The following is a 115343-nucleotide window of genomic DNA, read 5'->3' on the forward strand; positions in this document are numbered from 1 at the left end:
AGCATCATCGAAACGGCAAAAGCGAATGGTCTTATTCCTTATGATTATCTAGTAAAGCTCTTCGAAGAACTGCCCAAAAGACAGGCTAACGACAGCCTTGATAATCTTCTGCCATGGAATGCCCAACGCCTCTAGGTGGGGGTGGCCGGACGCTCACCCTTCCCTAAACTCTGAAAGCAACATAAACAATGAGCCTAACCATGTAACATATTGGTTATGGGTGATTCCAAGTTGTGCACATAGATATTCCTGTTGAGGTCTATTCCCTACTAGTAATTTATCAAAGTTACTTTTCAATGACTCTTGAGCAGGCTTGAAATTTCGCAGAGCAGAAAATGTGTTAAGAACTTTATCTACTGAATATGGGTTTCTAACAAAATTAAGAAACTTGGCAACAAACAAATTAAGAATCTCTTCTTTAATATCAGAATCACTTTTAGCCACTTTCGATAAAAGGCTTTCTGTATCAGTTCTAATTCGGCCTTCATATTTAGTAAAAACACTCTCAAAATTCAGACGAAGCCTTTTACCAACAACATCGAAGCTAAATAAATCATAAATAGATAGAGAACTATCAATCCTATTTCCTCGATCAGAAGACAACTCATAGCTAAATTTTTCTCTATCGATAATCTCAAAAGAATATATTCTTTGATTTTCTTGATTCGCTTCAGGGTTAATGGAATTAAGCCTAAGTTCTGCCTGAGAAATAAAGTGTTGATTTTTTGTTTCGCTTAAATAAACCACACCGCCTCCAATGACTTATAACGTTATAAACAGTTGTAGCATTTTTTCGTCGGATAAATTTGATTGTTAACTGTATCTACGCCACTCTCAGTTTGAATCCAGGCATCAATGTAATAAAACAATATATTAATTGCATCAGTAAAACTGATGCTATCTCTGTCCAAGACCATTCAGGATACCGAATATCTTCTTATCCAATATTAAATGTCACCGTTCTTTCATTGTCATTAAGACTCTGCACAGAATTAGACAAATGATAACCAGAAAATGGACATAGCCACATAAATCTTTATATACACCTTTTAGCCATGAAATTCGTAATTCAGAACGTCGACTAAATACCCATCATTCATTTTTCCCATTTTTGTCCTTCAAATTTCTAATTTGTTTACCACCTATTACATCAGTAGCAAAATTGTTAGGCTTTTCTACTAGCCAATTCGCAGAGAACCGAAAAAACGTATCAATTTGAATTCTAACTAATGACCTAGCCGCGCCATATTTTTCGCTTCAATTAATGTAATGAAGCCTTACGTGTTACCGCTAGTTCTTTTAATCGTAGTGATTGCAAGGAAATCTACAGGAAACATGTTGCCATTATCTGCTGAGAAAGCAGCTTTCCCAAGACCCATAATTTGAGATTCAGTACTTCGGAGCTTGATAATAGCTTCTTCGAGGCTATTGGATGTTACTCGTTCCATGAATTTCCTTATACAGCTAACGCTCAAATCAGCTGCTAGCTTTAGCTAGTCCGCTGGATTTGCTTGTTAGCTGCTCTTCTCGACCAACTGAGTAATCGTGTACGTGTATGTCCTTGCGAGCTTTTTTGATAGAAGTTGCAAAATGAATTACATATTCGCGATCATTCTTTAACTGCAATTTTCTATCATTTGTATCGTTGTTAAATACTTTTACAATATAGTTTATGACTTGATTCATGCCACACTCCTAGTTTTGTTTGTGTGAAACTCATACTGCCACTTTTTAATTGAGTTTAGTGTAAGCTCTAAATCTATTCTTCGGCAAATATCCGAAAAAATTTCTGATATTGCTTCTGATTGCTGCTCATCCAAAGGATCACATAGCCTACGACCATAAGTTACAATTGAAACGATATAATTATCTCTGTAATCACTGTTAATAGTGAAAGCGGGATAGCAAAAAACACTACCTTCTCCGGTACGACTATCCCTTTCGGACAAGTAGTATTTCCCCTTTTTGTGGGCCTGTCTTTTACATGCGTGAAATACAGGCTCTCCAATCGAAAGACATTCAGCAGCAGCTGACTTCCCTTCGATCAACTTGATCGCTTTTGTATGCTTCCAACTATGATTAGTCTCATATTCGTAATACCAAGTGTCACTTTGACGGTCATTGTGCATTATTGTTATGCAAATTTGATTTCGTTTAAGGGAAAAATTATTTAGTAAAAGCGACTCAATTTCACCTAAAATTAAATTTATCTGCTCTTTAGGTTGAGTAATCTGTTTGAAAGTATTCCCGTTTGGCTTTAACTTCCCAGACTCGTCTTTAAATCTATCTAACTTTTTTTGTACCACCCTTGTGGTAAGTAACGCAAAACCTTCAAGAAACTTTTTGTAAGCATCCCCAGATTGCTCTTCATACCAATCGGCAATGCCTCGGATTAGTAAAGCTAGCAATGAAAAAACAATTAATACGGAAAATGCTATTTCATGCTTACCTGTGTGGTTTTTTATTATACCCCATTGTTCTCCCCAGACATCTAAAGTGATGAAGTATGCGCCTGTCAGACCTGGCAAGAATACTTGTAGAAACCTATTTCTTATTGTTCTGACTACTGTATTTTCATAAAGAACCTTTCTGAAAAGCTTTCTTTGAAAATACCTAGATTGTTCAAAGGCTAAACTAAGCAGCCAAATAGCAGACACTCCTGCTACGATAATAATCTGGCTGTTTGGTACATTTTCCAATATTATATTTCCTTTTATATATTCAATTTGAGCATAATGCTACGATGGAGCAGATAGCGCCATATTAAGCAGCTAAATATAGTGAAGCTAAAATGGAGCGAAGCGAACAGCCCGCTGTATTTAACCCGTTTTAATGCCTTGTTATAAGTACAAGCAACTGAACCATTGCCCATCCTCCTAGCGCAACTGGCGCAACGATTTCAATAGCTAATTTTATATAGATCATTCTATACAACCAAGTAAGCTTGTTGGTTATTTTCCAATCAGCTGTAGAAAAAGCGTCAGCTTGCATATCATTTTTATCTTGTTCGTTAACCATACCAGGAATATTTAAAAAATCTGTTTCATCAAATGCATGAGAGTAGCGAGTTAACATTATTTTTTTAGCCGATACTATTTTTAAAAATGGATGTACCCATTTAGCGATTTCAACAGAAGCATTAGAAATGAAATGTAGAAAAGAATAAGCTAAAACTGCGACAAGAAACCAACCGATAATATTTTGCTGAGAAGTGCTAAAACTTACACCTAGTAGAGCAAATTTTGAAGGTAATTCTCCTGTAATCCCTATAAACAAACAAATACCGGATACAAGTAAGCTATTACGCCTTAATACCTTTGTTTCGTCAGAAAATGGACTATCGTAAATTGAAAATTTATCGCTCATTTACACCCCTTGTTTAAATAAAAAATCCAAAATATGTGTGCTTATAATTTTATTAGTGTTCATGATTTTTAAGAAACCTCACAACACCAAAATAACAAACTGAATTTTCAGTGTTTTATAAACCTATTAAAAAATGAATAAACGCGTATACGTATCGTTCGTTTGATGTTCGCGAGGTAACAAAAAGGGAGGTGTTTTTGAGAGTGAACCATCCGTTAGTTACTTTGCTTCCATTCCTTTGTTTACAAAAGGTAACGCGAGTCGATTGAGATTACCAGACTGCTTTATGATTTTTTGGTTTGTAGCTCTGGTTTACTCCGAGAGCTTCGCTTAGCAACGTTAACAGGACAGGCACGGTTAGTTTTGAAGAGAAACGCCGGTTAGACTGGTGATAGTTCAGCTGTGACGACGAAGTTGGGGCAAAGCCCTTTTTGACGCTGTGTTTCTGGCTACAAAAAGGCCTGTAGTGCAAAAAGGGGTTCGACCCTGTCGGTGCCCTAGGATTTTAAAGCTAAATGGCCTCTTAGTCCGAATGCTTCGTTTAGCATTCCTTAGGTTTACCTAAATCGCCACGGGCTGGTGTCGTTTAGAGTACAGGGTGTAAACAAGGGCTAGAACAAAGCAAATGACGGCAGGGATAAATAAGGCATCAAACAGGTAGATATTAAACAAATAAGTACCGGAGACTCCGCCGCAAAGGAAGCCCGTGATAATCAGTAAAAAGAGTATCGCTTTTCGTTTATCGAAGGGCTCACCTCTTAATGCAGAGCCGAGCATGATGCCTAAGTCGGTGAATATCCCTGTCATGTGCGTGGTGCGAACTATGGCACCGCTGTATTTGGTCGCTAGGGCATTTTGTAGGCCACAGGCGGCTGACGCCGCGTAGCAACCATAGTAAGAACCGCCAGAAAAGAGGTAAATTGCCAATAAAATAAGTCCCCCTTCAATGGTTAAAGCTAAGCCATAATGGCGTCCTAGCTTCAACCTAGAACTGTGCAGTAGAACACCTGAAAGTGAAGCGCCGAATAAGAAGGCAACCAGCACGCCGGCAAGATTGGCGCTGGTTTTAAATGGGGCATCTAGCAAGCTCGCGCCTAACAGGGTTACCGTACCTGAAAGGTGAGAAATGGCTTGATGATCAAGGCTAATCAATCCGATGGCATTAATAAATCCAGCGATAAAAGCCAGAATAAACGCACCGTACTCAATCCATTTTGGCAGCCGTGAAATCAAGAGTCCTCCGAAATATAAATATTTAAAAGTAGATTGATCCGCCCATTAACGATCAGGTCAAGCGCTACCATCCTATTCCTTTTCTAAGCAATTCGACATAGCAATGGTCAACTCATCGAGTATTAAACAACAAACGCCTCGAATCTTGGGTCATGATATAACAAAAAATCATTTCTAATTTTATAAAAAATATATTTTACTGATATCACGATAAGAATAAAAATAAGGGAATCCAATGAAAACCATACTCGAACATCTATCACAATACGCTTTTTACCACCAAGACAAACGTAATATCGCCACTCACTTTGTCGGTATTCCAATGATAGTGGTTGGGATCACCATACTGCTGTCACGGCCACACTTTTCATTCTTCGATATTGCTTTCACGCCTGCCATCATCATTGCCATAGCCAGTGCTCTGTTTTATATCAGGCTCGATCTTGTGATTGGCCTTTTTATGTCAGTACTACTTGCTCTGTCGGTAGGGATAGCCAACTACCTCGCGGCGCTAAGCACTCAAACATGGTTAATATCCGGCATTGCTCTCTTTATTATTGGCTGGCTATTTCAATTTGTTGGCCATTACTTTGAAGGCAAAAAACCTGCCTTTATCGATGACATTACGGGGCTTATTATTGGCCCTTTATTTGTCTTTGTGGAATTTCTCTTTGTTTTAGGCTTAAAACGAGAATGGGAAGAAGAAATCGCCTCTTTCTGCAACCAAAAAAACACACAAGAAATGGCCATCAGACCGCGCTAGTTATGACCTTAGCGCTCTGTAAGGTGAGTTCAAAACACAGCTTAATGAAAGGTGGCGTGACCAAGGGGAACGCACCTTACATTACGCTATCTAGCCTTGCCTTATGCAGCCGTAACGTCAGCTCGAATACGGCTGAAATACGATGGTTTGCCTGCCATCCCCTTCCATTAGCACTGTTTTCTGAGACTCTGTAATGGAGACCAAATCTTCACTCCAGATAGTCACTTCATCCCCTGCTTCGGCGGGTAATGTCGCCCTGCCTGCTGCGTCCGTTTTAACCGCAAAATGGTTATCGGCGACATAAATATAACCAATCATGTCGTCGTGAATATTGCACCCCAGCACCACTAAGCCCGGTTTATCAAACAATAAAGGCGCGGTAGCGGTTCCCTTATAAAGCTTGATCTCAAACGCCTTAGGTTTAGAGAAACTATAGACATGGTGGCGAATTTCGTCGCTGTTAGGAAAGCTGACACTTTGGCCTTTTTGAATCACTAAAACACGGGGCGTAAACTCCCCGTATTCTTGATCCATAAGCGCGATTGTTTTCGGCAATGCTTGCGGATGATTGGGCACACTAATTACCGCATTAGCCACCGGATTATTCTGTTTATCAACTACTAGTACTGCTGTGTCAGCCCATGCAACTGGAACGGTAAGAGCAACCACTGTGATCAAAAAACGTTTCATTTTGTTCTCCATTTAGTCACCCTTTTAAGTTTGATTTTTCGCAATAGATACATCATCTATGATAAAGCTATCATCCATCATGACATACCAGCCAGCATTCTCTGCATGCTATACTTTTCGAGTTCAAACACGATTGAGAAGACTATGCGCGACACTATAGAAATCATCGCTTATCAGGATACGGCAAAACCGCATCAACACAATCACACCCAAATTGTTCTGCCCTTAGAAGGCAGCTTGTATTTGGATGTCGAAAACAGCCAGCGACTTGTCACCCCAGGCCAAGCTTGTATGATTTCAACCGAGCATTCTCATGCGCACTTAGCAAAACAAGACAATCGCTGTTTGGTCATCAATCATTTAGCTTGCTGGAATAAAGACATCAGCAGCACGGATGCGTTCATTACTTTGTCACCGCAAGCTCAAGCCTATTTGCCTTTTCTCTCATCTATGGTGGAACACAATACAAATCCAGTCGCACAAGCTCATGCGTTACAACTTGTTGAGTTCTTGTTGCCCATTCCCAAAGAGGTCATTTATCAAAGCGATAAACGCATTGAGCAGGCCAAACAGCATTTTGATGAGAATTATAGAGCGCCCTACGCTGTAGAAGAGCTTGCCGAAAAAGTTCATCTAAGCCACAGTCAGTTAACGATTCTGTTTAAACGCCATCTTGGTATGACCCCCAAACAATACCTCATCAAATGCCGCCTAGAGCAAGCAAAAAAACAACTGACAACGACCACAAAAGGCCTGGAAGACATCGCCTTCTCTGTCGGCCTTCATGATGCCAGTGCGTTAAGCCGTCTATTTGCTAAACACATGAGCATGACACCAGGGCAATACCGACACCTGCAGCACTAAGTCATTTAGGTTTCATTTCTTGGGCTATTTCCCAACTGCTAATGAAGCGCCGCTGTTTGGCATAATCTCGCCCCACTAGTAATTGCTGATCTAGCTCGATCGCCCGTTTTGGCCCCGTTGCCTCGACCACATAAGGTGTAATAACTGGGGTAACATCCGGACGAATCGGAAACAATAACGCTTTTGTTTGCATCATGCCTTGCACTTCATTCGACAAAAGAAAATCAAGAAAGCGCCCAGCATCGCCCTTGTTTGAGGCATGCTTAGGGATCAACGCAACACGCATCACCATCAAGGTATAATCTTTAGGCAAGATCATCTCTAAGCGAGAATCTAAACGAGCACGCTGCGATGCGTAAGAACCTAATAAGTTGTAACCTAACAATAATTTACCGCTGGCCACATCATCAATAATTTCATGGGTGCAACAATAGGTTTGCAATTGATGGCTGCCAAAGGCCTCAATCAATCGCCCCCAAGTCGCGTCGGCCTGGCGTGCATCTTGGCTGGCGAGCAAATACCCCACACCACTTCTTCGAATATCATAAGTGCCTATTTTGCCGGTCATTTGCTCTTCATATTGACGTATCGTGCGTAATAAATCCTGCCTGTCTTGTGGTAACTTGCCTGGGTATTGGTCTTTATTTACCAACATAACCACTGGCTCTAGCGAAAAGGCAAACACTTGATCACGCCATTTTGCATCACTCGGTAATTGCGCAGTCACCGGCGAGGTATAAGTTTGTCCATAGCCATCGTTGATCAATTTGAGCTGCAGATCCATAGCGCTACTAATCACCAAACTCGCACTTGGGTTATTTTTTTCCAAAATGGTTTTTTGATATAACTCAAATGTGTTTACATCTAAATAAGACACTCGAATATCAGGGTTAAGTGCCACAAAACGCTCTAATAAAGGGGCAAAAGACGCCAAATCTAACGATGAATTAATGCGCAGTACCCGTGCGGCATGCGGCTTACCGAACCAGACAGGTGTTGCCGTAGCTAAATTTGCCCACACCCCGATGATCATACTCATTAGTACTATGCGTGTTTTCACTCAGTCACCTCCATCTGGAACTTGGCAATATCAATTTCAAATGTGGTGCCTTTCGGCTCAGTGTTTACGATGCGAATCGAAGCACCATGGTGATCTACAATATCCTTTACCATTGCTAAGCCCACACCACTGCCAGCAATGTCATAACGGCCACGATAAAAACGCTCAAACACACGCTCTTTTTCGTCATCCGCAATGCCTTTGCCATAATCCACCACCCGAATTTGATAATACGTTGCAAAAGCCACCACACTCACGATCACCTCGGTGGCCTGTTGTTCACCTTGGGCACTGTAGCGCACTGCGTTTTCGATTAGGTTTTGCATCATTTGCTGCAACGCAAAGGCATCCCCAAGCACCATCGCACTGCCCAGTTCTGTTTCCAAAGATAAGTTCACACCTTGGTGGAGTGCTGTCACCGCTTGCTCGCGACAAGAAGCTGTCACAGGGGTTAATAAGTCAATGGGCTCTCGATAGCGAGTTTGCATACGGTGAGAAACCACCGCTTGATTTAATAACAAGGTAACCGTCTGGCTCAATGCATCACATTGATTCACTATGTCTTCTAGGGCTTGATGCTGTCTTTCTGGGGACGTTTGATCACGAGCGTTTTCCGCCAAAGCGCGCAGCCCTGCTAACGGCGTTCGTAACTGATGGGCGGCGTCAGCGGTGTAATTTTCAAGCTGCTCTAGGTTATCTTGTAGACGCGACATAAAGTGGTTAATCGCCACTTTTAAATGGTAAGTTTCTTGCGGAGTATCAATATCAAGTGGGGTTAAATCCCCCGGCAAACGCTCCTCTAAAACACGCTCTATTCGGTGCAAAGGCCGTAACACCAAATGACTGCCAATCACAATTAATGCAATGGCGACCAAGGCAATCATCAACACAATATCCACCGCACGCTGCGTGACTGACGACGCCAATTCTTCTCGAGACAAACGCGTTTGACCTAAAATAATGCGCACGGTTCCGGTCGCATCAGGCTCGGTTAAATGGCGCTCCAGAAAAGCAAAACGCACCATTTCACCTGAATACTGGCGATTGAAAAATTGCACTTTATCGTAAATGGGGGTTTGTGGTGGGCTGATTTCAAGGTCCTTATAACCGGTAATAAAGCCCTGCTCCGAGCTTTCTACCTTGTAAAATACCCTGTCTTCATTGGCTTGCGCTAAGGTGGCAAATGCCGACCAAGGGATATCAATACTGACTTCGTTGTTGATCAGGCCGACATTCTCATCCATTTGCAACAATGCACTGCGCAACAATCGGTCGTAAGATAAATCCGCCAAGCGTTGACTGTACTCAAAGACAAAATTAATGGCTAGCGCAGCAATAATACTGATCACCACGCAACCAATACCAATCAAACGAAAGCGCAAAGAAGGCACCCTTTTCAGCACCTCTCGCTCTTCGTAAAGAGGTGCCTCAGTGAGGCTTTTGAGTTTGGCTGATCTCGGCCACATAACCAATTCCTCTTAGGGTACTGATCACAAGGTCACCTTGAGACAGCTTCTTACGCAAACGCCCAACATACAACTCAATGGCATTGGCACTGGGGGTTTCATCAAAATTAAACAAGTGGTCGGTAAGCTCATCTTTGCTCAGAACACGCCCCAGATGCCCCAGAAAAATCTCCAACAAACGAAACTCACGATTGGTAATCGCAGTTAACTCTCCTGCGACAAACACCTGACGGCTATCGCGATTGACGGTAATATTGCCGTGTTCAGTGACGTTTGCCGCATACCCTTGCTGACGTCGAAGCAAGGCGCGACAGCGGGCTTCTAACTCACCAAAGTCAAAGGGTTTGGTCAGATAATCATCAGCGCCTTCATCCAATAAGCGAATCCGGTCTTCTATTTGGTCACGGGCAGTTAATATCAAAACCGGGGTTACATCGTCTCGTTGACGCAGTTTTTGCAACAATTGTAGGCCTGATAAACCAGGTAAATTCAGATCCAATAAGATCAAATCAAACACTTGATATTTGAGTAAGTCATCGGCACGTTTGCCATCGCCAATCAAATCCGCCCCATGCCCTAAACTGGCTAAACGCTCACAAATAGCCTGCCCTAACACCTGGGTATCTTCTACTACCAAAATTCGCATACTACATGATCACCACAACTAATGAGTTGGTCGCAACATAAGAAAAGTACCATACACAAAAAGTTCGAGCTGCTGACACAGCCCGAACTTTTTAAACACACTTCATCCAGTATTGCAGGAGTTAAACGTCTTTAACAGCGTCTTTTGATTTACGCATTTTCGCACGAATAACTGGCCCCAAGATAAGCGGAAGAACCAAGCCAAGGACCGCAACGGACCATAGACCAATGCTTAGACCACTACTAAACAAGGCACTCCAATCACCATCAGACAGTACTAAGGTATGGCGTAGGCTTTTCTCCATTTCAGGCCCAAGCAACAGACCTAAAATAACAGGCACTAGCGGAATGCCGACTTTACGCAACACATAGCCCATCACACCGAAAGCCACCATAAAATACAAGTCAGTTGGACTATGGCTAACAGAGTAAATACCCACAGAGGCAATCAAGGTCACCACTGGCATTAGATATTTAGGCGGCACGCTCAGCAATTTAACAAAGATACCCACCATAGGGATGTTCAACAGCAATAACACAAGGTTACCTACGAACATGGCCGCAATTACCCCCCAAACGAGGTCAGGGTTATGGGTAAACAACATTGGGCCTGGTGAAATATTTAATGAGATCAACATTGCCAATAACACAGCGGTTGTACCACTGCCGGGTACACCCAAGGTCAACATAGGCACCAATGCACCCGATGCCGCGCCATTATTACCGGCTTCTGGTGCCGCCACACCACGAGGATCCCCAGTACCAAACTCCCCTTTATCAGACACTTTTTTCTCTAGTGAGTAGCTAATAAAAGACCCAAGTGACGCCCCAGCGCCCGGCAACACACCCGCCACAAAGCCTAAGATACCGCCACGAATAGAAGTCGGTAGTACATGCAGAACATCACGTGCTGTTAGCTTAAGTTTATTAATTGCCACCTGCTTAAGGCCATCTCCAGCATGACGCTCAAGAAAGAAGAACAATTCACTAATCGCAAACAGACCGACGATTGCAATGATAAAGTCCACCCCTTCAAACAGTTCAAGGGTATTAAAAGTATAACGTTGCACACCCGTAGAAATATCAATACCTACGGTCGAGATCATCAAACCAATCGACGCCGCCATCACGGTTTTAAACTGATTCTTACCTGTCACGCCGCCCAGTGTGGCAAACGCCAAGGCAAATAAAGCAAAGTATTCAGCAGGGCCAAACTTCAATGCAAACTTAGACAAGATAGGCGCTAAGATCACCAAACCAATAGTAGCAATAAAGCTACCAATAAAGGACGCAATGGCCGATATTGCCAATGCCTCTGCGGCTTTGCCTTTTAGCGCCATGGGATAACCATCCAAACAGGTCATCATGGCAGGCTCATCACCAGGGATATTCAACAAAATAGAAGAAATACGCCCACCATACATGGCACCGGCATATACAGAGGTTAACAAAATCAAAGACGAAGTCGGCGATAAACCAAGACTAAAGGCCAAGGGTATTAAAATCGCCACGCCATTTGCTGGGCCTAGGCCTGGCAAGGCACCAATTAATGTACCTAAAATGGCACCAATAATCGCAAACATGATACTTTCAGGGGTCAATGCCACTGCAAAGCCATGCATCAATAAGCTCATTGTTTCCATGACTATAGCTCCAACAGGCCAAGAGGCAGTGCAAGTTCTAGCACATTGTTAAACAAGAAGAAGATAACCAAAGACGTGATCACGCCCGTGGTTAAGCTTCTGACAAAACTTGCTCCCATACGCCAGCTTAAGAAGCAGACAACAAAAGTCGCAGCTGGAATAAAGCCAATTGGCTCAATCGCCCACGCGAAAAGCAAAATAGACAAAACAACCACCAGCAACTCAATTAGCATAGGTAATGGTGACCATTTCTCATCTTGGTCTGGCTTAACCATCATATACACGGAACTGATGGCTAAAATAACCGACAATAAAATAGGAAAAGTTTCTGGGCCGACACTTTCTTGTCCGCCAAATGGAATTGGAAATTGTGTTGCTTCCCAGCCGTAAGCGACGGCGAGAACCAGCATCAGCATGCCAAACACACGGTCATTAATGCGCATGTCTCTGCTCCGAATCAGTTAAAAACGTATAGGGGAAAATAGCGAAGTCAGTTAGGGGGAATACAATCCCCCTAGCAGTAGAGGCTTACTTCATTAGACCAATGTCTTTCGAAAGTAGCTTGATATTGAGAGTTTGCTCATTCACAAACTTAGTCAGTTCTTCGCCTGACTTGTGGAATGGCATTAGGCCGTTTTTCGTCATTACTTGCTTCCACTCTGGCGTTTTGTACAGCTCATCCACTGTATTTACCCACCAATCGTAAGACGCTTCACTGGCTTTACCTGGCACGTAAAAACCACGCCAGTTAGGCGCTACAGAGCTGATACCTTGTTCCATTGCAGTTGGAATCGCATCAAATGGCGCTGGCAGACGTTTTTCCGCAAGCACAGCTAGCACACGGACATCACCAGATTGCATAAAGCCTCTGATTTCAGAAATGTCGCCAGTAAAAGCATCAACATGACCACCTACTACTTGCACCAATGCCTCTGAGCCACCGCCAAATGCTAGGTAACGGATTTTAGGCAAATTCTTTACATGGGCTTCTTTTGCGGTCATTAACACTTTCAAATGATCCCAGCCGCCAGATGCACTACCACCGGCGAATTTCACGGCGGATGGGTCTTCTTTAAGGGCATTCATCATTTGCGTTAGCGTGGTGTATTTGGAGTCTTTGCCCACAGCGATCACGCCATAGTCGGCCCCTAATGTGCCAACCCAGCGAACTTGGTCGGTACTCATACCTGGGTATTGGCCTTGAGCAAGGCGAGTGGTGGTTGCAGTACTTGCGGCAACAATTAGGTTTTCATCGGTTGCACGCTTACTTACGGTATGAGCAAACGCGACGCCACCGCCAGCACCGCCCATATTTACCGTTTGAACATTGCCTTTGATGTACCCTTGGTCCACCAAGACTTTACCAACGCTACGACAAGTGAAATCCCAACCGCCACCTGGTGACGCGGGCGCAATACAATCCGCACTACGCGCTGGCTCAAACGCTTGAGCTTGGCTGACTGCGGTCAATGCAACAACACTTGAAAGAAGCACTGTCTTTAAAGACATTTTGTTCAACATAATTTTCTCCGGCTTGTTATTTTTGTATTAGAGATTTCTGAGCCACAAATTTCAGGACTTGCATACTCGATAGTGCAATCAAAACACTACCTGCTAAAACTGTCACCATCCTGTCATTTGAGACTTTTCCACACTAAATGTGTAAAAATTATTAATCAACGCACTTACTGTCTCACATTTCCGGCACCTCCTTTGCTCTTCCAGAAGACCTAATGAAACGACATAATAAGCATCATTTTGCTCAATATCGCTGAATTTTGACAAAGATTTTCGCGGATTTCTAACAATGTATAACAAGCAGAGAAGCGCTAGTCTATAGCCTCTGTTTAACACCATTTATAAAGGGATATTTTCTATGCCGTCTGCCTCACCACAAGCAACCATTATTGGCTCTATCGCCATTTTGCTTTGGAGTACTTTGGCGCTGTTTACGACGCAGGCCAATGCTGTTCCACCTCTTTTGCTGCTTGCGCTCACTTTTGGCGTGGCCAGTGTGTTGTTTTTTATTGTCTATCTTTTTAAAGGTGAACTAAGACGGTCATGGCGAAAAACCCCCACCAGCGCCATGGTCATGGGTGGCTTAGGGTTCTTCTTGTACCATTTCTGTTATTTCTATGCCTTTCAGCACGCCCCCCCTGTTGAAGCAGGTTTGATTGCTTACTTATGGCCATTATTAATTGTTTTGATGGTCGGTATGAGTCGTGGTAACAGCCTACTCTGGACCCATCTGGTCGGAGCAGTGATTGCATTTATCGGCACTGGAATCATGCTGCAATCGCGCTCACAAGGCTCTCAAATAGAAGGCACAGCGCTGGGCTACACTGCGGCTTTCGCTTGCGCTTTTCTCTGGTCAGGCTATTCCGTTAGCAATCGCCGTTTTGCCCATGTGCCATCCAGTTCGGTACTCTGGTACTGCGCTATCACGACCCTATTAGCAGCGGGCTCTCATCTTGCGTTAGAACCTAGCCAATGGTCTTTTTCTGCTAGCACCTGGGTTGCCATTATCGGCCTTGGATTTGGCCCAGTGGGCATTGCCTTTTTCTGTTGGGATATGGGGGTTAAGCGCGGAAATTTGTCTTTATTAGGGGTGCTGTCATATACCGCACCTGCCCTGTCTACCGCTTGGCTTGGGCTATTTACTGAAGAAGTACTGTCCCAAGGACAAATTGTAGCTTGCTTGATGATTACCGCCGGCGCTCTCTTTGCTAGCTTGATGCCGACCAAAAAGATCAACCGTACGCTCCCGACAAGCCAATGATCTAGGTGTATTTGGAAATAGGTAACTTCAATAAAAAAACGCTGTGAATAAAGCGCCTGCTCAACACTGAGGGCACTTCACTAACAGCGTTTTTTATCCGTCCAACCTTGCTAGGCAACCTGACTAATAATGCGTGGCACACTTTGTAGGTAAGATTCCATTTCTGCCATGCCATTTGGCTGATCTACTTTCACACCTAGGTCTCGCATTGTGCTGCCTAAAGCGTGCAAAGTACGGAACAAGTTATGCTCCCGACACTGCTCCCCCATTTGGCCAATACGCACGATTGGTTGGCCGAAAGAGCCAGCAATTTCCACACGGTAGACATCCGAGATATGACGACAAATATCACTAGCCGTTAAGCCTTCTGGTATGGTGATTCCCACTACAGAATTTAACCGTGATTCAGCGGGAATAAACAAATTTAATCCCATTCCTTGAACGCCAGCCTGCAATGCCTTAGAACAACGTAAATGACGAGCAAAACGCTGCTCTAATGTTTCATCACAAACTAATTTGAGCGCCTCATGCAAAGCCATAATTCCAGACACAGGTGCGGTATAATGATAGCCATCTTTGTGCCAGAAGTTCTCCGCTAACTGTGCATCAAAACACCACTGCGCCACCGGCTGAGTACGACTCTTTACTGTCGCCCAAGCATCATCTGAAAACACCAACAATGACACACCTGGAATAGAGGACAGCCCTTTTTGACCACCGGTAATCACCACATCTATCTGCCATTCGTCCATTTTCAAAGGCATAGTACTTAAGGTACACACCGCGTCGACCACCACTAAACATCCGTAGGATTTGGCGATTTTCGCTATTTCTTCCAAGGAGTGATTAAACACCGTATTGGAGGTTTCACCTTGCACTAGAGTCAGCACTTTAGGACGAACTTTCTCAATCGCTTTTCTAACCAATTCAGGGTCTGCTGCCTCTAACACAGGTACATGTAATTCATGCACATCTGCGCCAATGCGGGTTGCCATTTCTGCCATTCGATGACTGAAAAAACCATTATTTACACATAAAATGGTTTCCCCTTGCTGCATTAAGTTAGATACCGCCATTTCCATCGCCGCTGATGCCGGTCCTGCTACGCCCAATACCCATTTTGATTCAGTTTGGAATACGTATCTGGCCATCGCTTTTACTTGATGGATGACTTGTGCCATCGCGCCACCCAAATGGTTAATAACCACTGAGTTCGCTTTTGCGACACACTCAGGAATTGGAACCGGCCCCGCTCCCATCATTAATAAGGGTTCACGGGGAAGAATTTCATCTAACGATTTCACCTGGGGGCGAGAAATACCCATTGGCGATGAAGCAGTCATGATTTACAGCCTATGTAAAAAAATTACGGTGAGTGAGAAATTCCAAAAAACTAAAAACACATTTTTTACACTTTTACAGCAGAAAATATCGTGCTTTTAGTTTTTACGAAATAATATATTGAAATAGTACAATATTCTTATCTAAAAGAAGAGACAAGCAAATGAAAACAGTGTGATATTCCAGTTTGTCTGTGTTTTCCACTAGATCTAACCTGTGGCCTGTTCAGCAAGCAGTGTTTTTTACTCCAACTCATTCGGCAATCTATGCGATAATTCAGCAAATTCCCTATAACAGGAACAAGTTATGAATACTTGTGGTATCGAAATCAAAGGCAGCGAAATCATTCTCTGTTTATTATCAAAACAAGACGGTCTGTTTCAAATTGGCGATTGCCGTCAAATACGTCACACATTAAGTAACTCAAACGACAGTGAGAGCGTTCGAAAATTTCAGTTTATGCTTAAAAAGCTGTTTGAAGATTACAAGGTTTCTCAGGTCGTGATCCGCGAACGTCCCACCAAAGGCAAGTTTGCAGGTGGCGCAGTCGGTTTTAAAATCGAGGCGTGCATCCAGCTTATTGACACTGTTCAGGTCACTCTCATCACGGGCGTTAAAGTAAAAGAGACAGTGAAAAATAATCCTTTCCCAGTGCCATTTAAAGCCACTGGACTTAAGATGTTCCAAGAAGGCGCGTTTACCACTGCCTATGCAGCGCTTTGTGACGCGCCATAAACAGCATTAAGCACAACCTGAGGAAGGAGATAAACAAGCCATTGTTACTCTCCTTTTTTGTAGACTATTGTGATGCACAACACGTAACCAAATTGGCGCACCAACCTATTTTTGCACCAAAATAGGTCGGTGTTTTTTATTTCTTCTTGCCAATCAAAACAATTAGTACACCACCCAACACCGCTGTCGTCGCTAGAATCAAGTGCAAGGTCACCGCTTCATGGGCAAATATCACGCCTCCTAACGTCGCCAATATTGGTACCAACAGCTGCAACACTGCCGCAACAGAGGCACTCATATGGGCCAAAACAGCGTACCAAATGGCATACCCTATACCCGACATGATTGCCCCTGAAGCTACCGCCAACCAAAACCCAGATAGCGAGATTTCCAGCTGAAAGCCCACCAGCAGTAAAGCAAACACTAAAAAAGGCAAACTGCGCACAAAATTAGCCGTGGTAGCAAACAAGGCCTTGGTCACTTTTTTACCTTGCCACGTATAAATCCCCCACGCGACACCAGCGCCAGCCATCAACACAAACCCCATTGCCGATGGTGTGGAGAGTGTTGGTAATAGCAGGTAAACAAAGCCTGAAAACGCCACCGCTAGGCCTAGCCACTCTAGCCATTTCATCCGATGTCCATTAATAAAAGACAATAAAATCAAGGTGATTTGCACTGCACCAAACAGAATCAGAGCACCGATGCCCGTGGCTAATGAGACATAAGCATAAGAAAAGCCAAGCGCGTAAATAAACAGCGCTAGGGCCCCAGACCAACTACCAGAGTGCCATACTTGTCCTAACCGCTGGACCGCTGAAACACGCTCATCAGTTGCACGATAAAACAAACATAATAACAGCAGCATTATTGCCCCACTCACCAGCCTCACAAGGGTAAAGGAAGTGGGATCAATCAAGCGCCCGGTGCTGTCTTGTACTAAGGCTAAACGGCATAAAATAGAATTGGCCGCAAAGGCGACTAACGCTAAAAAAGTGGAAAAGATCAGTTTTAAGTTCATTGTCATACGTTTGTTCATTTAAAGCGTTAGAGTAATGATTGGAGCTCATTAAACACGCTAATGAAGGCTTTTTTTCACTGACTGGCACCAGATTTGCAAGTTCAATGAATCACCTTTCACTAGAGCATTTGAGTGGAATAGCCAGCTTAACACCAAAACACTTAGCTGGCAGGACTAATTAGGAGGTACAAGATCATTTAAAGCATGCGGGCTTTTTTCCCTCTTTGCAGGCTTTAAATAGATCCAATATACATGACGCGTCTTTTAGTATTTTCAGACCTAGATGGCACATTACTTGATCATCACACTTACAGCTTTCAGCCCGCCGCTCAGGCGTTTCAAGCGCTTAAGACGTTTACTATTCCTTGTATTTTAAACACCAGTAAAACCTATGCAGAACTGACTCAATTGCGCACAGAACTGGGCCATAAAGACCCGTTTATCGTGGAAAATGGAGCCGCGATCTATATCCCTAAACAGCTAGGTTTGCCGGTCGACGATTCGCTCGAAGATCATGGGGAATTCTGGCTTAAGTCTTTCGGCCCCAAACGGGACGCTCTGCTCCAACTGATTAGTCAATATAAAAACGAGTATCAGTTCCATGGTTTTAGTGAGATGCAATGGCAAGACATTGTCGCGTTAACCGGTCTGTCCGAAGAAAAAGCAAAACTGGCTATGCAACGAGAATTTACCGAACCCATGGTCTGGAAAGACTCCAATAACGCACTCAACACCCTGAAAAAAACTCTGGCGCCAGAAGGCATTCAACTGCAAAAAGGTGGGCGTTTTGTGCACCTCATGGGGGCTGAATGCGATAAAGCTCGTGCCATGTTATGGCTAACGGAATGCTACCAAGACCATTTTCAAGAAGCGGTTTCGACCATGGCGCTGGGAGACGGTGAAAATGACATTGGCATGCTCAGCAAAGCAGACATTCCTGTGGTGATTCGCTCTCCAGTTCATGCGCCGCCAGAGATTCCTTATCGTAGCGACGCTTGGTTAACCGATGGTTATGGTCCTACAGGCTGGGCCCAAGCCATTGATCAAGCCCTAATAAAACAAGGTATTGTCTAGCCAAGGTACTGTGTGGCCACCTAGCTTCGGAGCAAGAAACCGACGAGATTCGATACATAGCTTTAATACAACAATAACGACAGTTATGCCTCCAATGGCATAACAATATTAGGAGAAATATTATGGGTGATTTTTACCAAAACGGCATCATCACAACCCTGCACAATTTAGCACACCGCCCTCTGGAAGAGATGGAGAAAGAATTGTGTGAGTTTTCTAAAACCCGGCCTATGTCGCTTATTTTGCCTTGCCTATACTCTGAGTTAGAAACCGATGCCATGCCCAATATTATTGAGCATCTGAAGAAAGTCCCTTACCTAGAAGAAATAATCATTGGCTTAGACCGAGCGACTGAAGAGCAGTATCGACATGCCTTAGAATTTTTCAGCGTCTTGCCTCAAAAGTACAAAGTGTTATGGAATGACGGACCGCGTCTGCGCGCCATTGACAGCGTACTAAAAGGGGAACATCTCTCCCCTTCGGCGCCAGGTAAAGGGCGTAATGTTTGGTTTTGCATGGGCTATAACTTGGCGGCAGGGAAAGCGGAATCCATCGCCATGCACGATTGTGATATCGTCACTTATGATAGAGAGCTGCTGGCACGTCTAATTTACCCCGTTGCCAACCCAAGATTTAACTACGAATTCTGTAAAGGTTTCTATTCACGTACTGCAAACGGAAAAATGAATGGCCGTGTCAGTCGTCTATTGGTCACACCTCTGATTTACTCACTGAAGAAGGTGTTCGGTAATTTAGAATATCTAGATTATCTAGACAGCTACCGCTACCCATTGGCGGGGGAGTTTTCCTTCCGTCGCGACGTCATGACAGACATCCGCATCCCAAGCGATTGGGGGCTGGAAATTGGCGTATTAAGTGAAATGAAACGCAACTACTCCAATAACCGCCTATGCCAAGTGGATATTGCCGATGTATATGACCATAAACACCAAGATTTATCCGCCGACAACGACGACGGCGGCTTATCAAAAATGTCCATTGACATCACCAAAGCCATCTTTAGAAAGTTGGCCACCAATGGCATTATTTTTAACCAAGAAACCTTTCGAACCGTTAAAGCTACCTATTATCGTGTCGCTTTGGACTTTATCGAAACCTATCGTAATGATGCAGAAATCAACGGCCTAAAACTGGATGTACACTTAGAGGAACAAGCCGTTGAATTGTTTGCTGGCAACATTATGAAAGCCGGCGAGATGTATCTGGCCAACCCAATGGAAGCACCATTTATTCCAAGCTGGAACCGCGTCGTGAGCGCCTTCCCTGGGGTGATGAAGCAACTGGCCATTGCGGTTGAACAAGACATGAGTGAATTTGGCCCACAATAACCAAATCACTTGGTCTAAGCGTTTGCCTTGACGAGGCCAAAGCCTAACCAGATTAGGCTTTGGCGTTTTTTATTTCAAAAACACAACAGGTAGGTTGTCATGGAAAATATTGCCCCATCGCATTTAGAACAACGGCTGATGAGCCATTTACAAACTTTGTACCCTAACTTTGATGCCAGCGAACTTGCCCGCACCTGCCTAACGACTTTTAATCTGGACCCCAAGACAGAGTCCCCACGACCGCACCGAAATTTATGGGATCAGTCTGATATCATGCTGATTACCTATGCAGACACGCTTCGTTCAGAGAATGAAGCGCCCTTAGAAACCTTACAAAAATTCGTAAAGAATAAGCTTGCTGACAGTATCTCCGCGGTGCATTTATTGCCATTTTTTCCCTATAGTTCAGACGATGGTTTTAGTGTGATGGATTACACGACCGTGAACCCTTCTGCAGGTCGCTGGCAACATATTTCCGATATTGCAAAAGACTTCAAAGTAATGGGAGACCTGGTCATTAACCATTGCTCAAGTCGCAGCATGTGGTTTGAAAATTACAAAGCAGGCGTCGACCCAGGGGCAAAGTTCTTTTATGAAGCAGACCCAAATGCAGACCTAAGCGCGGTAGTTCGCCCGAGAACCTCCCCCTTACTACGGGAAGTACAGACCAAAAATGGTCAAAAGCACGTGTGGTGTACTTTTAGTCATGACCAGGTCGACTTAAACTTTGAAAACCCAGATGTGTTATTAGAGTTTCTCCGCATCATCCGTTTATATTTAGAAAAAGGAATTCGCTGGTTTCGCCTCGACGCTGTGGCCTTTCTATGGAAAATACCCGGCACCCCCAGTATTAACTTACCTCAAACCCATGAAATGATTCGTTTACTGCGTCTAATGATCGAGCATTATGCGCCGGACTCGGTGATCATTACTGAAACCAACATTCCCAATCAAGAAAACCTGACCTATTTTGGTAATGCTAACGAAGCCCATCTCATTTATAACTTTTCGTTACCTCCCTTATTAATCAACAGCTTAATTACGGGGGATTGTACTCATTTAAAACAATGGCTTATGTCGATGCCGCCCGCCCAACAAGGCACCACGTATCTTAATTTCATCGCATCCCATGATGGCATTGGCTTACGCCCAACCGAAGGTTTGTTAACCGAATGGGAGCTCGACACCCTAATCAACACCATGAAGCGCTTTGGTGGACGCCTCAGCTCCCGCACCACGCCGCAAGGAGAAGCCAAACCCTATGAAATTAACATCAGTTTATGGAATGCTCTAGCGGGCTCAGTCCAACAAGGCCCTGACCAATGGCAATTTGCACGCTTCATGTGTGCTGCAGGCGTGATGATGGCATTAGAGGGCGTTCCGGCGTTTTACATTCACAGTTTTTTTGGTACTGAAAACGACAACGAACGACTAGACAATACCGGACAGTTTCGCTCCATTAACCGTCATATTTGGCAAATGGATGATTTGGAGCACGCGCTCAATACCCCAACCCACCACCAAAAAGTCTTCCAAGGCATTTGCCGCTTAACACAGATTCGCCGCGCTCAAACCGCCTTCCACCCTAATGCAACACAGTATGTACTGCACATGGGCGACAGCTTATTTGCTTTTTGGCGGCAAAGTTTAGACCGTCGCCAAAGCTTGTTTGCTGTGTATAACATGACGGACCAACCTCAGAACTTTAACCTTTCTGAACTGAACTTAATTGCCACCGACGATTGGACGGACTTAGTCACCGAGCAAGTGTATGAAGATCATTTAGCCAACGTAACGCTGATGCCCTATCAGTTTGTTTGGCTAGCCAATAAAAAAGGCAAAATAAAACTCAGCCAACCAAAATAAACAAGCACCTCATGCTTTGCAGCAGGCAATAAAAAACACGGCAGCCGCCGTGTTTTTTATTGTTCGAAACTATTAATGGCTAACTGTTTTTGAAAACACATTAATAATCACGACCCCAGCCACAATTAACGACATACCTAACCAAGCCGCAAAATCCAGTTTTTCATTCGCAAACCAGTAACCAAATAATGAAATAAGCACGACTCCCAAGCCAGACCAAATGGCATAGGTCACACCGGTTGGTAGCGTCCGCATCACAATTGTCAGTAAATAGAAGGACACTCCGTAGCCGATAAACGCCAAGCAAGTAGGTGCGAGTCGCGAAAAAGAGTCAGACGCCTTTAATGCCGTAGTGGCCAGCACCTCACACACAATCGCTAAAAATAAAATAAAGTAGGTCACCATCATTTGCTCACAATTAAATAATGTCTTCAGCCAAAAAACCACCCGTTTGGTGCGCCCACAATTTGGCATAAATACCAGCTTGTTGAATCAACTCATCATGGGTACCTTGCTCTGCTATCACGCCTTTATCCAGCACAATAAGACGATCCATCGCGGCAATCGTAGACAACCTATGGGCAATAGCAATCACTGTTTTACCTTCCATCAAACGATATAAGCTCTCTTGAATCGCAGCCTCTACTTCAGAATCTAAAGCCGAGGTCGCTTCATCCAAAATAAGCAAGGGGGCGTCTTTCAACAATACCCGTGCAATGGCAATACGCTGGCGCTGACCTCCCGAAAGTTTAATCCCGCGCTCCCCCACCATAGCATCGTAGCCGGTATTTCCATAAGGGTCGGTTAAAGTTTGAATAAACTCATCGGCTTCGGCTTTTTTCGCGGCGGCAATCATCTCCTCTTCACTGGCATCAGGGCGACCATAGAGTAAATTTTCGCGCACCGTACGATGCAGTAATGAGGTGTCCTGAGTCACCATACCAATATGGGCTCGTAACGTATCCTGCTGTACCTGGCTGATGTTTTGGCCATCAATCAATATGCGCCCAGATTCTACATCGTGAAAACGCATTAGCAGGTTCACTATGGTGGATTTTCCCGCCCCAGAGCGGCCGACGACACCAATCTTTTCGCCTGCTTTAATCGCCAAACTTAGCTCATTGATCACCTTACTGTCTTGCCTGCCATAATGAAAATGCACCCGGTCAAATTCGATATTACCGTAGCGAACTTGCAAAGGTTTAGCGCCCTGCTCATCTTGTATTTGCAGAGGTTTAGACAAGGTTTTCATGCCATCTGTTACCATGCCTATATTTTCAAACAAGGTACTGACTTCCCACATAATCCATTGAGCCATGCCATTAACACGCAACGACAAACTCACCGCAATAGCAATAGCACCGACACTTATTTGCCCATAAGTCCACAATAAGATGGCCACTCCAGCCACACTAAACGCGAGCAAATAGTTACAAATCTGCACCCCAACATTTAGCCCTGTGACGAGACGCATTTGCTGATGCACCGTGCTTAAAAAGCCGTCCATTCCTTGTTTAGCATAACTGGCTTCACGCTGAGTATGGGAGAAAAGCTTAACGGTGGAGACATTGGTGTAACTGTCTACAATGCGCCCTGTCATGGTAGAGCGCGCATCGGCTTGCTTAGTGGATACGCGCTTCAGTTTTGGTACAAAATAAAATTGCAGGGCAATATACAATCCCAGCCACACCAGCATAGGCAACATCAAGCGGTAATCCGCCTGAGCAATCAACACCAGCATAGAAACAAAATACACTAGGATATAGACCAATACATCGAGCAATTTCATAACGCTTTCGCGCACCGCCAATGAAGTCTGCATCACTTTAGTGGCGACTCGGCCGGCAAAATCATCTTGAAAGAAAGTAACACTTTGCTTAAGCACATAGCGGTGGGCAAGCCAACGAATGCGCATCGGGTAATTCCCCAACAAGGTTTGATGGATAATCGCGGAGTGCACAAAAGTAATCAATGGCATCACTATCAACACCATTAATGCCATCCCCAGGAGACGAACTCCTTCTTCGGCAAAAAAAGTATCTGGGTCTTTGACCACCAGCCAATCCACCAATTGCCCCATAAAGCTAAACAGCGTTACTTCTAATATTGCAATTATTGCAGTCAGTAGCGACATCAAAATTAAGGGAATTTCAACGCCTTTAGAATAGTAGCGGCAAAACGCATACAGAGTATTCGGAGCTTGGGAGGGTTCAGTGGTAGGGTAAGCTTCTATCCAACGCTCGAAGAACCGTAACATAACATTCCTTAGTAATCAGAAAAACGCTGACATTCCCTATTCTAAATAGGCGCAATGGCAGAGTATGAAGAAAGCGCGACGCACACTTTTTATAGCTTAACAGCGAATCATACCGAAAGCGCACCGTGAAAGCGCAACAGGCTCTAAATAACTGACTGGCTTTCCTAGTGTTTGCACAATTCAAAATCCCCTGAAAGCAATAAGTGATTATAATTGTTGGTTCTCTGCTCAGCGGGAGTGTATCCGTTAAGTCAAACTCATCTGATAATATAGTGCACCCATATGAAGCTAACCTTTCCAGTTATCCTTGTTCTTGGCTTGTTATCTGGCCTCACGCCGCTTGCTATTGACGCTTATTTACCCAGTATTCCATCCATTGCGAAAGACTTAAACACAGACATTGGGCTGGTGCAGATGACCCTCAGCATGTACTTGATTGTGTTTGCTGTATTGCAACTTTTCTTTGGACCAATTTCTGACGCTATTGGCCGTCGCAAAGTGGTACTCAGTGGGCTTTCTCTGTTTTTTCTTGGCAGTATTATTTGTGCCTTGGCACAAAACTACAACATGCTTATATCTGGCCGAGCGATACAAGCCATTGGCGGCGCGGCGGTGGCTGTTAGTATTCCCGCTTTAGTCAAAGATAAAATGTCCGCCAATCAATTTGCTAAAGCCATGTCGATGGTGATGCTCACTATGTCGCTTGCCCCATTGGCTGCGCCTATCATAGGTGGCGCTATCCTGGTTTTTCTTAATTGGCATTACATTTTTGTCTTTCTGGCAATCGTTTCGTCTCTTGGCGCCATCTTATTTATGCGCACCATTCCCGAAACCCTGCATAAGGATAAACGCAAACGCTTGTCTCTCATTAATGCACTCAGCAATTACTACACCTTGCTGAAAAAACCCGCTGTGATTGGCTACATAGGGGCAGGATCGCTCCATTTTGCAGGTATGATGTGCTTTATAACAGGCTCTTCATACGTCTATATTGAGCTTTATGACATCAAAGCATCACAATTTGGCTTTGTTTTTGCCTTGAATGTCCTAGGCATGGTGACTGCGACCTTTATTAACAGCCGCTTAGTCGAAAAGGTCGGGGTAGATCGACTGACAAAATACGCCGTTTGTGTTCTGCTCGCAGCCTCTGCTGGCCTGTTTATCCTCAGCTTTTTCGACCACCCGCCACTGATTAGCATTATCGCTTGCTGTATCTTTTTCATGGGAACCATGGGGATTCTAGGGGGAGGATTTATGGCAGGCGCAATGCGCAATGCAGGCAACCATAATGGCAGTGTCGCAGCCCTTGCTGGCTCCTTCCGCTTTTCAGCAGGCGCTTTAAGCGGCGTCGCTGTTAGTTTATTTCACACAGGTACGGCCGCCCCTATGCTGCTGATTATGGCACTGTGCGGCACGTTGGCCTTTATTACGTATCAATTTGTGCATCATAAATTCGAGCCCACACACAACAAACACTAATTCTTTTTTTGTCCTTTACTGACTGAACCCTGATCACATGATTGTGATCAGCAAAATGGAGATCTCATGTTAACGAGCAACACACTACTTACTAAGCTAAAAGCCACACCACAAGACGTGCAATTTAAAGACGTGATTGACGTTATTGAAGCAGAATACGACTTTACTCCAGTGGCTTTTACCAATGGCCAACAAGCAAACGCTGCCAACGAAAACAACGGTTCATGCAAGATTTTTTCCTTCGCTGCACTGTATCAATTAACAGAAGCCGAAACTCTGGCGCTTTTTGGTGATTTTTATCGCCTTGATGTACTGGAAAACCCAACGGCCAATGACCATCAAAACATTCGCCAATTTATGATTTCTGGCTGGCAAGGCATCTCCTTTGACGCCCCAGCGCTTAGCAAAAAAGCCTAATTCAAAGCAGACCAGCAATACTTGCTGGTCTGCTTTCCCACCCTGCGCCCCCCTTCCTTAGAAACACAAAGTGCGTTAGTGTTAGCTCGACTTAACGGCGAGGTAGTTATGGATTTATTAGCATTTGATTTAGACGGCACACTATTAAACCGTCAGCAACGTCTTTCCGAATACACCTGCGATACTTTACGACGCCTAGATGCGGCCGGCATCGCCTACACAGTGGCCACCGGCAGAACTCATTTCGCCGCGAAAGCTTGCATTGCAGACCATCACTTTCCGCATTGGCAAATTTTCAAAAATGGTGTGGAATGGTGGAACCCGAACGATCAATCATACCGTCACCGTAACTTTTTAACCGCCGATTCAATCAGTGATACCTTATCTGCATTTGCCGAGCATCAAGTGACACCGTTTGTTTTTTGTTTGGCTGAAGATGGCTCCCATAAGGTGTATCACAGCCCTTTGCTGGGCAATTTGAGCGACCATATTGCCAACGAACTAGGCTCCCATGAGCAGCTGAGCCTTCACCCTATTGAAGAGCTTTCAACCAATGCGGTTATCACTAATATCAGCGCCATGGGCAAACCTGAGCTGGTTGAAAGCTTAGTCGCAGGTTGCCAACAACAGGATCATCTCACGGCTTATTCCGGCGGCGGTATTTACACCCAGGACGCCTATTGGCTCGACATTCATCACAGCGGCGCTTGCAAAGGCTCCTCATTGATGGAACTAAAAGCAGAAATGGGTGCCCAACGTGTTATCGTCTTTGGCGACGGTGATAACGATTTATCCATGTTTGAAAACGCCGATGAAGCTTTTGCCACACAAAATGCATTAGAGCATGTCAAAGCAGCAGCGACCGACGTCATTGGTCATCATGATGAAGACGGGGTTGCTCGCTATTTACGTAAGCGATATGACCTTTGATCAATGCAAAACAGGAGCCGCACAGACTTTGCAACGGGAAAATCGCCGACTGGCTTGCAATATAATAAAGCGGCCCCATTTACTTAAATATACTAAAATGATCTTTACCCGATTAGCCTAATGGCTCATGATAGGTTCAAGAAGAATAAGTTTGGAGAGACACTATGTTTGAATTTTTACTATTTGTTGCTGCTTGTGCTGTGATTGCCGTGCTAGCAAGCAATATTCAAAAGATCGCCTCTCAACCAAAGGTGAAACTGCAACCGATTAAAATTGAGCGTGAAACACCTCGTAAAAAAGCGCCGCCGCATCGCCGCCCATACTAAGACTTATTACGAGCCCCACTAAGCCACTGACCTTTTGAGATGTGGCTTTTTTGTACCTGCCCATTACTCAATGAATGCCGTATTCTTTTAACTTATTAGCGATCGCGCTATGACTAACACCTACCGCCTTAGCAAGTTTTCTAGTACTCGGGTGATCAGGGTAAAGACTTTTCAGCAATGTCGCCTCAAAGTGTTTGAGTGTTTTATCTAAAGATCCATCTAATAAAACCAAAGATGCCTTGTTTGTGTCTTCTGGCAAGCAAATGGTCTCTGGCTGCCATTCGCCTTGTTGTGACACGCTCAGGGTCTGTAAGCAAACATTCTGCAACTCTTTGTGATTGCCAGGCCAAGAATACAGCGACAACTTTAGCAAAGCCCCTTTGGAAACCTTTGGCATAGGCACACCATAACGTTCAGCATAAGCTTGCAGTGTTTGCTGCAATAAGCCAGCTAAGTCTTCACGCCGTTCCTTTAGACTAGGAACCTGTAAAAACAACCCCGACAAAGCAAAATACAAGGTACGGTTTAAGCCATATTGCGAAATAAGCTGAGACTGCGGTTGCGTGCTCAAGGAGACAATCCGGCAATTTGATTCGAAACTGGTGGAAAACTCGGGACGCCGGGTGAGCCAATTCGCCAAGGCCACCTGCACATCTGGCGACAAGTATTCCAGCTCCTCAATTACCAACCAACCATTTAAGTGATCGAGCTTTGCTACCTCTTCTAGATGCATGTCTCGGCCATGCCGTATGATCAGTTGCGCGGTTTGATCAAATTGTTGCGCCAACCAATATTGAAACAATGCCCGGACTAAGTCTCGCTTTCCTGTACCCGCCTCTCCTTGAATAAACAAAGGTTCTGGCATATTTGCAAACGCTTTTGCACGGTGAAGCATCTCTCGCATCACGCTGCTTTGGCTAACCTGAGCTTGGAAGTATTGCGCCAAATCATTTTCTGCATTAGGCGCTTGCTTAAAATTCGCAGCTTGCCTATCCAAGCGCGCTTGCGATTTAAGATGAATAACACTACCGGCTGGATTGGCGTTCCCCTCTTCATCTGGGACAAATATGGGTTTCATTTCCAACAACAAGGCTTTATTACGGATCCGTATGCGCATACTGACCCCACCGACAATATCGTCCCAAGTCACCTTGGCAAAGCTCACTCCTTTGATAAACTGCTGCAACGGGCGAGACAATAATTCAGTGATTGGCACCCCGAGGTCTTGCGCAGCCAAATCCGTCGCCATGGTAATGATGCCTTTTAAATCCACCGCGATGACACCATCCGGCAACGCCTCCAATAAGGTGTGCAGCGCATTATGCTCACGCTCAGATGGGGTAAAGGTTACGCGCTTTACGTCCTGCACACCCCCCAAACGCCGCAACTCACCAAGCAACTGCTGTAATTTCGCGAATTCAATATCTGGAAAGCCACAATAAATACAGTGGCGCACTGTATCGGCTTCGATCAAGCGAATGTCGATTTGATGGGGAACAAACAGGTCCAGCACTTCTCGCACCATACCAATTCTATCTTCACACTGTATCTCTAAGCGCATTATGCCCCCTTTCAGGCTGATGGTGATTGCTTGTGGTGATTGCTTGTGGCCCCTACATTATGGTTTCAGTGTTTGCGAAGAAGCCAATAGCAATAACTCCCGTTGGGGCGCAAACGTTTCGTACAAAGGCAACACCGCCGCCCCTAAAGTGACCGCAGTCTCATCGGCATAGGCAGGACCTATATCCGGTACCGGCAACACACTTTGTTGCGCCAAACAGGTTTGCACCGCATCAATCAACTGAGGTAATACGCTACTCGGCAAACGCCCACCAATCACTATGGCTTCTGGGTCATAAAGTGCAATCACCGCACTCAATGCTGGCTGAATCTCGAAAGCAACTTCTTGACACCATTGATCGACCAATTGCTGACACTTAGGGTGCTGCCACTGCGCAGCCACCGTCGGCCAAGGTAAATCATGCCCTGCAAAAAAGCGCTTAAGAGAAGAAATAGACAAAGCTTCTAAGATCCAGCGCCCATGTTTACCGGTAGCAGTGGGTAACAAACCAAAGCTACCAGCCTTGCCATGCGCACCAGAGTAACACTCGCCATCAGCAACAATACTGCCGCCACAAGCAATACTGACAAACAAATAAAAGAAGTGCTTTCTTGGTGTTTTTGCGCCAAACAGTAATTCGCTAGTAGCAGCGGCGATAGCATCATTTTCTTTATAACAAGGCAAACCTGTCTGCTCTGACAACCAAGACTCAAACGCGTCAGATTGCCAATAAGTCAACTCGGCTTGCAGGCCTTCTAAATCCGTTCGCTGCACGGCATCCGTCACTAAAGAATCCAACCAAGCATCCATGTAATCGGGTTTCGCCAAACCCACCCCTTGTACCTTGACCCAATCTTCTTGCAAACGCGCTTTGACGTCTGCAATGAGTGCCAGCGCAATTTCTTTAGCTGTTTGCTCTGTTGGAAAAGAAACTTGTTTTTCCAACGACAAAACACAGTGGCCACTAAAATCCAATAAAACCGCACTAATACGGTCACGATCAACATTGATCCCTAACCCATAAGCCCCCTGGTGATTAAGGCTCAATTGCACCGACGGCTGACCTCGGCGCCCTCGCACCTTGCCATCGACTTTCACTAGACCACGCTCAAGAAGCGAGCCTGTGATAACAGAAATAGTCTGGGCACTGAGACCCGTTTGCTGCGCTATATAACCCCGAGACAAGCCTGGTTTCTGGCGAACTAGCTGAAGAATAATACGTTCATTGTAAATACGACTTTGTTCTGAAGTGCTACCCGACGATTTCATACACTACTGCTCTACTACGAAGACTGTAAACTAGCGATTTGTTTTTACTAAATCTAATTGATTTAATACTAACAGACGCTAATATGCCATGGTATTCTCATGCCTTTATAAGCAAACACATAACAACAAAAAACCATTCATACTAAACACCGCAAGGAAAAAACTATGAGCCAACTTCCGAATTTCCGCTCAGCTGATTTTTTGGATCAGCATATTAAGTCAACCATGGCTTTTTACCACCCAAACTGCATTGATCAGGATGGCGGATTTTTTCAATTCTTTAAAGACAATGGCGACATTTACGACACAGACACACGCCACCTTGTGAGCAGTACACGCTTTGTATTCAATTACGCTAAAGCCTATATGAATGAAGGCAAAAGTGAATACTTAGACGCGACTCGCCATGGTTTGGCGTATTTGCGCGAACGCCATAAACGCGATAACGGTGGCTATGTTTGGCTATTAAGCAAAGACGAAAACCTAGACGAAACCAACCATTGCTACGGCTTAGCTTTTGTCTTATTAGCTTATTCCACCGCCTACAAAGCCGGTGTAGAAGAAGCAAAACCTTGGATTGCTGAAACCTTCTCCTTAATGGAAAAGCATTTCTGGGACACCTCATTCGGATTATACAAAGATGAGATTTCAGCGGATTGGCAAACCGTCTCACCTTACCGTGGACAAAATGCCAATATGCACAGCTGTGAAGCCTTGATTGCTGCATTTGACGCCACTCAAGAGCAACATTACCTAGACCGCGCTTTGCTTGTGGCAGAAAATATTTGCCAACGCCAAGCAGCCCTAGGAAATGGTCAAATTTGGGAGCATTACACAACAGATTGGCAGATCGATTGGGAATACAACAAGGAAGACCCTAAAAACCTATTCCGCCCTTGGGGTTTCCAACCAGGCCACCAAACTGAATGGTCTAAGCTACTGCTTCTGATTCAGCAACGTAAACCTCAAGACTGGTTAATTCCAAAAGCCGTGGCACTGTTTGAACACGCTTGGTCACAATCTTGGGATAATGAAAATGGCGGCCTTTGCTACGGTTATGACCCGAAAGGCAATGTCTGCGATGGCGATAAGTACTTTTGGGTACAAGCCGAGTCCTTTGCCGCTGCCGCAATGCTTGCTTTGGCCACCAAAGAAGACAGTTATTGGCAACGTTATGAGCAGCTTTGGCAATACAGCTGGAAGCATATGATTGATCATAAGTTTGGCGCTTGGTTCCGCATTCTACAGCAAGATAATAGCGCTTATGATGACTGTAAGAGCCCAGCCGGTAAAACCGACTACCACACGATGGGCGCTTGCTATGAAGTGATTGAACAACTAAGCAAAACCTCGGCAAACTAACGCTAAAATTGGGGTTCATCGTTCTATTCATTGGTAAAATACAGTATGATGCTGCCAATGCTAATCGACATGAGCCCCTTATGCAGTTAGATAAAATAGATCTCAACTTACTTCGTTATTTAGACTCCCTGCTACGAGAACAAAACGTTACTCACGCTGCCAATCAATTGGGTATCACCCAGCCTGCCATGAGTAATGGCTTACGACGATTAAGAGATCTATTCCACGATCCATTATTGGTTCGTACCAGCGACGGCATGATGCCAACTGCACTGTCAATTCAGCTGCAACCACGTGTTCAGCGCATTTTGCAATCGGTGGATGAAGTTCTTCATCTTGGACAAAATTTCGAGGCAGAATCCAGCTCCCGCGTATTTCGCATTATGGCCAGTGATTATGCCGAAGCCACACTCATCCCACCACTGATGAAAAAGCTGCAAAGTGACGCGCCCGGTGTCATTCTGGACGTCATGAACCCAAGCGATGTAAGCTTTCACGACGTAGAAAAAGGCAAAGTCGATTTGGTTATTAACCGCTTTGAAACCTTGCCTCAATCCTTTCATCAAAAATCTGTTTGGGTAGACCGCTTTTCCTGCTTGGTACCAGCCAATTCAGAGATTGCCAAAAACTTCACCCTAGAGACTTATTTAGCTTCCCCTCATGTATGGGTAAGTAAAACTGGGTTTGGCGTTGGGGTAGGAATTCAACCTGAAGAAGTACAAAAACTGGGCTGGGTAGACAGCTCATTAGCGGATCTAGGCCATAAGCGAAATATTCGTTTATTCACTCGTAATTACAACGTTGCAATGCGCGCTACAGAGCAACTTGGTCTAATCGCGACGCTACCGTCTTTAGCCACCAAATTGATGGAAGGCAACAATAACGTTGTTGTGTTACCGCCACCGTTTGAAATTCCACCGGTCGAGCTAAAAATGCTGTGGAGCCCTCTGCTGCAACATGATCCAGGGCATATTTGGTTACGCTCAACGATCGCAGGTTGCGCACGAGCTATTGCGGAAAACAACAGCCTTTAAGCTCAGCTCGTCATCCACTTAAAAAAAGACCCCCAATCGCTACGCTAGCAAGGATTGAGGGTCTTTTTTTATTTCGCGTTCTTATGTTTCTAAAGACGTCAAAGCCGCATCAATTAAAGCTCGTTAAGCTTTCTTTCTGCATCTTCTAGAGTAGAAACAGTCACATCCAGATCCGTAATGTGACCATTATTGATGCTGTAGCACCAACCATGCACATGCAACTCTTGTCCATTTTTCCAAGCATTCTGAACAATGCTGCTTTGTGATACATGAGACACTTGCTCCATCACATTCAGTTCACACATACGGTCAAAGCGCTGATGCTCGTCTGCAATGCTGTCCACTTCACTTTTATGCAAACGGTAAACATCTTTAATATGGCGCAACCAGTTATCAATGAGACCATGCTCAGCAGCGTCCATCGCCGCCTTGATGCCACCACAACCATAATGACCAACCACCATAATGTGCTTCACTTTCAACACATCCACCGCAAATTGAATCACCGACAGACAGTTAAGATCGGTGTGAACAACCACGTTGGCGATATTACGGTGAACAAACACTTCACCCGGCAGCAAATCAACAATCTGATTCGCCGGAACACGACTATCTGCACAACCAATCCATAAGTACTCAGGTTTTTGTTGCTTTGACAGTGTTTCAAAAAAGTCTGGATCTTCGCTGTTTACTTTTTCAGCCCACTCTCTATTTTTCTGAAAAAGGTGATTTAAACTATTCGGCATTATGGTCTTCCTCTGTCGCCTTTTGATACCAACGGAACTTAACATGCGCAGTGACACTAATTTCATTCAACTCTTTAACCGCTTCTTTGCCTTCATAGGAGGCTTTATGTATATGCGGTGTCATACATAAAAGCTGATGTATTTCATCCTGAGAATTTAGTTTAAAAGGATAATGCAGGCTGCTTTCAGCAACCAGTGTAAAGCCCTCTATACCATCACTGTGCGTCGCTTTATAAGCGTGAATACTTGGGTATAAGATTTCACGTAATTCAAGCAGATGCTCCTCTCCTGACTCAACAAGAAGCATATATCCCTGATCAGATAAGGTGCGATAAAACTCACTGAACACAGGAAACCCAAACAAACACAGTACCAGATCTAAACACTTATCAGGCATTGGTAGGCCCGCATTACTGCCCACAATCCAAGTCGCATTTTTTGTACGTTTACTGGCTGCTGTGACCGCCCATTTGGATATATCCAAACCAATCCCTTGGAGCAAGACATCACGCTGGGAAAATTCATTCAGCAAATGATGCAAATAATATCCCTCTCCACAACCTGCATCTAATACACGACAAGGAGACTGAGCCTTCAGAGCATCAGGCCATTGATCTATCATGTGTTTTACAATAGGAAAGTAGTGATCGAGGTTCAGAAATGATTGCCGATAGGAGACCATTTCTTTGCTATCACCAGGGTCTTTGGATCGTTTATTTTGGACAGGTAATAAATTGACATAACCAGATTTTGCTATATCAAAAGAATGCCCATTAGGACAAACCAGACTGCGCTCTTGCAAACTCAGTGACTGTTTATCTATCGGGCAGGAAAGCTGTTCGAAGGTTGGCACAATGTTTCCGCTGAAGCTAATTTTGTGTTTAGTTTATGAGGATATCTCTCCATAAACAAGCAAACCAGCGCTCAGAAAAACAAAAGCGCAAAAATAGATGCCTCTTTTTCATATTAGCTACATAATACTGGCAATTAATGCACAGCAGAGAGCATAGACGCTCCCATTAAATGGCTGTTCATATAGACAGAGAAGTCATCATGACTCATAGGCCGAGCAAAAAGATAGCCCTGCACTTCTTCACAATGGTAGCCATTAAGCACTTCTATTTGTGAATGGTTTTCGACCCCTTCTGCGATCACTTTTAAATTAAGGCTGTTGGCCATTGCGATGGTGGCTTTCACAATCGCTTCATCGTCACTATCCACCCCTAAATCATTCACAAAAGAGCGGTCTATTTTCAAGGTTTGAATTGGGAATTTCTTCAGGTAAGCCAAAGAAGAATAACCGGTACCAAAATCATCAATCGACAAAGTTAAACCTAACGCTCTAAATGCGTGCAATTTTTCTATGGTTTGCTGAGCGTCTGCCATTAACATGCTCTCCGTTAATTCAAGCTCTAAATAGCGCGGATCGACTCCAGTCTCCGCCAACACTTGAGACACCATTTCCACTAAGTCTGATTGCATAAATTGTCGGCCCGATAGATTAACCGATAAGCTGATCGCTGGATAACCTTGCTCGCGCCACTCTTTTAATTGGTAACAGGCACGTCGAATAACCCACTCACCCAAGGGCAAAATCAAACCACTTTCTTCGGCCAGAGGAATAAATTGATCAGGGCTAATCATACCCAACTCAGGGTGCATCCAACGAATCAGCGCCTCTGCCCCTACTGTCGCTTTGTCTGACAAGCGAATCTTAGGCTGATAGAAGAGCTCAAATTGCTCCTCTTCAATGGCTTTTCGCAGCCCTCCACCTAGGGTTAAATGCGCCCGAATGGTATCGGCCATTGCCTCTTCATAAATAAAATAGGAATTATGAGATATGGACTTTGCACGATACATGGCCGCATCCGCGTTCTTCAGCAAGTAATCGATGTTATCACCATGCTGCGGATAACAGGCGATGCCAATACTCGCGGTAATCATCATCTCCATTTTTGATACAGGATAAGGCTTGATCGAATGCTTGATGACCGTTTGTGCGATATCAACCAGCTCATCCATTCCTGACGCATGCTCTTGCACTATGACAAATTCATCGCCACCTAATCGGTACAAACAAGCCGATTGCGGAATGGTGCTCTTAATACGTTCCGCCACCTGCTGAATCAACTCATCCCCAACCCTATGGCTAAAGGTATCATTCACTACTTTAAAACCATCCAAATCGAGCGATAAAACACCAAATTTAAGATTGCGCTTACGGGCATTCACCAAGGCTCTTTCCAGTTGGCTATAGAGTAAGTTTCGATTAGGCAGCTGGGTTAATGGGTCGTAATTATTCAATCGATAAAGGACAGTCTCATGATCCCTTTCTTCTTGAATATCATGGGCTAAGAGGAAAACTCGATCGCTGGCAGCTTGATAGCAGACTTCTATTTGTTGCCAACGCACACCTTTGACGGTCGACAAACGGATTTCTTGGGTGTGCAACTCTCTACTAGAGAGCATGGCCATTATGCCATGGGCCGCACTCGAAACCACAAACAGGTCTTCTATTTGCTCCACAGAGCCAAAGCGCTGTGAAAAACTGCGATTCATATCAAGCAGCGCACCTTTGCCATCAAAGACAGCCATTGGCAATGAATTAAAGCAGCGCACTATATCTAAAGAAGACCACTCGCTGGTGAAAGAGTCAGCCAAAACCGGGCGCTCGTTCACTGTCAAAGATTGCACTTTCACAGACACACCGCGGTTGCTTGCACCTAAAGAAATCACTGTGCCAATGCAATTAACACGTTCCTTGCTCAAGGTAGAACACGGCCATATAAACTGCAAAGTCGCACCTAAAGGCTGACTTTGAACGAAGCTTTTTAAGCGCTGTAAGAGCGCTGCATCAATGATAAATTTGGCAAGGTCTTCACCTTCGAAAAAATGGCTAAACAGCCATTTTGCCTCTTTATTACTCCATGAGATACTCGCACGCTCAATGTCAACAACCCAAGATGATTGGCTAATTTTAGGGCTCAAGATATTAGGTGACTCTATCATTCCATTCTACTGCATTAAAAAAGACAAAATTTAAGCCATAGATTACCATGAATCCGGAACAACAAAGACACTATATTTGTAACTGACATCGATATTTTCGGCGCGCTGAGCTAAGCATAAATATAATGGCCGAGCATCCTTATCAAAAGCCTCAGACCAGGTTTTGACTGAGTCAGATGTGAAGGGGGTATAATCTTGGTAAAAGCCAGATAATGACAACCAATGGGGCTTATTTACCTTTCGAACCAATGCAAAGTCAGCGACTAATTGAGACGCTTGTGAGGCATAAATCCAGCCTCCAAATCCAGTCTTGGCAATCTGCTGTAAACGCTGTGGCGCTTCATTGAGAGATAAAAACAGACGTCCGTAAATTAATAAACAGGCGGTGATGGGCCTGCCCTTAGTAAGGCTTTTCCATTGCTCTTTGGCACTCTTGGTGTCCATTATTGTTAACTGGTGCGCTCTGGCCCGTGTTACTTTGCGATGCAGACTGTCATTTTTGTTCGGCCCAATCCAATGCTCAGGATACAAATCTGGACGCTGCAAATAGAATTTAATGGCAATTTCAAACTGCAACAAAGCCCCATCAGGGGTTTCCACCAGCATGTCCACTTCCCCTAGGGTCTTCCCTTGCTCCACTATCTGCTGATGCTCTAACAAGATAGTTAAGCTCGAAAAATGCCGTATCGCATAAGAAAATAACACCTCAAAATAACTGCCGAGAAAATGAGATTTGCAGGCATTTACCGCCTCTTCAAGCGGCTTTGGCTGCTGCGCTAACGCCTGTAACTTCTCTCTCCAGTCCGCCTGCCAATAGATCGAAAGGTCTAGGTCATTTTCAATAAAATGACCTTCCATCAGCCAAACTAAATCGTTCACATACGGCGAAGACATTTAGCAAGATGAGCTCGTCAAATGAGCATCAATCCGATCCAGTGCAGAGACGATTTTTGCCACCTCTAGCGCCGAATAGCCTTGAAATGCATCCATCGCCATGGGAGAAATATGGCAACGTGTTGGTAACGGCGCCCCAACCTCTATCAGCTGTTTAAAACGCGCCATCATGACAAACCTTAACCACTGCGCAAAGCTCATAGTATCAATACAAAAGGGCTCGACGCTTGCCAACGCCAACTCGCTAGGCTGCTCACATTCCCAAGCACCACACTCCCGCAGTGCGACTTCTAAATCCATTAATAAATCTGCCAGAAGATAATGTGTTTCGAACTGACTATTCACCTGATTTCTCCTGCAAAAAACGGTAATATGGCAACATATTTCTTTTATCATCGCTTGATTTACTAGGCGACAACATCCTTTAAATGAGTCTGTAATTTACCATGAAAAACATTGAATCGCTTGGCGATCTTTTTGATATGGTTGGCTGCGATGCCACCTTTTATGACCTTGGCCGCCACATTACAAAAATCACGCCGCAGCAAGTCATTCAATTCGATAGAAAACAACAAGCCTACCCTTTTCCTTTTCGCCAAGCTGCTTGGCTTGCCTGTTTTCTAAAAAGCAAAGACAGCCAAAAACAAGAAGCCAGCGACACTGGCGTGGTCTGGTTTTTGAAACTCCCTTTGGATGAAGCAGGCTGCCTAAATTTAGGAACTCGTGACCACTTTATTAAATCCATTGTCGATAAAATTCTTCATAAAGGCGAAGCCGCTGGGTTATCTGAAGCACTCGAAGACAACCCTTACGTGTTCAAACCAGACCAAGAACGAATGGCCAGCTTTCACGCCATTCTTGCCGCTAATTTAAACGCGCCCACCTCTGAATACTTTCAGGATGTGGTGAACTATTTATCACCCAAAGGGCAAGCAGAAGCGCAACAGGAGTGGCAAAACCTTGGCCTTCAAGGAATAGCTGAGTTGGCGGTTAGAGCCCATCAAGCGCCTTATACCGATCTGATATTAAACGCCATTGAACAAGCCCCTAAACCCTTGGTCAGTGCTCTATGTCACGCCCTTGAGCACGAGACTCTTGCGCCAGAACTTTCTGCCGCAATTATCAATAAGCTACTACAAGAAGAAGACACCTTAATGCAGGCAAGCTACCTTCGTGCCTTGTCTCGTTCTGAACTTGACGATGCTTTGCTACTGCCATTATTTGCCATGCTAGGAAGTGTAAATGAGTGTTCAGATGCGCAAATACACCCCATTGCGGCACTGGCTGCAAAATGCCCTCACTGGCTTGCTAAAAATAGCCAATTGATGAGAATTGTCATGGAGAAACTGGCTCATAGAGATGACGCTTATGTGGCCTTTAGACAAGTTTCCAGCGAGCTTAGTCAGCAACCAGAAACAAGACAACCTTTGTGGGATTTGTTTAGAAGTGAGCGCATCAGCCCAAACTTGGCGCAGGCGATCAGCCATTTATTTACCCAAACACCTCATTCCGTACAGTAAGCTCATCTTGGCCTGTGGTAACCCATCTGCAGGTCAATAGCTAATGCTGCGTTGGATTTTTCCCCATTGAGCGCATCTCTTTACGGTGCGCTACAAACTCTTCACTGAGCAGATAGTCTCCCTGCTCAGTAAACTCCAAAGCCCCTCTATTAACTAAAGCTTCTAGGGTTTTTGGTAATACTTTTTGACGCTTATCTCCCTTCACAAAGTAAAATTGCTCATCCAGCTGAACAATTTCAAACCCAGACTCTAAAAAACCCACACATAAATTCTGAGTTGGCGTTAATTTGAGTTTCATATCTGTCCCCTCATAGCCGTCTCTGTTTTGGATATGTCAAATTAACTATAGTCAAGAATCAATAGAACAAAAAGCGAGCAGATTAAAATCTGTTGCTGGACAGATACGACACCATAAAAAAAGGGAAGACACTACTGCCTTCCCTTTTTTGTACAACGGGGTATTAGTCTGAAAATACGATCGTTTTATTTCCGTGCACCAATACTCTATCTTCTAGGTGGTAACGCAAACCTCGAGACAATACGAGCTTCTCAATGTCTTTACCAAGGCGCACCATATCCGCTGCCGCATGACTATGACGAACACGAATTACATCTTGTTCAATAATCGGCCCGGCATCTAAATCAGCGGTGACATAATGGCAAGTGGCTCCGATCAACTTAACACCACGTACTGCCGCTTGATGGTAAGGTTTCGCACCAATAAATGAAGGCAAGAAACTGTGGTGGATATTGATCACTTGATGACGATATTTCTTACACAAATATTCTGGGAAAATCTGCATATAACGAGCCAACACAATGGTGTCTGCCTGAGCTTCATCAATACAAGCTTCAATCTCTTGAAAGGCTGGCATTTTGTTGTCTTTAGGCACAGAGATACAGTGATAAGGAACCTTGTACCATTCCACCATAGAGCGTAACGCCTCATGATTGGCAATCACACCCACTATGTCGCAATTCAACTCGCCCGTATGCCAACGGTGCATGATGTCGTTTAAACAGTGTGACTCCTTGGTCGCTAGCAACATCACCTTCGGGCGATCTTGGCTGTCTTTCACGTACCAATTCATGTCGAACTCTTCAGCAATCGCGGCAAATTCTTCACGGAAAGTGGCGACATCAACAGACAAACTCTCTGCATCAATCTCATGACGCATAAAAAACCACTTCGATTCTAAATCGGTATGATGGCTGGCCTCAACAATGGAGCCTTCTCGTTCTTTAATAAACTGCGAAACGGCAGATACAATCCCAGTACGGTCTGGGCAACTAATCACAAGACGAAATGTTTTTCTCATTTTAAAAACTTATAAACCTATACAATTCAATATACTAAACATGGATATTGGTTAACTTGATTTAGCGTCAAGAAATACGCCAAAACCTCTATTGAGCCACTTCCTTATGTCGAATCACCCAACATTGGTGAATCTTATTATTACGATCAAAATCGAAATCCAAGGTTTGCTTAGTCACATTTTCAACATCAAACTCAGCCACTAAGCTTTCATCCAGCACAAAACGGCGATAGTTATTGGAAAATATCAACTCGCCTTTTTTCGACAGTCTAGCCATCGCTAAACGAATCAAATCCCCATGGTCACGCTGGATATCCAATACATCCGCCATTTTTTTCGAGTTTGAAAAGGTCGGTGGGTCCATAAAAATAAAGTCATACTTATCTTTATTGGTCCGCAACCATTCAAAACAATCCGCACGTTCAACTTTATGATCACGCGGTGAAAATTCATTCAATTCTATATTGCGACGTGCCCACTCAGTGTAAGTATTTGACATATCCACACTATAAGTACTGCGAGCACCACCCTGTCCTGCGTGCACAGATGCTGTGGCGGTATAACAAAACAGATTTAAAAAGCGCTTACCGTTGGCTCTGTCTTGAATCAATTTACGCACTGGTCGATGATCCAAGAACAAACCTGTGTCCAAATAATCCTTCAAATTAACAATAAAATCACAGCCGTATTCTTCCACTATCATTTCATGATGAGACTGGTCTAGCTTTTCATATTGCGCTTTACCCGTTTGCTTTTGACGCTGCTTGACCACCACATTGGATTCCGCAATATTCAGTGCGCTAGGAATCGCCGAGACGGCGTCAAATAAGCGTTGTTTCGCTTTTTCTGGGTCTACACTTTTTGGCGCTTGGTACTCCTGAACATGAGCCCAATCTTTATAAATATCAATCGCAACCGCATATTCTGGCATATCCGCATCATAAACGCGGTAACATTCAATGTTATTTTTAAGCGCCCATTTCTTGAATTTCTTCATGTTTTTTTGCAGACGATTGGCAAACATTTTGGCACCAGGTGACATCACAGACTGGGCCACCACATCTTCTTTTATGCTGCCATCCAAAATAGGAAAACGGTATGCACGACACTCCAATCCGCCGTTAATCACCCGAGTGCTTTTTTCTGGACGCACCGGAATTTGTCGCGCTAGCTGCTCATTGCTGGTCAACATCATAAATTGCCAACCACGAGCATGCTTAACCACCCATTCGCCTAAATCACGGTACAAGGCGATCAGGGTCATTTCATCCCCTAGACGCTCACCATAAGGTGGGTTTGAAATCACCAAGCCTGGTTTTTCTTGGTCAATCTCAAATTCGTGGGTTTGAAAAGAAGTCATGGAGACCTCAATCAAGTTGCTTAAGCCTGCACGTTTGATGCACTCACGGGAAGCGGCGATGGCTTTTTGCTCACGGTCAGTACCTTGAAAGCGAATGCCTAAGGTGGCTGGGTCTTTTTTGCGGTTTTTCGCAAAATCCATCAGCTGTTGCCACAATCTGTGATCGTGCTGCTGCCACCCCTTAAAACCCCAATAATGACGACGCAAGCCTGGCGCAATATCTAATGACATCAAGGCAGCTTCAACAAGAAAGGTACCCGAACCACACATTGGGTCAATTAATTGCGTTAAACCGCAATCACGCCCCCAACCGGCTCGCATCAACAAACCCGCCGCGAGGTTTTCTTTTAATGGCGCCATCGCGCCATGCTGACGATAGCCTCGACGGTGCATACTCTCACCGGCCAAATCGATACTGACGGTCACAGTATCACGCTTAATGCGCACCGCGATGCGCACATCAGGCTGTTCTTTTTCAACACTTGGGCGCTCGCCAGACAAGGCCACAAAATAGTCCGCAATGGCATCTTTGGTACGCACCGCACCAAACTGCGTGTTGCGGATATGATCATTTGTTCCATGACAATCAATGGCAATGGTATTAGTGGCGGTCAAATGCGCCGACCAATCTACCGCTTTCACGCCGTCATAAAGATCGTCTGCTGATTCTATTTTAAAATTGGCCACGGGGAGCATAACGCGTGTTGCAACACGCGACCAAAGGCACGCTTTGTACATACCGGCCAGATTTGTCGAGAGCTTCACTTGGCCTTCGCCCAAACGAGTTTGCAGCAATCCTTCAGCATGCAACTCTTGCTCTAAGACATTCTCCAAGCCAAGCGGACAGGTGATTTCAAGTGCATATACCTGTTCAACTGAGTCTGTTGTCTGTGTTTCTGTTGTCATTTTTAATTACTTTTTTAAATTTTCTGTGAATGTATTAGAGCAAAGTGTTTTTAGACAATCTCTCGCATCTAAACTAGCTTTTAGAACTCGATCTGAAAAAGCAATAGAGGAACAATCCTATGAAGAAACAAAAAAGAGATCTTCGCCAACGCGCTTATCTTCGTGGTTACCGTGCCGGAATGGCAGGTCGCTCAAAAGGCCTTTCCGTTCAATACCAAGAAAGCGCTCGCCCCGATTGGCTGGCTGGCTGGCGTGAAGGTCGCGAAGATATGTGGAATGGCTTTTCTCCTGTTGAAGGCACCCATAAAACATTCAGTCTAGTTCATTAATATCTTGTTTCTTTTGTCTCTTTCTTCGCTGTCAGCGAATTCTACAAATAAGTGAGGCGGGCCTGAAGCCCGCCTCACTTCTATTATTCTTTGCTGGCCTATACTCAGGCTTAGTATTAACGGTCTAAATCTAACTCTCGATAGAAGCCATCGGTACAAGCAATCGCTTCTTTTACCAGTTCAGGTCCCTGATAAATAAACCCAGAATACAGCTGTACAAGTTGCGCCCCGGCTTGCAGTTTTTCCACCGCGTCTTCACCACTTGAAATGCCACCTACGCCAATCACAGGTAATTCACCTTTCAAATGCTCTGCCAATACTCGCACCACATGGGTTGACGCATCACGCACTGGCGCACCACTTAGACCACCAGCTTCAGACGCGTATTTATGTCCCGCAACCGCATCACGAGACAAGGTGGTATTGGTCGCTATAATACCATCTACCCCTTGTGCAAGCAGAGTATCGGAGACCAATTTAATCTCATCATCACTCATATCTGGTGCAATTTTCACTGCCAACGGCACTTTCTTACCATGCTCTGACTCATAACGGTCACGCGCTTCTGTCAACGGCGCGATTAATTGCGCCAAACTTTCACCAAACTGCAAGCTGCGTAAGCCTGGGGTGTTGGGTGAACTAATATTCGCCGTAATGTAATCTGCGTACGGAATCACTTCGTGCAAACAAGCAAGATAATCAGCAGCAGCATCTTCCACTGACGTGGTTAAATTCTTACCGATATTAACCCCTAAAACACCTGGGTAACGATGTGATTTTATACGAGAAACCATATGCGCTACACCTTTATTGTTAAAGCCCATACGGTTAATAATGGCATTGTGTTCTGGCAAACGGAAAAGCCGCGGTTTCGGGTTTCCACTTTGCCCTTTAGGGGTTACAGTGCCAACCTCTACAAAGCCAAAACCGAGTGCACCTAACGCTTCAAACGCGTCAGCATTTTTATCTAAACCGGCCGCCAAACCAACCGCATTAGGGAAACGTAACCCCATCACATCAACTGGTTTGGTAGCAGGCAACCCCTCAAAAAACCTAGTCAATCCTAATCGACTACTCGCCGCTAAAAGATCCAATGACAGTTCATGGGAGACTTCAGGGTCCAGTTTAAAAAGTAATGAGCGAGCAAGATTATACATAGACAGGGCTCCTAACCGTGTGAGTATGAGGCTAAGTGAATTAACGTATTTGTGTCACGCCAACTAATTTGTTTCTGCTATCGAATTCTACTTCAAAAATTCCATTCACGCCGCGATAAGAGACAAAAGGCTGGAAAGCCGACAAAGGCAGCTGCACTTTGCGCCCATCAAGGCTACTTGCTACGACATTTTTTGCCACACCAGAATACGCTGCTTCGTATTGCGTAGCGCTCAATATCACTTCCACTACGATTTTTGCCACTTTTCTTTCCTATGCTTACGCATCTCTTACAACTAACGCCTTGTATGTAAAGTTTTGAATCCGATAAGATGGAACCTATTATATTGTGTTGACACCTTTTTTGACAGAAGTATAAGGAACTTAGGTTCGATGGAATCCGTAATTGAGAAGTTAAAAGAACATCTAAATCATGCCGTTATAGGTCAACCGGATTTAACGAATGAATTACTTGTAGCGCTTATTGCTAATGGTCATGTCTTGTTAGAAGGCCCACCAGGGATTGCCAAGACGACAGCGGCAAAAGCGCTTGCCAATGCCATCGACAGTCGCTTTCAACGCATCCAATTCACACCGGACTTGTTACCCGGTGACGTCACAGGGTCCGATATTTACCAGCAAGAAACGGGGCAATTCTCTTTCGTTCCTGGACCTATCATGAACGACATTGTACTCGCAGATGAAATTAACCGCGCCCCTGCCAAAGTGCAATCCGCGTTGCTGGAAGCCATGGGGGAAAGGCAAGTCACTGTCGGCAACCACAGCTACTCTCTGCCGAATTTATTTTTTGTCATCGCCACACAAAACCCCATTGAACAAGAAGGTACCTACCCACTTCCTGAAGCACAACTTGATCGCTTTATGATGAAGATCCATCTGGGCTACCCAAGCGCAGAAAGTGAACTTGAAGTACTGCGTATGGTTCGTCAGCAAGACCTTCACAAAACGCTAACCCATGCCACCCAAGCGCTTTGCACTCCGGCTGATATCTTAGCCTTGCAGCAAAAAGCATTATCACTCTATATGTCCGAATCCGTCGAACACTATATTGTGCAATTGGTGATGGCCACCCGCCATCCTGAACATTATTTAGGTGAAGCAGTAAATGGTGGCAGTCTTATTGAGTTTGGCGCTAGCCCACGAGGCACCCTAGCGCTAGATCGTTGCGCACGCGCCAACGCACTGCTGCAAGGGCGAGACTTTGTCACGCCAGATGACGTCAGACAAGTGGCTTTACCCGTGCTTCGTCACCGCATCATCACTTCATTTGAAGCCCAGGCCTCTGGCCTTTCAGAAGACGAGCTACTCAACAGGCTTATCAGTCACGTGCCAGCATTATAGCGCTTATGAATCCATTACTATCACCCGCTTCCCCTGAGCTTAATGACTCTGATTTCGCCTTACTCGCTCATTATGCTAAGCACTTAGGGCGCGCTTCAAAAGCAACTCGCTTTAGCATGAAGTCCGGTGAAAAACGCTCGAAACAAAAAGGTCACGGCATGGAAATGCTGGAACTGCGACCCTATCAAACGAGTGATGATCTTAGACACGTTGATTGGCGAGTAACAGCTCGAACAGGTCACACTCACACACGGCTTTATGCCCAAGAAAACGACCATCAAAGACTGTTGCTTATGGACCTTTCTCCGGCCGCCTATTTCAGCACACGCTATGCTTTTATTTCGACACGTTTTTTACAGCTGGCAGGCTTGATCGCATGGCGTTCTGAGCAACAAGGCGATAAGCTCCTGTACAGCCTAAGTTTTGCAGATAAAACCGTGGAAAACTTTAACAAAAGCTCCGTCTGGGCGATGATCAAACAATTAAAAAGTGCGTCACAGGTTAGCAATAGAAACCAACCAGGCAACCATCAACTAGGTTGGTATAAATCAAAAGTCACGGCCAAAGCCCACAACAAAGACATTATCATTCTTACCGATAAACAAGACTGGGATAGCGAACAACAGACCGCGCTTCAACAACTTGCGAAGCACAACCAAGTACACTGGGTACAAATTTTTGACCATCATTCTTTTGAATTACCCCCAGGACAATACCAATTTGCGGATTCAAGCGGCACGGTCTCAGTTAACATCACCAAGAAGAGCTCTGAGCAAGCAAAACAAGACTTTTTTGAACAGAACGCAATCATGCGCCAGCGCTTGGCTAAAATCGGCATTCGCCACCAACTATTTGATATCAGTAAGCCCCCTGAAGGCATTGCTCGCTATTTATTAGACCAAGGGGCGTTACGCTAATGGCAACCGCAACCACCAGCATCGCCTTACCACACAAGGCATACCTATTACCTAATGCAGTCCCCATGTGGCCTCCCGTTTGGTGGACATGGTTAATCTTGGCCATCGCCCTACTTCTTATTACGGGCGCATTGTTCTTGTTATACAAAAAGCACCGACGCAATGCTTACCGCCGGGAAGCTCTTGCGGCACTCAAATCCAACGCTGAGAAGCTAGCCGACAGCGGGCTTATTGTTTTATGTCATGAACTGATCCGGCGCTGCCTGGTGAGTGAAAACAAACTCTCCCAAGCCGCGCTCCCAGCCGCGCAATTGATTGACACACTGGACCAGAAATCCCCAGCAAAATACCACTTCAAACAACTTGGAGAAGTGTTTGTGGATGGCCCCTACCGAGGCGATATCACACTTACCCCAGAGCAGCGCGAGCGCATTATTAACAACACTCGCTACTGGATAAGGAAACACCATGCTTGAACTCACCTGGCCTTGGTTTCTTTGCCTTTTGCCACTCCCCATTGTTTTTTACCTATTACCTAAAGTCGCGCCTAAAGGCCAGGCCCTTTGGTTCCCTAATGCCCAGTACTTAGCCAACAGACAAGAGCGCATAGGGACAAAAAAAGCGCTTCACTTACCACTCATATTTCTCTGCCTTGCATGGTTTTGCCTAGTCTTGGCCATTGCTCGCCCCACCTGGCTTGGTGAGCCCACTCAAGTAACCCCTTCTGGTCGCGACCTACTGATTGCGCTGGATTTGTCTGGCAGTATGCAGATCAAAGATATGACCTTAAATGGCCAAGCTACTGATCGTTTAAGCGCCGCCAAGTCGGTACTGTCTGATTTCATCAAGCAGCGACGTGGCGATCGCATTGGGTTAATCGTGTTTGGCTCTAAAGCGTATTTACAAGCACCGTTAAGCTTTGATACAAAAACCATTAATCAGCTCGTGCAAGAAGAACAAATTGGTTTTGCCGGAGAACAAACCGCCATTGGTGATGCCATTGGCTTAGGCATTAAACGCCTTGAAAACAGACCTTCCGATAAGAAAGTCCTGATTTTGATGACCGATGGCGCCAACACTGCAGGCCGCGTAAAACCAGACCAAGCAGCACGTTTTGCCGCCTCTCAAAAACTACGTATTCACACCATAGGCATCGGCGCGGATAGCATGCAAGTACAAGGTTTCTTTGGCCCACAAACCATCAACCCATCAAACGACTTAGACGAAACAATGCTCAAGAACATCGCCCAAAAAACAGGCGGAGAATACTTTAGGGCCAAAAGTACCAGTGATTTACGCCGCATCTATCAGACCCTAGATAAACTGGAACCAGCACCTGCTCAATCTATTTGGCAGCGCCCAATTACCAGCTACTTTCATTGGCTGGGCCTCGCGGCCACTTTCTTCCTTGCTCTTGCCCTAGTTAGCAGCGGTAAGCTCAGCTTACGCATCGGGAGAAACCCATGACTCTTTTCGATACTCTTCATTTCGCTCGCCCTTATTGGTTGTTATTGGTACCCGCCTGCTGGATCCTGTTTGCATTGATCCAATATCAACGAACAACAAGCAGTACACTCAACCAAGCCATTGATAAAAATTTGCTGGTACACCTGGAACACAAGGGCGAATCCGGTGGCGTTAATAAGTGGCTCGGCATCATCTGCTTTAGTTGCTTTTGGGTAGGACTGGCTGGTATCAGTTGGACACAAACCCCCTCTACCATGTTTGAATCCAGCAACAAGACCATACTGGTCGTCGATCAGTCCATGTCCATGTATGCAACAGACATCAAACCAGACCGAGAAACACAGCTAAAGCAGACCATTCGAGACATTTTGTCACAAAGCAAAGATGGCGATATTGCGCTGGTCGCCTTTGCCGGTGATGCCTATGTCATTAGCCCATTTAGCCAAGACAAAGAAACCATCACCCATTTTTTGGTCGCCCTAAATCCCCTCGTTATGCCGGTATATGGCAGCAACCTGACGAGTGGTATTAAAACCGCACTGTCTCTGGTGAAAAGTAAAAGTACACCCGTACACCTAATCGTACTAACCGACAGCGTGAATCCATCAGACCAAAGCGACATTCCCGATCTGCTGGAAGATTACAACGCCCGCATCGACGTCATTGCGATAGGCACCGAACAGGGCGGTGAAATTCAATTGCCAGATGGGCGCGTCCTCAAAGCCAATGGCCAAAAAGTCACCCCAACGACGCCTATTCCACAACTACAAACTTTAAGCCAAGAGATTAACGGGCGCTTTTACCACGCCAGACTATCCTCTTCAGAACTGAATGCAATCACCGATCAAGCAACCGGCAATGCGGCTAAACAAGCGGATAACAAGAGCATACATTGGCTGGATCAAGGCCAATGGCTCGCCTTACCTTTCCTCTTGTGGCTCGCATTTCAATTCCGTCGAGGCATGCTGGTCGCCCTGCTATTCGGCATCTTTATGCTCCCTACTAACAAAGCCACTGCTTCTCCTCTCGACTGGTTCAAAACACCCGACCAGAAAGGCCAACAAGCGGTAGATCAAGGCGACTGGAAAACCGCCGCCAAACATTTTCAACGCCCAGACTGGCAAGCCGCATCAGCTTACGCATTAGGCGACTACTCTCAAGCCGCCACCACTTTGGCGCCTCATAGCCACAACTCAGCCGATTATTACAATTTGGGAAATGCCTTAGCCTTAGCCGGTAAAACAGACGACGCCATTGCAGCTTACCAAAAAGCGCTAGAGCTGGACCCTGGGTTTAAACAAGCACAAGACAACCTAAATTACCTAGAAAAGCAAAAGCAAAAGCAGGAACAGAAACAGAAACAGCAACAACAGAAGAACAAGCAGCAAAAAACTAAGCCACAGAACCAAGATCAAGAACAACAAAGCGATCAAGACAAGTCTCGCCCTGAGAATAAGCCAAATTCTCAAAACAATTCAAAAAAAGACAATAAAAGCCCTGAAAAACAAGACAAAAAGCCGCCGTCCGAGGATAATAAAGAAACCAGTAAGACAGCCAAAAACGAACAGCAAAAACACGCTGAAGACAAACTGAACAATGAGCAAAAACAAGCGCTCAACCAGTGGCTCAGGCAGATCCAGGATGACCCTGGAACCTTATTACAACGCAAACTCTGGTATCTACACCAAGAAAAACGCCACGAAAACCGATTCAGCCAAGAGGATGGGCAAAACCCATGGTAACAACGCGTCTATTTCATTCATCTTTGGTTGTGAGCAGAGCCATCAGCCTCACCTTAACCGCTATGATTGTTTTGACCTTCAGCCTGCTGTCCTTTACTGCCCACGCCGAAAGTCTCGTTGCTTCTTTAGATAAAACGACTGTGGTTGAGAACCAAGTCGTGCAACTAACTTTAAGGGCGAACTTTACTAACACAGGCACAGGGCCTGACCTAAGCCCCCTCAAAAAAGACTTTGATATCCTAGGGCAAAGTCAAAACAGCCAATTTAGTTTCAACGTAGGTTCCAACACAGCCCTCACCTACTGGGTCATTTCGTTAATGCCTAAATCCGTGGGAACCTTTGAAATACCACCGATCACGATTGCTGGACAAAGCTCTCAAGCCATAAAACTGGTGGTTAAAAATGCCCCCCAATTGCTGGACAGCAAGGGAAATCCTCCGGTCATGGTCAAAACCCAAATATCGGACAACAGCCCTTATTTACAACAACAGGTTATATTAAGCGAACAGCTTTTTACTTCTGTATCCTTGCAAAATGCCAATTTATCTCGCCCTGCTAATTCGGATTTGGTGATTGAACGCCTGAGTGACGATCAGATGGCTTACCAGACGATTAACGGCACGCGATATCAAGTACTGACACGCCAGTATTTGCTTTTTCCTCAGAAAAGCGGAACCATTAGCATCGCCCCACAAAGCGTGCGTGCAATGATAAACACCTCAGCGGGCAACCGTATTATTAAAGTACAGAGCGACCCTGTTAATTTACAGGTGCAAGCCATTCCTGCAAGCTACCCAAGTGACAATTGGCTACCCAGCCAGTCGGTCACCATCAACACAAAACTAAGCAAAACCAGTGACGCCCCCAGAGTAGGTGATACCTTAATTTGGCAGATAGAGGTAAGCGCTAAAGACGCCTTGCCCGAACAAATTCCGCAACTGACATTCGACAGCACCGCGGGGTACAAACTCTACCCTCAACCGATTAAATTTAGTAGCCAAAAAAATGCCGACGGCATCGTCGGACAACAAAGCCTAAAAATCGAAGTCGTACCCACGCAAGCGGGCACATTAACCTTGCCACAAGTCAACCTTACTTACTGGAATACAGACCGCGAAGCGACAGCTACCGCAACCGCCAGCACCCCCTCTATGACCATCGCGGCATTACCGACAACACCCACAGCAACTCCAAAAGCAACGACACCCGAACACCAGCAAGAGGCGGGCAAACCCATTGCTCACCAAACAACGTCTTCCAGCAAGAAAGCAGTTGAAAGCAAGCCAAACACGCCTATTTCTCTGGCCAAGAAACCCGCTAATGAGAGCAACTCACCTAGCGCCGCCCCGCAGACAGATAAAACAGAAACAAAACCACTTTCTTGGCGCCAATACACCATTATTACGCTCATCATACTATTGGCTATCCTCTCAATCAGCTGGTTGATTTTATTCACTAAAAGACGAAAAAAACCAAACCAAGACGAAGACCTTGTCCCCACGCTGCAAGAGTTTGCCCCGCTTAGTTCAAGCGATGAAAACAGCGCCTTTAACGCACTCACTCAATGCTGTCGCCAAGATAACCTTGGAGAATTACGGTCACATTTATTAGAATGGGCAAGACACAGATGGGGCGACGAAAAAATCAGAAGCCTTGATGACATTAAGCGTCTCGCCGCTTCGGTAAAACTAACGCAACTATTAATGGAAGCGGAGTTAATGCTGTATTCCAAGCAAGCTAGCAACCAATGGCAAGGAACATCACTGGCAGAAGCGCTGGAAGAATACAAAAGCGGCCAACCCAAGAAAACACAAGCCAGCCAGCTAAAAACCCTCTACCCAAACTTTTAAATTGGCCAGCACAGCCTTATTTATGGAGAAACGGCGACCATGACCCAGGCATATCAAACTGGAATCATCCCAGAAGCATCCAGCGATGCGCTTTTTATAACGTTCAACCTAGTACGTGATCGAATAGCACAAGCAAAACACGCCCTTGCGTCCTCTACGGACATTGTTCATGACATCGCCCAGCAGTTTCCTGATGCCGCATTGTATGCATCGATCGGGCTAAACCATGCCATCTGGCCGCTTTTTGACAACACCAAGAAACCTCAGGGCCTTGCTCCTTTTCCACACTTTAAAAATCAGCAGATTGAAGTCAATGAAACCGCAGGTGAACTTGTTTTTCACATCCGCTCTATGCGTCGCGATGTGAGCTATCAATTAGCAAACGCCCTCTTTCAAGCGTTTGACAAAAGCCTTGAACTCGTTGAGGAAGTAAGCTGCTTTAAATATCTTGATAACCGTGACTTAACTGGTTTTGTAGATGGTACAGAAAACCCTGAAGGCGAAAAGCGCAAGCAGGTTGCCTTGGTTGGCGCAGAAGACCCTGATTTCGAGGGCGGTTCTTATTTGAACCTAATGCGCTTCGTTCACGATCTAGATAAGTGGGAACATCAAGACCTAAAAAGCCAAGAAGACATCTATGGCCGCACTAAGTACAGCAATGAAGAATACGCTGCTAGCCAAAAGTCACCACACGCCCACACCAAAAGAACGTCCTTGAAAGACAGCAATGGCCAATCACTGGAAATATTACGTCATAGCATGCCATTTGCGTCGCTAACAGAAAAAGGCTTGATGTTCGCCAGTTACAGCAAAACGCCTAACATCTTCAACCAAATGCTTGAAAGCATGGTGAAAGGGGATGAGCAAGGACACTATGATCATCTAATGAGATTTACCACAGCTCATACAGGCAATGCTTTTTTCATTCCTGCAACACGCTGGTTCACTACCCTCCTAGACTAGCCTGTCAGGCTCTCGCGAGCCAGCAACATCAGACCTGATACCTGCTGGCTCCCTTAATCCGATTTACCACCGCCATTCAACTCGCATCCTATATCTCTATTGGACAAACCAAAGACAGACCAACAAAAAAGGCCACTCAATGAGTGGCCTTTTGGTTTTGAAAGTGCAAATTTTTAAAGCGCAGTACGCTCTATATCCGCACTATCTTCCAAGAATTTCTGCTGAGCTTGGGTACTCATGGTCGCTTCTGTTTGGTTAAGGTAACTTTCATAAGCCTGTTTTTGGCTGTCTGTCACCTGCTCAGAACCGGGTGCCACTTTGTTCAAGCGGATCAGAGCCAGATCACCATTGGATAAGGTTTTAACCTCAATCACTGGCTGCTCATTAGGGTATGGCATAGTGAAGGCTAAGGAAGTCACTTCATCTTGACCTCGTTCGGCCTGTGCAACGGCTTTCCATTGGGTGCCAGTAGCGGTTTTTGCCGCTTCTGCTTTGGCTTTCAATGACGCCACTGCTTTTTCTTGCACCACGTGAGACGTCACTTCTGCTTTCGCATCAGCAAACGACTGAACAGCCTCTTCTTGGTGATCATTTAGATGAATAACCACTACTTCGTCATCACTGATATCGATCAGATCACTGTTCTGGTTATCTTTTAACACAGTGTCACCGAAGGCAGCACTAATAACCGCTGGGTTGCTTGTCAGCACGTCTGAGCCACCCTGACGGCTAAAGTAGTCGCTCGTCTGCACCTTAACGCCATACTCTTTTGCCAACGCATCCAGTTGATCGCTCGCGTATGCTAAATCGGTAATATTCTCACGCGCCCCCAATAAAGCATCGCGGGTTTTGGCCGCCATGATATTGTTTGTCAGCTCAGCCTTTTTCTCGGCAAAGCTAGCCACCTTGGCTTCTGAAATGGCATTAAGTTTAATCAAATGCAAACCAAACTTGGTTTCTACTGACTTAACTTCGCCTTTCTTCATACCAAACAAGGTGTCTTCAAACGGCGCCACCATCGAGCCTTTGGCAATATAACCCAATTCACCACCGGCATTTTTAGAGCCAATGTCATCAGAGTATTGCTCTGCTAGATCAGCAAATTTTTCCCCTGCGGCCAGTTTCGCTTTAACTTCTGCTAAACGTTGCTGTGCTTCGTCTGCCGTACGGCTAGAGGTATCAATTAGGATGTGTGACGCATCACGCTCTTCTTGCGCAGCACCAGAAGCAAACGCTTTATAGGCATCCTGCAATTCGGCATCCGTTACCTTTACCTTGTCTTTAAAATCTGAAGATTTCAAAACAACGTAATCCACTTTTACTTCTTCTGGCGTTTTAAAGTCTTCTTGATGAGCATCGTAATAGGCTTTCAGCTCTTGATCTGAAACATTGGTATTTTCAGACTCATCAGCCAAGGAAAACGTCACGTAGTCATACGAACGCTGCTGTGACTGCAATTGAGCAATGCTGTTGACTTGATAAGGTAGAACAAACTCAGACCCAGCAATCGCATTACGGGTTTGCTGAATCAAAATATCTTCTTTAATTCGGTTTTTAAACGCAAGCGGCGTATAACCTAGAGAATTAATGAAACTGATGTATTTCGTTTGGTCAAATTTTCCATCTGTTTGGAATTGACCTGCTTGTAACAAATAAGCATTTACTTGAGCGTCTGATACACCCAAATCAAGCGCACTTGCTTGGTTACTTAACAAGGCTCGCTGAATCAATTCATTGATAGCACGACTCTGCAGCACATTTTCTTGAAGCAGCGCAGGGTCAACATTACCACCCATCATAGAAATTAGCTGACGACGCTGAGTTTCAGCCCCTTGAAGCATTTGTGTACGAGTAATGTCAGTACCATCTACTTCCGCTACTTTGTCGCTTGAGTTGAAACTTTGAACTAAAGCATCGACGCCAAATAGAGCAAAAGTCACGACAATAAAGCCTACAATGATCTTTACCACAATGCCTTGCGACTTATCTCTTATATCTTGGAGCATTATGCCTCCGAATGAATTTATGATATTTCGTAAATAAAAAAGGTGCATTCCGCTTGGAATACACCTTTTTGTGTCTAATGGCGGAACAGACGGGACTCGAACCCGCGACCCCCTGCGTGACAGGCAGGTATTCTAACCAACTGAACTACTGCTCCTGATTCATTAGTTTACGGCGTCTTTAAGACCTTTACCGGCCTTGAAGCCAGGAACCTTAGCCGCTTTAATTTGAATTTCCGCACCAGTTTGAGGGTTACGACCAGTACGTGCCGCACGCTCTTTAACTGCAAAAGTACCAAAACCTACCAATGTTACTTGATCACCTTTCGCCAACGCCTCTTCAATTGCTTTTAGAGTTGCATCCAGTGCATTACTTGCAGAAGCTTTAGATAGGTCTGCAGACGCTGCAATAGCATCAATCAGTTCAGATTTATTCACGCTTTACCCCTTCAGTATTATCGTGGTTCCTTTAGAATTATTTTCGGCGCTGTATAAGAGCCTACCGACAAGGTCGAGCCAAAGTTATACAAGCCCTCCCCACCCCTTGTCAACACGGGGTTTAGCCTAATGATGACTCACAGTTTCTTGTTCATCAACAGTTTTTTCCTTTGAAGCCAAGGTTTCTTCCTTTTTTGGTGAAGGAATGTACTCTAAAGCAATATCTAGGACTTCATCTATCCATTTTACCGGAATAACTTTCATATCCGCTTTGATATTATCAGGAATCTCTTTCAAGTCACGAGCGTTCTCATGAGGAATAACAACGGTTTTTATCCCTCCTCGATGAGCTGCCAGCAATTTCTCTTTAAGACCACCAATAGGTAACACTTCACCACGCAAGGTAATCTCACCTGTCATCGCCACAGAGGCTTTTACAGGGATCTTCGCCAAAACAGAGACAATGGCAGTACACATAGCAATACCGGCACTAGGCCCATCTTTTGGCGTAGCACCTTCTGGCACATGCAAATGCAAATCGGTTTTCTCATGGAAGTCTTCATCTATGCCTAACCCTACAGCACGGCTTCTAACGACCGTTAAAGCCGCCTGAATGGATTCTTGCATGACATCACCCAAAGATCCAGTCTTCACATGACGACCCTTACCAGCCACACCAGCGGCCTCGATCGTCAATAGCTCACCACCCACTGAAGTCCAAGCCAACCCTGTCACCTGACCAATTTGGTTCTTCTCTTCTGCTTTACCATAACTGAATTTACGGATACCAGAGAAATCCTCTAAATTATCAGAGGTGACCGACACAGCCTCAGTGCTCTTACTTAGCGTTTGCTGCTTGATTACACGGCGGCAGATTTTACTTAGCTCACGCTCAAGACCACGCACACCCGCTTCTTTCGTGTAATAACGAATGACATCCATGAGCGCGTCATCCGACACCTGAATTTCTTTTTCTTTGAGCCCTGCCAGTTTAATCTGCTTAGGCAATAAGTAGCGCTTAGCAATATTTAATTTTTCGTCCTCGGTATAACCTGGAATTCGAATCACTTCCATACGATCAAGCAAGGGCCCAGGAATGTTCATGCTGTTTGAGGTACAGATAAACATCACGTCAGACAAATCGTAGTCTACTTCCAAGTAATGATCACTGAAGGTATGGTTCTGCTCTGGATCCAACACCTCAAGTAAAGCGGACGCTGGATCGCCGCGCTGATCCATGCCCATTTTGTCAATTTCATCCAACAAGAATAATGGGTTTTTAACTTTGATTTTTGCCAATTTTTGCAGCAATTTACCTGGCATAGAACCAATGTAAGTACGACGATGGCCGCGAATTTCCGCCTCATCACGTACTCCACCAAGCGCCATACGCACGTATTTACGGTTCACTGCTTTCGCGATGGATTGACCTAAAGAGGTTTTACCCACCCCCGGTGGCCCAACCAAACAAAGTACCGGGCCTTTGACTTTTTTGACGCGCTGCTGAACCGCTAAGAACTCTAAGATGCGCTCTTTTACATCTTGTAGGCCATAGTGATCTTGGTTCAAAACCTTTTCCGCATACGCGAGATCATTGCGCACCTTACTGCGTTTTTTCCACGGTAATGAGATCAACCAATCAATGTAGCCACGCACTACCGTCGCCTCTGCAGACATAGGCGACATCATGCGCAATTTCTTAAGCTCTGCTTCGGCTTTTTCCGTTGCTTCAGGAGACATGCCAGCTTGCTCTACTTTCTCTTGTAGAATATCCAGCTCACTGCCGCCATCTTCCATATCACCAAGCTCTTTCTGAATCGCTTTCATTTGCTCATTCAGATAGTATTCTCGCTGGCTTTTTTCCATTTGCTTCTTCACACGACTGCGAATATTCTTTTCCAAATGGGCAATATCCAACTCACCGTCCATGAGGGCGATTAAGTACTCACCACGCTCAGTAAGTGATTTGATTTCCAGCACTTGCTGCTTATCTTCTAACTTAAGGCTCATGTGGCCAGTGATGCTATCAATCAATTTAGAGAGATCATCAATCGACTTAACCGAGGTGACCACTTCCGCTGGAATACGCTTACTTCCCGCCACATATTCATCTAGCTGCTTAAGCAAGGCGCTGCGAATCGCGCTGTACTCAGATTCGTTTTCTTCTTCTGCCTCAAGCGCCATAATACGGCCCGAAACATAGTCTTCACCCTCTTCTATCGCATCAAGGCGAGCACGTGAGCCACCCTCTACAAGCACTTTGACCGTGCCATCAGGAAGACGTAATAACTGCATCACTTTTGCCGTCGTACCAATGGAATACAGGTCTTCAAGCTGAGGATCATCTTTGGAGGCATCTTGCTGCGCTACCAGAAACACATATTTATCATTTTCCATCGCGGCTTCGAGTGCAGCTATCGATTTTGCACGACCAACGAACAGTGGCAACACCATATGAGGGTAAACCACCACATCACGCAATGGCAGCATGGGCATCATTGAGAATTTAGACATATTTATTTCCAATCTGGGCGCAATATACCGCGCACTTTCATTTCATTCTTTGATTAGGAAAGAGATAAGGACAATAATAAAAAAAACAACCGTATCAGGGTGTTGAATTCAGTGTACATGCTGTTTTTCAATCTCACACTAAAAAAAAAGCCGAGATTGAATAACAAATTCAATCTCGGCTTTAATTTATGCGATCAAAGAGCTACCCGTTTTTTGCGAGTTCTTCTTTTTCCAACACCATCAAAGGCGCGCTTTCACCCTTCATAGAAGAGGCGTCCATCACCACTTTTGACACATCGGTGCGTGCCGGAAGGTCGTACATACAATCCAACAAAGCGGATTCTAAAATACTACGCAAACCACGAGCACCTGTTTTGCGCTCTAACGCTAGTGAAGCCGCTTCTTTCAACGCTTCAGGCGTGAATTCTAGCTCCACCCCTTCTAACTCAAACAAATGCTGATACTGTTTGGTCAAAGCATTCTTAGGCTCACTCAGAATAGTCACCAAAGCTTCTTCATCCAGTTCAGACAAGGTCGCTACCACAGGCAAACGACCAACAAACTCAGGAATCAAACCAAACTTCACTAGGTCTTCTGTTTCTACTTGATGCACAGCTTCAGAAAAAGACTTGCCTTCTTCTTTGCTCTTCACTTTCGCAGAGAAGCCGATACTACTTTTTTCTGTACGCTCACTAATGACACGCTCTAGCCCAGCAAAAGCACCGCCACAGATAAACAAGATATTAGACGTGTCTACCTGCAAGAACTCTTGCTGAGGATGCTTACGACCCCCTTGCGGTGGAACAGAAGCAACCGTACCTTCAATCAACTTCAACAAGGCTTGTTGCACCCCTTCACCAGACACATCACGTGTAATGGAAGGGTTATCAGACTTACGAGAAATCTTATCGATCTCATCAATATAGACAATCCCGCGCTGAGCTTTTTCGACATCATAGTCACAGCTTTGCAGCAGCTTCTGAATGATGTTTTCAACGTCTTCACCTACATAACCCGCTTCTGTCAAAGTAGTGGCATCAGCAATAGTAAAAGGCACATCCAATACACGGGCAAGCGTTTGAGCCAACAAGGTTTTACCGCTACCAGTTGGACCAATCAAGAGTATGTTACTCTTTCCTAACTCAACGCCGCTGTCTGCCTTACCTTGGTGACGCAAGCGCTTATAATGATTATAAACTGCCACCGCCAAAACACGCTTCGCGCGCTCTTGACCAATAACATAATCATCTAAAGACGCGCTTAGCTTCGCTGGCGTAGGCAGCTCATCACTCGCTTCGCCTACACTATCACCCTGCAATAGTTCCTGTGTAATGATGTTGTTGCATAGATCAACACACTCATTACAAATATAAACCGAAGGACCTGCAATCAGCTTTTTAACTTCATCTTGGCTCTTTCCACAGAAAGAACAATACAATAGCCGATCAGAGTGGTCGCCACGGCTAAACTTATCATCCGACATTTATTCCACCCTTTTTAAACCGTACGTTTTTGTAAAATTTCATCAATCAGACCGTACTCTTTCGCCGTTTCAGGATTCATGAAATTGTCTCGATCTGTGTCGATGGCAACTTGATCAATTGGCTTACCGGTATGAAAAGAAATGATCTCATTCAACTTGTGTTTAATACTTAAAATTTCACGAGTATGGATCTCAATATCAGACGCTTGACCTTGGTATCCACCTAATGGCTGGTGAATCATCACTCGTGAGTTAGGCAAACAATAACGCTTACCTTCCGCACCTGCGGTAAGAAGAAGCGCTCCCATACTCGCCGCCTGACCAATACACATAGTACTTACATCTGGCTTGATGAATTGCATAGTATCATAAATTGACATGCCCGCTGTGACCGACCCACCTGGTGAATTAATGTATAGGTGGATGTCTTTGTCTGGGTTTTCAGATTCCAAAAACAACAGCTGAGCCACAACAAGATTGGCCATATGATCTTCTACTTGGCCGACCAAAAAGATAACACGCTCTTTCAATAATCGTGAATAAATATCAAACGATCTCTCTCCACGCGCTGTCTGTTCAATTACCATTGGAACCAGACCGTTACTTGTGATGGCAACTGGACCTGTCGTTGGATTAGTCAAATTCATATCGCATTCCTTAAAACAAAAAAGCCGACATAACTAATGCTATGTCGGCCTTATTTAAAAAGATAAGAAGAATCTTATGCTTCTTGCCCTTCTTTTTCAGCTTGGGCTTCTGGCTTGATAGCGTCTTCATAACCCAAAGTTACATCTGTAATTTGAGCTGTTTCTAACAGTTTATCAACAACTTGCTCTTCAAGTACAGCAGATTGCACTTGCGCTAACTGTTCTTTGTTCTTCAAGTAGTAATCAATAACCTGCTGTGGCTCTTGGTAAGATTGAGCCATGTCTTCTAGGAAGGCACGAACGCGCTCGTCATCTACTTTAAGATCATTTTGCTTGATTACTTCAGAAATCAACAAACCAAGTTTAGCGCGTTTTGTCGCTTCTTCTTGGAACAATTCTGCAGGCAATTGGGAAGCGTCAAAACCTTGACCGCCAAATTGCTGAGCCGCTTGCTTACGCAAACCATCAACTTCTTGATCAACCAAACCAGAAGGCACTTGGATATCACCGTTGATTGACAACAAACCATCAAACAATGAGTTTTTCAATTTTGCTTTAACAGCTTGGTTTAGTTCACGGTCCATGTTCTTGCGAACTTCAGCACGAAGAGCGTCAACTGTCGCTTCTTCTAGGCCGAATTTTTCAACAAAAGCATCATCCAATTCTGGAATAACTTGTTCTGCAACTTCAGACACAGTAATTTTGAAAGTCGCTTCTTTTCCTTTCAAGTTTTCTGCTTGGTAGTCTTCAGGGAAAGTAACAGAGATAGTACGTTCTTCACCAGCTTTAGCGCCTAGAATGCCAGTTTCAAAACCAGGGATCATAGTGTTAGAGCCCAGTACTAATTTATGACCTTCTGCTGCGCCACCTTCAAAGGCTTCATCGCCAAGGTAACCAACAAAGTCAATTGTTACTTGATCGCCATCAGCAGCTTCACGCTCAACAGACGCCCAATCAGCATTCTGCTTACGTAGTGTTTCAAGCATAGTATCTACATCAGCATCTGTTACATCAGAGCTAACGCGGTTTACAGCAATCGCAGAAGCATCAGCCAATGTGATTTCAGGGTAAACCTCTACTTTAGCAACGAACTCTAGATCTTCGCCTTCAGCGAAGTTTTTAGGCTCAATTGCAGGCATGCCCGCTGGTTGCAACTCTTCTTTTTGAAGCGCTTCCATGTAAGCGTCACGCATAATTTGCTCAACTGCTTCCATACGGATGCCTTGACCGTAGCGTTTTTTAACAACACTCACTGGCACTTTACCTTTACGGAAACCGTCAATACGAACTGTTTTTGCGGTTTTTGCTACTTCAGCACTTACTTTTTCTTCGATACGAGCAGCTGGAACACTGATGGTAAGAACGCGCTCGATTGGAGACGTTGTCTCTACAGAAACTTGCATAAAACTTCCTCTCGGGAACTTGCTTTATTTGCCGGCGTTGTTGCGCAAAAGCGCAACCCAATAGTGACCAACAAAACCTAGGTTAAACGTGCAAAATAATGCGCTAAAAGCCTGATCATGAAGCAACTTCAATCACTCACTGACGGCGCCAGCAGCAACTCAAAAAACCCCACAATGTAGACATGAAGATCACACCAAAACAATCGCCAATCTTAAACAACTGAACTCACTGTTTACAGCGCTTTCAACGCGTACTTCACTGAAAATTGTGGCGGTATGTTAATGAAGGATAACAAAGGAGTCAAACCCTTTATCAAAACGCTGGACGAACGCACCCATTGCCCTTATGGAATTCAATAAAAACAGACAAACAGGAAAAACATGAGCCACTATTTATTGGGCAACAAACACCACCCAAAACAAAATCAAAGAAACCATGAAAGAAGTTTCATTTACTACATAGGGTTAGCGCTAAAAATAAGAAAGAGAGGATGACGATGAGTAGCCCTATTAAAGAGCGCAACTGAAAACACAGACTAACGATTGCAAATGGTAGGCCAGGCAGGATTCGAACCCGCGACCACCCGCTTAGAAGGCGGGTGCTCTATCCAACTGAGCTACTGGCCCACTGCAATTTTCGCGATATTATACGCCCACAAAAAAGATAAAGCCACATGGAAGAGAGTGTCTTCCAAATAAAACCTAATACTCTAGTTCATTGATAAATAGAGCTTTCATTGCGATTTGTATGGTGGGCTATTATAGAGATGGATTGCTCGCCGTCAACTAATAGACATAAAAAAGCCCAGATAAACTGGGCTAAAAATGACTTTTCGTCACCAAGGAACCGAGAATAGACAAAACAATTGTTTTGTTATTCATCAGAACAAATATCACAAAAGGAACGAGATACATATTAGCATAAAAGCAGTTGAACACAATGGCCTCTCCCCAAAATAGAGCGACTTGCACTGTTATTGTGCAATGTGCAACAACACCCCGTTCTGCTGACCAATTTGCCATGAATTATGATATCGTCATCCTATCTTTTTATGGAGCCACCTTATGTTAAAGCGCCCCCAATTCAACCTCCAAACCGCAACAATGTACTGGCGCGAAACCTGGAAGCAGTTTCAACATAGCCACCTAACACAGCGGGCAGCACAACTCACCCTATCAAGCCTTTTGGCCGCAGTTCCTATCATTACCATCATCATCGGCATCTTAGGCTTCACTCCTGCGCTGCAACACATGCAAACTCAGTTTTTTGATTTCATCGAGTCCCACTTAACCGCAGGCACCAGCGACGCCATCCTCCCCTACCTACTCAAGTTCTCAGAACAAACCAAAAACTTACCCGCAGCCGGTCTCGTTGCACTGGTCATCACCGCACTCATGCTACTTAACTCCTTTGAAGACAGCGTGCAATCCATCTGGAACATCAAGAAAAAAAGAAAAGTGCGCGAACGACTGCTTACTTACTGGGCAATACTCACCCTAGGACCCATCTTACTCGCGGCTTCCTTAAGCCTGTCCGGTACCATGCTGTCATTTCAAATACGCGACATTGAACCCAACACCTGGATCAGCAACTTACTCAGCCTGGGCCGCATCGCCATGTACTTTTTAATACTGCTCACGCTTAATTTTCTAACCCCAAATACCGAAGTATCCCTTAAGCTTGCATCCATCGCCTCTCTATTCGGCGCCATTGCCTTGCTTATTTTGAACACCATCTTCAGTCGCTTCGCCCATTTCTTTAGCTCTTATCAAGTCATCTATGGGGCATTCGCCGCATTGCCTATTTTCTTAATTTGGCTGCAATCACTGTGGATCATCATTCTGGCAACAACCTGCTTATGTGCCAGCATTCATAAAATTAAAAACTTAGCATCTGGTCAAGATTAGGTTAAAATCACGCGATCATTTCAAACCGAGTTACTTATGATCAACAAAATCAACGATCTAAAAACCATTTTAGATGAGTCCGACTGCCTTATTAACGCGCAACAAATTGACAGCGCCTTAGACAAAATGGCAAAACAAATCACCACTGACCTTGCTGATAAATTTCCGCTTGTTATTTGCGTAATGAACGGCGGGCTCGTCCCGACTGCCGCTTTGCTTGAGCGCCTGTCTTTTCCTCTTGAATTGGATTATGTCCACGCGACACGCTATGGCATGGAGACAGAAGGCACTACCCTTAAGTGGCTAAGCTACCCGCAAACTGAGATTAGCAACCGAGACGTATTAATCGTTGACGACATTTTTGACCAAGGTCACACCCTACAAGCCATCATCCAATGGTTTGAGGAGCAAGGTGCTAGTAATGTCTTTTCCGCAACCATAGTGAACAAGCTACACGACCGCAAAGTCGATATGACTCCAGATTACAACGGACTCGATGTAGAAGACCGCTTTTTGTTTGGTTTTGGCATGGATTACAAAGGCGCTTTTAGAAACCTAAAAGGCATTCACGCGGTAAAAGGCTGCTAAAGCCATTTTTAGCCCCACAAAAACAAAAAAAGGCATTCATTTAATCAAATGAATGCCTTTTTTATAACCTAAAACCCCTTAGAAAACGCGGTTAAAACCGTTCAAAGCCGCAACACGATACGCCTCTGCCATCGTTGGGTAGTTAAAGGTTGTGTTCAAAAAGTATTTCAACGAGTTTTGCTCACCCGGCTGCTTCATAATCGCCTGACCAATGTGAACAATCTCTGACGCTTGGTCACCGAAACAGTGGATACCCAAAATTTCCAGACTTTCTCGATGGAACAGCAATTTCAGCATCCCCACCGCTTCGCCGGTAATTTGAGCACGCGCGGTATTTTTAAAAAAGGCGCGCCCCACTTCATAAGGCACCTTTTCCGCGGTCAGCTCTGCCTCTGTTTTACCAATCGAACTAATTTCCGGAATGGTGTAGATACCCGTAGGCACTTCACTGATAAAGTGACCACCCTGAATACCAAACATGTTAGCAGCAACTGCTCGGCCTTGATCATAAGCGGCACTGGCCAAACTCGGCCAGCCAATCACATCCCCTGCAGCGTAGACATTTTCAACTTGCGTCTGATAAGTATCATTTACCGCCAATTGACCACGACCATTCGCTTCCAGACCAATATTCTCAAGCCCCAAAGACAGTGTATTACCAGAACGACCATTACAAAACAACAAGGCGTCCGCGCGCAGCTTTTTACCCGATGCCATATTCATCACAACCCCACGCCCTGTGGTTTCCACAGATTCATAGGTTTCATTGTGACGAATTAACACACCACCGTCGCGCAAGTGGTAACTAAGCCCGTCAGTTATTTCATCATCCAAGAAGCTTAGCAATTTCTTACCAGGGTTAATCAATTCAACACGCACACCCAAACCACAGAATATGGAGGCGTATTCACAACCGATAACACCGGCACCATAAATAATAAGAGAGCGAGGCGTGTGACTCAGGCTCAAAATAGTGTCAGAGCAATAAATACGCGGGTGAGTGAAATCAATATCAGCAGGACGATAAGGGCGCGAGCCCGTCGCTATCACTACTTTTTCTGCGACCAACAACTCTGGTCCGCGCTCATACGTATTTACTTCAATGGTATTGGCGTCTTTAAATTTGCCACGCCCAAAGTAAATATCGATACGATTGCGAGCGTAATATTCAGTACGCCCCATCACTTGTTTATCAATAACTTTATTTGCTCGATCCAATACTTTAGGAAACGAAAACCAACGAGGCTCACCAATATCTCGGAACATCGGGTTTGTGTTAAACGCGATGATTTCTTTTACTGCGTGACGCAAGGCTTTTGATGGGATTGTTCCTAGGTGCGTACAACTCCCTCCGACTTGTGGGCTGGCCTCAACCACCGCCACTTTTTTTCCTGCCTTGGCTGCATTCATTGCAGCGCCTTCACCAGCAGGGCCGGTACCTAGCACCACGACATCGTAATGTCTTGTCGTCATAGTATCCTCTTTAAAAATTCATTTACTTAGACGCGTCGTAAAACGTTTCACTCGAAGCGTTTTTGGAAGCAGTTTTTTCTTCTTTCTCACATTTGCCTTTGTCACCGCCGCAGATATCACAAGCAACTTCCATACCTAAAGCGCTCATACCACCACAAGAACCAGCAATTGGCTTTCTTCCCATCAGGACACCAACCGCCATGGCAGCGACCAACAACAACATAAGCGCAAACGCTAAAACAATCGTCAACATACTCTTTCTCCAAAAAACGAGGACAGACTTACCATCTTCGCAAACTTAAAAACTCAGTAAGGCGTTTATTACTAGATTCCACTCTCTACACTCTAGCAAACAAGCGTGCAGGGAGTGAGTTCAGCCATCCTCAATTCAGAAGCAAATAAGAAAACAAGACAGACAAAACAGAAACGCACTTGGTATTTTGTTTAGACACTGGCCATGCTATATCACAATGCCTAAACAAAATAAGGCCTGCCTAGACAGCAGGCCTTATCGTTTTAAACACTAGCCACCAAAGTCATCAAGAAGAATATTTTCTTTCTCAACACCTAGGTCTTCTAGCATTTTGATTACCGACGCGTTCATCATTGGAGGCCCACACATGTAGAACTCACAATCTTCTGGCGCTGGGTGATCTTTCAAATAGCTTTCATAAAGAACGTTATGAATGAAGCCTGTCTTACCATCCCAGTTATCTTCTGGTTGCGGATCAGACAAAGCCAAATGCCATTCAAAGTTATCGTTTTCTTCTTGAAGCTTATCGTACTCTTCAACATAGAATGCTTCACGCACACTACGAGCACCGTACCAGAAAGAGATCTTACGAGTAGAATGCAGACGTTTAAGCTGATCGAAGATATGTGAACGCATCGGGGCCATACCAGCACCACCGCCCACAAATACCATTTCAGCGTCTGTGTCTTTCGCGAAGAACTCACCAAATGGTCCATATACTTTAATCTTATCACCTGGTTTCAGGCTAAAGACATAAGAAGACATTTGACCTGGTGGCAAGTCATCTTTGCCAGGAGGCGGCGAAGCAATACGAATATTAAACTTAACCACGCCTCTCTCTTCAGGGTAGTTCGCCATAGAGTAAGCACGAATTACCGTCTCATCTACTTTAGAGACAAACTTCCAAAGATTGAATTTATCCCAGTCACCGCGGTACTCTTCATCGATATCGAAATCTTTGTAATTAACCGTGTGAGCTGGCGCTTCAAGCTGTACATAACCACCTGCGCGGAAATCAACATTCTCGCCTTCAGGTAATTTCAGTGTTAGCTCTTTAATGAAGGTCGCCACGTTCGGGTTGGACTCAACAGTACATTCCCAGGCTTTAACACCGAAGACCTCTTCAGGTACTTCAACATCCATATCCTGCTTAACCGCCACCTGACAAGAAAGGCGGTAACCTTCCTTCTCTTCACGACGAGTAAAGTGAGATTGCTCAGTAGACAGCATAGAACCGCCACCGCTTGTCACTTTACATTTACACTGAGCACAAGTACCGCCACCGCCACATGCAGACGATAGAAAGATACCATTACCAGCCAAAGTCTGAAGCAACTTACCGCCTGCAGCAGTTGTTACTTCTCTTTCACCATTGATGCGGATTGTTACGTCCCCAGAGCTTACCAATCGGGCGCGAGCAGCAAGAATAATTGCCACAAGACCCAATACGATAGCTGTGAACATCACCACACCTAGAATAATTTCTAAGTTGACCATGTTAATTGAACCTTATTCTTGGTTGTCTATTGTATGCAAGCTTAAAGCTGCACACCCGAAAATGACATAAAGCCTAAGCTCATCAAGCCAACAGTGATAAAGGTAATACCTAGACCACGTAGACCCGCTGGAACATCTGAGTACTTAAGTTTTTCACGGATACCCGCCAACGCAGCAATTGCCAACGCCCAACCGATACCAGCACCCACGCCATAGACAACACTTTCACTAAAGTTGTAATCACGCTCAACCATGAACAAAGACGCACCCATGATGGCACAGTTTACTGTGATAAGCGGCAAGAACACACCCAGCGCGTTGTATAGCGCAGGCATATACTTATCTAGCGTCATTTCCAAAATTTGCACCACAGCAGCAATAACACCGATGTAGCTCAATAGTCCCAAAAAGCTCAAGTCAACGTTTGGCAGACCGGCCCATTGTAACGCACCATCTTTTAACAAGTTTTGGTACAACAAGTTATTCAGTGGCACAGTAATCGTCAGTACAACAATAACAGCAATACCTAGACCCAAAGCAGTTTCTACTTTTTTGGACAAAGCCAACAAAGTACACATACCTAAGAAGAAGGCCAAAGCCATGTTTTCAACGAAAACCGCTTTAACAAACAGACTGATTAAATGTTCCATTTATAGCGCCTCCTGAGCACGTGAGTTAGCTGCAATTTTGAACTCAGGCTCTTCCACTTGCTCTTTCTTATAAGCGCGCAACGCCCAAATAATCAAACCAATAACGAAGAAAGCACTCGGAGGAAGAAGCATCAAGCCATTTGGCTGGTACCAACCACCGTTTTGCACTGTTTCAAAGATCACATGACCAAACAGTTTACCAGCGCCAAGTAGTTCGCGGAAAAACGCGACTATCATCAGCATAGCACTGTAGCCAAGACCGTTACCAATACCGTCCAAGAAGCTCATTCCTGGACCATTTTTCATCGCGTAAGCTTCTGCACGACCCATTACGATACAGTTTGTGATGATCAAACCAACGAAAACGGAAAGCTGCTTACTGATTTCAAAGGCAAACGCTCTTAGTACTTGGTCAACCACGATTACCAAAGAGGCAATGATGATCATCTGCACAATGATACGAATGCTGCTTGGGATGTAGTTACGAATGATCGCAATAAAGAAGTTAGAAAATGCAGTAACCAACGTCAGAGCGATGGCCATAACCAAACTAACATTCATGCTACTTGTAACCGCTAGCGCAGAACAGATACCAAGAATCTGCAAGGCGATCGGGTTATTCGCGAGAATCGGTCCAAATAAGACCTTTTTCACTTCAGACATTATTTCTCTCCTCCACTACGAAGTTTCGCCAAGAAAGGTCCAAAACCATCATCGCCCAACCAGTATTGAACAAGATGTGTTACACCACGACTAGTTAGTGTCGCACCAGACAAACCGTCTACTTTATGAGACGCTTCTGGATCCGCTTTACTAACACCACCTTTGACAAGCTCGATAACAGCCTGACCTTGGTCGTTGTATACTTCTTTCCCTTTCCACAACGCTTTCCAGTTCGGGTTGTCTACTTCACCACCCAATCCAGGTGTTTCACCTTGATCGTAGAAGCCAAAACCAACCACGGTAGAAAAGTCATTCTGTAGTGCCATAAAGCCATACATAGTAGACCATAAGCCATAACCATGTACCGGCAACACAATGCGGTCAATGCCATCGCCAGATTTTACAATGTAAACAGCGGCGTATTTAGCGCGACGCTTAATACTTGCTGGATCTTTATCTGCTGGCAATGCAATCGATAGCTTAGGATCTTTTGCTGCGGCCTTTTGATCGTAAGTCGCAGGGTTAATACCCGCTTCTTTAATCTCTGCTGGCGTTGCAAATTCACCTGTTTGTAAATCAACAATACGTGTTTCTACGTTTTTGAAGATCTCATCAACCGATTTACCAGGTTCCAACATCCCTGCTGCTGCAAGAATGTTTTGCTTACGGTCGAGGTCTTTATTTGCTTTCTGAATAGGCTTAAGACCCACTGCTGCTGCAGCAACAAAAACAGAACAAACCAAACATAGAGCCAACGCGACGAAGAGGGTCTTTTTGATACTTTCGTTACCACTAGCCATTGCGTGCAATCCTCCGTTTGATGTTTGCTTGAACGATAAAGTGGTCAATAAATGGTGCAAACAGATTCGCAAACAAGATAGCCAACATCATACCTTCAGGGTAGGCAGGGTTAACGACACGAACCAATACAACCATGACACCAATTAATGCACCGTAGAACCACTTACCGCATTCTGTCATAGAAGCAGACACTGGGTCTGTCGCCATAAACATCATACCAAAGGCAAAACCACCCAATACCAAATGCCAGTACCAAGGAGTAGAGAACATTGGATTAGAGTCAGAGCCGATTAGGTTAAACAGAACCGAAGTAGCGATCAGGCCAAGCATAACACCGGCGACAATACGCCATGATGCAATGCGCATCACCAACAAGATTGCACCACCAATAAAGATAGCCAAAGTCGATGTCTCACCCATTGAACCTTGCATGAAGCCAAAGAAAGCATCAGACCAAGTCGTTGTTAGGTTAGCAACACCGTCCGCTGCAAGCTGGCTTAACGCCGTCGCACCAGAGAAACCATCTACCGCTGTCCATACAGAATCACCAGACATGGAAGCTGGGTAAGCAAAGAACAAGAAGGCACGACCCGCTAGCGCAGGGTTCAGGAAGTTTTTCCCGGTACCACCAAATACTTCTTTACCTAGCACAACACCGAAAGTGATACCAAGAGCAACCTGCCATAAAGGAATGGTTGGTGGTAACGTTAAGGCGAACAAAATAGAGGTAACAAAGAAGCCTTCGTTTACTTCATGCTTACGCACAGCAGCAAACAACACTTCCCAAAAACCACCCACTACGAAGGTAACAAGATAAACAGGCAAGAAATACATTGCACCATAAATCATGTTATCCCAGATGCTGGCTGGGTTATAAGCAGTCAAACTACCAATAATCGCCTGACGCCAATCATCTCCAGCTGCGACATTCATTGCCTGCATAGCACTGTTTGCTTGGAAGCCAATGTTGTACATGCCGAAGAACATAGCTGGGAAAGTACACATCCAGACCAAAATCATGATGCGTTTCATATCCACTGCATCACGAACATGTGAACCATTTCGTGTTACAGAGCTAGGGCGGTAAAAAATCGTGTCTACGGCTTCATAAAGCGCATACCATTTTTCATATTTTCCGCCACTATGGAACGATGGTTCCATTTTATCGAGTACTTTTCTAAGCCCCATGAATTAACCCTCTTTCTCTATTAGAGTTAGGCAATCCCGAAGGATCGGGCCATATTCGAATTTACCAGAGCAACTATAAGTACACAGAGCCAGATCTTCTTCATCTAACTCTAACGCACCCAATTTTTGGGCTTGCTCAGTATCATTCACCACCAATGCACGCAACAATTGCGTTGGCAAAATATCCATTGGTATCAAGCGTTCAAAGTGACCCAAAGGCAACATAGTACGATCACTACCATTGGTTGTCGTTGTCATGTCAAACGAAGACTTACCCATCAGCTTAGATAGGAATACATTCAACACAGAATGCTTTTCCGTACCCGCACGAAGGTAATGCATCATTTCACGCTCGCGACCTTCACGAAGCACAGACACCTGATTGTGGTAACGACCCAAATACGCAAAAGGACCAAAGGTGTTACGGCCTGATAATACAGAACCCGAAATCACACGGTTATCACCTTCTGCCAACTCATTTGCTAGCAAACCATCAAGACTTACACCCAATTGAGTGCGAACTAGGCGAGGCTTTTTAACTTGTGGCCCAGCAATAGAAACAACACGCTCTACGCTCAGCTCACCACTAACAAAAAGTTTACCGATAGCCACAACATCTTGGTAATTAATAGACCAAACTGTTTTCTTATCGCTGACAGGATCAAGGAAATGAATATGGGTACCCGCCAAACCTGCAGGGTGTACACCAGCAAACTCTTCAACCACAACATCGGTTGTTGTTGGAATTTTCGCGCCAGGTGCCTTACACAAGAAAACTTTACCACTCGTCAAGCGACTTAGCACAGTCAAACCATCAGCAAAGGCTTCCGTTTGATCTGCTAAAACAACTTCAGGGGATGCAGCAAGGGGGTTGGTATCGATTGCGGTAACAAAAATAGAATTTGGTAATGACGCAATCTCAGGAACTTTTGAGTAAGGTCGAGTACGGAAAGCCGTCCATAAACCAGAATCAACTAGGTTTTCAACCACTTTATCGCGATCTAGACCTTTTAGTTCAGAGCCTGCATACGCTGCAAACTTCTCAGATTCGTCGCCCTCTAGCTTAATAACGACCGACTGTAACACACGTCGCTCACCACGATTAATCGCAGCGATAGTACCAGCAGCAGGAGCAGTATATTTCACACCTTCGGTTTTCTTATCCGTAAAGATGACTTGCCCTTTTTTGACCTTATCTCCTTCCGCAACCAACATGGTAGGTTTCATACCATGGTAGTCGGGACCGATTACCGCAACAGTTTTCGCTGCCGCTGCATCTTCAATCACTTGACTGGGAGCTCCACTAATTGGAAGTTCAAGGCCTTTTGTAATTTTATACATATGTTCTGCCCAACAGTAAATTGAACACAAAAGCACTGTACGTTTTGTTCATAACCCCCTCCGGGAAAACATTCATGAACCTATAAAAACCGCTTAGGTTGTTATAAAACGTAAATTCACTTCACCAAAAAACCGCTGTATTATAGTGATCATTAGCTGGCTTGACTACTATTCAACAGAGCCTTTAGGCCCTAACCTATACTCATTAAGGCACTTTTTTGCACATTCCCCCTAGCTTATGGACAAAAAACAACCATAATCTATTGTTTCTTTCTTACAATATCCTTTTTTCATACGCGACAATCACTTCAAATAAAGTACAAACACCCCAAACAGTTAGTAAATTACCAACCACATCGCTCTAGGAGCTACGCTTAGTTGCCATCCAAACAGTAAAGCGACACAATATTCTGATTTTATTAAACGCAGCCCCTCTTAAGGAACGCACTATGCATCAGCTCAACGCGCAGATTCACATAGAAAACCTCCGCTTAAGAACTTACATTGGCTTTAATGAATCAGAAAAAAACAACAAACAGGATGTGGTAATAAACGCATGGATCGATTATTGCGCTAGCGCTGCAAGCCAAAGTGACGACATCAACCAGGCCGTCAATTATCGAACCTTGTGCAAAGACATTATTAAGCACGTTGAGAGCAACCGCTTTTTATTACTGGAAAAACTGACCTCAGAGGTACTGTCACTTTGCACCAATGCCGCCAACGTAAGCGCCGCAAAAGTGACCGTGAGCAAGCCTCATGCATTGCGTTTTGCAGACTCTGTATCACTTACTTTATCGACCCAAAGGGACGCTTAAAAACATCATGTTAGATGCATTATCACTTACCCTAAAAACAGGCTACAAGAATTTAATTGAAGGACTCGATGGCAGCCGTAAAGCATTACAGCTATTGGCCATTGCTAAACAATATAAGCGACCTGCAGTTTGCATTACAAACACCATCGCCGAACTCAATGAACTAGAAGACGAATTGGCTTTTTTAAGCAGCGGCCAGCAAACTGTTTTACGTTTTAGTGATTGGGAAACCCTCCCCTACGACGCCTTCTCTCCTCACCAAGACATTATTTCTCAACGCCTTGAAACCCTTGCTAAGCTGTCAGAATGCGACGCGCCTATCATTCTCACTACCGCCGCGTCCTGTTTAACAAGGCTGTGCCCTAAACAACATCTTGATGCACAGCATTTTCACGTTAAAGAAGGCCAATTACTGGCCCTTGAAAAACTTGCTAAGAAACTCACCGATGCGGGCTATCTCAACGTGGACAATGTTCACGAACATGGTGAGTTTTCAATTCGCGGCGCCTTAATGGATGTATTTCCTATGGGGGCATCCGACCCAATCCGTATTGATTGGTTTGACAATGAAATTGACTCTATCCGTTTTTTTGATGTCGACACTCAGCGCAGCACAGACAAAGTCAGCGAAATAAAAATGCTCCCCGCTAAAGAGTTTCCTACCAGCGCGCAAGGCATACAACAATTTCGCCAACGCTTTCGCGAACGATTCGAGACAGACCCACTATCTAGTCCACTTTACCAAGACATTTCAAGCGGCATTATACCGTCAGGGATCGAATACTATTTACCGCTTTTCTTTACTGAAACCAGCACATTTTTCGACTACCTAGATCCAGAAACCTTAATTGTGCGTATGGACACCTTTAATGAACAAGTCGCCAGCGTACAACTGGATTACCGGAGCCGCCACGAATCCCTCAGCTACGACATTGAACGCCCTATTTTAAAGCCCGAGGAAATTTGCTTACGCGAAGACGAGCTATTCTCACACCTTAACCAATACGCCAGCGTTATTTTCTCCGAGCAAGGAGACAACGCCAATTACCGTCCGCTCGACGAGGTTAAGATCGAGTCCAAATCCCCCACTCCACTGGGCAATCTTAGCCGCTTCCTCGACCATTCATCCGCTCGAGTACTGATTGTGGCTGAGTCCGCAGGTCGTCGCGAAGCACTGCTTGAATTACTCAAAAAACACAAAATTCAGCCTGATTATTGCGAGGACTGGTCACACTTTTTAACCACTAAAAAAAACCTCTGCATTACCGAAGGTAATATTGGTCGTGGCTTTCAAATCAAAAATGACATCGCACTAATAGCCGAAAGTGAAATCCTAGGAGAGCGAGTCTCACAAAAACGTCGCCGTAAGCAGGGCGATGTAAACGAAGACGCCATCATCCGCAATCTCACTGAGTTACGCCTAAATGCGCCAGTAGTGCATATTGATCACGGGGTCGGGCGCTACCTTGGGCTAACTAACTTACAAATAGATGGACAAGAGACTGAGCTGCTCACATTAGGCTACGCTAACGACGCCAAACTCTATGTCCCTGTTTCTTCTTTGCAACTCATTTCGCGCTACACTGGCGCCGATGAAGACACAGCGCCCTTGCACAAACTGGGCAGTGACAAATGGAGCGTTGCCAAACAAAAAGCCGCTGAAAAAGCCCGTGATACCGCGGCTGAATTATTGGAAATTTACGCCAAACGAGAAGCCCGTGTGGGTCATGCATTCAGTAAGCCCGATGACCAATACGAACTTTTTGCCGCTGGCTTTCCATTTGAAGAAACCCCAGATCAGCAACTGGCCATCGACGCGGTAATCCAAGACATGTCCGCGCCAAAACCCATGGACAGACTCGTCTGTGGTGACGTTGGCTTTGGCAAGACAGAAGTGGCCATGCGCGCGGCTTTCCTAGCCGTTGAAGGCGGTAAACAAGTGGCGGTGTTAGTGCCAACCACCTTGCTGGCTCAACAGCATTACGAAAATTTCTGCGACCGTTTTGCCGACTGGCCAGTGGAAGTTGAACTGCTGTCTAGATTCCGTTCCGGCAAGCAATCATCTGCCGCTATCAAACGACTCGAAGAAGGCAAGGCCGACATTGTTATCGGCACCCACAAACTCATTCAAGGTGACATTAATTTCGCCAACTTAGGCTTGGTTATCATTGATGAAGAACACCGCTTTGGGGTCAAACAAAAAGATCAATTTAAAGCATTACGTGCAGAAGTGGACATACTGACGTTAACCGCAACACCGATTCCACGAACCTTAAACATGTCGCTGTCAGGGATTCGTGATTTATCCATCATTGCAACACCACCTGCAAAACGCCTGTCCGTTAAAACCTTTATCAAACAAAAGGACGACTACCAAATAAAAGAAGCCATTTTGCGAGAACTGCATCGTGGCGGGCAGATTTATTACCTGCATAACGACGTGCAAACCATTGAAAAAGCGGCAGCAGATCTTACTGAGTTGATCCCAGAAGCCCGCGTCATCGTTGGTCACGGACAAATGCGCGAACGTGAACTCGAACAGGTCATGTCTGATTTTTACCACAAACGCGCAAATGTACTGGTGTGCTCCACTATTATTGAAACGGGTATCGACATCCCCAATGCCAACACCATTATCATCGAACGTGCCGACAAATTTGGCTTAGCACAACTACACCAACTGCGTGGCCGCGTCGGTCGCTCACACCACCAAGCTTATGCCTACTTACTCACACCGCAAGACAGGAAATTAACCAAAGACGCCGAAAAACGCCTTGAAGCCATCACACTGGCTGATACCCTAGGGGCAGGCTTCACACTTGCCACCCACGATTTAGAAATTCGCGGCACCGGCGAGCTACTGGGTGATGGGCAAAGTGGTCACATTGAACACATCGGTTTCTCTTTGTTTATGGAAATGCTAGATCGTGCGGTTAAATCTCTGAAAAACGGCGAGTCGCCTAACGTCGACATCAGCTCTCCCGCTCTCACCGACATTAATCTTCGCATCCCGGCACTGATTCCAGAAGACTATCTTGGTGATGTACACTCGCGTCTTATTCTCTACAAGCGCATCGCCAGTGCCACCACAGAAGAGGATTTAAAAGATCTTCAAGTGGAAATGATTGATCGCTTTGGTTTATTACCAGAAGCAACCAAAAATCTTTTTAGGCAAACAGACATCAAGTTAAAAGCAGAAAAGCTGGGCATCACAAAAATTGAAGCCAATCAAAAGGAAGGGAAAATTTTCTTTAACAGCACCACTCCAGTGGACCCGATGAAACTGATTCGCTTAATACAAACCAAACCAGACCAATACAAACTGGTAGGGTCAGATACGTTAAAATACATCGCCCCGATGATGAACGCAGAAGCGCGCTTCCAACAAACCTACAAAACATTGGAACAATTACATTGAAAACATACTACTTACTACTCTTAACCTTGGCCGCCTTTAGCACCAAGCTATTCGCTGCGAACACCCCTGAATATGACCCAAGCACAGCACGCGCTTATGAAGCCTACTTGCTGACTTTTGTTTGGCCCGACAAGGAGTCCAGCGAGCAAGTTGACTACAAAAGTGTCATTGCGGGCACTAAGCTACCAAGATACACAGCACCTAATGACGATAACAGCCGCTCATCGGCGGCTAATATTGCACAACTTTCAGTGCCATTTGATAGCTTTAAACGAAAAATCGCACCTCATGCTCAGGTTTTAGTAAATAAGAAATGGACCCTGATCTTTAATACAACTGGCGCCACTGTGCATGAAACCTTTCACAGTGAGCGCATGAAAAATGGCTACCCTGAACTGACTGGCAAGATTGCCATTAAATTGGGCCGCTATTTAGAATCGGATATTCAATATCAACATTACCGCTTTGACCCACGCCCCGTTGCCCCTAGCGACCCAGACACAGCAAGCGACCAAGACACGCAACCAACCCAAGTTTTACCACCTAGCCTTGAACCAACCTTGGTACTCAACCTGGAGCAGAGCAACAAAACCGCCAGTAAAAAGCTCAACTACATTGACCACCCAGTAATTGGCACCCTGATCTATTTTGAACCGATTGCCCTAGACGATGCCATCCAACAAATTGCCCTTGAAAAATTAACCCCAACGGCAGAAGAGGCACAACTAACCTCTAGCAGTGCGGTTCAATTCGCCCCAACTCAAGACGAGACAACAACCAGCAGCCAATAAAACATCATGGCGCTGGATAAAAAAACGCCCGAGCTATGCGCACATAGCCCGGGCGTTTATTTCTGTTTCTCACCAAAGAAGGTCAGAAACCACGCGATTGGATAAGCTTGCTAATCCAAGACACTGCCTTTTGCTCAAATGCCGAGAAAACAGACAAACCAAACCGTTCGGCCATGCCTTTTGGCTGCTTAAACGTCACCTGCACCACATCGGCATTTTCATAATGAGACACCAAATAAGAGTCACTGGTCATCACCTCATCCACCAGCTTATTTTCTAATGCTTCGGCACCATACCAGGTATCACCTGTGGCTATCGCCTCTATGTCTAATCCAGGACGCTGACTGGAAACAAAATTCTTAAACAAAACATGAGTGTCTTCCAAATCTTGTTTGAACTTTTCACGGCCTTCATCGGTATTTTTACCCAACATAGTCAAAGTCCGCTTATAACGGCCTGCCGTGTGCAACTCCACATCAATCAAGCCTTTATCCAACAGACGATGCACATTCGGCACCTGGGCTACCACGCCAATGGAGCCTAAAATAGCAAATGGCGCGGCAATAATTTTATCTGCCACACACGCCATCATGTAACCACCACTCGCGGCCACTTTATCAACACACACCGTTAGCGGAATGTTTGCTTCTTTTACTCGTTGCAATTGAGAGGCTGCTAATCCGTAGCCGTGCACCACACCACCACCACTCTCTAACCGCACAACCACTTCATCTTCAGGTCGCGCTACGCTCAATACCGCCGTGATTTCTTCACGAATTGTTGTGACTGCAGAGGCTTTTATATCGCCATCAAAATCCAACACATAAAGACGCTTCTTACCGTCTGGTTGAGCGTTAGCCTTATGCTGAGCATCTTTTTTCTGGGCTTTCTTATCCAGCTTACGCTGTTTCTTCGCCGCTTTTGCTTGCTCTTTTAAAGTTTTTTTGTCCAACAGCTGATTGTTCAGCTCTGCTTTCATTTTGTCATAACCTTCATTCAGCTTTATCACTGAAAGATTGCCACCGCGCGATTTGCTTTTGCCGCTGGCGATGATGGCTAATAACACACCAATCACAATGGCCACACTGACCAACTTCAACATAAAGCCCGCATATTCTGTCAAAAATTCCAACGCTATTTTCCTTCCTAGTGATAAGTTATTGATGATATTGGGGCAATTAAAATAAATAGCAACGTCTAATAGAAGATTAACAATATAGATACGCGCTGAATTATCCCTTATGATCCTTACATTGCACTCACAATGTGGATAAAATGCGCAAACAAAATAATCATAAAGGAGCAATAAATGAAGGCCACCCTGTCACACGCGCTGAGCGACAACTTCCTAGGAGGCTCACCTCTTTGGTATAAGCAAGCCGTGATCGCATTTTTAATCCTGAATCCTATCCTGCTAATAACGGTTGGCCCCTTCATTACTGGCTGGATATTGATTATTGAGTTCATCTTCACGCTGGCCATGGCATTAAAATGCTACCCACTGCAACCTGGCGGTCTGATCGCAATAGAAGCGGTGCTGTTAGGATTAACCAACCCCCAGGGGGTGTACCAAGAAGTGATCCACAATATCGACGTCATTTTACTATTGATGTTCATGGTGGCTGGCATCTACTTCATGAAAGATATGCTGCTGTTTATTTTCAACAAACTCTTGGTCAAGATCCGCTCCAAACTCATTATCTCGCTGGTATTCAGTTTAGCTGCTGCGATCTTATCGGCTTTTTTAGACGCTCTCACGGTGACCGCCGTATTAATCAGTGTCAGTGTTGGCTTCTATTCCGTCTATCATAAGGTCGCTTCCGATCAGGCCAGCGGCAAATACGATAACAGCAGCGACGACCACATATTACCTGTTAATTACCAAGATCTGGCTCAATTTCGCGCTTTCTTACGCAGCCTATTAATGCACGGCGCCGTCGGCACCGCATTGGGCGGTGTGGCCACCTTAGTGGGAGAGCCTCAAAACCTCCTAATCGCTATGGTTGCAGGCTGGGACTTCGCTGAGTTTTTTCTCCGCGTTGCTCCCATCTCCATGCCAGTCTTGATCTGTGGCCTCCTCACTGTTGTTGTGCTGGAAAAAATGTCTTGGTTTGGCTATGGGGCGACTTTACCGGAAAATGTGCGCAATATTTTAAAGAATTTCGAGGAAGAAGAAGCCAAAAAAAGCACCAACAAGCACAAATCTCAGCTCATAGTTCAAGGCTTTGTAGCATTACTATTGGTACTTTCACTGGCTTTTCATGTGGCAGAAGTCGGTTTAGTTGGGTTGATGGTGATTGTCCTACTAACATCCTTTAACGGCATTACTGAGGAGCATAGAATTGGCCATGCATTTGAAGAAGCTATGCCATTTACCGCTTTGCTAGTGGTGTTTTTTACCGTCGTTTCTGTGATTCACAGCCAACATTTATTCCAACCTATTATTGATCTTGTACTGAATATGCCAGAGCACTCCCAGCCTATCATGTTCTTTATTGCCAATGGCGTACTGTCGGCCATCAGTGATAATGTGTTTGTTGCCACCGTGTATATCGGCGAAGTCAAAGCCGCCCTTGATGCCGGTCACATTACTCGCGAGCACTTTAACACTCTAGCCGTAGCGATTAACACTGGTACAAATTTACCGAGTGTCGCCACACCGAATGGCCAAGCGGCATTTTTATTCTTACTTACCTCAGCGATTGCCCCACTCCTGCGCTTATCTTATGGCACCATGGTGTGGATGGCGTTGCCTTACACCCTAGTACTGAGTTTGGTAGGCGGCTTTTGTGTGCTTAATTTTTTATAGCAGCTTCACGACCAAGCTATAGCGAAAAAAATGCCCTTGATCATCAAGGGCATTTTAGACTCACCAAACCGCTGGGTTAATGCTTAAGCCGCCATAAAGACTGACCCGACTTTTTATCGATTAAATCCAGTCTTTCCTCGTGCATCTTTAACTCTTCGTCATTAGCTCGTAGCACTTTCAACATAGGTCGGTCCGCACTTAGACGACGTATTTGCCCGACGTTTTCATTGCCCTCCGAATCTTGATCCGCGCCATTGCTCAGACCTAGACTGGTTTGCCCACCTGTCATTAATAGGTAAACATCCCCTAAGATCTCAGAGTCCAATAAGGCGCCGTGCAATTCTCGGTGCGAGTTATCAATACCGTAGCGCTTACAAAGAGCATCCAGGTTGTTCTTCTGACCTGGGTGTTTTTTTCGAGCGTATACCAAGCTATCGAACACTTCACAGACTTCTGCAATTTTTGGATAACCTCCCAATCTTGCAAACTCATGATCGATAAAGCCAATATCAAAGGGGGCATTATGGATAATCAGCTCTGCGCCTTTGATAAATTCGAAAAAGTCTTGCGCTATTTCATGAAAGCGAGGTTTGTCAACCAGGTATTCATTGCTAATACCATGAACTCGGAACGCCTCTTCTTCGACTTCACGGTCAGGGTTTATATAGACATGGTAGTGGCGCTTAGTAAATTTTCGCCCCACCATCTCAACACAACCAATCTCAATGATTCGGTGACCTTGTTTTGGATCAATACCCGTGGTTTCGGTATCTAGAATAACTTTTCTCACTGTGCCGCCCTCAACTCATCAATACCCTGATTAGCAAGCTGATCCGCAATTTCGTTACCTTCAATGCCAGCATGCCCTTTGACCCATTTCCAGGTAACATCGTGAAACTGGCACTGCTCATCCAGCGCTTGCCATAAATCTTTGTTTTTAACGGGTTGCTTAGAAGCGGTTTTCCAACCTTTACGCTTCCAACCTGCCAACCATTCTGTAATACCCTTTTGCACATAAGAGGAATCGGTATACAAGGTAACCGAACACTTCTCTTTCAATGCTCTTAGGCCTTCAATGGCGCCCATCAACTCCATGCGATTATTAGTAGTGTCATGCTCTCCACCACACAAACGTTTCTCATGTTCGCCAAAGGTCAACCAAGCACCCCATCCACCAATGCCTGGGTTACCTTTACAGGCTCCATCTGTATATATAATTACTGCTTTCAATCTTTTATCTCTTTCGCTGCTGGCTTAGTAAAAGGAGGCACTCGCACACGAGCGCTTTTCCAACGAGGTTTAAGGGGAATATAACGACGCGTTTGCTTAGTGGCAGTAAGGATATAAACTCCGCCAAAAGGCAACTTAAAAGGTGTTAATACGCGTTCGAACCAACGGCATCGTTGACGCCACTGGGCATTTTTTATCGGTGGTTCATAATGTATAAAGTGCTTCTCTTCTAATGTCAGCCCCGCTACTTTTAACCAATCTTCTAACCGCTTATAGCCAATAAAACGGCCACACCATGGGGCCTTCACACGTTTAGAAAACCATCGTCTTAGCCCCCAAAAGCTTAATGGGTTAAAGCCAATCACAATCAACTTACCACTTGGCAATAAGGTCCTTGCCGCTTCGCGTAAGTCGTCATGAGGGGTTAAGGATAAGTCCAGTGTATGATGCAACACATGCAAATCGACACCGTCCGATTCCAACGGCAATTCATTGGCTTTCGCTACCACTACATTTTTCGGCGCACCTAACTCAAGTTCTGGTGCAATCAAAATACTCTCACGTAACCGATGCTGATCAAATGAAAGATTTTTAAGCGGCGACTGCACTACTAAATAATACCCAACTGCATGGTCTATCTGCCGCTCAATGTGCGCATGTTCCAAGTCTCTTAGGCTGTTTCCCAGTTCTGATTTATACCACGCCTGGAACAATTGTCTTGATTGATCATTCAACATACAATGATTCTCTAATTAACACGGCGCAAGCGCACCATTATTATTGATGCATCACTGAACAGCAGATGCCAATTAAGCAAAAGATAGGCTGTACTATGACATTTATTCCACTGCACGCTTTTAGCGACAATTATATCTGGATAATCCACGAGAAAGATAGCTCACTCATCTGGGCTGTAGATCCAGGGGATGCCAATGTAGTGAGCCAATATTGCGACACTCATGACCTCGAATTAGCCGGCATTTTAATAACCCACCATCACCAAGACCATACGGGGGGAGTCGCGCAATTAAAAGCACACTATCAATGTCAGGTGTATGGCCCGGCACATCTCGCTCCCATGGTCACTCATCCATTACAAGAAGGGGATACAGTGACGGTTTTTTCTCGCTCTTTTCGGGTTTTAGAAACCCCTGGCCATACTTTAGATCATCTTTGTTATTTCAGCGACCAAGACACTCCTGTCTTATTCTCTGGTGACACTCTCTTTCGTGGTGGCTGTGGCCGCATTATGGAAGGTACCCCGGAGCAAATGCTTGCCGCGATGAACAAATTGGCCGCCCTTCCTGACAACACCTTGGTCTACTGTACTCATGAGTACACACTGGCAAATTACCGCTTCGCTTTGCATCTAGATCAGCAAAATAAGGCATTACTAGCGGCACAACAAGACAGCCAGCAAGCGCGTCAGCAAAAGCAGGTCACGTTACCCTCCTCCATGGGCTTAGAGAAACAAACCAACCCCTTTTTGAGAAGCCATATCCCTGCACTTGTCAGCCAAGCGGCGCAACAACTTAACGAAGCCGCCGCCACCAATCAAGTGGATGCTTTTAGCCAAGTAAGACGTGCAAAAGACACTTTTAGTTGACCTGCGCAGTCACACCTTTAGAATGTCCCGACTTTAAATTTAAATTGTGAGTTCCATGATCAAGCATTTTCTTTGGGTTTTGTTTATAAGCCTAGTACTCAGTGGCTGCCAAACAGCATCCAATGTTCAAAATGAAAACAGTACAACAGATCTAGAAAGCGACTCTGACGCCGTCGAAGCCGACGTGCAGCAGACAGGCTTTATTGATACTGTGCCTCCTGTTTCCCCTGATGATGAAGCAACATCGTCTGATGACCAGCAAGCAGATGTCGTTGCCAGTGAGCCACAACCACCTAAAGATTTATGGGTGAGGATGCGCCAGGGGTTCGCCTTGGACTTGGACATCAATAAGCCTCGTCTTTCCTCTCAGTTACGTTGGTACAGCTCCCATTTAAACTACCTCGATCGCGTCTCTGTGCGTGGCCAACGCTACCTCTACTATATTGTGAGCGAATTAGAAAAAGCAGGCATTCCTTCGGAAATCGCCCTACTGCCGATCGTTGAAAGTGGTTTTGACCCTTTTGGCTACAGCCATGGCCGCGCCTCAGGCCCGTGGCAATTCATCCCATCAACTGGGCAAATGTATGGCCTAGATCAAAACTGGTGGTATGACGGGCGCCGCGACATTATCGGTTCGACTCAAGCCGCTATCGCCTACTTGACGCGCCTCAACAAAATGTTCGATGGCAATTGGCTACAAGCATTGGCAGCCTATAATTCAGGCGAAGGCACAGTATCAAGAGCCATTCGTAAAAATAAGCGCGCCGGCAAACCTACGGACTTCTGGTCCCTTGATCTGCCGAGCGAAACACGTGCATACGTACCAAAGCTGCTGGCGCTGGCAAAGATCATTAAAGATCCGAAAAAATACCATTACAAAACCCATTTCATTGCCAACAAACCCTATTTTGAAAGCGTTAACATTGGCGGCCAACTTGACCTTGCCCAAGCGGCAGAAATGGCCGACATCAGTATTGATGAAGTCTACCTGCTTAATCCAGGCTTCAACCAATGGGCCACTGCACCAGATGGCCCACACCGCCTATTAATCCCGATCAAAAAGGCCAAACTGTTTCGCAAGAAGCTTGCTGAGATCCCAGCGGACGAACGGGTTACTTGGGTACGCTACTCAGTGAAAGCGGGTGACAACTTATTGCTGGTCGCTAAAAATCACAATACAACCGTGAGCGTACTTGAAGAAGTCAACAAAATGTCTTCTACCATGATCCGCGTTGGCCAAGAATTAATGATTCCGGTAGCCGGCAATAAGATCGAAAGCTACACACTAAGCTCTCATCAACGCCTGTTAGCCAAACAATCTCGCGCCCCTGGTCGTAATCGAATCAAAATCAATTACACGGTTAAAGCAGGAGATAGCCTCTGGCTGATCGCCAATCGCTACGACACCGATACCAAAACGCTGGCGCGCTGGAACAACATGGGGCTGGCTGACCCTTTGCACCCTGGCAAAAAGCTGGTGGTGTGGCTGGAGCCCAAAGATAACAACAGTAACCGCAGCGTAATGAAAAGAGTTGTCTACACCATCCGCTCAGGGGATTCGCTCGCCATGGTAGCAAACAAGTTTCGGGTATCACTCAATGACATCCGCAAATGGAACCCTATTGTAGGTGGAAAAAAATACGTACAGCCCGGTGACAAAGTGACCTTGCTGGTCAATGTGGTGGGTGGCTAAACCTCAGCACAGCAGATAAAAAAAGGCTTCCAATGGAAGCCTTTTTTTATCTATTCTAGTTAACGCGCTGCTCTACTCGTAACGGCAAAAATACGCTGTAGTTTGCGTCACTTTTAAGCTAAACGACAAGTTGGCTTCCACAATAAAAGTCTCACCTTTGGTAACCGTCTGCCAAGAAGTTTCTCCAGGTAACTTTACCGTCAATGCACCAGACACTACTGTCATATACTCGCGCTGGTTGGTACCGAATTCGTACTCACCCACAGACATTACACCAACCGTCGACACCCCTTCTTGGTTTTCCAAAGCAATGGACTTAACACTATCATTAAAATAACTATTAACTTTTAATTCAGTACTCATAAATAAACGTAAGCCTTTCATATTAATAACAAATTGTTAGCCCAAGCCAATTTCCCTTAAGCTTTAGTATGCGCCTATAGACTATACTAATCCCCCACCATTTCTTCAATGATCCACTCTTTAAACGCCGACATAGCTGGGGTGACCGTACTGCGCTTTTCGTATACTAGATAAAACGATCGAGTACTAATCAAATGTTGATCAAACAAGACTTTGAGGGTTCCTGCCTCGATTTCTGGCCTAACCAGGTCCACATTAGAAAGCGAAATACCCAAGCCTTGCGCCGCTGCCCCTGCGGTTAAAGAACCACTGGAGAACATCAAACCGCGCCGGAAAACTTTAGGATCTAAGCCGTTTTGCTGCAACCAGTCATGCCACTCATCCTTGCGCTTTGTCACGTGCAACAAAGGGTAAAAACGCATATCTGACGGCTCATTAAGCGGCTGCTCTGGGCGAATTAATTTAGGGTTACAGACGGGAAATAATTTAGCCGGTGACAAATAATAGGCTTCGACACCCTCCCAGTCACCATTACCAAAGTAGACCGCCATATCAATATTGCCAGCCGAAAAATCGATCAAGCCGGTTGACGAGCTAATCTCAATTTGAATGTCTGGGTAACGGGCTTGAAAACGCTCCATTCTTGGCATCAGCCAACGAGTAAGAAAGGCCGGCGCTACCGCCAATTTCAAAGAGCCAATCTTTTGTTTACTTTTTAACTCAGTCGTCGCGCGCTCAAGCTGCTCAAAAATATGTTTAATTGGCTTTAAATAGGACTCACCTGCTTCAGTAAGAATCACTTTCCGCTTCGTCCTTCGAAACAACTCAACTCCTAGAAACCCCTCTAAGCCTTTAATCTGATGACTAATCGCTGAAGGGGTAACTGACAACTCCTGGGCCGCTTTATTAAAGCTGCCATGACGTGCTGCTGATTCAAAGCACCTCAGTGAGTTTAGTGGCGGTAAACGATTAATAGGCTCATCTCCAATTAAAGAGTAAAACTAATCAATAGCGTGATTTAGACTCAACTGTCAAACAATAAATCACGGCCAATCTTACAAAACCATTAGAGCGCTAGAAAGAAGCCCTGACTAAGCCTCTTCGTCCCCTGAATCCACAGGCGTTGGAAAACGCTTTGGTGGTAATTTAAAGGCATCAAAACCATCTTGTTTATTATCATGAAAACGGGCTTTTCCAGCCGCTTTACGCGGTGCCTTTTTCGCCGCCTTACGGGCTTTCGATGGCGCGGGCGTTTTATCAAATTTGCGGGCCGGTTTCGCGGCGGCCAGACCTTTGAATTTTGGCTCTAGACCTTCAACAACATCTTGATCGAACTTACGCTGTAAAAAGGCTTCAATGGCTTTAAAATTATGCCAGTCTTTCGGGCCGACTAAGGAATAGGCATCGCCCTTAAAACCTGCTCGCCCTGTACGTCCCGTACGGTGTACAAACTCTTCGGCCTGCTTTGGCACATCAAAGTTAAAAACATGGCTGACACGCGCTATATCCAACCCTCGAGAAGCCAGATCCGTACTGACCAACACCTCAAAATGACCTTTCGCAAAGCTCTCCATCACCTTATTGCGCGCTGCTTGTGATAAATTGCCATTCAATGCTTGTGTGGTTAAACCCCAGCCCTCGATCATCTCTGCTAAGCGCGCGGTATCACTCTTAGTCGCGGTAAAAACAATCGCCTGCTTAATGGTTTGGCTCGTTATCAAGTGTTTAAGAATGTCTTGTTTATGGTCCAAATGATCACACAAGTAAACATGTTGCTCGATGTCTTTGTGCTCATCGTAGCCCTGACCAATAGCGACCCGTGAAGGCTCTTTTAATAGTTCGCCCGCAATTTCACTGACATCGGTATTGTCCAAGGTGGCAGAGAAAAACAAGGTTTGTCGCAATCTGTGGCTAGCCGCGGCATTGATCGCCCGCACTGCTTCAGCAAATCCTAAATCCAGCATTCGATCCGCTTCATCTAAGATCAGCAACTCTAAGCCTTCTAAAAAAACATGACGCTGCTTTAAGTGATCCGCTAAGCGGCCTGGCGTGGCAACAATAAAATGAGGGTCTTTTTGCAGCTGCTTATGTTGATCATTAAAGTTCTCTCCTCCTTGAATCAAAATAGAAGAGTAACGACTGCCCGCCAGTAGTAAACGTAGCTGACTATAAACTTGTTTCGCCAGCTCTCTGGTTGGCACCAAGACGACAACCCTAGGATCACGTTTCGACAAAGCACGTGTTTTATATACACGATGCAAGGCCGGCAAAAGGTAAGCCAGTGTTTTTCCCGATCCGGTTTTAGAAGACGCCAACAAATCGCGCCCAGCCATTGCCTCAGGAATCGCACGCGATTGAATCTCCGTGGCCTCCTCAAATCCCAAATGGTCAATGGACTTTAAAATACGATTATCAAAACCAAAATCTTTGAATAACAAGTAACCTACCCCTTTCTAAAAACGAAGACACAGCCTAATGACAGTGATGAATAACAGCATTATACCTCAGGGCAGCAACGTCAGACACGAGGATTTCACTCATCTAGAATGAATAAATACGCTTTCCCTGCACTCACCAAGCCCATACCACTGCCTTGCGGGGTGTTCACAGCAACCAACTCTTCCACAAGCTGGTAAAAAACATTCCGATGAAGCATCGCCTTCATACCATATCGCATTGATATATATGGCCTTTCAGCTTGCTCACTCCCTTCCAGCCAAAGTTCGCAATCTACCCCTAACACCTTCACATCCTCGGTTAAGGTCGTAAATTCAATCGCCGGACCTTTGGCAGTATCAATATAGCGCCACTTAGTCACGAGAAACGGGGCATCCTCCACTTGAATTCGCACTTTTTCGACAGGCGTGACTAAAAAGTACTCGCCTTCTTCGTACCATAAAATATGCGAAAATAAGGTAACCATTTTAGCGCGCTTTATTTTGTCACCATCATGCACCCAATCCCCATTGGCTTTAACCACCAAATCCATATCACCACAAAATTCAGGGTGCCATAGATGCACTGGGGGCAAACCCGATTTTTTATCCTTTTCAACGGCTTTTAAATCAAGCATGGGAACCTCTCATCTCATTATAAAATTAGTAGATCAAACTAACTCACCTAAACTTTAATTTTATTCAAGATCAAAGGCGTGATCTTGAAAGCAATTCACTGATAGGATACCTCTAACATAAAGAACAACGAAACCCTTCGCAACACGATGGGCGTTTCATTTACTTAGAGTGTGCCATCATGAAATCTGAATTAGCAACCAAGTTTACCGACCCTAGCCGTGGGGTTTATTTTATTGGCACTACGCCACCCCGCGCCAGCGTAGAAGAAGAACAACTAAACCAAATCAGCCAAAAGCTACTGCAACGCCTAGATAATATCGACGTGGATGGTTTAATCGTTTATGACATTCAAGATGAAAGTAGCCGTATTGACAAGCCTCGGCCATTTCCATTTATGCAAACCCACGACCCCAGAGCGTGGTCAAAACGCCTAAAAGACGCGGCTCAAATACCCGTTATTACTTACAAATCGGTTTCTTCTCGAACAACAGAAGAGTTTACTTTATGGTTGCAAGAAGCTTGGAACGAATTTGATATAAGCGATATAGTCCTAGTGGGCTCTCCTTCCTCTGATGGTGATATCAAGCTGCCTTTAGCAGAGGCCTATAAAACCTTAGCCAATACGCCTCTTGACTTCAATTTAGGCGGTGTAACCATTGCCGAACGCCATGCTAAGAAAAAAGATGAGCATTTACGACTAATAAACAAATCAGAAGCTGGGTGTGAATTCTTTATTTCGCAAGCGGTTTACAACCCTCAGGCGACCGCTGATTTAATCAGCCAATACGCTCAGACTTGCAAAGCTCAGGGCATCACACCAAAACGAGTAATTTTGACCTTCACCCCCTGTGGTAGCGCGAAGACATTAGAATTCATGGAATGGTTAGGCATTTCTGTGCCTGTAGCGACTAAAAACCGCATTCTAGGCTCGGCAACACCACTCGATGAATCCATTAAAATTTGCCGCAGTGCGTTAGAGCTCATCATGGAAACCGCCTTGCCTGATGGCGTTCCACTTGGCTTAAACATTGAGAGCCTAACGAACCGGAAAGAAGAAATTGATGCGTCCATTGACTTATACAAGCTGCTGAAAGCAACGCTCGACTTAAAACTTGCAGAGCAGGCTCTGCTGTAATCCAGCCAAGCGACAAATTAAGGGGCGCACTCAATCAATAAGGAGTGCGCACCAGCATGCTGCTCAGACTAATGGGCCACCAAACCTAACTCGCGGATGACTTTATTGACTTTTGTCATCACCGCATCTTGTGACAATTGCGCCATCGCATCGCTGCGATGCACAGTAGTCGCCCAAGGCAAGGATTCCACAGGCTTGCCGGACTCTTCTTCTACTAACTCACGATACACACTCACCACATTGTCTTGGTCATTATAAGGGCCGGTGCGCTTTGGGTTAGACAGAGCAAACAAAGCAATCACTGGGGTTTTTACAATGGTCGCCATATGCGCGGGCCCGGTGTCGGGACTGATGATTAATGCGGCTTTTCGAATAACATCTAACAAGGACGCTATGCTTGTTTTAGCCACCAGATTACGCACCGCAAAGCCTTCACTGACCGCATTACATACCTGGATTTCACGTGCACTTGGCCCACCGGTCACCACAACATCAATGCCTTCGGCCAATAGCGTCGCTATCAAATGTCGGTAGCCTTCAAGAGTCCAATCTTTGCTCACCTTTGAGCCACACGGGTTCACTACCACAAAACGCTCAGGCAACGACAAATCGCTGTCTGGAATCGATAACTGCCAAGAAGGCGACTGATCTGGCACATCAATCGCCCGCGCCAATGACATCAAAGCATCCAATACATGCTTTCCGGTAGGCTCTGGTGCTAATTGATTAACAAACCAATGCTGCTTTTCACGGGAATGGGATTTGGCAAAGCCGATCCGTTTTTTGGCACTCAACACCCGGGTTAATAAACTGGCGCGTAACGACCACTGCATGTGCAGCAAGACATCAAACTTGACCCCTTTTAGTGACCTCCCAAGGGCAAACATGCCTTTGAAGCCAGACTTTTTATGGTAAACATGAACATCAATATTTGGCATCAAACGAACTAATTGCGCCTCAGCAGGGCCTGTTATCCAGGTAATCTGAGCATTGGGGTAACGCCTCTGTATTGCCGTGACCACCGACATGGCATGGCAAACGTCCCCCAATGCAGATAATCGTACTATGGCAATTCGTTGAATGCTTTCTTGTGTCATCTTAGCCTCAAGTGCTGTTTAAAATCGGCGATTATTATAGAATAGCCAGCTTTGAATGTGTCTAAATTTATCTGGCACAATAAATGAACAATGATTAAGCGAGCCCTATGCCGGATTCTCATATTATTGATGGCCACACCACTCTTTTGTGCAGCCAAGCATCACTGCCGGTTGAATCAAATTGGTTCTCGGCAGAATATTGGCAAAAAAAGCATGCGTTAACGGGTACCGGACAAGGTCGCGGCGAAGTATGGTTTATTAATAGCGAGTTTGGAAACTTCGTTATGCGGCGTTATCGCCGCGGCGGATTGATCGCAAAATTTAATAAAGACGCATTTTTATTTACCAAGCCTACCGAGACTCGTCCTTGGCAAGAGCTAAGCTTGCTTGAAACCATGGTCGGTCTTGGCTTACCGGTGCCGCTACCGGTGGCAGGTATCTACCGAAAAAAATGGGGCTTCTATCGCGCCCATTTATTAACTCAAACCATTGCTAACGCAACCGACCTGTTTGACATATTAAAAGCAGGTAAAAGCGATACGCTAGACTGGAAAAACATCGGTGCCGTCATCAAGCAATTCCATCAACATGGCATTTACCATAGTGACCTAAACTGCCATAACATCATGGTGGATGAACAAAATAAGGTTTGGCTAATTGATTTTGACAAATGCGATCAACGAGCCATCGAGGAAGAATGGACACAAGGCAATATCAACCGCCTAAAGCGCTCTCTCGATAAAGAGTCTCAACGACACACAAACTTTAACGTCTCTGATGCACAGTGGCGTGATTTACTGGAGGGATATCGTGGCTAAGAAGAGCACGACAGAGTTAACACTCAAACAGTTACTTGCACCAAAATACTGGCTAACCTGGTTGGCCATGTCGGTGACTTACATAGTAAGCTTTTTACCTTGGTCAACAAAGCAAAGCCTGGGAAAAGTCTTAGGCTTATTACTGCACAAAACCGCCGCTCGCCGTCGCCATATTTGTGATGTTAACTTGCAAATTTGCTACCCAGAAATGTCCCAAGCTGAACGTAAAAAGCTGACTCGCCAACACTTCATTAGTGCCGGAAAAGGCTTTTTAGAAACCTTTGATGCTTGGTACCAACCGGCCTCAAAACTGATGCCTAGAGTAGACTGCGATTCTCAAGCTGTGGTTGATAAAGCCTTAGAAGCGGGCAAAGGCTGCATCCTAATCAGTGGCCATTTTGCTCCGCTGGACTTGTGTGGCACCTTGATTGCCAGTCACCTAGACCTACACCCGATATATAAACGTCAGAACAATCCAGTTTTTAATTGGGTAATGGAACACCAGCGTAAAAAAGTGTACAGCAAAACCATTGAACGCTCAGACATGCGTGAAGTGCTTAAGTCTCTTAAGCTGAACAAACCAGTTTGGTATGCAGTCGATCAAGACTACGGCCGTAAACATTCTGTATTTGCGCCTTTTTTCGGCCGTCAATGTGCGACCATTTCACACATCGGCCGCATTGCAAAAATGACCAAAGCACCAGTACTGCTATTGGATTATGGGCGTACAGAAACAGGCTACACTTATCGTTTTACTGAAGTCGAAAACTACCCGACAGACGATGATGTTACCAACGCGACGGTTATTAACCAATTAATGGAACAAGCGATCTCCACTAAAAAAGAGCAATACCTTTGGTCACATCGCCGTTTCAAAACCCAACCAGTAAAAGGCGATCCATCACCTTACAACAAATAAGATGCTCGCGCCGCCCTAAGCGCCTATTCAGGTCGCTTAGGGCAAATACTTCGCGCCATCAGCCTGCTAATTCATCCCGTATTTGAGCCAGTAAAGACACGCAGTTCAATCGTTTTTCAGCATCAAAAATAGGGATAGACACAATCAGCTCATCAATACCTGTCTTATCGACAAAGCTTTTCATCTGAAATTTCACCGAAGCTTTAGAACCCACAAATGCATACTGCAAAGTATGATTAACCATTTGCTTCTCCAACTCTGTCCAGAGACCACTCATTGCCGTGACTGGCGGCGCAAACGGCACATTCTTCCCCCGTCGTAAGTTGATAAATTGCTGCTGCACAGACGTAAATAAATACGCCGCCTCTTCATCAGAGTCCGCCACCACAGCCATCACTCCTGCCATCGCATAAGGTGACGGATTCTCAATGCTAGCTTGGTAATGGCGACGATAGAGACTCAAGGCTTGAAGCAACTGATCCGGTGCAAAATGCGAGGCAAACGAATAAGGCAAACCAAACGACGCGGCCAGCTGTGCACTGTATAAGCTGGAACCCAGCATCCAAATCGGTACTTGAGTATTGCACCCAGGCACCGCCAATACTTTTTGATTTTCTACAGGCTGTGCTAAATAGCGGCGTAGCGTTTGAACATCCTCAGGGTATTGATCGACGGCGGCATCCATATTACGTCGCAGCGCTCTTGCCGTGTTCATATCTGTACCAGGTGCTCGGCCTAACCCTAAATCAATACGATCTGGGTAGAGCTCCGCCAAAGTGCCAAACTGCTCAGCGACAATCAAAGGAGAATGATTAGGTAACATAACCCCACCTGCCCCCAAGCGAATGGTGTGGGTGGCGGCCCCTAGATGAGACAATAGAACAGCCGGCGAAGAGCTCGCCACATTCGACATACCGTGATGCTCTGCCAACCAAAAGCGCTGAAAGCCTTCCACTTCGGCTCGCTGAGCCATGCGTAGGCTTTGACGAAAGGAGTCTGCAACACTATGCCCTTCAGCAATAGGCGCAAGATCAAGAATAGATAAGGGAATCATTGAGTCCGTCCATTGAATAAAATATACCCTATTATCTGGGGCAATCTATTCAATAGACAAGACTCAAAGTTTGCAGCAAATGCTAATACTTCGAAATATCTCGATATTCCTATGATTAGATCATAAGCTAGCGATTTTCTAACCGATTATAATCTAAAATACCACTCTCTCTTGGTCGTGCTTCGTGATTGTATTTATCAATTGCATCACTAACGGACCAGAATTTCGGATTCGTACGACGTATCCCAAAATGCGCCATCAAAGCAGAATAATCTTTGGCGGTGGCCATATTGGCAATTTCTTCTGCAAAGGCCTTTAGCTTAGTTTCGTCAACTTCCATAAAGGCATTTGGGTAATCCCCAAGCACACCCTTAACAACCGTCACAGTGTCTTCATTTGGCAAGCGTGCTGCCGCCTCATCAAACAAGCTTGAAATATTAGAATGAGCCTTATTGTGGATCAAACTAATGACTTCTTTCGGTGCACCATTACTGGTAATCAATACCAAGGCTGTGTTTGGCAAGTAGCGCAGTCCGCCTCCACTTATTGTCTGCAAATGCTTCAGAGTCGCAATTTCAGTTGGGCTTAAACGGCTCGTTTCCAAATCACGACTGTGATCTAGCACTTTCGACAAATGCTGACGCAACTGATCATAAAGCTCAGATTGGTAATCTTTCGTTTTATAGTGGATCTCAGATTCTGCTTGCACATTGATGTAATCACTAAAAATATAGTTTTTAATGCGCTGGTTCGCATCTCTGTACCAATATTTACGCACCTTCTCTCGCTGATCTTTTGGCAATAGAAGTAAGAAGTTCATCTCCCCTTCCATACGCAAGAAGTCCATGTACAGACGCGTGTCTAGCTGGTGCCCTACGTTGCCATAGACATCAAAGCCCGCCACTAGCAGGTAGTGAATACGCTCTAATAATGGGTAATCAATCAACCATGCGGTTTTTGGGTTTTGACCCACCAAACCTTTGACAACCGTCGCATTATCAAAATGTCTGAAAATGGTTAGCGCAGCATTATCATTATGCCCATCACCATCCCAAATCAAATTTAAGTCAATCGGCACACCGCTTTTCACTTCTTTTTCTACCAACTTGGCTTTGGAAGACAAGTATGACTTTTGCTGTTCAGAAAAACGCACCCAAGAACTTAACGGCAAAGCATTACTCGAACTCACCGCTGGCATATCCAAGTGCTGCACCTGATTTTCTAAGAAATCCGCAGTCTGCTTGTTGTAATGCAAATTGGGGTTAACAAAATAGACCCAAAAGTCTTCATTGATCACGTTAACGGCAACCTGCCCACGGCATACAGGCCCTTTAATAAAGGACATGATGGTGTTTTGTGAATGATCCAATAAGAAGCGATAACGACCATTCACAGGAATTTCTTTAAACGCTTTGAATGGGTTAGTCGCAATGTCACGATCATAACCAGGGTCTTTTGTTACTTTATAGTCAGTAGCATAAAAATAGGACTGCCAGCGTTTAAAAACCGCTTCATCTAGCTGATAAGGAATATGGTTTTTCTGCACGATCACTTCAGGATCTTGCCATAATCGATAGTAAACATGTTTCACACCCGGTGGGTCATAAGGACGACGAGTCGCAATACGCTCTATCGGCTCTCCAGGTGGGGTTTTCGAACGCACTAATCTAAAGGGCTGGTCATTGCCCTCACCTAGATACAAACTATAAAGGTAAATATGCTCGAAAATATAACGTGCAATTAACTGCCCTTTTAAGTCCGTAGGATTAAAACGTGTCTCCCACAGGTTTACTAATTTCTGCATTTTGTCGGACAAAGGCGCTGGCTTTGGCATTTTCCCGCCTTTTGCTAACCAGCTCGATAAAATATCAAACTCTTGCGGACTTAACGCAGGCAAACCATAAGGCATCCCCCATTTAGGGTAATTAAGCTTGAAGTCACCATATTCTTCGATGGTAGAACACTGCTGGTTTCTGGCCAAAGAAAAATCATAATCATCCGATAATACCGCCTGATTAAAGTTGCCTTGCTGCTTGCGTAACGAAATGGCCTGATAAATCAAACTGCCATTTAGGTTTGCTGCTGGGCTTTGGCCCCGCTCGTTTAATGCGGGGTAAAACCCTTTATCGCGCCACTCCTGTGGTGAATGTGCATCAATATAAAGGCGTGTCGGCTCAGCTGCCAAAAGACGAGTACCGTCATAAACAAGGTCTTTCGAGCCGCCTCTCTCAATGCCTTCCTTACCGGTCAACTTCAGCTGACAAGGGGCATCATAACAAGCATGACAAGAGACACATCGATGGTCCAATATGGGCCGGACTTTCTCATTATAAAAATCGGCGTCTTGTTGTGACACTTGCGTATCACGATTAGAGACTTTTTCGACACCATACATTTGGTCTAAATTTTGTGAAGCAAACACCGCACAGCCAGTCACAAATACTATTGAAAGGATAATCACCAGTACTCTTGGCATAAAAATTCCTAGATGAGTTTGGATATAATATTAAGATAGTGTAACAGGCGGGGAATTTACCATTTCCTTACGGTTTTTTTTACCATCAAATGGTAAGAGAATAAGGCAATACACAGCACCAATTAAGTGCAGAACATTATTCCAAAAAAAAACGCCCATAGTGGGCGTTTTTTATACAGCGTCGCGAAGAAAATCAGTTTTCTTCGATCACCGAGTTGTCTTCTTCGTATTCATCCGCCAATTCATAGGCATCATCACCCATGTCCTCATTGGCCAACAACAAAGCTTCTTCATAGGAGCCGCCGAATTCGATGCGAGTAATATCATACAAGTCATACTCAAAAGTATCATCAAACCAACGCGCGTCCGAACCAATTTCTTCTAGCTCATAAGTCACCGCGTCAGCTCGTACAACACGACCGATTTCACAACTGTCGGCTTCCACTTCTTCGCGGTGTAAGGTTACCAAGCCATATTCTTCACTAATATCGATTAGCAATACGGCAAGGTCTTCTAAATCCACTTCTGGGTCAACGACTTGCTCTTCACGAATAGCAAGTACACGCTTTTGAAAATCGTTAAAAGGAGCAGGATGAACAAAATCACTAATGTCTTCCAAAAACAAAATTTGGTAGCCATTGAGGTGCACACTGTCATCAACTAACTGGAGCAGAACCATTTCTTCGTTGGCGTCCACAACAAAGCCATCAGTCCAGCTATCCGGACCATCTAATTCTTCGCGAAATATGCGAACGACATTATTTCGATTACGGGCTTTTTCCAATTCGACGAGCATATCGGCTCCCTAAAAACGTAAAAAAATAAAACTAGCGCTAGTGTAAACCTAGCCAGCGATAGGAACAACTATTGAAGCACGTCATGCCAGTTTTCAACCATTTCTATTAGGTCTTCTAAACCACACTCTGCTTGAATGCCATCAGTTGAAGCACGGTAAAAGCTGTCTTGAGAATCGAACATAGCTTTTATTTCGTCTTCTGCCTGACTCATGTCCACCTGACGTGCCACCATCACACCTTCTTCACTGATAATCACTTCAAAAGGGCCATGTTTGAATTGCGTGGTTTCTTTTTCATATTCTGCCAAACGCGCAGCGGATAAAACGCGCTGAATGTTTTCTTTATCAATAACAAATTGTGTCACCCATTCAGCAATAGCAGCGAACTCATAATCGGCATAAATACGATAGCGGCTTTCTTCCTGATCAAAGGCAATTTCATAATCCATGACTTTGAACCTCACTTATTCTCATCATTCGATCGAGCTTGGCCTTGTTGTGCCTGCTCGTTACGGTATTTTCTGTTTTTCTCTTGCTGACGCTGAGGAACAGCGGCCGCTAATCTGGCCTGTCTCTCAGCCTCTTTTTTCGCTTTCGCTTCTTCTACCAATTGCTCTTCGTGAGCGATCATCTCTGGTGTTTCCATCACATAAGGACCGATCGCACCAGTACGAACATCGTTCAAAAACACTTCAGCGGCCTTGTGCATATCCACCTTGCCACCGGCGCGCAAAGCACCGCGTTTTGAACCTATGGTTTTTAGCACTTCAAAAGAATCGACTGGCGCTTCTTTTAATTTATATCGTGTCGTCAGTGACTCTGCGTAATCCTTAATAAAGAATTTCAGTCCAACTAACGCCACATCTTCATAATCAATTGCGGTATCGCGCACCGCACCCGTGACCGCTAATCGATAACTGGCATCGGGGTTTTCAATTTTAGGCCACAAGATGCCTGGTGTGTCTAACAGCTGAAAGCCATTCGTTACTTTCAACTTCTGCTGCGCTTTGGTCACCGCAGGCTCGTCACCTACTTTTGCCACGCGACGTCCCAGCAAGGCATTCATTAAACTGGATTTACCCACGTTTGGAATTCCAGCAATCATTGCTCTAATGGGTTTTTCAGCGCTGCCTCTATGGGGCACCATTTGACTCACCCATTGGCTGATTTTGGCTACGTCAGCCTTATCTTGTGTCGAAAATGGGTGCGCCATGACAGATTCACTGCCCTGCCAATGTTCGAGCCATAGCGCCAATCGGTCACGATCCGCCAAGTCTTTTTTATTCAGCAAGCGCAGAACCGGCACCGAGCCACGCAATGTATTTAACATTGGGTTCTGGCTAGAATCTGGAATGCGCGCATCCAATACTTCGATGACAATATCGACCTGTGTCATCACTTCTTCGATTTCTCGACGCGCCTTGTTCATGTGTCCTGGATACCACTGAACGCTCACCCCTATTTACCTCTCTAATCGCCATGCATTTTGCGGTTGCGCAGTCTACCACAAGTTCGCCTTGAAAATTCATAAAATAGCGCACGACAAGTAAGCAAGCGTATTTCATGCGCTACAAGCTAAATTATCTGAAACCTAGGCGTTTAATGATCTAGGTCAGTACGTTATTTTATGGCTGGAATACACTAACCCCGTTCTCTACATAACAGGCCTACTGCCCTGGGTAGCCTGCCATGTCTTTGGGAATGATCTCTTGATCGGACGTTAGTCCTAATTAGCCGAGCAGGTTTTCCCGCTCGGCTTTTTTTGTTTGTTGATCAACATAATTCAATAAATCAGGATACAGAGCAAAAAACACCGCTTCACCTTGTCTAATCACAGTGGGCAACTCATCCAGAAAAGGCTGTAAATACGCCCCATGTCGCCAGCGGCGCATAATCGAATGCAAGGCATTTTCGACGCCTTCAACAGTACCAAGCTCAGCCAGCCAGTTATTTTGTTGCAACGAATATATCATTTTCTGTAATCGCGCAGGGCAGCGCTCCACATCGTTCAGCAGACCTTCCACCGCCTGCTGACAAAAAGCGTCTAGTGGTAACAAGGAGAACTGCGACCAGTTCTGAATTAACCAGTAGTCCATCACTATGTCTTGCACAATCCCTGCAAAGCGCCGCCGTCCAAGGCGTGGCATTCCACGAAAGCGGACACTCGCCTCATGCTCATCGACCATAACGTCAACTTTTTGATGCAATTGCCAACCTGAGTACAGATCCGCAGGCAGCTCATTGGCCACCACTGGGAAATCCCCAAGTAAGTTACCCGCCCATGAGGTTTGGGTTTCGTACGCAATATGTAGGTGCGCGAAGTAATTCATCGACAAACCTTAAACTCAGTTAAAAAAGAACGCTTTGACTAAAAACGACCGTTTTCGATACTTGCTATATTTTTGCTTAATATTTTGTAATCATAGTCTCTAATCGAATGGTCAACTTTGCACAACACACCTATTAATAGACCAAGCAATACACTTTCTTCCTCTTTTTTGTTGGTTGTAACTGAGACAAAAGCATGTTTATCAGCGTACTAGATCACCTAAAGATTACCCCTAAAAGACTTTTTCCTAGCACGGCTGTGCTGTTTATCGTTACCTTATTTTGTTGCCAGACGGCTTCTGCGGTCACTCTCAAAATGGCCTTTGACGCCGACCCTGTGTCTCTTGACCCCCATGAACAGTTATCCGAAGGGACCTTACAATTTTCTCATATGGTCTTTGACCCATTAGTGCGATGGAAGCAAAATGGTCAAATTGAACCGCGCCTAGCCACTCACTGGCAGCAAATCACCCCCACCACAACACGCTTTTTCTTGCGCAAAAACGTACGTTTTCAAACCGGCAACCAGTTCACCGCAGAGGATGTGGCATACACCATTCGTCGACTGAAACGCTCCGCGGATTTTCGCGCCATGTTTGATAACATCAGCTCGGTCATCGTCATCAACAAACACACGGTGGATATACGTTCCAGCCACACTAACCCATTGCTGCTTAACATAATGACTTATGTTTTTCCGATGGATAAAGTGTTTTATCAGGGCCGTGATCAAATCGTAAAATTCGGCAACTCTTTCGCCTCGAAACACGCGTCAGGCACAGGTCCATATATCGTCAAAGAACGAGAACCTGGAGTGCGCATGGTGCTGACCCGTAATAAAGATTATTGGGACACAAAATCAAAAGGCAATGTCGACAAAATCATTCTTACCCCGATCAAGAACGACTCAACCCGGTTAGCCGCTTTATTATCTGGAGATGTGGACTTTATTTCGCCTGTGTCACCGATTGATATTGAGCGCACCAAAAACAGTAAAGGCGTGCAAATTATGACGTTGCCAACCGGCCGTATCTTGTTGCTGCATATGAACGAAAAACGCCGCAAAGAATTCCGTGACGTACGCGTTCGACGTGCTATTAATTTGGCTATCAACCAACCGCTGATTGTCGAAAAGATACTCAAAGGCTATGCGGTGCCCGCAGGCCAACTTAGCGCCAGTAAATTTCTTGGCCATGTTAAAGGCTTACAACCTGAGCATGATGTGTCTAAAGCCCTAGAACTGATGAAACAGGCCGGTTATGAAAAAGGCTTTCGCATCAGCATGATGGCCCCCAACAATCGCTACATGAATGACGATAAGGTCGCCCAGGCAATTGCCGCCATGCTCGGGCGCATTCACATAACCGTTGACCTCAAAACCTTACCTAAAGCCCAATATTTTCAACAATATGATGAAAGAGCGGCTGACATAATGATGCTCGGCTGGCAGTCCGACACAGAAGATTCCAACAATTTATATGAGTTTATTATTGCCTGCCAAGATGCAGAGTCCGGCTTGGGGGCTTATAATGCCAGTGAATACTGCGCCCCTAGTATCAACACCGACATTAAACTGGCCAACCGAGAAACCAACCCTGAGAAGCGAGCTCGCATCATGCAACGGATCGAAGTGAAACTGCATGATGATGCCGCCATTGTGCCGCTCTATTGGCAATACAATATTTGGGCCGCCAAAAACAACCTGCATATTGACCGCATTGTAAATGATCAAAACCACCCTTTTCTTGGAGACCTTGTGATCGATGAAAAATAGTCTCAGTGCAATCCATTGTTATCACAAGGGCACACCGCCCTTGATGAATACTGCTTACCATGGAGCTCTAGAAGACTGATGTTTGTTTTTCTTCTGCGTCGTTTAGTTCAAGCTTTCGTAGTGATGATTATCATCAGCGTGATCAGCTTTGCCATCCAAAACAAACTGGGTGACCCTGTACTACAACACGTTTCCATGACCGTTGCTCCAGCTGAGCGAGCTCAAATTAGACAAGATCTAGGCCTCAACGATAATCTAGTTGTCCAATATTGGCGCTTTGCTAAAAAGGCCATCCATGGGGACTTAGGCACCTCTTATTACTACAAAGAACCCGTCCTCGATGTGATATTCAAAAAGCTACCGGCTACTTTTGAATTGGCCTTTTGCGCCATTGTTATGGTGGCTTTCATTGCCATTCCCTGTGGTATTTTAGCGGCCATCAAACCTAAAAATATTATCTCCAGGTTGGTGGTGGCTCTGAGCACCATGGGGATTTCCATTCCTATTTTTATCGTGGCCATTTTTTTGGTGTATATTTTCTCCATTCAACTTCACCTCGCCCCCAGCTTTGGCCGCGGCCAAACAACCGATGTCTTCGGTCTATGGGAGAGCGGGTTATTTTCAAAAGATGGCTTGCGTCACCTGATGCTTCCCAGTATTAGCCTTGCTTTTGCTTTGATGCCTATTTTTGTTCGCCTTATCCGCGCTGAAATGATTGAAGTACTGCAATCCGACTACATACGCTTTGCCTGGTCTAAAGGCCTAAACACACGCCGTATTTACTTCATTCACGCATTAAAAAACACCATGCTGCCGGTGATAACCGTTGGTGGAATACAAGCCGGAACTCTAGTGGCTTACACCATTTTAACCGAGTCTATTTTCCAATGGCCTGGCATGGGCTTTCTGTTTATGGATGCCGTAAGCCGTGTTGATACCCCTTTGATTTCTGCCTACTTAATTGTCGTTGGTGGTATTTTTGTGGTTACCAACACAGTCGTGGATTTGATTTATGGGTTAGTAAACCCCACCGTAAAACTGGCGAACCATGGTCTATGAGATATTTTAAAAAAGACATCATCACCCCTGCGCAAAGCAGTCGCTGGAGTCATATCTGGGCAGGCTTTATCGGCGACAAACTGGCGACCCTTGCTTTAGCCATTTTTGTGTTTTATTGCTTGGTGGCGATTTTTGCCCCTTTGCTGGCGCCTTATAATATCAACAACCCTAACTTCATGGACCTGGAAAACGCTGAAATTGCGCCCTTCTGGATCAGCGGAGACTCACGCTTTTTACTCGGTACCGACGCCCAAGGCAGGGACATGCTTTCTGTCATCTTATATGGCACTCGATTGTCCCTCACCATCGGCGTTTGTGCGGTCTTAATCCAGACCGCTTTGGGCATTTGCATCGGTCTCATCTCCGGTTATTTAGGCGGTCGTACCGATAACTTTTTAATGCGTTGTGCTGATATACAGCTGTCACTATCCACCATGATGGTCGCCATTGTTTTCTTGGCAATATTTCAAGCTATGTTTGGCATGGCCATGTACCAACAACTCGCCATGCTAATGCTGATACTGGTCATAGGTTTAGCGGAGTGGCCATTGTTTGCACGCACCATTCGTGCATCGGTGTTAGCGGAAAAACAAAAAGAGTATGTTGATGCGGCGCGCATCATGGGAATCAGCCCGAAGCGCATTATGTTCAAACACATACTGCCCAATACGCTGACCCCAGTTTTGGTGATTTTTACTGTACAGATATCCAATGCGATTGTCGCTGAAGCGGCCTTGTCTTTCTTAGGACTTGGCATGCCAGCGAATGACCCTTCTTTAGGCGCCCTTATTTCGGTTGGTTTTAGCTATATGTTTTCTGGCTCTTGGTGGATCTGTGTGATCCCCAGCGTCACCCTCATCATACTCATTCTGGTCATGAATATGCTCGGTGATGGCTTGCGAGACCACCTTAATCCAAAGACTTACAAAGATTAATATGAATTTATTGAGCGTCAGTAACCTAAATGTAAACTTTCATTTAAAAGGCCAAGACTTAGCTGCCTTGATAGATGTCAGCTTTACCTTGAACCGCGGCGAACGGGTTGCAATCGTTGGCGAGTCCGGTGCCGGAAAATCCGTGTTAGGCTTTTCGATTGTTAATCTGATCGACAAACCAGGCTATATCAAATCTGGATCTATCAAGCTGGATAATAAAGAAATCACCAAGATGACACGACCTCAACTTCAAGAAGTTCGTGGCAAGCGCATCGCAATGATTTTCCAAGACCCGATGATGACGCTGAACCCAGTGCTGACCATTGGTGCTCAGCTGGTCGAGGCGATTCGTAGCCACACTCGCATTTCTTTTAAAGACGCGAAAAACATTGCCATTGAAAAACTTCATAGCGTGCAAATCGCCTCTCCTGAAAAACGCTTTCACCAGTATCCCCATGAGCTATCCGGCGGCATGCGCCAACGGGTTATTATTGCCACTGTCTTGCTGCTCAACCCAGATATCATTATTGCCGATGAACCCACCACCGCTTTGGATGTGACCATCCAAGCTGAAATCATCCAGTTGCTGCTCGACATCTGTCGCAATAACAGCATGGCATTGCTGTTAATCAGCCACGACTTAGGTGTCGTGTCGCGCATCGCTGAACGCACCATTGTGATGTACGCCGGCCGCGTCGTGGAAGAAGGTCCAACCCTTGAAATCATCAACGACCCGCAGCACCCCTATACACAAGGTCTGCTTAACGCCTTACCCCAAATGGCCCTACCAGGTCAGCGTTTGAATCAGATAGTTGGCAGCATGCCACCGTTAAATGAACGGCCTACAGGTTGTGCTTTTCACCCTCGCTGCCCTTATGCCACAGACCAATGCCGCCAGCAGCAACCTGGCTTTATTAATAGCGGCGTCTCTACGGTGGCCTGCTTTATGGTGGAAGACATGCTTACCGATACAAATTCTGACTACGATGAGGAGATTGACTAGATGGCCACTCCTTTGATCCAAATTAGTCACCTTGAAAAAGCCTTTGCCAGTAACCAAAGCTGGTTTAGCCAATGGCGTATTGACCGTGGCAAACTGAGACGAAAAAAAGACAAGGTCCATGCATTAAACGGCGTTAACTTGACCATCAACCAGGGGGAAACCCTGTGCGTTGTCGGCGAGACTGGCTGCGGTAAATCCACCCTAGCGCGAGTCCTAATGGGCCTCACAGCCCCCAGCAAAGGCGAGGTGCATTACCAAGATCAACGCATCGATCACCTTAATGATCGCCAGCGGATGTTGTTTCGGCGCCGTATGCAGATGGTTTTTCAAAACCCCTACGCCTCGCTTAACCCAAGAATGACGGTTTACCAAACCTTGAGTGAACCCATTGCATTCCACAACCCACAATTGTCGGCTAAGCAAGTAGAAGAGAAAATTCGACCACTGCTAGAGTCCGTCGGTATTGCTCCAAGCAACATGGACCATTACCCCCATGAATTCTCTGGCGGCCAACGTCAGCGCATTAGCCTAGCTCGTGCGCTGTCGGTAGAACCTGACTTCATTATTGCTGACGAACCACTTTCTGCCCTTGATGTTTCAGTACAAGCACAAGTATTGAACCTAATGATGGACAAGCAAGAAGAGCACAATTTAACCTATTTATTTATCACCCATGACCTGGCTGTGGTAGAGCACTTTGCCACTCGCGTGGCGGTTATGTACCTAGGTCGAGTTTGTGAGTTGGCGAGCACAAAAACCCTCTTTAGCGCGCCTAAACACCCCTACACCCAAGCGCTACTGTCGGCTATCCCACGCTTGGATAACAACACCACTCAGCCGATCCGTTTGATGGGCGAAGTCCCTACCCAAATGGACAAGCCGATCGGTTGTGTATTCCAAGCTCGCTGCCCATACGCCAACCCACGCTGCTATGCCGAGTCACCAGACATGATTCGCCAGCCAGACAACAGTTCAGTAGCTTGCCACGCCGTGGATGAGGGCCGGTTATGAAACAAGGACGTTTAAATAGGGAGGCCACATGGAAATAAGATGGCTTGAAGACTTTATTGCGCTGGCAAAAACACGGCACTTTTCAAGAGCCGCGGACGAGCAAAACGTCACCCAGCCAACATTTAGCCGACGCATTAAATTGTTGGAAGAAGAAATGCGTGTCACCTTAATAGACCGCAACACACTCCCCTTGTCGCTGACCCCGGCAGGTGAAGTGTTTTTGCAAAGTGCAGAAATGATCACCAGACAATTAAGGGACACCAAAGAACGCTGCCAAGAAATCCGTAAACAGGCAGAATCACAGGTTCGATTCATTTCATCCCAGTCTCTATTCCTCAGCTTTTATAAAGAAACCTTGGAGCCTTTCTGCCAACATATCGATATGGACATGGACGTAAACATGAAGTCGAGTTCTTGGCTCGGCATCGATTTTGTCAATGCACTCGTCAATCAACAATGCGATTTAATGCTGTGCTATTGGCACCCTGCAATTAACTTTATTCGCACTTTAGATGAAGAGCAGTTTGATTACCTAGTGATTGGTGAAGAAACCCTTCTGCCTTGCAGTGCAACGGACGAAAATGGCGAGCCGAAATTTTCCTTACCCGGCATGAAGCGCAAACCCTTGCCTTATATTGCTTATTACGAAAACTCTTTTTTACAGCCCATTATCAACCATCACTTACAACGTCAGCGAGAAGTTCCTCAGCTGCAAACCCTCAACGAGAACTATCACTCCATTAGCGTTAAAGCCATGATAAAAGAAGGCTACGGCCTTGGATGGGTACCTAAAAGACTGCTGTCAGACACATTAAACTATGGAAAAGTGGCACTGGCCGGTGAAGAGAATTGGCATATTCCACTGGAAATACGCCTTTATCGCTCGCGCTTAAATCAAAGCCCTAATCTAAATCAACTTTGGAATAGCCTAAAAGAAAAAATGACCTAACCTAGCAAGGCATGAAGTCATTTGGCCTGACTTTTCTGTTAACCCGCGCCTCCTTTACCGCTATTGCCATACCTTTAAGCCAGATCCTGCGCCCTGACCCACTGTCGACTGCCACCCTACGGGGGCAGCAACAAGCAAAGCACTTCGTAGCTCTAATGGGGCAACATGCGTGATGCCTAACAGAGGCTCTCGTCTAATGGCTCCTAAGTTCCCTTCACCAAGGGATAAGCCGCCCTTTGATAAATTGAACGATGAAGCAGACTAAACGAACTCCTGAGCATTATCGTCACCAATAAAGCCGTGTAAATTTGCCTCCCTAGACAGCAACAATCATGACTAACATGACATCACGGAGCGTTAAATGATGAACTCTCAAGAGATTGTAGCGACAAGCGGTCCTATTAGATGACGCAAGCCACCACCGCAAAACATGATAACTGCCCTCCGCTGTTACCAAACAACAGAGGGATGCCGCCATTAGAACATCAACCGCTGAGTATAAATGTGCTTTTTTTCAGGCGAAAAACGTTTCATTGCTGTCACTGAAATATTTGCCCCCTCTTCCCATTTGTCTTTTGCGATAAAAAGACAGAACAACATGACCTAAAAGGTATTCACTCTATGAAAAAGTTATTTAGCAATCTTCTTAATGTTTGCAGTGCAATCTTTATGTTGAAGTTTGGTCTGCCAAAACTGAACAGCTATGACGTCAGTGTCAAAGCATTCAAACAGTTCAGTGAGGTACTCCCAGTGGATGCCACTGTGTACATGTACTTTGTCGGTGGGCTTGAAGTCTTTATCGCGCTGATGATGGTCTGCATTATCTTTATTCAAGAGACAGCCAAAAAAGCCATCGCAACCTACGTAAGTTATCTCGTACTCACTGGCACCTTGGTAGTGGCACTGCTGCATGAGTTCTTCGTTAGACCCGCGCCAATTGCCGCTCTAGTCGTTTATAGCACGGTTTTTCTGTGCATTAGCGCCATACAGTTCGCACTCTATTTCAAGTCATTACCGAAACCCTTCGCAAGCCAAACTCGTTAAACCTTATGCTGGCCGCTTACCTTAGTAAGCGGTTTTCTTTTTATATTTGTTGAACATGGAAAATCATGACCACCCTATTCCTGCAGATCACCCTTTACCTTTGCGTGACTGTCCTCATTGTGCCATTGGCTAAACGCTTGGGGCTTGGCTCAGTGCCTTAAGCCTTTCACAGGTAGGTGAGTTTGGTTTTGTACTGCTGAGCTTTGCAGAGCAAAGACACGTTCTGCCAACCTCCCTTACTGAAACCCTGGCGCTCGTGGTTAGCATGACAATGCTGCTTACCCCACTTCTCTTTTATTGCATACGACAAAGTTATACTCCCCAGTTACCAAACCTCATCAAATCAGCAGCCAGCCAATTTTGATGAAACAGGCCAAGTCATTGTTGCAGGTATCGGTCGCTTTGGTCAGGTTGTCAATAGAATGCTTAGAGCAAGCGGCATCACTACGGTTACCATTGACTACCAGATAGCCCAAATCGACGCGATGCGGATGAAAAATGTGAGAAGTTATTTTGGCGATGTTACCAGCCCACACCTATTACGCACGGCTGGTATAGAGCAAGCGACTGCACTTGTGATTGCAATCGATGACAAAGTCAGCACCACTCAACTAGTCAGCCATGTCAAACAAATGTATCCAGACATTAAGGTCATTACACGGGCATTTGATCGGAGTCATTATTATCAGAAAGCAAAAGGGGCGGATGTGATAGTCTGTGAGACCTTTTATTCTGCCCTAGAATTAGGCAGCCTTTCTCTAAGCACTCTTGGTATTAAGCCTGAGGCGATTGATGCATTGAAAAGCGCCTATATTGATATTGAGAATGACCATAAAGATAAACTCTATGGCGCTTGGCAAACGGCCTCTGGCGACAAGCACTTAAGCCCTCAATATCGAGAATGGCTGATAAATATCGAAAAAGCATTAACCGAAGCTGCCACTCACCACCGTCAGTGATAGCTTCCTATTCGGCTAAACAATCCGCATTTTCTATTCTCACTCTTTCTTTGCAAATCCCTCTGGCCCCAATGGAATCACCCCATTTGGGTTCAGCGCTTTAATCCCATAATAATGATGTTTAATATGCTTAAATTTGACCGTTTGATGTATTTTTGGCAAGGCATAAATTCGGCGGGTATAAGCTGACAGATATGGCATCTGAGCAAGCAGATTACGATTGCACTTAAACAGCCCATGGTAAACTTCATCAAAACGAATTAAGGTCACAAATGCACAAATATCCGTCTCTGTAAGCCTTTCTCCAAACAGAAAACTCCGCCCATCAGACAACCGCGACTCAAGGGCATCAAGCTGCGCAAAAACCGCATGATAGGCTTCTTCATAGGCTGACTGAGTCGTAGCGAACCCCGCCTTATATACCCCATTATTCAGGTTTTGATATACCGCCTTGTTTAGAGCGTCTATTTCTTCTCTCAGGTCCTCTGGATAAAGGTCAAGTTCACTGCCTGTCACTTCGTTGAACGCCGAATTAAACATACGAATAATATCGGCGGATTCATTACTGACAATACACTGGTTCTTTTTATCCCATAATACTGGCACTGTGACTCGACCACTGTACTGTTGATCAGATTTTGTATACACCTGGTGCAGGAAATCAAAACCATATAATGGCTCCTTCTCACACAAAGGGAAGCCTTCGAATTTCCAACCTTGATCGGTAATTTTTGGGTTCACAAATGTCACGGAAATACAGTCTTCCAACCCCTTTAGGTATAACACGGTCAATGCTCGCGATGCCCAAGGGCAATTATAGGCAGCATATAAATGATAGCGGCCTTGTTCAGCAACAAACCCTTGCTCCCCTGTTGGACCAGCTATGCCAGTCGCGGTGATCCAATTACGGAACCCAGCCAACTGCCTAATATATCTACCTTTACTGTCTTTGTTATCGGATGGAGACCAATCCTGAGTCCATTGTCCGTTAATAAGCATGATGATTCACCTCTCACTTTGTTGAAAAATACAAGACTCGACAGGCTCAGGAACATCGCCTGAGTGTTGCTCTGGAAGCTGGTCGCTCAACCAAGCTTCAAGCAATGCCTGCAATTGTTCATAAGGTTGATAACCAACCGTCAAATAGGCATAACCTGCTCGATCCTTCACCACCACGGTAGGAAACCCTGTGACACCAAGTCGTTGAGAGAAAGCAAAATCAGCCCGTGTCTGCTGCTTCATTGCATCAGAGAAGTACAAAGCGGAAAAGCGCTCTTTGTCCAAACCAAAGCACCGCGCCAGCTCAATCAATGCAGCATCATTAGAAATGCACACACCTTCTGAATAAAACGCCTTTTGTAAGTGTGTGAAAAAATCTAACGCTACCTCATCGCCTTCCATCTCCCGAACGCTAACCACAGCACGACACGGTAGTTCCGTGTTATACATAAGGTCTTCCCTTGACAGTATTTCCAAAGCAAATCGCTGCCCTGTCAACTTGCCAATTTTTACCCAATGCTCTTGCAAGAAGTGCCGATACTTTTCATCAGGTTTGTCCGTTCTATCCGGGTACAGCCCACCTGCAATAAAACGAATATTAGCCCTGCCTTTACATTGCTGAATAAGCTTATGTTTGACTTCAGAAAAGCCAAAGCACCAAGAACACATTGGATCCCCAACGTAGATAATGTCTTTTTCCATCGTTTTACCCTCATTATGATTGCTCAAATATATTGCTCGCAGATCAGGGTGACCAGACGCAACAGCGCTTTATGAACGCTAGAGCAGAAGGTTAGAACGATGAGTGATAGGAATCGAGAGTGACATTTTCACAGACTGAGGTTTGAACGATTGAGCAAGGTTCATGAACCCTAGAGCATTATCAAAGCCCCCTAGAGCACGTACATTTCAACCATCACTTCAACCAACGTTAATCACTAAATTTGATGGAGAAAAACCCACCATGAAATCCAAACTGTTTGCTGCAACGCTATTATTAAGCTGCTTACAAGCGCCTTTGGTGTCCGCAGCCATTGGCACCCCTGATCCAGGTTATACCATCCCAGCAGTGGGAGATACCCAGTTCAAAGTCGATTATGTCGTGGTCGATGGCTATGCTCATCGCGTTGCTTTTGCTGGCAACCCCGACGGAGAACCCGTGATTATCATGACGGGATACCCAGAAGATGATTTACCGGCTGCACGCTGGCTGGTCGATGAAATGATGCATCACCCTGATGGCGGCAAGTACCGTTACATCTTAGTTCATGTACCATTTTTAGAAGATTATGCCGTTCCGAACTACAGCAGCGCTCCGGACTATAAAACCAAGTATGCTGAGTACAATGGCCAAGATCTTAAAACCGGCAAAACAATAGAGTACAAAGGTCGTGTTCCAGTTGATCCGCGTTACGATCACGAAAATCAAGCAAAAGCCTATTACTCAATTATTCGTGGCGGCCTTGGTATAGAGAAAGCACATTTCGTAGGCCATGACCGCGGAGCAGTCATCACCGATTATATGTTAGGTGAACACCCAGAACTCGCCTTATCCTATTCCCGCGGCTCACAGGCATGGAGACGCTTTGATAAAAAATGGGAAAGCCTAGGTCATGAAGGCATCTTTATTGGCCCTCCACACAGCATCTTTGCCACTGAAGGCGCTGCGCCAGCTCTGAAAAAGATTTTTGACGAGAGTTACCCTTTTGCCCTTTCGACACCAAGCTTTACAAGAGTCGCGGCATTAGCTGAGCCGGATTCAGAACTAGGTAAACGCTTCACAGCAATACGTGATATGGCAAATAGACCAGACCACTATTTGCGCATTACCCGTGAAATGTTCCGCCAATCTAAGCTTGAATACGAGATCGAACAACGCAACGATCCAAACAACACTCATTCTATTGTTAACACCCATTTCCCTTTGATGCATTTTCAGGGCGGCGATGAACTGATTGCGGCCAAAGATGTGCCAGGAGCAAAACTGGTGGATGAGAAAACGCAAACCTACAAATTCGCAGATCTCCCCGGAAAACTTGGCTATTTATCACATCAAGTCTCTGAACAGCCGTGGTTCGGTAAATACAACTGGTATAAAGGTGAAATTGTTAACCTAAACCCAAATACGGTTTACCAATCACCCAATGCCCCTGTTTGGAAAGAGAACTGGAACAAGTATGTTACTGATCACGACAACGGTACTTACCAAACGCTACAGACATTAAAGGACGCACGTTTTGACCGTTTTGCCATTATTCCTAACGCCGTGCATTTCTCACATATAGAGAACCCTAAAGCAAGTGCCTGGGCAATCTTAGACTTTATCGCCGATTCAAAAGCGAATAAGTTGAATTGATGCACCAGCAGCCTACTTAACGGCCAAAAGCCAAGTCAGCAAGAATTGCTGGCTTGGCTTTTTTAGTACAGATAGTGCTGTCGCACAGGCTCAGATTAGGCTGATTCACACAGTAGCCCCTAAGCAGACAATGAGCTATAGGCCCCAGCTAGCCTGTTTATCACCACCAAGTACAACAAGGACAATGCAGGTTATCTTGGCCGCAAAGAAGCGTCTTTGCCTATTAATCCTTGTCTTGATGACTAGCGCTTCTGGATTGCTCACAAAGGGCCATTATCATTGGGTCGCTGGCCATAGAGTTTGCCCCTAACGCCTCACTAAACAAATACCCTTGCCCCACATCACAACCGTAGCCTTTCAAGCGTTCTAACTGGTCAGGGCGTGTGATGCCCTCTGCAATCACCTTTAGATTCAGCTCATGGGATAGATTAATGATGGCTCTGGTGAGCACATCGTGATCATTGTCTTCCATAATATCGTGGATAAACACCTGATCAATTTTCACATAATCAAATGGTAAGTCTTTCAGGTAGCTCAAACTAGAATAACCGGTACCAAAGTCGTCAATGGCCAACTTCATACCCAACTGGCTGACTTGTCTTAATAATTCTGCACAGCTTTCGGCATCTTCAATGAGCATGGACTCGGTCACCTCAATCTCGAGCATGCTTGGATCTACTTTGTATTTATCCAACAAACTCAATATATGAGATAAGAAATTAGGTCGTTTTAACTGAGCTGCCGAGCAGTTAACCGCAACCGGAGGCACCTGAACCCCTTCTTCTCGCCATTCAACAATGTGTTTACAAGCCCGCTCTATCACCCACTCGCCCAAGGTTAAGATAATGCCGGTTTGCTCAGCAACAGGAATAAATTCAGCCGGTGAGACACGCCCCAGTTCACTGTCGTCCCAGCGTAACAGAGCCTCCAGTCCAACACATTTTTGCGTTTTCAAATCCACCTTTGGCTGAAAATACAATTGCAATACATCTTCTTGTAGGGCCTGACGCAAACGCGTTTCGATGCGTACATTCCGAGATAAGCGTGCCCCCATTTCTTCGTCATAGAAATAATAGGTGCCTCGGCCTGCCGTTTTTGCCTCATACATGGCCATGTCGGCGTTTTTCACTAACGTCTCTGCATTCAAACCATAATTAGGGTGCAACGCCACACCAATCGAACAACCAATATTTAACGTACGACCGTCAATAAAATAGCTTTGGCTGATCTGCAAAATAACTTCGCGACACAAACCTTCTAGATAAATGCTTTTCTCATGCTCCCTTAACGCTAACAACACGAGAAATTCATCGCCTCCTAGTCGACCAATGATGGCTTCGTCTGGGAATACTGACTTTAACCGCTGTGCCACTTTGATTAAAAGTTTATCGCCCGTTTCGTGCCCAAACGCATCATTAATGGTTTTAAAACAATCGAGATCCAAAAAGAAAGTCGCCAATTTAAAGTTTTTTTGCTGACAATCCTCGATCGCCTCATCCAACTCTCTTTGAATTTTGTAGCGACTGAATAGCCCAGTTAATTCATCCACTTCAATTTGATCTTTCGCCAAACGCAATGTTTGGTTATACGCATTACTGAGCATTCGTACATACGCACTTAGCAACACCGCCAAGACACTAAAAACAATAAAAGCGGAAAGAATCAAGCCCCAGTTCACCATACTGATGAGTGTTGCACTGTAACGGGTATCAACACGCCAATTACAACCCGCAAAGTGCACAACTTGTGAATGATAGGTACCAGGACGCCAGTATATTTCATGATTAGGATGAATGTTGTCGTGCTGACTGGAATCCGCAAACCAAACTGGGTGTTGTGGGTCATGGGTCACCTCAGCCAAGCGATACGAAAAGTTGCGCTCACTCTGAGTTGCTAATTGCGCCTTTAAGCCACTGACATCAAAGACCACTCCGACGACCCCATAAAACCCTCGTTCATCAGTGATCCGACCATTGAGATTGTCCAAGGGCAAATACACAGGGTAACGCAATGCAAACTTATCCAGGCTTTGCACCTTGCCATCGACAGTCGAAGACAGTGGTGGCGACATTTCCAAACTCTTCTGAGTACGTAAGCGCTTCAGCCCGGCAAGATTAACCGCTTCATCCGATAAGGTGTCAAAACCTGGGTGACTGAGGAAAGGATAACCAAACGTTAATGGCAAATATTCTGCGCGCTCACCCGCTGGGGTGATGGTAAAGCCCGATTGACCCACTAGGCTGCGTTGTTGTTCAAGGTAGTCATTACGATGGTAGGCTGGGACATATTGTGAAAAAAACAATCGCAGACTGGCGTTTTTTTCTGTGGATTCATATTGTTCGCTAGCACGCTTAAATACTTGGTAGGTCAAGGGCTCATCGATCGCTTGAAGCATCACAGAAAGGGAAACAATTTCTTTGCCATAACTGTTTAATGCGTCTTTTAATTGCGTAACGAACTGCTCTCCTGCAATACGTTCATCCGCTAAAATATGCTGTTTCTCTTCGTGATAAAGCGCCAAACACGTCACAACACCACATAAAAAAACCATCAGGAAAACGATAAGATAAGCGTTTTTTGCATAAGGTCTTGTCGAAGCAGCTAACCAATTCACGGGGTGATCCACAGGTTCATTCAAAAACGCATTCCCTATTAAAACAATAACTTTCTATATTATCGGTAACTTTACTTAAAATGCACAAATGAAACACCCCATTATTTACAAAAACCAACAACAAAAATGCTTTTCTGTTATTCTTAGGGCTTATTTATTTGAATCTATACAGGCCTTTCGTGACCCAGTTTTCTCTCTCCTCAGACATTGCCTTACCAACAAAACTAACCTCACTATTAAAAGACATGGGGTTTACGGCATTTACGCCTATTCAAGAGCAAAGTCTTCCTGCCATTATTGATGGCAAAGACATTCTAGCTCAAGCTCAAACAGGGAGCGGAAAAACACTGGCTTTTGCAATTGGCTTGTTACTAAAAATCAATCCTCGTTACTTTGGCGTGCAAGCACTCGTCATGTGCCCAACGCGCGAATTAGCGGATCAAGTCTCCAAAGAAATTCGTAAAGTAGCGCGCTTCCTAGAAAACATTAAGGTATTGAGCTTATGTGGTGGCATGCCATTTGGCCCACAAATCGGTTCTCTAGAACATGGCGCCCACATTGTGGTCGGCACTCCTGGTCGTTTAATGGAGCACTTGCGCAAAGGCACCCTTAAACTTAATGCCCTGAGCACTCTAGTGTTGGATGAAGCAGATCGCATGTTGGACATGGGCTTTGTAGACAGTATCCGTGAAGTGGTTGAACTCACACCAAGCAATCGCCAAACACTGCTCTTCTCTGCTACCTACGGGGACACCATTGAAGCACTAAGTGCCGAATTCCAAAACAAACCCGTTACGGTCAAAGTGGAAGCTCAGGAAGACCTGAAACCCAATATTGAGCAATTTTTCATTCGCAGTGAAAATGCCGCTAAGTGCGAAACACTACTTGCGACACTACAGCACTTTGATCCACGCCAAGTGATTGTTTTCTGTAACACTAAAATTGAATCGCAAAATGTCGCCGATTGGTTAAGCGAACACAAGGTCGCCGCCCAAGCGATTCACGGTGATTTAGAACAGAAGCAACGCGACCAAGTGCTCGTGCGCTTTAGTAACCAAAGTAGTTGTGTACTGGTCGCTACCGATGTCGCCGCCCGTGGTATCGACGTGAAAGAAGTCGACTTGGTCGTCAACTACGACACCACTCGTGACACCGATGTTCACACTCACCGAATTGGCCGAACTGGTCGTGCTGGCGCCTCTGGTATTGCGGTTAACCTTGTCACCTCGAAAGACGACTATAAAATTCGCGATATCGAGACTCGCTTTGACATCAAAGCCAATTACATTGAGCTAGATGCCATAGACACGAGTTACCGCCTAGTGCCGAATAAAGCCACTATCGCGTTTGATGCCGGCCGCAAAAACAAGCTACGCCCTGGTGATATCTTGGGTGCATTAACGGCGGGTATTGGTTTGGATAAATCTCAAGTCGGTAAAATCGACATCTTTGATTTTCAGGCTTATGTTTCCGTTGATGGCAAAGAAGCGAAACGCGTCGTCAAAGAATTGGAAAACAAGAAAATCAAAGGCCGTAATATTCGCGCTCGCATTCTGCGCTGATTAACTAAGGCCCACCTATTATGCCGCAACCATCACCGCCTTTCTGGCAATCGCCCATCGCTCAACTGATTGGCTTTGTCGGCGGCTGGTTGTTGATTAGCCTAGTGACACTGACACCAATGGAGCAGCTACCTGCGGTGGCAGGTTCTGATAAATTGCATCACGTCCTAGGCTTTGCTGGCTGGTCATTATTGTGCGTTTTCGGCCCACGACGACGCTTTTTCATAATGGCGCTAATGATATTTCTCTGGGGCGGCGCGATTGAGTTAATCCAGCCCAGTGTCAATCGCCATGGTGAATGGGCTGACTTTGTGGCCGATGGCTGCGGTGTTTTATTGGTACTTTTTGGTGCGTCACTGGCATCATGGCGTAACAAAAAACAAGGTTAATCGACTAACCCGCTGCGTTTTTAAAGGCTATATATGGCCTCAACCCAGCGCTGCATTTGGAGATTAACCGAGCCCTTCCCCCCTATTACCTAAGCGCGCACGCGCCGTCACTTGGCAAAGGTAAGCATGCCACTGCCAAGCACTGTGTGGCGCACCATAATAATCTGCTCAGCCACCCATTTTAGGGCAAAAAAATAAAACCTCTTGAAAGGTTTGACAAAACATAACCGATCGGTCAATGTTTTATTGATAACGCCTATTTAAACCGCCTGATAAGCCCCTGAACACCCGCATTATGCCACGGTTCTCACGCTTTATCGGCGCATAAAAAGCAGCCACTGAAAACGACAATATGATACAACAATAGGCTCATTAACTTGCTCAGTAACGCACCAAGCAGACGACTTTCAGGAGAGACAAGAGTGATTCAATTCTTACTGAATCAGGAACTTCGCCAAGAAGACAACCTAGACCCAAATTTGACGGTACTGAATTACCTGCGTAATGAAGTTCACAAAACCGGTACCAAAGAAGGTTGTGCTTCCGGTGACTGCGGTGCATGCAGCGTGGTATTAGCAGAGCCTGTGGGCGCTACCATTCGCTATCGCAGCGTTAACGCATGCCTAACGTTTGTCTCCGCTTTGCATGGTAAGCAGCTGATCACAGTAGAAGATTTAAAACAGCCGCAAGGCTTACATAGCACTCAGCAAGCCATGGCCGATTGCCATGGTTCCCAGTGTGGCTTTTGTACACCCGGCTTTGTGATGTCGTTATTTGCTTTGCAAAAAAATGTGGAATTTTACGACCCAGCACAAACCAGCGAAGCCCTCGCCGGTAATCTCTGCCGTTGCACCGGCTACCGCCCTATTTACGAAGCAGCGAAACAGGCTTGTGACAATCCATCTGCCGACCAGTTTGACGCTGAAGAAGCCACGACGTTGGCGAGACTAAACGCGATTCAACCAACCAGCAACACAAGCTTAACCGGCAACAAACATCAAGTGTTCCTGCCCACCAGCAGCCAAGAATTAGCCAACCTCTATCAGCAACATCCTGATGCCCATTTATTGGCTGGAGGCACGGACTTAGCGCTGGAAGTGACTCAGTTTCACCGTACGCTTGATAAAATCATCTACCTTGGCAACGTCAGTGAACTTAAACAGATTGAAGAAAACGACACCATGATAGAAATTGGCGCCGCCGCCCCACTGACGGATTGTTACCAGCTGCTGGCCAAGCATTATCCTGATTTTGGTGAACTGCTACATCGCTTTGCGTCTTTGCAAATTCGCAATCAAGGCACGTTAGGCGGCAATATTGCTAATGCTTCGCCCATTGGCGACTC

General features: G+C 45.2%; 106 protein-coding genes and 2 tRNA genes (1 of these 108 running past the window's edge). 46 read left to right on the plus strand and 62 right to left on the minus strand.

Annotated features, from left to right (window positions below; translation table 11 throughout):
- Nucleotides 1-135, plus strand: a 135-nt coding sequence (locus DFP81_RS00005; protein WP_147299427.1) for a transposase domain-containing protein, incomplete at its 5' end; no start/stop codon positions are given.
- Nucleotides 136-153: 18 nt separating this feature from the next.
- Here DFP81_RS00005 and DFP81_RS00010 read toward each other — a convergent pair.
- The 5 genes from DFP81_RS00010 to DFP81_RS00030 form a co-directional block, all read right to left on the minus strand.
- Nucleotides 154-747 carry a hypothetical protein gene (locus DFP81_RS00010; RefSeq protein ID WP_115895711.1) on the minus strand — a complete coding sequence of 198 codons (594 nt, stop codon included), beginning with the start codon at nt 745-747 and terminating at the stop codon, nt 154-156.
- A 729-nt stretch (nt 748-1476) separates the two neighbouring features.
- Nucleotides 1477-1686, minus strand: a complete 210-nt coding sequence (locus DFP81_RS00015) for a hypothetical protein (RefSeq protein WP_115895712.1) — start codon at nt 1684-1686, stop codon at nt 1477-1479.
- Nucleotides 1683-2699: a hypothetical protein gene (locus tag DFP81_RS00020; protein WP_115895713.1), complete on the minus strand. Its 1017-nt coding sequence runs from the start codon at nt 2697-2699 to the stop codon at nt 1683-1685. Before DFP81_RS00020 ends, DFP81_RS00015 begins: the two co-directional genes overlap by 4 nt.
- Before the next feature lie 130 nt (nt 2700-2829).
- Complete coding sequence (locus DFP81_RS00025) at nt 2830-3366, minus strand: hypothetical protein (protein ID WP_115895714.1); 537 nt, start codon at nt 3364-3366, stop codon at nt 2830-2832.
- A gap of 561 nt (nt 3367-3927) precedes the next feature.
- On the minus strand, nt 3928-4599 hold the full coding sequence (locus DFP81_RS00030; RefSeq protein ID WP_115895715.1) for a YoaK family protein: 672 nt from the start codon (nt 4597-4599) through the stop codon (nt 3928-3930).
- A gap of 235 nt (nt 4600-4834) precedes the next feature.
- Here DFP81_RS00030 and DFP81_RS00035 point away from each other — a divergent pair, with 235 nt between their 5' ends.
- A complete protein-coding gene (locus tag DFP81_RS00035) occupies nt 4835-5362 on the plus strand; it encodes an Mpo1 family 2-hydroxy fatty acid dioxygenase (protein WP_115895716.1) in 528 nt (175 codons plus the stop codon).
- A 117-nt stretch (nt 5363-5479) separates the two neighbouring features.
- On the opposite strand, the gene DFP81_RS00040 is transcribed toward DFP81_RS00035, so the two are convergent.
- Nucleotides 5480-6052: a methylamine utilization protein gene (locus tag DFP81_RS00040; protein ID WP_115895717.1), complete on the minus strand. Its 573-nt coding sequence runs from the start codon at nt 6050-6052 to the stop codon at nt 5480-5482.
- 144 nt (nt 6053-6196) lie between these two features.
- Between DFP81_RS00040 and DFP81_RS00045 the strand changes: the two genes are divergently transcribed.
- Complete coding sequence (locus DFP81_RS00045) at nt 6197-6916, plus strand: helix-turn-helix domain-containing protein (RefSeq protein WP_115895718.1); 720 nt, start codon at nt 6197-6199, stop codon at nt 6914-6916.
- Between the two features lies 1 nt (nt 6917).
- On the opposite strand, the gene DFP81_RS00050 is transcribed toward DFP81_RS00045, so the two are convergent.
- The 6 genes from DFP81_RS00050 to DFP81_RS00075 form a co-directional block, all read right to left on the minus strand.
- Nucleotides 6918-7976, minus strand: coding sequence for an ABC transporter substrate-binding protein (locus DFP81_RS00050; RefSeq protein WP_245959039.1), 1059 nt, complete (start codon nt 7974-7976; stop codon nt 6918-6920).
- Nucleotides 7973-9442, minus strand: a complete 1470-nt coding sequence (locus tag DFP81_RS00055) for a sensor histidine kinase (RefSeq protein WP_115895720.1) — start codon at nt 9440-9442, stop codon at nt 7973-7975. The genes DFP81_RS00050 and DFP81_RS00055 overlap by 4 nt, the downstream gene beginning before the upstream one ends.
- Nucleotides 9405-10088, minus strand: a complete 684-nt coding sequence (locus tag DFP81_RS00060) for a response regulator transcription factor (RefSeq protein WP_115895721.1) — start codon at nt 10086-10088, stop codon at nt 9405-9407. The genes DFP81_RS00055 and DFP81_RS00060 overlap by 38 nt, the downstream gene beginning before the upstream one ends.
- A gap of 121 nt (nt 10089-10209) precedes the next feature.
- On the minus strand, nt 10210-11730 hold the full coding sequence (locus tag DFP81_RS00065) for a tripartite tricarboxylate transporter permease (protein ID WP_115895722.1): 1521 nt from the start codon (nt 11728-11730) through the stop codon (nt 10210-10212).
- Nucleotides 11731-11732: 2 nt separating this feature from the next.
- Nucleotides 11733-12173: a tripartite tricarboxylate transporter TctB family protein gene (locus DFP81_RS00070; protein ID WP_115895723.1), complete on the minus strand. Its 441-nt coding sequence runs from the start codon at nt 12171-12173 to the stop codon at nt 11733-11735.
- Nucleotides 12174-12258: 85 nt separating this feature from the next.
- Nucleotides 12259-13251: a Bug family tripartite tricarboxylate transporter substrate binding protein gene (locus DFP81_RS00075; RefSeq protein ID WP_115895724.1), complete on the minus strand. Its 993-nt coding sequence runs from the start codon at nt 13249-13251 to the stop codon at nt 12259-12261.
- 355 nt (nt 13252-13606) lie between these two features.
- On the opposite strand from DFP81_RS00075, the gene yddG reads away from it, so the two are divergent.
- A complete protein-coding gene (yddG, locus tag DFP81_RS00080) occupies nt 13607-14509 on the plus strand; it encodes an aromatic amino acid exporter YddG (protein ID WP_115895725.1) in 903 nt (300 codons plus the stop codon).
- Nucleotides 14510-14619: 110 nt separating this feature from the next.
- On the opposite strand, the gene DFP81_RS00085 is transcribed toward yddG, so the two are convergent.
- On the minus strand, nt 14620-15852 hold the full coding sequence (locus DFP81_RS00085; protein ID WP_115895726.1) for a pyridoxal-phosphate-dependent aminotransferase family protein: 1233 nt from the start codon (nt 15850-15852) through the stop codon (nt 14620-14622).
- 304 nt (nt 15853-16156) lie between these two features.
- Between DFP81_RS00085 and DFP81_RS00090 the strand changes: the two genes are divergently transcribed.
- Entirely contained in the window at nt 16157-16585 is a 429-nt protein-coding gene (locus DFP81_RS00090) for a DUF3010 family protein (protein WP_115895727.1), read from the plus strand.
- Nucleotides 16586-16721: 136 nt separating this feature from the next.
- On the opposite strand, the gene DFP81_RS00095 is transcribed toward DFP81_RS00090, so the two are convergent.
- Nucleotides 16722-17612, minus strand: coding sequence for a DMT family transporter (locus tag DFP81_RS00095; protein WP_115895728.1), 891 nt, complete (start codon nt 17610-17612; stop codon nt 16722-16724).
- A gap of 246 nt (nt 17613-17858) precedes the next feature.
- Between DFP81_RS00095 and DFP81_RS00100 the strand changes: the two genes are divergently transcribed.
- The 3 genes from DFP81_RS00100 (at nt 17859) to DFP81_RS00110 (ending at nt 21895) form a co-directional block, all read left to right on the plus strand.
- Complete coding sequence (locus tag DFP81_RS00100; protein WP_115895729.1) at nt 17859-18680, plus strand: HAD-IIB family hydrolase; 822 nt, start codon at nt 17859-17861, stop codon at nt 18678-18680.
- A gap of 122 nt (nt 18681-18802) precedes the next feature.
- On the plus strand, nt 18803-20029 hold the full coding sequence (locus tag DFP81_RS00105) for a glycosyltransferase family protein (protein WP_115895730.1): 1227 nt from the start codon (nt 18803-18805) through the stop codon (nt 20027-20029).
- Nucleotides 20030-20128: 99 nt separating this feature from the next.
- Nucleotides 20129-21895, plus strand: a complete 1767-nt coding sequence (locus DFP81_RS00110; protein WP_115895731.1) for an alpha-amylase family glycosyl hydrolase — start codon at nt 20129-20131, stop codon at nt 21893-21895.
- Nucleotides 21896-21967: 72 nt separating this feature from the next.
- Here DFP81_RS00110 and DFP81_RS00115 read toward each other — a convergent pair whose 3' ends face one another.
- Both DFP81_RS00115 and DFP81_RS00120 read right to left on the minus strand, forming a co-directional pair.
- Nucleotides 21968-22297, minus strand: coding sequence for a DMT family transporter (locus DFP81_RS00115; protein ID WP_220342782.1), 330 nt, complete (start codon nt 22295-22297; stop codon nt 21968-21970).
- A gap of 16 nt (nt 22298-22313) precedes the next feature.
- The gene (locus DFP81_RS00120) at nt 22314-24152 is read right to left on the minus strand and encodes an ABC transporter ATP-binding protein (protein WP_115895732.1); all 1839 of its coding nucleotides are present in this window, start codon (nt 24150-24152) and stop codon (nt 22314-22316) included.
- Nucleotides 24153-24434: 282 nt separating this feature from the next.
- On the opposite strand from DFP81_RS00120, the gene DFP81_RS00125 reads away from it, so the two are divergent.
- From DFP81_RS00125 to DFP81_RS18150, 4 genes are all read left to right on the plus strand, one after another.
- Nucleotides 24435-25631: a Bcr/CflA family multidrug efflux MFS transporter gene (locus DFP81_RS00125; protein WP_115895733.1), complete on the plus strand. Its 1197-nt coding sequence runs from the start codon at nt 24435-24437 to the stop codon at nt 25629-25631.
- Nucleotides 25632-25697: 66 nt separating this feature from the next.
- On the plus strand, nt 25698-26048 hold the full coding sequence (locus tag DFP81_RS00130) for a HopJ type III effector protein (RefSeq protein ID WP_115895734.1): 351 nt from the start codon (nt 25698-25700) through the stop codon (nt 26046-26048).
- A gap of 108 nt (nt 26049-26156) precedes the next feature.
- Nucleotides 26157-26978, plus strand: coding sequence for an HAD family hydrolase (locus DFP81_RS00135; protein ID WP_115895735.1), 822 nt, complete (start codon nt 26157-26159; stop codon nt 26976-26978).
- 164 nt (nt 26979-27142) lie between these two features.
- Nucleotides 27143-27304 (plus strand): hypothetical protein, encoded by a 162-nt coding sequence (locus tag DFP81_RS18150; protein WP_181903014.1) that lies wholly within the window; start codon nt 27143-27145, stop codon nt 27302-27304.
- Between the two features lie 67 nt (nt 27305-27371).
- On the opposite strand, the gene DFP81_RS00140 is transcribed toward DFP81_RS18150, so the two are convergent.
- Both DFP81_RS00140 and DFP81_RS00145 read right to left on the minus strand, forming a co-directional pair.
- Complete coding sequence (locus tag DFP81_RS00140; RefSeq protein ID WP_115895736.1) at nt 27372-28865, minus strand: TyrR/PhhR family helix-turn-helix DNA-binding protein; 1494 nt, start codon at nt 28863-28865, stop codon at nt 27372-27374.
- Between the two features lie 57 nt (nt 28866-28922).
- Entirely contained in the window at nt 28923-30134 is a 1212-nt protein-coding gene (locus DFP81_RS00145) for an ROK family transcriptional regulator (RefSeq protein ID WP_115895737.1), read from the minus strand.
- Between the two features lie 165 nt (nt 30135-30299).
- Between DFP81_RS00145 and DFP81_RS00150 the strand changes: the two genes are divergently transcribed.
- Both DFP81_RS00150 and DFP81_RS00155 read left to right on the plus strand, forming a co-directional pair.
- Nucleotides 30300-31496 carry an AGE family epimerase/isomerase gene (locus DFP81_RS00150; RefSeq protein WP_115895738.1) on the plus strand — a complete coding sequence of 399 codons (1197 nt, stop codon included), beginning with the start codon at nt 30300-30302 and terminating at the stop codon, nt 31494-31496.
- A gap of 80 nt (nt 31497-31576) precedes the next feature.
- Entirely contained in the window at nt 31577-32530 is a 954-nt protein-coding gene (locus tag DFP81_RS00155; RefSeq protein ID WP_115895739.1) for a LysR family transcriptional regulator, read from the plus strand.
- A gap of 113 nt (nt 32531-32643) precedes the next feature.
- On the opposite strand, the gene can is transcribed toward DFP81_RS00155, so the two are convergent.
- The 5 genes from can to DFP81_RS00180 form a co-directional block, all read right to left on the minus strand.
- Nucleotides 32644-33276, minus strand: coding sequence for a carbonate dehydratase (can, locus tag DFP81_RS00160; RefSeq protein ID WP_115895740.1), 633 nt, complete (start codon nt 33274-33276; stop codon nt 32644-32646).
- On the minus strand, nt 33266-34129 hold the full coding sequence (locus DFP81_RS00165; RefSeq protein WP_115895741.1) for a putative RNA methyltransferase: 864 nt from the start codon (nt 34127-34129) through the stop codon (nt 33266-33268). The genes can and DFP81_RS00165 overlap by 11 nt, the downstream gene beginning before the upstream one ends.
- Nucleotides 34130-34263: 134 nt before the next feature.
- Nucleotides 34264-36285 carry a putative bifunctional diguanylate cyclase/phosphodiesterase gene (locus DFP81_RS00170; RefSeq protein WP_115895742.1) on the minus strand — a complete coding sequence of 674 codons (2022 nt, stop codon included), beginning with the start codon at nt 36283-36285 and terminating at the stop codon, nt 34264-34266.
- A gap of 42 nt (nt 36286-36327) precedes the next feature.
- Nucleotides 36328-37179: a DUF1853 family protein gene (locus DFP81_RS00175; protein WP_115895743.1), complete on the minus strand. Its 852-nt coding sequence runs from the start codon at nt 37177-37179 to the stop codon at nt 36328-36330.
- The gene (locus DFP81_RS00180; RefSeq protein ID WP_245959040.1) at nt 37180-37524 is read right to left on the minus strand and encodes a YqcC family protein; all 345 of its coding nucleotides are present in this window, start codon (nt 37522-37524) and stop codon (nt 37180-37182) included.
- A gap of 101 nt (nt 37525-37625) precedes the next feature.
- Here DFP81_RS00180 and DFP81_RS00185 point away from each other — a divergent pair, with 101 nt between their 5' ends.
- Entirely contained in the window at nt 37626-38699 is a 1074-nt protein-coding gene (locus DFP81_RS00185; protein WP_115895745.1) for a DUF3549 family protein, read from the plus strand.
- Between the two features lie 40 nt (nt 38700-38739).
- On the opposite strand, the gene DFP81_RS00190 is transcribed toward DFP81_RS00185, so the two are convergent.
- The 3 genes from DFP81_RS00190 to rlmKL form a co-directional block, all read right to left on the minus strand.
- A complete protein-coding gene (locus tag DFP81_RS00190; RefSeq protein WP_115895746.1) occupies nt 38740-38997 on the minus strand; it encodes a formyltetrahydrofolate deformylase in 258 nt (85 codons plus the stop codon).
- A gap of 163 nt (nt 38998-39160) precedes the next feature.
- Nucleotides 39161-40018, minus strand: a complete 858-nt coding sequence (gene purU, locus DFP81_RS00195) for a formyltetrahydrofolate deformylase (RefSeq protein ID WP_115895747.1) — start codon at nt 40016-40018, stop codon at nt 39161-39163.
- Between the two features lie 88 nt (nt 40019-40106).
- Complete coding sequence (gene rlmKL, locus DFP81_RS00200; RefSeq protein ID WP_115895748.1) at nt 40107-42284, minus strand: bifunctional 23S rRNA (guanine(2069)-N(7))-methyltransferase RlmK/23S rRNA (guanine(2445)-N(2))-methyltransferase RlmL; 2178 nt, start codon at nt 42282-42284, stop codon at nt 40107-40109.
- Between the two features lie 119 nt (nt 42285-42403).
- On the opposite strand from rlmKL, the gene rmf reads away from it, so the two are divergent.
- Nucleotides 42404-42613 (plus strand): ribosome modulation factor, encoded by a 210-nt coding sequence (rmf, locus tag DFP81_RS00205; protein ID WP_115895749.1) that lies wholly within the window; start codon nt 42404-42406, stop codon nt 42611-42613.
- A gap of 116 nt (nt 42614-42729) precedes the next feature.
- Here rmf and DFP81_RS00210 read toward each other — a convergent pair whose 3' ends face one another.
- Entirely contained in the window at nt 42730-43770 is a 1041-nt protein-coding gene (locus tag DFP81_RS00210; protein ID WP_115895750.1) for a quinone-dependent dihydroorotate dehydrogenase, read from the minus strand.
- Between the two features lie 40 nt (nt 43771-43810).
- Nucleotides 43811-44032, minus strand: a complete 222-nt coding sequence (locus DFP81_RS00215) for a DUF2835 family protein (RefSeq protein ID WP_115895751.1) — start codon at nt 44030-44032, stop codon at nt 43811-43813.
- Between the two features lie 129 nt (nt 44033-44161).
- On the opposite strand from DFP81_RS00215, the gene DFP81_RS00220 reads away from it, so the two are divergent.
- From DFP81_RS00220 to DFP81_RS00250, 7 genes are read left to right on the plus strand one after another with little or no spacing between them, the layout of a single operon-like run.
- Nucleotides 44162-45130, plus strand: coding sequence for an AAA family ATPase (locus DFP81_RS00220; RefSeq protein WP_115895752.1), 969 nt, complete (start codon nt 44162-44164; stop codon nt 45128-45130).
- Nucleotides 45131-45135: 5 nt separating this feature from the next.
- Nucleotides 45136-46047 carry a DUF58 domain-containing protein gene (locus DFP81_RS00225; RefSeq protein WP_115895753.1) on the plus strand — a complete coding sequence of 304 codons (912 nt, stop codon included), beginning with the start codon at nt 45136-45138 and terminating at the stop codon, nt 46045-46047.
- On the plus strand, nt 46047-46523 hold the full coding sequence (locus DFP81_RS00230) for a DUF4381 domain-containing protein (protein WP_115895754.1): 477 nt from the start codon (nt 46047-46049) through the stop codon (nt 46521-46523). Before DFP81_RS00225 ends, DFP81_RS00230 begins: the two co-directional genes overlap by 1 nt.
- Complete coding sequence (locus tag DFP81_RS00235) at nt 46516-47514, plus strand: vWA domain-containing protein (protein ID WP_115895755.1); 999 nt, start codon at nt 46516-46518, stop codon at nt 47512-47514. The genes DFP81_RS00230 and DFP81_RS00235 overlap by 8 nt, the downstream gene beginning before the upstream one ends.
- Nucleotides 47511-49256 carry a VWA domain-containing protein gene (locus DFP81_RS00240; RefSeq protein WP_115895756.1) on the plus strand — a complete coding sequence of 582 codons (1746 nt, stop codon included), beginning with the start codon at nt 47511-47513 and terminating at the stop codon, nt 49254-49256. The genes DFP81_RS00235 and DFP81_RS00240 overlap by 4 nt, the downstream gene beginning before the upstream one ends.
- The gene (locus DFP81_RS00245) at nt 49250-51106 is read left to right on the plus strand and encodes a BatD family protein (RefSeq protein ID WP_115895757.1); all 1857 of its coding nucleotides are present in this window, start codon (nt 49250-49252) and stop codon (nt 51104-51106) included. The genes DFP81_RS00240 and DFP81_RS00245 overlap by 7 nt, the downstream gene beginning before the upstream one ends.
- A gap of 39 nt (nt 51107-51145) precedes the next feature.
- Nucleotides 51146-52069, plus strand: coding sequence for a Dyp-type peroxidase (locus tag DFP81_RS00250; protein ID WP_115895758.1), 924 nt, complete (start codon nt 51146-51148; stop codon nt 52067-52069).
- Nucleotides 52070-52242: 173 nt separating this feature from the next.
- On the opposite strand, the gene DFP81_RS00255 is transcribed toward DFP81_RS00250, so the two are convergent.
- From DFP81_RS00255 to DFP81_RS00290, 8 genes are all read right to left on the minus strand, one after another.
- On the minus strand, nt 52243-54075 hold the full coding sequence (locus tag DFP81_RS00255) for a SurA N-terminal domain-containing protein (RefSeq protein WP_115895759.1): 1833 nt from the start codon (nt 54073-54075) through the stop codon (nt 52243-52245).
- Nucleotides 54076-54153: 78 nt separating this feature from the next.
- Nucleotides 54154-54230 (minus strand) — tRNA-Asp (locus DFP81_RS00260).
- Nucleotides 54231-54237: 7 nt separating this feature from the next.
- Nucleotides 54238-54510, minus strand: coding sequence for an HU family DNA-binding protein (locus DFP81_RS00265; RefSeq protein ID WP_115895760.1), 273 nt, complete (start codon nt 54508-54510; stop codon nt 54238-54240).
- A gap of 126 nt (nt 54511-54636) precedes the next feature.
- Nucleotides 54637-57024, minus strand: coding sequence for an endopeptidase La (gene lon / locus DFP81_RS00270; protein ID WP_115895761.1), 2388 nt, complete (start codon nt 57022-57024; stop codon nt 54637-54639).
- Nucleotides 57025-57226: 202 nt separating this feature from the next.
- The gene (gene clpX, locus DFP81_RS00275; RefSeq protein WP_115895762.1) at nt 57227-58507 is read right to left on the minus strand and encodes an ATP-dependent protease ATP-binding subunit ClpX; all 1281 of its coding nucleotides are present in this window, start codon (nt 58505-58507) and stop codon (nt 57227-57229) included.
- A 14-nt stretch (nt 58508-58521) separates the two neighbouring features.
- The gene (gene clpP, locus DFP81_RS00280) at nt 58522-59154 is read right to left on the minus strand and encodes an ATP-dependent Clp endopeptidase proteolytic subunit ClpP (RefSeq protein WP_115895763.1); all 633 of its coding nucleotides are present in this window, start codon (nt 59152-59154) and stop codon (nt 58522-58524) included.
- 74 nt (nt 59155-59228) lie between these two features.
- A complete protein-coding gene (gene tig / locus DFP81_RS00285) occupies nt 59229-60557 on the minus strand; it encodes a trigger factor (protein ID WP_115895764.1) in 1329 nt (442 codons plus the stop codon).
- Between the two features lie 550 nt (nt 60558-61107).
- Nucleotides 61108-61184, minus strand: a tRNA-Arg gene (locus DFP81_RS00290).
- 438 nt (nt 61185-61622) lie between these two features.
- On the opposite strand from DFP81_RS00290, the gene DFP81_RS00295 reads away from it, so the two are divergent.
- Together DFP81_RS00295 and DFP81_RS00300 are read left to right on the plus strand one after the other, a co-directional pair.
- Nucleotides 61623-62465: a YihY family inner membrane protein gene (locus tag DFP81_RS00295; RefSeq protein ID WP_115895765.1), complete on the plus strand. Its 843-nt coding sequence runs from the start codon at nt 61623-61625 to the stop codon at nt 62463-62465.
- Nucleotides 62466-62501: 36 nt separating this feature from the next.
- On the plus strand, nt 62502-63053 hold the full coding sequence (locus DFP81_RS00300; RefSeq protein WP_115895766.1) for a hypoxanthine-guanine phosphoribosyltransferase: 552 nt from the start codon (nt 62502-62504) through the stop codon (nt 63051-63053).
- 78 nt (nt 63054-63131) lie between these two features.
- Here the strand turns inward: DFP81_RS00300 and sthA are convergent, their stop codons facing one another.
- The 8 genes from sthA to DFP81_RS00340 all read right to left on the minus strand — a co-directional run bounded on the left by sthA (nt 63132) and on the right by DFP81_RS00340 (nt 70919).
- The gene (gene sthA / locus DFP81_RS00305) at nt 63132-64526 is read right to left on the minus strand and encodes a Si-specific NAD(P)(+) transhydrogenase (protein WP_115895767.1); all 1395 of its coding nucleotides are present in this window, start codon (nt 64524-64526) and stop codon (nt 63132-63134) included.
- A 22-nt stretch (nt 64527-64548) separates the two neighbouring features.
- A complete protein-coding gene (gene nqrM / locus DFP81_RS00310) occupies nt 64549-64779 on the minus strand; it encodes a (Na+)-NQR maturation NqrM (RefSeq protein WP_115895768.1) in 231 nt (76 codons plus the stop codon).
- A gap of 270 nt (nt 64780-65049) precedes the next feature.
- On the minus strand, nt 65050-66276 hold the full coding sequence (gene nqrF, locus DFP81_RS00315; protein WP_115895769.1) for an NADH:ubiquinone reductase (Na(+)-transporting) subunit F: 1227 nt from the start codon (nt 66274-66276) through the stop codon (nt 65050-65052).
- 41 nt (nt 66277-66317) lie between these two features.
- On the minus strand, nt 66318-66926 hold the full coding sequence (gene nqrE, locus DFP81_RS00320) for an NADH:ubiquinone reductase (Na(+)-transporting) subunit E (RefSeq protein ID WP_115895770.1): 609 nt from the start codon (nt 66924-66926) through the stop codon (nt 66318-66320).
- A complete protein-coding gene (locus DFP81_RS00325) occupies nt 66927-67589 on the minus strand; it encodes an NADH:ubiquinone reductase (Na(+)-transporting) subunit D (RefSeq protein ID WP_115895771.1) in 663 nt (220 codons plus the stop codon).
- Nucleotides 67589-68389 (minus strand): Na(+)-translocating NADH-quinone reductase subunit C, encoded by an 801-nt coding sequence (locus tag DFP81_RS00330; RefSeq protein WP_115895772.1) that lies wholly within the window; start codon nt 68387-68389, stop codon nt 67589-67591. The genes DFP81_RS00325 and DFP81_RS00330 overlap by 1 nt, the downstream gene beginning before the upstream one ends.
- Nucleotides 68382-69578: an NADH:ubiquinone reductase (Na(+)-transporting) subunit B gene (locus DFP81_RS00335; protein ID WP_115895773.1), complete on the minus strand. Its 1197-nt coding sequence runs from the start codon at nt 69576-69578 to the stop codon at nt 68382-68384. The genes DFP81_RS00330 and DFP81_RS00335 overlap by 8 nt, the downstream gene beginning before the upstream one ends.
- A gap of 3 nt (nt 69579-69581) precedes the next feature.
- Complete coding sequence (locus tag DFP81_RS00340) at nt 69582-70919, minus strand: Na(+)-translocating NADH-quinone reductase subunit A (protein ID WP_115895774.1); 1338 nt, start codon at nt 70917-70919, stop codon at nt 69582-69584.
- Nucleotides 70920-71368: 449 nt separating this feature from the next.
- On the opposite strand from DFP81_RS00340, the gene folX reads away from it, so the two are divergent.
- Genes folX through DFP81_RS00355 form a run of 3 tightly spaced genes read left to right on the plus strand, consistent with a single transcriptional unit; the run spans nt 71369 to nt 75946 of the window.
- On the plus strand, nt 71369-71737 hold the full coding sequence (gene folX / locus DFP81_RS00345; protein ID WP_115895775.1) for a dihydroneopterin triphosphate 2'-epimerase: 369 nt from the start codon (nt 71369-71371) through the stop codon (nt 71735-71737).
- Nucleotides 71738-71744: 7 nt separating this feature from the next.
- Nucleotides 71745-75155 (plus strand): transcription-repair coupling factor, encoded by a 3411-nt coding sequence (mfd, locus tag DFP81_RS00350; RefSeq protein WP_115895776.1) that lies wholly within the window; start codon nt 71745-71747, stop codon nt 75153-75155.
- Nucleotides 75152-75946: a CsiV family protein gene (locus tag DFP81_RS00355; RefSeq protein WP_115895777.1), complete on the plus strand. Its 795-nt coding sequence runs from the start codon at nt 75152-75154 to the stop codon at nt 75944-75946. The genes mfd and DFP81_RS00355 overlap by 4 nt, the downstream gene beginning before the upstream one ends.
- An 82-nt stretch (nt 75947-76028) precedes the next feature.
- Here DFP81_RS00355 and sohB read toward each other — a convergent pair whose 3' ends face one another.
- Nucleotides 76029-77078 carry a protease SohB gene (sohB, locus tag DFP81_RS00360; protein ID WP_115895778.1) on the minus strand — a complete coding sequence of 350 codons (1050 nt, stop codon included), beginning with the start codon at nt 77076-77078 and terminating at the stop codon, nt 76029-76031.
- A gap of 177 nt (nt 77079-77255) precedes the next feature.
- On the opposite strand from sohB, the gene nhaB reads away from it, so the two are divergent.
- On the plus strand, nt 77256-78755 hold the full coding sequence (gene nhaB / locus DFP81_RS00365) for a sodium/proton antiporter NhaB (RefSeq protein ID WP_115895779.1): 1500 nt from the start codon (nt 77256-77258) through the stop codon (nt 78753-78755).
- A 76-nt stretch (nt 78756-78831) separates the two neighbouring features.
- On the opposite strand, the gene dnaQ is transcribed toward nhaB, so the two are convergent.
- From dnaQ to DFP81_RS00380, 3 genes are read right to left on the minus strand one after another with little or no spacing between them, the layout of a single operon-like run.
- Nucleotides 78832-79545, minus strand: coding sequence for a DNA polymerase III subunit epsilon (gene dnaQ / locus DFP81_RS00370; protein ID WP_115895780.1), 714 nt, complete (start codon nt 79543-79545; stop codon nt 78832-78834).
- Complete coding sequence (gene rnhA, locus DFP81_RS00375) at nt 79542-79985, minus strand: ribonuclease HI (RefSeq protein ID WP_115895781.1); 444 nt, start codon at nt 79983-79985, stop codon at nt 79542-79544. Before rnhA ends, dnaQ begins: the two co-directional genes overlap by 4 nt.
- Nucleotides 79982-80722, minus strand: coding sequence for a class I SAM-dependent methyltransferase (locus DFP81_RS00380; RefSeq protein WP_115895782.1), 741 nt, complete (start codon nt 80720-80722; stop codon nt 79982-79984). The genes rnhA and DFP81_RS00380 overlap by 4 nt, the downstream gene beginning before the upstream one ends.
- Nucleotides 80723-80817: 95 nt before the next feature.
- On the opposite strand from DFP81_RS00380, the gene gloB reads away from it, so the two are divergent.
- Nucleotides 80818-81591, plus strand: coding sequence for a hydroxyacylglutathione hydrolase (gene gloB, locus DFP81_RS00385; RefSeq protein ID WP_115895783.1), 774 nt, complete (start codon nt 80818-80820; stop codon nt 81589-81591).
- Between the two features lie 55 nt (nt 81592-81646).
- Nucleotides 81647-83284, plus strand: coding sequence for a lytic transglycosylase (locus DFP81_RS00390; protein ID WP_115895784.1), 1638 nt, complete (start codon nt 81647-81649; stop codon nt 83282-83284).
- A gap of 72 nt (nt 83285-83356) precedes the next feature.
- Here DFP81_RS00390 and ppnP read toward each other — a convergent pair whose 3' ends face one another.
- From ppnP to DFP81_RS00410, 4 genes are all read right to left on the minus strand, one after another.
- A complete protein-coding gene (gene ppnP / locus DFP81_RS00395) occupies nt 83357-83647 on the minus strand; it encodes a pyrimidine/purine nucleoside phosphorylase (protein ID WP_115896247.1) in 291 nt (96 codons plus the stop codon).
- 86 nt (nt 83648-83733) lie between these two features.
- Complete coding sequence (gene gcvA / locus DFP81_RS00400; protein ID WP_245959069.1) at nt 83734-84636, minus strand: transcriptional regulator GcvA; 903 nt, start codon at nt 84634-84636, stop codon at nt 83734-83736.
- A gap of 102 nt (nt 84637-84738) precedes the next feature.
- Nucleotides 84739-86085 carry a DEAD/DEAH box helicase gene (locus DFP81_RS00405; RefSeq protein ID WP_115895786.1) on the minus strand — a complete coding sequence of 449 codons (1347 nt, stop codon included), beginning with the start codon at nt 86083-86085 and terminating at the stop codon, nt 84739-84741.
- A 95-nt stretch (nt 86086-86180) separates the two neighbouring features.
- Nucleotides 86181-86720: a DUF1285 domain-containing protein gene (locus DFP81_RS00410; RefSeq protein WP_115895787.1), complete on the minus strand. Its 540-nt coding sequence runs from the start codon at nt 86718-86720 to the stop codon at nt 86181-86183.
- A gap of 179 nt (nt 86721-86899) precedes the next feature.
- Here DFP81_RS00410 and DFP81_RS00415 point away from each other — a divergent pair, with 179 nt between their 5' ends.
- Nucleotides 86900-87856 (plus strand): methylenetetrahydrofolate reductase, encoded by a 957-nt coding sequence (locus DFP81_RS00415; protein WP_115895788.1) that lies wholly within the window; start codon nt 86900-86902, stop codon nt 87854-87856.
- A 68-nt stretch (nt 87857-87924) separates the two neighbouring features.
- Here the strand turns inward: DFP81_RS00415 and DFP81_RS00420 are convergent, their stop codons facing one another.
- Nucleotides 87925-88953: a glycosyltransferase family 9 protein gene (locus tag DFP81_RS00420; protein WP_115895789.1), complete on the minus strand. Its 1029-nt coding sequence runs from the start codon at nt 88951-88953 to the stop codon at nt 87925-87927.
- Nucleotides 88954-89060: 107 nt separating this feature from the next.
- Here DFP81_RS00420 and DFP81_RS00425 point away from each other — a divergent pair, with 107 nt between their 5' ends.
- Together DFP81_RS00425 and DFP81_RS00430 are read left to right on the plus strand one after the other, a co-directional pair.
- On the plus strand, nt 89061-89771 hold the full coding sequence (locus DFP81_RS00425) for a 3-deoxy-D-manno-octulosonic acid kinase (RefSeq protein WP_115895790.1): 711 nt from the start codon (nt 89061-89063) through the stop codon (nt 89769-89771).
- Nucleotides 89764-90690 carry a lysophospholipid acyltransferase family protein gene (locus DFP81_RS00430; RefSeq protein ID WP_115895791.1) on the plus strand — a complete coding sequence of 309 codons (927 nt, stop codon included), beginning with the start codon at nt 89764-89766 and terminating at the stop codon, nt 90688-90690. Before DFP81_RS00425 ends, DFP81_RS00430 begins: the two co-directional genes overlap by 8 nt.
- A 58-nt stretch (nt 90691-90748) precedes the next feature.
- Here DFP81_RS00430 and DFP81_RS00435 read toward each other — a convergent pair whose 3' ends face one another.
- The 6 genes from DFP81_RS00435 to DFP81_RS00460 all read right to left on the minus strand — a co-directional run bounded on the left by DFP81_RS00435 (nt 90749) and on the right by DFP81_RS00460 (nt 97346).
- The gene (locus tag DFP81_RS00435; RefSeq protein WP_115895792.1) at nt 90749-91744 is read right to left on the minus strand and encodes an LLM class flavin-dependent oxidoreductase; all 996 of its coding nucleotides are present in this window, start codon (nt 91742-91744) and stop codon (nt 90749-90751) included.
- A gap of 127 nt (nt 91745-91871) precedes the next feature.
- Nucleotides 91872-94220: a fatty acid cis/trans isomerase gene (locus DFP81_RS00440; protein WP_115895793.1), complete on the minus strand. Its 2349-nt coding sequence runs from the start codon at nt 94218-94220 to the stop codon at nt 91872-91874.
- A gap of 193 nt (nt 94221-94413) precedes the next feature.
- Nucleotides 94414-95016, minus strand: coding sequence for a hypothetical protein (locus tag DFP81_RS00445; RefSeq protein WP_115895794.1), 603 nt, complete (start codon nt 95014-95016; stop codon nt 94414-94416).
- Between the two features lie 68 nt (nt 95017-95084).
- The gene (locus DFP81_RS00450) at nt 95085-95465 is read right to left on the minus strand and encodes a YacL family protein (protein ID WP_115895795.1); all 381 of its coding nucleotides are present in this window, start codon (nt 95463-95465) and stop codon (nt 95085-95087) included.
- A gap of 11 nt (nt 95466-95476) precedes the next feature.
- Nucleotides 95477-96472: a ribosome biogenesis GTPase YlqF gene (gene ylqF / locus DFP81_RS00455; protein ID WP_115895796.1), complete on the minus strand. Its 996-nt coding sequence runs from the start codon at nt 96470-96472 to the stop codon at nt 95477-95479.
- 274 nt (nt 96473-96746) lie between these two features.
- Entirely contained in the window at nt 96747-97346 is a 600-nt protein-coding gene (locus DFP81_RS00460; RefSeq protein WP_115895797.1) for an acyl carrier protein phosphodiesterase, read from the minus strand.
- A gap of 194 nt (nt 97347-97540) precedes the next feature.
- Here DFP81_RS00460 and DFP81_RS00465 point away from each other — a divergent pair, with 194 nt between their 5' ends.
- From DFP81_RS00465 to DFP81_RS00500, 8 genes are all read left to right on the plus strand, one after another.
- A complete protein-coding gene (locus tag DFP81_RS00465; protein WP_115895798.1) occupies nt 97541-99118 on the plus strand; it encodes an ABC transporter substrate-binding protein in 1578 nt (525 codons plus the stop codon).
- A gap of 78 nt (nt 99119-99196) precedes the next feature.
- A complete protein-coding gene (locus tag DFP81_RS00470) occupies nt 99197-100177 on the plus strand; it encodes an ABC transporter permease (protein ID WP_115895799.1) in 981 nt (326 codons plus the stop codon).
- Entirely contained in the window at nt 100174-101112 is a 939-nt protein-coding gene (locus DFP81_RS00475; RefSeq protein WP_115895800.1) for an ABC transporter permease, read from the plus strand. The genes DFP81_RS00470 and DFP81_RS00475 overlap by 4 nt, the downstream gene beginning before the upstream one ends.
- A 1-nt stretch (nt 101113) precedes the next feature.
- Nucleotides 101114-102115 (plus strand): ABC transporter ATP-binding protein, encoded by a 1002-nt coding sequence (locus tag DFP81_RS00480; protein WP_115895801.1) that lies wholly within the window; start codon nt 101114-101116, stop codon nt 102113-102115.
- Nucleotides 102116-103126, plus strand: coding sequence for an ABC transporter ATP-binding protein (locus DFP81_RS00485; RefSeq protein WP_115895802.1), 1011 nt, complete (start codon nt 102116-102118; stop codon nt 103124-103126).
- A 28-nt stretch (nt 103127-103154) separates the two neighbouring features.
- Nucleotides 103155-104075: a LysR family transcriptional regulator gene (locus DFP81_RS00490; RefSeq protein WP_115895803.1), complete on the plus strand. Its 921-nt coding sequence runs from the start codon at nt 103155-103157 to the stop codon at nt 104073-104075.
- A gap of 621 nt (nt 104076-104696) precedes the next feature.
- Nucleotides 104697-105119 carry a hypothetical protein gene (locus DFP81_RS00495; protein WP_115895804.1) on the plus strand — a complete coding sequence of 141 codons (423 nt, stop codon included), beginning with the start codon at nt 104697-104699 and terminating at the stop codon, nt 105117-105119.
- A 380-nt stretch (nt 105120-105499) separates the two neighbouring features.
- The gene (locus DFP81_RS00500) at nt 105500-106078 is read left to right on the plus strand and encodes an NAD-binding protein (RefSeq protein ID WP_281272009.1); all 579 of its coding nucleotides are present in this window, start codon (nt 105500-105502) and stop codon (nt 106076-106078) included.
- Between the two features lie 39 nt (nt 106079-106117).
- Here the strand turns inward: DFP81_RS00500 and DFP81_RS00505 are convergent, their stop codons facing one another.
- Entirely contained in the window at nt 106118-107077 is a 960-nt protein-coding gene (locus DFP81_RS00505) for a glutathione S-transferase family protein (protein ID WP_115895806.1), read from the minus strand.
- Nucleotides 107078-107083: 6 nt separating this feature from the next.
- A complete protein-coding gene (locus DFP81_RS00510) occupies nt 107084-107779 on the minus strand; it encodes a DsbA family protein (RefSeq protein WP_115895807.1) in 696 nt (231 codons plus the stop codon).
- 262 nt (nt 107780-108041) lie between these two features.
- Between DFP81_RS00510 and DFP81_RS00515 the strand changes: the two genes are divergently transcribed.
- The gene (locus DFP81_RS00515; protein WP_115895808.1) at nt 108042-109433 is read left to right on the plus strand and encodes a valine--tRNA ligase; all 1392 of its coding nucleotides are present in this window, start codon (nt 108042-108044) and stop codon (nt 109431-109433) included.
- A gap of 223 nt (nt 109434-109656) precedes the next feature.
- Here the strand turns inward: DFP81_RS00515 and DFP81_RS00520 are convergent, their stop codons facing one another.
- Entirely contained in the window at nt 109657-112047 is a 2391-nt protein-coding gene (locus tag DFP81_RS00520; protein WP_181903015.1) for a bifunctional diguanylate cyclase/phosphodiesterase, read from the minus strand.
- Nucleotides 112048-112226: 179 nt separating this feature from the next.
- Between DFP81_RS00520 and dbpA the strand changes: the two genes are divergently transcribed.
- From dbpA to xdhA, 3 genes are all read left to right on the plus strand, one after another.
- The gene (dbpA, locus tag DFP81_RS00525; protein WP_115895810.1) at nt 112227-113609 is read left to right on the plus strand and encodes an ATP-dependent RNA helicase DbpA; all 1383 of its coding nucleotides are present in this window, start codon (nt 112227-112229) and stop codon (nt 113607-113609) included.
- 20 nt (nt 113610-113629) lie between these two features.
- Nucleotides 113630-113998: a VanZ family protein gene (locus DFP81_RS00530; protein ID WP_115895811.1), complete on the plus strand. Its 369-nt coding sequence runs from the start codon at nt 113630-113632 to the stop codon at nt 113996-113998.
- Nucleotides 113999-114420: 422 nt separating this feature from the next.
- Nucleotides 114421-115343, plus strand: partial view of a xanthine dehydrogenase small subunit gene (gene xdhA / locus DFP81_RS00535; protein ID WP_115895812.1) — the 5' portion only. The gene runs 520 nt beyond the window's last position; only the first 923 of its 1443 coding nucleotides appear in the window; it begins with the start codon at nt 114421-114423; the stop codon falls past the right edge of the window.

The organism is Marinomonas pollencensis (assembly GCF_003387375.1).
GTDB lineage: Bacteria > Pseudomonadota > Gammaproteobacteria > Pseudomonadales > Marinomonadaceae > Marinomonas > Marinomonas pollencensis.

What these genes read in the sequence shown, in the direction of transcription:
- DFP81_RS00390 (WP_115895784.1), top strand. Translation starts at nt 81,647, where the DNA reads ATGATCAAGCATTTTCTTTGGGTTTTGTTTATAAGCCTAGTACTCAGT.
- DFP81_RS00480 (WP_115895801.1), top strand. Translation starts at nt 101,114, where the DNA reads ATGAATTTATTGAGCGTCAGTAACCTAAATGTAAACTTTCATTTAAAA.
- DFP81_RS00255 (WP_115895759.1), bottom strand. Translation starts at nt 54,075, where the DNA reads ATGCTCCAAGATATAAGAGATAAGTCGCAAGGCATTGTGGTAAAGATC.
- ppnP (WP_115896247.1), bottom strand. Translation starts at nt 83,647, where the DNA reads ATGAGTACTGAATTAAAAGTTAATAGTTATTTTAATGATAGTGTTAAG.
- DFP81_RS00070 (WP_115895723.1), bottom strand. Translation starts at nt 12,173, where the DNA reads ATGCGCATTAATGACCGTGTGTTTGGCATGCTGATGCTGGTTCTCGCC.
- DFP81_RS00220 (WP_115895752.1), top strand. Translation starts at nt 44,162, where the DNA reads ATGGAATCCGTAATTGAGAAGTTAAAAGAACATCTAAATCATGCCGTT.
- mfd (WP_115895776.1), top strand. Translation starts at nt 71,745, where the DNA reads ATGTTAGATGCATTATCACTTACCCTAAAAACAGGCTACAAGAATTTA.
- DFP81_RS00330 (WP_115895772.1), bottom strand. Translation starts at nt 68,389, where the DNA reads ATGGCTAGTGGTAACGAAAGTATCAAAAAGACCCTCTTCGTCGCGTTG.
- nqrM (WP_115895768.1), bottom strand. Translation starts at nt 64,779, where the DNA reads ATGTTGACGATTGTTTTAGCGTTTGCGCTTATGTTGTTGTTGGTCGCT.
- nqrF (WP_115895769.1), bottom strand. Translation starts at nt 66,276, where the DNA reads ATGGTCAACTTAGAAATTATTCTAGGTGTGGTGATGTTCACAGCTATC.
- DFP81_RS00325 (WP_115895771.1), bottom strand. Translation starts at nt 67,589, where the DNA reads ATGTCTGAAGTGAAAAAGGTCTTATTTGGACCGATTCTCGCGAATAAC.
- can (WP_115895740.1), bottom strand. Translation starts at nt 33,276, where the DNA reads ATGCCGAATAGTTTAAATCACCTTTTTCAGAAAAATAGAGAGTGGGCT.
- DFP81_RS00125 (WP_115895733.1), top strand. Translation starts at nt 24,435, where the DNA reads ATGAAGCTAACCTTTCCAGTTATCCTTGTTCTTGGCTTGTTATCTGGC.
- DFP81_RS00045 (WP_115895718.1), top strand. Translation starts at nt 6,197, where the DNA reads ATGCGCGACACTATAGAAATCATCGCTTATCAGGATACGGCAAAACCG.
- nhaB (WP_115895779.1), top strand. Translation starts at nt 77,256, where the DNA reads ATGAAGGCCACCCTGTCACACGCGCTGAGCGACAACTTCCTAGGAGGC.
- DFP81_RS00460 (WP_115895797.1), bottom strand. Translation starts at nt 97,346, where the DNA reads ATGAATTACTTCGCGCACCTACATATTGCGTACGAAACCCAAACCTCA.
- lon (WP_115895761.1), bottom strand. Translation starts at nt 57,024, where the DNA reads ATGTCTAAATTCTCAATGATGCCCATGCTGCCATTGCGTGATGTGGTG.
- DFP81_RS00495 (WP_115895804.1), top strand. Translation starts at nt 104,697, where the DNA reads ATGAAAAAGTTATTTAGCAATCTTCTTAATGTTTGCAGTGCAATCTTT.
- DFP81_RS00075 (WP_115895724.1), bottom strand. Translation starts at nt 13,251, where the DNA reads ATGTTGAACAAAATGTCTTTAAAGACAGTGCTTCTTTCAAGTGTTGTT.
- DFP81_RS00295 (WP_115895765.1), top strand. Translation starts at nt 61,623, where the DNA reads ATGTTAAAGCGCCCCCAATTCAACCTCCAAACCGCAACAATGTACTGG.
- DFP81_RS00155 (WP_115895739.1), top strand. Translation starts at nt 31,577, where the DNA reads ATGCAGTTAGATAAAATAGATCTCAACTTACTTCGTTATTTAGACTCC.
- DFP81_RS00035 (WP_115895716.1), top strand. Translation starts at nt 4,835, where the DNA reads ATGAAAACCATACTCGAACATCTATCACAATACGCTTTTTACCACCAA.
- nqrE (WP_115895770.1), bottom strand. Translation starts at nt 66,926, where the DNA reads ATGGAACATTTAATCAGTCTGTTTGTTAAAGCGGTTTTCGTTGAAAAC.
- rlmKL (WP_115895748.1), bottom strand. Translation starts at nt 42,284, where the DNA reads ATGACAACAGAAACACAGACAACAGACTCAGTTGAACAGGTATATGCA.
- DFP81_RS00110 (WP_115895731.1), top strand. Translation starts at nt 20,129, where the DNA reads ATGGAAAATATTGCCCCATCGCATTTAGAACAACGGCTGATGAGCCAT.
- DFP81_RS00055 (WP_115895720.1), bottom strand. Translation starts at nt 9,442, where the DNA reads ATGTGGCCGAGATCAGCCAAACTCAAAAGCCTCACTGAGGCACCTCTT.
- DFP81_RS00335 (WP_115895773.1), bottom strand. Translation starts at nt 69,578, where the DNA reads ATGGGGCTTAGAAAAGTACTCGATAAAATGGAACCATCGTTCCATAGT.
- DFP81_RS00130 (WP_115895734.1), top strand. Translation starts at nt 25,698, where the DNA reads ATGTTAACGAGCAACACACTACTTACTAAGCTAAAAGCCACACCACAA.
- DFP81_RS00510 (WP_115895807.1), bottom strand. Translation starts at nt 107,779, where the DNA reads ATGGAAAAAGACATTATCTACGTTGGGGATCCAATGTGTTCTTGGTGC.
- tig (WP_115895764.1), bottom strand. Translation starts at nt 60,557, where the DNA reads ATGCAAGTTTCTGTAGAGACAACGTCTCCAATCGAGCGCGTTCTTACC.
- sthA (WP_115895767.1), bottom strand. Translation starts at nt 64,526, where the DNA reads ATGACGACAAGACATTACGATGTCGTGGTGCTAGGTACCGGCCCTGCT.
- DFP81_RS00380 (WP_115895782.1), bottom strand. Translation starts at nt 80,722, where the DNA reads ATGTTGAATGATCAATCAAGACAATTGTTCCAGGCGTGGTATAAATCA.
- DFP81_RS00530 (WP_115895811.1), top strand. Translation starts at nt 113,630, where the DNA reads ATGCCGCAACCATCACCGCCTTTCTGGCAATCGCCCATCGCTCAACTG.
- rmf (WP_115895749.1), top strand. Translation starts at nt 42,404, where the DNA reads ATGAAGAAACAAAAAAGAGATCTTCGCCAACGCGCTTATCTTCGTGGT.
- gloB (WP_115895783.1), top strand. Translation starts at nt 80,818, where the DNA reads ATGACATTTATTCCACTGCACGCTTTTAGCGACAATTATATCTGGATA.
- DFP81_RS00240 (WP_115895756.1), top strand. Translation starts at nt 47,511, where the DNA reads ATGACTCTTTTCGATACTCTTCATTTCGCTCGCCCTTATTGGTTGTTA.
- DFP81_RS00300 (WP_115895766.1), top strand. Translation starts at nt 62,502, where the DNA reads ATGATCAACAAAATCAACGATCTAAAAACCATTTTAGATGAGTCCGAC.
- clpX (WP_115895762.1), bottom strand. Translation starts at nt 58,507, where the DNA reads ATGTCGGATGATAAGTTTAGCCGTGGCGACCACTCTGATCGGCTATTG.
- DFP81_RS00210 (WP_115895750.1), bottom strand. Translation starts at nt 43,770, where the DNA reads ATGTATAATCTTGCTCGCTCATTACTTTTTAAACTGGACCCTGAAGTC.
- DFP81_RS00435 (WP_115895792.1), bottom strand. Translation starts at nt 91,744, where the DNA reads ATGATTCCCTTATCTATTCTTGATCTTGCGCCTATTGCTGAAGGGCAT.
- DFP81_RS00085 (WP_115895726.1), bottom strand. Translation starts at nt 15,852, where the DNA reads ATGACTGCTTCATCGCCAATGGGTATTTCTCGCCCCCAGGTGAAATCG.
- DFP81_RS00095 (WP_115895728.1), bottom strand. Translation starts at nt 17,612, where the DNA reads ATGACAATGAACTTAAAACTGATCTTTTCCACTTTTTTAGCGTTAGTC.
- DFP81_RS00150 (WP_115895738.1), top strand. Translation starts at nt 30,300, where the DNA reads ATGAGCCAACTTCCGAATTTCCGCTCAGCTGATTTTTTGGATCAGCAT.
- DFP81_RS00490 (WP_115895803.1), top strand. Translation starts at nt 103,155, where the DNA reads ATGGAAATAAGATGGCTTGAAGACTTTATTGCGCTGGCAAAAACACGG.
- DFP81_RS00505 (WP_115895806.1), bottom strand. Translation starts at nt 107,077, where the DNA reads ATGCTTATTAACGGACAATGGACTCAGGATTGGTCTCCATCCGATAAC.
- folX (WP_115895775.1), top strand. Translation starts at nt 71,369, where the DNA reads ATGCATCAGCTCAACGCGCAGATTCACATAGAAAACCTCCGCTTAAGA.
- DFP81_RS00145 (WP_115895737.1), bottom strand. Translation starts at nt 30,134, where the DNA reads ATGAAATCGTCGGGTAGCACTTCAGAACAAAGTCGTATTTACAATGAA.
- DFP81_RS00440 (WP_115895793.1), bottom strand. Translation starts at nt 94,220, where the DNA reads ATGCCAAGAGTACTGGTGATTATCCTTTCAATAGTATTTGTGACTGGC.
- DFP81_RS00235 (WP_115895755.1), top strand. Translation starts at nt 46,516, where the DNA reads ATGCTTGAACTCACCTGGCCTTGGTTTCTTTGCCTTTTGCCACTCCCC.
- DFP81_RS00065 (WP_115895722.1), bottom strand. Translation starts at nt 11,730, where the DNA reads ATGGAAACAATGAGCTTATTGATGCATGGCTTTGCAGTGGCATTGACC.
- DFP81_RS00450 (WP_115895795.1), bottom strand. Translation starts at nt 95,465, where the DNA reads ATGGATTATGAAATTGCCTTTGATCAGGAAGAAAGCCGCTATCGTATT.
- DFP81_RS00225 (WP_115895753.1), top strand. Translation starts at nt 45,136, where the DNA reads ATGAATCCATTACTATCACCCGCTTCCCCTGAGCTTAATGACTCTGAT.
- DFP81_RS00230 (WP_115895754.1), top strand. Translation starts at nt 46,047, where the DNA reads ATGGCAACCGCAACCACCAGCATCGCCTTACCACACAAGGCATACCTA.
- DFP81_RS00190 (WP_115895746.1), bottom strand. Translation starts at nt 38,997, where the DNA reads ATGAAACTCAAATTAACGCCAACTCAGAATTTATGTGTGGGTTTTTTA.
- DFP81_RS00170 (WP_115895742.1), bottom strand. Translation starts at nt 36,285, where the DNA reads ATGATAGAGTCACCTAATATCTTGAGCCCTAAAATTAGCCAATCATCT.
- clpP (WP_115895763.1), bottom strand. Translation starts at nt 59,154, where the DNA reads ATGAATTTGACTAATCCAACGACAGGTCCAGTTGCCATCACAAGTAAC.
- DFP81_RS00425 (WP_115895790.1), top strand. Translation starts at nt 89,061, where the DNA reads ATGCCGGATTCTCATATTATTGATGGCCACACCACTCTTTTGTGCAGC.
- DFP81_RS00410 (WP_115895787.1), bottom strand. Translation starts at nt 86,720, where the DNA reads ATGCTTGATTTAAAAGCCGTTGAAAAGGATAAAAAATCGGGTTTGCCC.
- DFP81_RS00015 (WP_115895712.1), bottom strand. Translation starts at nt 1,686, where the DNA reads ATGAATCAAGTCATAAACTATATTGTAAAAGTATTTAACAACGATACA.
- DFP81_RS00470 (WP_115895799.1), top strand. Translation starts at nt 99,197, where the DNA reads ATGTTTGTTTTTCTTCTGCGTCGTTTAGTTCAAGCTTTCGTAGTGATG.
- DFP81_RS00250 (WP_115895758.1), top strand. Translation starts at nt 51,146, where the DNA reads ATGACCCAGGCATATCAAACTGGAATCATCCCAGAAGCATCCAGCGAT.
- DFP81_RS00465 (WP_115895798.1), top strand. Translation starts at nt 97,541, where the DNA reads ATGTTTATCAGCGTACTAGATCACCTAAAGATTACCCCTAAAAGACTT.
- DFP81_RS00060 (WP_115895721.1), bottom strand. Translation starts at nt 10,088, where the DNA reads ATGCGAATTTTGGTAGTAGAAGATACCCAGGTGTTAGGGCAGGCTATT.
- DFP81_RS00105 (WP_115895730.1), top strand. Translation starts at nt 18,803, where the DNA reads ATGGGTGATTTTTACCAAAACGGCATCATCACAACCCTGCACAATTTA.
- DFP81_RS00135 (WP_115895735.1), top strand. Translation starts at nt 26,157, where the DNA reads ATGGATTTATTAGCATTTGATTTAGACGGCACACTATTAAACCGTCAG.
- DFP81_RS00140 (WP_115895736.1), bottom strand. Translation starts at nt 28,865, where the DNA reads ATGCGCTTAGAGATACAGTGTGAAGATAGAATTGGTATGGTGCGAGAA.
- DFP81_RS00040 (WP_115895717.1), bottom strand. Translation starts at nt 6,052, where the DNA reads ATGAAACGTTTTTTGATCACAGTGGTTGCTCTTACCGTTCCAGTTGCA.
- DFP81_RS00340 (WP_115895774.1), bottom strand. Translation starts at nt 70,919, where the DNA reads ATGTATAAAATTACAAAAGGCCTTGAACTTCCAATTAGTGGAGCTCCC.
- DFP81_RS00090 (WP_115895727.1), top strand. Translation starts at nt 16,157, where the DNA reads ATGAATACTTGTGGTATCGAAATCAAAGGCAGCGAAATCATTCTCTGT.
- DFP81_RS00185 (WP_115895745.1), top strand. Translation starts at nt 37,626, where the DNA reads ATGAAAAACATTGAATCGCTTGGCGATCTTTTTGATATGGTTGGCTGC.
- DFP81_RS00120 (WP_115895732.1), bottom strand. Translation starts at nt 24,152, where the DNA reads ATGTTACGGTTCTTCGAGCGTTGGATAGAAGCTTACCCTACCACTGAA.
- purU (WP_115895747.1), bottom strand. Translation starts at nt 40,018, where the DNA reads ATGAGAAAAACATTTCGTCTTGTGATTAGTTGCCCAGACCGTACTGGG.
- yddG (WP_115895725.1), top strand. Translation starts at nt 13,607, where the DNA reads ATGCCGTCTGCCTCACCACAAGCAACCATTATTGGCTCTATCGCCATT.
- DFP81_RS00485 (WP_115895802.1), top strand. Translation starts at nt 102,116, where the DNA reads ATGGCCACTCCTTTGATCCAAATTAGTCACCTTGAAAAAGCCTTTGCC.
- DFP81_RS00420 (WP_115895789.1), bottom strand. Translation starts at nt 88,953, where the DNA reads ATGACACAAGAAAGCATTCAACGAATTGCCATAGTACGATTATCTGCA.
- DFP81_RS00025 (WP_115895714.1), bottom strand. Translation starts at nt 3,366, where the DNA reads ATGAGCGATAAATTTTCAATTTACGATAGTCCATTTTCTGACGAAACA.
- DFP81_RS00100 (WP_115895729.1), top strand. Translation starts at nt 17,859, where the DNA reads ATGACGCGTCTTTTAGTATTTTCAGACCTAGATGGCACATTACTTGAT.
- DFP81_RS00245 (WP_115895757.1), top strand. Translation starts at nt 49,250, where the DNA reads ATGGTAACAACGCGTCTATTTCATTCATCTTTGGTTGTGAGCAGAGCC.
- DFP81_RS18150 (WP_181903014.1), top strand. Translation starts at nt 27,143, where the DNA reads ATGTTTGAATTTTTACTATTTGTTGCTGCTTGTGCTGTGATTGCCGTG.
- DFP81_RS00515 (WP_115895808.1), top strand. Translation starts at nt 108,042, where the DNA reads ATGAAATCCAAACTGTTTGCTGCAACGCTATTATTAAGCTGCTTACAA.
- DFP81_RS00175 (WP_115895743.1), bottom strand. Translation starts at nt 37,179, where the DNA reads ATGTCTTCGCCGTATGTGAACGATTTAGTTTGGCTGATGGAAGGTCAT.
- DFP81_RS00475 (WP_115895800.1), top strand. Translation starts at nt 100,174, where the DNA reads ATGAGATATTTTAAAAAAGACATCATCACCCCTGCGCAAAGCAGTCGC.
- DFP81_RS00445 (WP_115895794.1), bottom strand. Translation starts at nt 95,016, where the DNA reads ATGCTCGTCGAATTGGAAAAAGCCCGTAATCGAAATAATGTCGTTCGC.
- DFP81_RS00415 (WP_115895788.1), top strand. Translation starts at nt 86,900, where the DNA reads ATGAAATCTGAATTAGCAACCAAGTTTACCGACCCTAGCCGTGGGGTT.